At 73.1% G+C, this 113262-nt stretch carries 104 protein-coding genes; 62 read left to right on the forward strand and 42 right to left on the reverse strand.

Features of this window, described 5'->3' with window-relative positions; translation table 11 throughout:
• Positions 1-173: 173 nt before the first annotated feature.
• From DSM26151_RS03245 to DSM26151_RS03270, 6 genes are all read left to right on the forward strand, one after another.
• On the forward strand, positions 174-2873 hold the full coding sequence (locus tag DSM26151_RS03245; RefSeq protein ID WP_234660995.1) for an ATP-dependent Clp protease ATP-binding subunit: 2700 nt from the start codon (positions 174-176) through the stop codon (positions 2871-2873).
• A 166-nt stretch (positions 2874-3039) separates the two neighbouring features.
• The gene (locus DSM26151_RS03250) at positions 3040-3618 is read left to right on the forward strand and encodes a helix-turn-helix domain-containing protein (protein ID WP_234660996.1); all 579 of its coding nucleotides are present in this window, start codon (positions 3040-3042) and stop codon (positions 3616-3618) included.
• A complete protein-coding gene (locus tag DSM26151_RS03255) occupies positions 3615-4151 on the forward strand; it encodes a DUF6036 family nucleotidyltransferase (RefSeq protein WP_234660997.1) in 537 nt (178 codons plus the stop codon). Before DSM26151_RS03250 ends, DSM26151_RS03255 begins: the two co-directional genes overlap by 4 nt.
• 80 nt (positions 4152-4231) lie before the next feature.
• Positions 4232-4777 (forward strand): hypothetical protein, encoded by a 546-nt coding sequence (locus DSM26151_RS03260; protein WP_234660998.1) that lies wholly within the window; start codon positions 4232-4234, stop codon positions 4775-4777.
• 4 nt (positions 4778-4781) lie between these two features.
• On the forward strand, positions 4782-9758 hold the full coding sequence (locus tag DSM26151_RS03265) for a hypothetical protein (protein ID WP_234660999.1): 4977 nt from the start codon (positions 4782-4784) through the stop codon (positions 9756-9758).
• Positions 9758-12739, forward strand: a complete 2982-nt coding sequence (locus DSM26151_RS03270) for a hypothetical protein (protein WP_234661000.1) — start codon at positions 9758-9760, stop codon at positions 12737-12739. The genes DSM26151_RS03265 and DSM26151_RS03270 overlap by 1 nt, the downstream gene beginning before the upstream one ends.
• A gap of 37 nt (positions 12740-12776) precedes the next feature.
• On the opposite strand, the gene DSM26151_RS03275 is transcribed toward DSM26151_RS03270, so the two are convergent.
• Positions 12777-13397 (reverse strand): TetR/AcrR family transcriptional regulator, encoded by a 621-nt coding sequence (locus DSM26151_RS03275; RefSeq protein WP_234661001.1) that lies wholly within the window; start codon positions 13395-13397, stop codon positions 12777-12779.
• Positions 13398-13478: 81 nt separating this feature from the next.
• Here DSM26151_RS03275 and DSM26151_RS03280 point away from each other — a divergent pair, with 81 nt between their 5' ends.
• Both DSM26151_RS03280 and DSM26151_RS03285 read left to right on the forward strand, forming a co-directional pair.
• Positions 13479-14891 (forward strand): amidase, encoded by a 1413-nt coding sequence (locus tag DSM26151_RS03280; protein WP_234661002.1) that lies wholly within the window; start codon positions 13479-13481, stop codon positions 14889-14891.
• Between the two features lie 107 nt (positions 14892-14998).
• Positions 14999-17365, forward strand: a complete 2367-nt coding sequence (locus DSM26151_RS03285; RefSeq protein ID WP_234661003.1) for an arylsulfatase — start codon at positions 14999-15001, stop codon at positions 17363-17365.
• A 7-nt stretch (positions 17366-17372) separates the two neighbouring features.
• On the opposite strand, the gene DSM26151_RS03290 is transcribed toward DSM26151_RS03285, so the two are convergent.
• The 5 genes from DSM26151_RS03290 to DSM26151_RS03310 form a co-directional block, all read right to left on the reverse strand.
• Positions 17373-18599, reverse strand: a complete 1227-nt coding sequence (locus DSM26151_RS03290; protein WP_234661004.1) for a glycosyltransferase — start codon at positions 18597-18599, stop codon at positions 17373-17375.
• Positions 18596-19204, reverse strand: a complete 609-nt coding sequence (locus tag DSM26151_RS03295; RefSeq protein ID WP_234661005.1) for a TetR family transcriptional regulator — start codon at positions 19202-19204, stop codon at positions 18596-18598. Before DSM26151_RS03295 ends, DSM26151_RS03290 begins: the two co-directional genes overlap by 4 nt.
• A 91-nt stretch (positions 19205-19295) precedes the next feature.
• Entirely contained in the window at positions 19296-20018 is a 723-nt protein-coding gene (locus DSM26151_RS03300; protein WP_234661006.1) for a class I SAM-dependent methyltransferase, read from the reverse strand.
• Between the two features lie 748 nt (positions 20019-20766).
• Positions 20767-21159 carry a nuclear transport factor 2 family protein gene (locus DSM26151_RS03305; protein ID WP_234661007.1) on the reverse strand — a complete coding sequence of 131 codons (393 nt, stop codon included), beginning with the start codon at positions 21157-21159 and terminating at the stop codon, positions 20767-20769.
• 66 nt (positions 21160-21225) lie between these two features.
• Positions 21226-21843 carry a DUF305 domain-containing protein gene (locus DSM26151_RS03310; RefSeq protein WP_234661008.1) on the reverse strand — a complete coding sequence of 206 codons (618 nt, stop codon included), beginning with the start codon at positions 21841-21843 and terminating at the stop codon, positions 21226-21228.
• 146 nt (positions 21844-21989) lie between these two features.
• Here DSM26151_RS03310 and DSM26151_RS03315 point away from each other — a divergent pair, with 146 nt between their 5' ends.
• Together DSM26151_RS03315 and DSM26151_RS03320 are read left to right on the forward strand one after the other, a co-directional pair.
• On the forward strand, positions 21990-22883 hold the full coding sequence (locus tag DSM26151_RS03315; protein ID WP_234661009.1) for a DNA-formamidopyrimidine glycosylase family protein: 894 nt from the start codon (positions 21990-21992) through the stop codon (positions 22881-22883).
• 2 nt (positions 22884-22885) lie between these two features.
• Complete coding sequence (locus DSM26151_RS03320; protein WP_234661010.1) at positions 22886-23308, forward strand: hypothetical protein; 423 nt, start codon at positions 22886-22888, stop codon at positions 23306-23308.
• Here the strand turns inward: DSM26151_RS03320 and DSM26151_RS03325 are convergent.
• Positions 23295-24443, reverse strand: a complete 1149-nt coding sequence (locus tag DSM26151_RS03325) for an ROK family transcriptional regulator (RefSeq protein ID WP_234661011.1) — start codon at positions 24441-24443, stop codon at positions 23295-23297. The genes DSM26151_RS03320 and DSM26151_RS03325 overlap by 14 nt on opposite strands.
• 174 nt (positions 24444-24617) lie before the next feature.
• Between DSM26151_RS03325 and DSM26151_RS03330 the strand changes: the two genes are divergently transcribed.
• The 7 genes from DSM26151_RS03330 (at position 24618) to DSM26151_RS03360 (ending at position 32182) form a co-directional block, all read left to right on the forward strand.
• Entirely contained in the window at positions 24618-25757 is a 1140-nt protein-coding gene (locus DSM26151_RS03330) for a substrate-binding domain-containing protein (RefSeq protein WP_234661012.1), read from the forward strand.
• A gap of 80 nt (positions 25758-25837) precedes the next feature.
• Positions 25838-26845: a phosphotriesterase family protein gene (locus DSM26151_RS03335; protein ID WP_234661013.1), complete on the forward strand. Its 1008-nt coding sequence runs from the start codon at positions 25838-25840 to the stop codon at positions 26843-26845.
• Positions 26842-27843 (forward strand): ROK family protein, encoded by a 1002-nt coding sequence (locus DSM26151_RS03340; protein ID WP_234661014.1) that lies wholly within the window; start codon positions 26842-26844, stop codon positions 27841-27843. The genes DSM26151_RS03335 and DSM26151_RS03340 overlap by 4 nt, the downstream gene beginning before the upstream one ends.
• Positions 27840-28817: an ABC transporter permease gene (locus DSM26151_RS03345; protein ID WP_234661015.1), complete on the forward strand. Its 978-nt coding sequence runs from the start codon at positions 27840-27842 to the stop codon at positions 28815-28817. The genes DSM26151_RS03340 and DSM26151_RS03345 overlap by 4 nt, the downstream gene beginning before the upstream one ends.
• A 3-nt stretch (positions 28818-28820) precedes the next feature.
• A complete protein-coding gene (locus DSM26151_RS03350) occupies positions 28821-30065 on the forward strand; it encodes an alanine racemase (protein ID WP_234661016.1) in 1245 nt (414 codons plus the stop codon).
• Positions 30062-30793, forward strand: a complete 732-nt coding sequence (locus DSM26151_RS03355; protein ID WP_234661017.1) for an ATP-binding cassette domain-containing protein — start codon at positions 30062-30064, stop codon at positions 30791-30793. The genes DSM26151_RS03350 and DSM26151_RS03355 overlap by 4 nt, the downstream gene beginning before the upstream one ends.
• A gap of 48 nt (positions 30794-30841) precedes the next feature.
• Positions 30842-32182 (forward strand): serine hydrolase domain-containing protein, encoded by a 1341-nt coding sequence (locus DSM26151_RS03360; protein WP_234661018.1) that lies wholly within the window; start codon positions 30842-30844, stop codon positions 32180-32182.
• A 7-nt stretch (positions 32183-32189) separates the two neighbouring features.
• On the opposite strand, the gene DSM26151_RS03365 is transcribed toward DSM26151_RS03360, so the two are convergent.
• A complete protein-coding gene (locus tag DSM26151_RS03365; protein ID WP_234661019.1) occupies positions 32190-32783 on the reverse strand; it encodes a TetR/AcrR family transcriptional regulator in 594 nt (197 codons plus the stop codon).
• Between the two features lie 164 nt (positions 32784-32947).
• Here DSM26151_RS03365 and DSM26151_RS03370 point away from each other — a divergent pair, with 164 nt between their 5' ends.
• Both DSM26151_RS03370 and DSM26151_RS03375 read left to right on the forward strand, forming a co-directional pair.
• A complete protein-coding gene (locus DSM26151_RS03370) occupies positions 32948-34000 on the forward strand; it encodes a 2,3-butanediol dehydrogenase (RefSeq protein ID WP_234661020.1) in 1053 nt (350 codons plus the stop codon).
• Between the two features lie 116 nt (positions 34001-34116).
• Positions 34117-34599, forward strand: coding sequence for a GNAT family N-acetyltransferase (locus DSM26151_RS03375; protein WP_234661021.1), 483 nt, complete (start codon positions 34117-34119; stop codon positions 34597-34599).
• Between the two features lie 2 nt (positions 34600-34601).
• On the opposite strand, the gene sigJ is transcribed toward DSM26151_RS03375, so the two are convergent.
• Positions 34602-35537 (reverse strand): RNA polymerase sigma factor SigJ, encoded by a 936-nt coding sequence (sigJ, locus tag DSM26151_RS03380; protein ID WP_234661022.1) that lies wholly within the window; start codon positions 35535-35537, stop codon positions 34602-34604.
• A 107-nt stretch (positions 35538-35644) separates the two neighbouring features.
• On the opposite strand from sigJ, the gene DSM26151_RS03385 reads away from it, so the two are divergent.
• A complete protein-coding gene (locus tag DSM26151_RS03385; protein WP_234661023.1) occupies positions 35645-36448 on the forward strand; it encodes an SDR family oxidoreductase in 804 nt (267 codons plus the stop codon).
• Here DSM26151_RS03385 and DSM26151_RS03390 read toward each other — a convergent pair.
• The 4 genes from DSM26151_RS03390 to DSM26151_RS03405 form a co-directional block, all read right to left on the reverse strand.
• The gene (locus DSM26151_RS03390) at positions 36417-37418 is read right to left on the reverse strand and encodes an NAD(P)/FAD-dependent oxidoreductase (protein WP_234661024.1); all 1002 of its coding nucleotides are present in this window, start codon (positions 37416-37418) and stop codon (positions 36417-36419) included. The genes DSM26151_RS03385 and DSM26151_RS03390 overlap by 32 nt on opposite strands.
• A 42-nt stretch (positions 37419-37460) precedes the next feature.
• Entirely contained in the window at positions 37461-38363 is a 903-nt protein-coding gene (locus DSM26151_RS03395; RefSeq protein WP_234661781.1) for a 3-methyladenine DNA glycosylase, read from the reverse strand.
• Between the two features lie 112 nt (positions 38364-38475).
• Entirely contained in the window at positions 38476-39498 is a 1023-nt protein-coding gene (locus tag DSM26151_RS03400; protein ID WP_234661025.1) for a 1-aminocyclopropane-1-carboxylate deaminase, read from the reverse strand.
• Between the two features lie 55 nt (positions 39499-39553).
• The gene (locus tag DSM26151_RS03405) at positions 39554-40039 is read right to left on the reverse strand and encodes a DUF3806 domain-containing protein (RefSeq protein ID WP_234661026.1); all 486 of its coding nucleotides are present in this window, start codon (positions 40037-40039) and stop codon (positions 39554-39556) included.
• Between the two features lie 131 nt (positions 40040-40170).
• On the opposite strand from DSM26151_RS03405, the gene DSM26151_RS03410 reads away from it, so the two are divergent.
• From DSM26151_RS03410 to DSM26151_RS03440, 7 genes are all read left to right on the forward strand, one after another.
• Positions 40171-40599, forward strand: coding sequence for a VOC family protein (locus tag DSM26151_RS03410; protein ID WP_234661027.1), 429 nt, complete (start codon positions 40171-40173; stop codon positions 40597-40599).
• Positions 40600-40899: 300 nt separating this feature from the next.
• A complete protein-coding gene (locus DSM26151_RS03415; protein WP_234661028.1) occupies positions 40900-44385 on the forward strand; it encodes a metallophosphoesterase in 3486 nt (1161 codons plus the stop codon).
• Positions 44382-45569, forward strand: a complete 1188-nt coding sequence (locus DSM26151_RS03420; RefSeq protein ID WP_234661029.1) for a HupE/UreJ family protein — start codon at positions 44382-44384, stop codon at positions 45567-45569. Before DSM26151_RS03415 ends, DSM26151_RS03420 begins: the two co-directional genes overlap by 4 nt.
• A 59-nt stretch (positions 45570-45628) precedes the next feature.
• Positions 45629-47173 (forward strand): ATP-dependent DNA ligase, encoded by a 1545-nt coding sequence (locus tag DSM26151_RS03425; protein WP_234661030.1) that lies wholly within the window; start codon positions 45629-45631, stop codon positions 47171-47173.
• The gene (locus tag DSM26151_RS03430) at positions 47170-47598 is read left to right on the forward strand and encodes a VOC family protein (RefSeq protein ID WP_234661031.1); all 429 of its coding nucleotides are present in this window, start codon (positions 47170-47172) and stop codon (positions 47596-47598) included. Before DSM26151_RS03425 ends, DSM26151_RS03430 begins: the two co-directional genes overlap by 4 nt.
• 84 nt (positions 47599-47682) lie before the next feature.
• A complete protein-coding gene (locus tag DSM26151_RS03435) occupies positions 47683-48303 on the forward strand; it encodes a histidine phosphatase family protein (protein WP_234661032.1) in 621 nt (206 codons plus the stop codon).
• Between the two features lie 95 nt (positions 48304-48398).
• Positions 48399-48950 carry a hypothetical protein gene (locus DSM26151_RS03440; RefSeq protein WP_234661033.1) on the forward strand — a complete coding sequence of 184 codons (552 nt, stop codon included), beginning with the start codon at positions 48399-48401 and terminating at the stop codon, positions 48948-48950.
• A gap of 111 nt (positions 48951-49061) precedes the next feature.
• Here DSM26151_RS03440 and DSM26151_RS03445 read toward each other — a convergent pair whose 3' ends face one another.
• From DSM26151_RS03445 to DSM26151_RS03455, 3 genes are all read right to left on the reverse strand, one after another.
• Positions 49062-49202 (reverse strand): hypothetical protein, encoded by a 141-nt coding sequence (locus DSM26151_RS03445; RefSeq protein ID WP_234661034.1) that lies wholly within the window; start codon positions 49200-49202, stop codon positions 49062-49064.
• Between the two features lie 88 nt (positions 49203-49290).
• Positions 49291-50562 (reverse strand): endonuclease/exonuclease/phosphatase family protein, encoded by a 1272-nt coding sequence (locus DSM26151_RS03450; RefSeq protein ID WP_234661035.1) that lies wholly within the window; start codon positions 50560-50562, stop codon positions 49291-49293.
• Positions 50563-50665: 103 nt separating this feature from the next.
• Positions 50666-51412, reverse strand: coding sequence for a maleylpyruvate isomerase N-terminal domain-containing protein (locus DSM26151_RS03455; RefSeq protein WP_234661036.1), 747 nt, complete (start codon positions 51410-51412; stop codon positions 50666-50668).
• Between the two features lie 81 nt (positions 51413-51493).
• On the opposite strand from DSM26151_RS03455, the gene DSM26151_RS03460 reads away from it, so the two are divergent.
• Positions 51494-52093, forward strand: a complete 600-nt coding sequence (locus tag DSM26151_RS03460; RefSeq protein WP_234661037.1) for a class I SAM-dependent methyltransferase — start codon at positions 51494-51496, stop codon at positions 52091-52093.
• A complete protein-coding gene (locus DSM26151_RS03465; RefSeq protein ID WP_234661038.1) occupies positions 52090-52797 on the forward strand; it encodes an NAD-dependent deacylase in 708 nt (235 codons plus the stop codon). The genes DSM26151_RS03460 and DSM26151_RS03465 overlap by 4 nt, the downstream gene beginning before the upstream one ends.
• 16 nt (positions 52798-52813) lie before the next feature.
• On the opposite strand, the gene DSM26151_RS03470 is transcribed toward DSM26151_RS03465, so the two are convergent.
• Positions 52814-53578, reverse strand: a complete 765-nt coding sequence (locus DSM26151_RS03470) for an EI24 domain-containing protein (RefSeq protein WP_234661039.1) — start codon at positions 53576-53578, stop codon at positions 52814-52816.
• A 139-nt stretch (positions 53579-53717) separates the two neighbouring features.
• Between DSM26151_RS03470 and DSM26151_RS03475 the strand changes: the two genes are divergently transcribed.
• From DSM26151_RS03475 to DSM26151_RS03485, 3 genes are all read left to right on the forward strand, one after another.
• A complete protein-coding gene (locus tag DSM26151_RS03475) occupies positions 53718-54659 on the forward strand; it encodes a cytochrome b/b6 domain-containing protein (protein ID WP_234661040.1) in 942 nt (313 codons plus the stop codon).
• 173 nt (positions 54660-54832) lie between these two features.
• Positions 54833-55027: a hypothetical protein gene (locus DSM26151_RS03480; RefSeq protein ID WP_234661041.1), complete on the forward strand. Its 195-nt coding sequence runs from the start codon at positions 54833-54835 to the stop codon at positions 55025-55027.
• A 59-nt stretch (positions 55028-55086) separates the two neighbouring features.
• Positions 55087-55980: an alpha/beta fold hydrolase gene (locus tag DSM26151_RS03485; protein WP_234661042.1), complete on the forward strand. Its 894-nt coding sequence runs from the start codon at positions 55087-55089 to the stop codon at positions 55978-55980.
• A gap of 26 nt (positions 55981-56006) precedes the next feature.
• Here DSM26151_RS03485 and DSM26151_RS03490 read toward each other — a convergent pair whose 3' ends face one another.
• The 7 genes from DSM26151_RS03490 to speB form a co-directional block, all read right to left on the reverse strand.
• A complete protein-coding gene (locus DSM26151_RS03490; RefSeq protein ID WP_286329662.1) occupies positions 56007-56327 on the reverse strand; it encodes a TetR/AcrR family transcriptional regulator C-terminal domain-containing protein in 321 nt (106 codons plus the stop codon).
• Positions 56328-56346: 19 nt separating this feature from the next.
• On the reverse strand, positions 56347-57411 hold the full coding sequence (locus tag DSM26151_RS03495) for a PHP domain-containing protein (protein WP_234661043.1): 1065 nt from the start codon (positions 57409-57411) through the stop codon (positions 56347-56349).
• Positions 57412-57492: 81 nt separating this feature from the next.
• Positions 57493-57864 carry a VOC family protein gene (locus DSM26151_RS03500; RefSeq protein ID WP_234661044.1) on the reverse strand — a complete coding sequence of 124 codons (372 nt, stop codon included), beginning with the start codon at positions 57862-57864 and terminating at the stop codon, positions 57493-57495.
• 41 nt (positions 57865-57905) lie between these two features.
• Positions 57906-58553: a cyclase family protein gene (locus DSM26151_RS03505; protein WP_234661045.1), complete on the reverse strand. Its 648-nt coding sequence runs from the start codon at positions 58551-58553 to the stop codon at positions 57906-57908.
• Between the two features lie 7 nt (positions 58554-58560).
• Positions 58561-59943, reverse strand: coding sequence for a purine-cytosine permease family protein (locus DSM26151_RS03510; protein ID WP_234661046.1), 1383 nt, complete (start codon positions 59941-59943; stop codon positions 58561-58563).
• Positions 59944-59966: 23 nt separating this feature from the next.
• Positions 59967-60383 carry a YybH family protein gene (locus DSM26151_RS03515; RefSeq protein ID WP_234661047.1) on the reverse strand — a complete coding sequence of 139 codons (417 nt, stop codon included), beginning with the start codon at positions 60381-60383 and terminating at the stop codon, positions 59967-59969.
• Between the two features lie 73 nt (positions 60384-60456).
• Complete coding sequence (gene speB, locus DSM26151_RS03520) at positions 60457-61413, reverse strand: agmatinase (RefSeq protein ID WP_234661048.1); 957 nt, start codon at positions 61411-61413, stop codon at positions 60457-60459.
• Positions 61414-61530: 117 nt separating this feature from the next.
• Between speB and DSM26151_RS03525 the strand changes: the two genes are divergently transcribed.
• A complete protein-coding gene (locus DSM26151_RS03525) occupies positions 61531-62115 on the forward strand; it encodes a helix-turn-helix domain-containing protein (protein ID WP_234661049.1) in 585 nt (194 codons plus the stop codon).
• Between the two features lie 89 nt (positions 62116-62204).
• Positions 62205-63449, forward strand: a complete 1245-nt coding sequence (locus DSM26151_RS03530; RefSeq protein WP_234661050.1) for an AI-2E family transporter — start codon at positions 62205-62207, stop codon at positions 63447-63449.
• A gap of 5 nt (positions 63450-63454) precedes the next feature.
• Here DSM26151_RS03530 and DSM26151_RS03535 read toward each other — a convergent pair whose 3' ends face one another.
• Positions 63455-63925, reverse strand: a complete 471-nt coding sequence (locus tag DSM26151_RS03535; RefSeq protein WP_234661051.1) for an NUDIX domain-containing protein — start codon at positions 63923-63925, stop codon at positions 63455-63457.
• A 255-nt stretch (positions 63926-64180) separates the two neighbouring features.
• Between DSM26151_RS03535 and DSM26151_RS03540 the strand changes: the two genes are divergently transcribed.
• From DSM26151_RS03540 to DSM26151_RS03550, 3 genes are all read left to right on the forward strand, one after another.
• Positions 64181-64822 (forward strand): SDR family oxidoreductase, encoded by a 642-nt coding sequence (locus DSM26151_RS03540; protein ID WP_234661052.1) that lies wholly within the window; start codon positions 64181-64183, stop codon positions 64820-64822.
• 253 nt (positions 64823-65075) lie between these two features.
• Positions 65076-65378, forward strand: coding sequence for a DUF1540 domain-containing protein (locus DSM26151_RS03545; RefSeq protein ID WP_234661053.1), 303 nt, complete (start codon positions 65076-65078; stop codon positions 65376-65378).
• A 99-nt stretch (positions 65379-65477) separates the two neighbouring features.
• Entirely contained in the window at positions 65478-65858 is a 381-nt protein-coding gene (locus DSM26151_RS03550) for a helix-turn-helix domain-containing protein (RefSeq protein WP_234661054.1), read from the forward strand.
• Here the strand turns inward: DSM26151_RS03550 and DSM26151_RS03555 are convergent.
• Together DSM26151_RS03555 and DSM26151_RS03560 are read right to left on the reverse strand one after the other, a co-directional pair.
• Positions 65840-66514 (reverse strand): ClpP family protease, encoded by a 675-nt coding sequence (locus DSM26151_RS03555; protein ID WP_234661055.1) that lies wholly within the window; start codon positions 66512-66514, stop codon positions 65840-65842. The two genes, DSM26151_RS03550 and DSM26151_RS03555, sit on opposite strands and share 19 nt — an antisense overlap.
• The gene (locus DSM26151_RS03560; RefSeq protein ID WP_234661056.1) at positions 66511-67134 is read right to left on the reverse strand and encodes a ClpP family protease; all 624 of its coding nucleotides are present in this window, start codon (positions 67132-67134) and stop codon (positions 66511-66513) included. The genes DSM26151_RS03555 and DSM26151_RS03560 overlap by 4 nt, the downstream gene beginning before the upstream one ends.
• Positions 67135-67263: 129 nt before the next feature.
• On the opposite strand from DSM26151_RS03560, the gene DSM26151_RS03565 reads away from it, so the two are divergent.
• Complete coding sequence (locus DSM26151_RS03565) at positions 67264-71079, forward strand: adenylate/guanylate cyclase domain-containing protein (protein ID WP_234661057.1); 3816 nt, start codon at positions 67264-67266, stop codon at positions 71077-71079.
• A gap of 16 nt (positions 71080-71095) precedes the next feature.
• Here DSM26151_RS03565 and DSM26151_RS03570 read toward each other — a convergent pair whose 3' ends face one another.
• The gene (locus DSM26151_RS03570) at positions 71096-72319 is read right to left on the reverse strand and encodes a hypothetical protein (RefSeq protein WP_234661058.1); all 1224 of its coding nucleotides are present in this window, start codon (positions 72317-72319) and stop codon (positions 71096-71098) included.
• Between the two features lie 236 nt (positions 72320-72555).
• Between DSM26151_RS03570 and DSM26151_RS03575 the strand changes: the two genes are divergently transcribed.
• Together DSM26151_RS03575 and DSM26151_RS03580 are read left to right on the forward strand one after the other, a co-directional pair.
• On the forward strand, positions 72556-72843 hold the full coding sequence (locus tag DSM26151_RS03575; protein WP_234661059.1) for a hypothetical protein: 288 nt from the start codon (positions 72556-72558) through the stop codon (positions 72841-72843).
• 48 nt (positions 72844-72891) lie between these two features.
• Positions 72892-73704: a TerC family protein gene (locus DSM26151_RS03580; protein ID WP_234661060.1), complete on the forward strand. Its 813-nt coding sequence runs from the start codon at positions 72892-72894 to the stop codon at positions 73702-73704.
• Here the strand turns inward: DSM26151_RS03580 and DSM26151_RS03585 are convergent.
• Positions 73686-74507 (reverse strand): MBL fold metallo-hydrolase, encoded by an 822-nt coding sequence (locus DSM26151_RS03585; RefSeq protein ID WP_234661061.1) that lies wholly within the window; start codon positions 74505-74507, stop codon positions 73686-73688. The genes DSM26151_RS03580 and DSM26151_RS03585 overlap by 19 nt on opposite strands.
• Before the next feature lie 36 nt (positions 74508-74543).
• Between DSM26151_RS03585 and DSM26151_RS03590 the strand changes: the two genes are divergently transcribed.
• The gene (locus DSM26151_RS03590) at positions 74544-75260 is read left to right on the forward strand and encodes an NUDIX hydrolase (RefSeq protein ID WP_234661062.1); all 717 of its coding nucleotides are present in this window, start codon (positions 74544-74546) and stop codon (positions 75258-75260) included.
• Positions 75261-75275: 15 nt separating this feature from the next.
• On the opposite strand, the gene DSM26151_RS03595 is transcribed toward DSM26151_RS03590, so the two are convergent.
• A complete protein-coding gene (locus DSM26151_RS03595) occupies positions 75276-76667 on the reverse strand; it encodes a GNAT family N-acetyltransferase (RefSeq protein WP_234661063.1) in 1392 nt (463 codons plus the stop codon).
• Between the two features lie 149 nt (positions 76668-76816).
• Between DSM26151_RS03595 and DSM26151_RS03600 the strand changes: the two genes are divergently transcribed.
• From DSM26151_RS03600 to DSM26151_RS03615, 4 genes are all read left to right on the forward strand, one after another.
• Complete coding sequence (locus DSM26151_RS03600; protein WP_234661064.1) at positions 76817-77890, forward strand: DUF2510 domain-containing protein; 1074 nt, start codon at positions 76817-76819, stop codon at positions 77888-77890.
• Positions 77887-78984: a glycerate kinase gene (locus DSM26151_RS03605; RefSeq protein WP_234661065.1), complete on the forward strand. Its 1098-nt coding sequence runs from the start codon at positions 77887-77889 to the stop codon at positions 78982-78984. The genes DSM26151_RS03600 and DSM26151_RS03605 overlap by 4 nt, the downstream gene beginning before the upstream one ends.
• A gap of 65 nt (positions 78985-79049) precedes the next feature.
• Positions 79050-79403 carry a GntR family transcriptional regulator gene (locus DSM26151_RS03610; protein ID WP_234661066.1) on the forward strand — a complete coding sequence of 118 codons (354 nt, stop codon included), beginning with the start codon at positions 79050-79052 and terminating at the stop codon, positions 79401-79403.
• Entirely contained in the window at positions 79400-80434 is a 1035-nt protein-coding gene (locus DSM26151_RS03615) for a DUF1648 domain-containing protein (protein ID WP_234661067.1), read from the forward strand. Before DSM26151_RS03610 ends, DSM26151_RS03615 begins: the two co-directional genes overlap by 4 nt.
• Before the next feature lie 285 nt (positions 80435-80719).
• Here DSM26151_RS03615 and xylB read toward each other — a convergent pair whose 3' ends face one another.
• The 3 genes from xylB to DSM26151_RS03630 all read right to left on the reverse strand — a co-directional run bounded on the left by xylB (position 80720) and on the right by DSM26151_RS03630 (position 84714).
• Positions 80720-82135, reverse strand: a complete 1416-nt coding sequence (gene xylB / locus DSM26151_RS03620) for a xylulokinase (protein ID WP_234661068.1) — start codon at positions 82133-82135, stop codon at positions 80720-80722.
• Between the two features lie 17 nt (positions 82136-82152).
• Positions 82153-83343 (reverse strand): xylose isomerase, encoded by a 1191-nt coding sequence (gene xylA / locus DSM26151_RS03625; protein WP_234661069.1) that lies wholly within the window; start codon positions 83341-83343, stop codon positions 82153-82155.
• A gap of 96 nt (positions 83344-83439) precedes the next feature.
• Positions 83440-84714 (reverse strand): MFS transporter, encoded by a 1275-nt coding sequence (locus DSM26151_RS03630; protein ID WP_234661070.1) that lies wholly within the window; start codon positions 84712-84714, stop codon positions 83440-83442.
• 144 nt (positions 84715-84858) lie between these two features.
• On the opposite strand from DSM26151_RS03630, the gene DSM26151_RS03635 reads away from it, so the two are divergent.
• The 4 genes from DSM26151_RS03635 (at position 84859) to DSM26151_RS03650 (ending at position 88969) form a co-directional block, all read left to right on the forward strand.
• On the forward strand, positions 84859-85365 hold the full coding sequence (locus DSM26151_RS03635; RefSeq protein ID WP_234661071.1) for a MarR family winged helix-turn-helix transcriptional regulator: 507 nt from the start codon (positions 84859-84861) through the stop codon (positions 85363-85365).
• Positions 85366-85406: 41 nt separating this feature from the next.
• Positions 85407-86606 (forward strand): ROK family transcriptional regulator, encoded by a 1200-nt coding sequence (locus DSM26151_RS03640; RefSeq protein ID WP_234661072.1) that lies wholly within the window; start codon positions 85407-85409, stop codon positions 86604-86606.
• A 238-nt stretch (positions 86607-86844) separates the two neighbouring features.
• The gene (locus DSM26151_RS03645; protein WP_234661073.1) at positions 86845-88116 is read left to right on the forward strand and encodes a multidrug effflux MFS transporter; all 1272 of its coding nucleotides are present in this window, start codon (positions 86845-86847) and stop codon (positions 88114-88116) included.
• A 94-nt stretch (positions 88117-88210) separates the two neighbouring features.
• On the forward strand, positions 88211-88969 hold the full coding sequence (locus tag DSM26151_RS03650; RefSeq protein WP_234661074.1) for a phosphatase PAP2 family protein: 759 nt from the start codon (positions 88211-88213) through the stop codon (positions 88967-88969).
• A 57-nt stretch (positions 88970-89026) separates the two neighbouring features.
• Here the strand turns inward: DSM26151_RS03650 and xdhC are convergent, their stop codons facing one another.
• From xdhC to DSM26151_RS03665, 3 genes are read right to left on the reverse strand one after another with little or no spacing between them, the layout of a single operon-like run.
• Positions 89027-89863 (reverse strand): xanthine dehydrogenase accessory protein XdhC, encoded by an 837-nt coding sequence (gene xdhC, locus DSM26151_RS03655; RefSeq protein WP_234661075.1) that lies wholly within the window; start codon positions 89861-89863, stop codon positions 89027-89029.
• Between the two features lie 10 nt (positions 89864-89873).
• Positions 89874-92315, reverse strand: a complete 2442-nt coding sequence (xdhB, locus tag DSM26151_RS03660; protein WP_234661076.1) for a xanthine dehydrogenase molybdopterin binding subunit — start codon at positions 92313-92315, stop codon at positions 89874-89876.
• Positions 92312-93769, reverse strand: a complete 1458-nt coding sequence (locus tag DSM26151_RS03665) for a xanthine dehydrogenase small subunit (protein ID WP_234661077.1) — start codon at positions 93767-93769, stop codon at positions 92312-92314. Before DSM26151_RS03665 ends, xdhB begins: the two co-directional genes overlap by 4 nt.
• Before the next feature lie 151 nt (positions 93770-93920).
• Here DSM26151_RS03665 and aceB point away from each other — a divergent pair, with 151 nt between their 5' ends.
• The 11 genes from aceB to menC all read left to right on the forward strand — a co-directional run bounded on the left by aceB (position 93921) and on the right by menC (position 106292).
• The gene (gene aceB, locus DSM26151_RS03670; RefSeq protein ID WP_234661078.1) at positions 93921-95519 is read left to right on the forward strand and encodes a malate synthase A; all 1599 of its coding nucleotides are present in this window, start codon (positions 93921-93923) and stop codon (positions 95517-95519) included.
• 2 nt (positions 95520-95521) lie between these two features.
• A complete protein-coding gene (locus DSM26151_RS03675) occupies positions 95522-96769 on the forward strand; it encodes a DUF6986 family protein (protein WP_407651026.1) in 1248 nt (415 codons plus the stop codon).
• Positions 96766-97626, forward strand: a complete 861-nt coding sequence (locus DSM26151_RS03680; RefSeq protein ID WP_234661080.1) for a bifunctional allantoicase/(S)-ureidoglycine aminohydrolase — start codon at positions 96766-96768, stop codon at positions 97624-97626. Before DSM26151_RS03675 ends, DSM26151_RS03680 begins: the two co-directional genes overlap by 4 nt.
• An 8-nt stretch (positions 97627-97634) precedes the next feature.
• Entirely contained in the window at positions 97635-99062 is a 1428-nt protein-coding gene (gene allB, locus DSM26151_RS03685) for an allantoinase AllB (RefSeq protein WP_234661783.1), read from the forward strand.
• Entirely contained in the window at positions 99052-99546 is a 495-nt protein-coding gene (gene uraD, locus DSM26151_RS03690; RefSeq protein ID WP_234661081.1) for a 2-oxo-4-hydroxy-4-carboxy-5-ureidoimidazoline decarboxylase, read from the forward strand. Before allB ends, uraD begins: the two co-directional genes overlap by 11 nt.
• Positions 99543-99923 carry a hydroxyisourate hydrolase gene (gene uraH, locus DSM26151_RS03695; RefSeq protein WP_234661082.1) on the forward strand — a complete coding sequence of 127 codons (381 nt, stop codon included), beginning with the start codon at positions 99543-99545 and terminating at the stop codon, positions 99921-99923. The genes uraD and uraH overlap by 4 nt, the downstream gene beginning before the upstream one ends.
• A 74-nt stretch (positions 99924-99997) precedes the next feature.
• A complete protein-coding gene (pucL, locus tag DSM26151_RS03700; protein ID WP_234661784.1) occupies positions 99998-100882 on the forward strand; it encodes a factor-independent urate hydroxylase in 885 nt (294 codons plus the stop codon).
• Between the two features lie 273 nt (positions 100883-101155).
• Positions 101156-102433 carry a saccharopine dehydrogenase family protein gene (locus DSM26151_RS03705; RefSeq protein ID WP_234661083.1) on the forward strand — a complete coding sequence of 426 codons (1278 nt, stop codon included), beginning with the start codon at positions 101156-101158 and terminating at the stop codon, positions 102431-102433.
• A gap of 110 nt (positions 102434-102543) precedes the next feature.
• Positions 102544-103407 carry a hypothetical protein gene (locus DSM26151_RS03710; protein WP_234661084.1) on the forward strand — a complete coding sequence of 288 codons (864 nt, stop codon included), beginning with the start codon at positions 102544-102546 and terminating at the stop codon, positions 103405-103407.
• Between the two features lie 334 nt (positions 103408-103741).
• The gene (locus DSM26151_RS03715) at positions 103742-104716 is read left to right on the forward strand and encodes a hypothetical protein (RefSeq protein WP_234661085.1); all 975 of its coding nucleotides are present in this window, start codon (positions 103742-103744) and stop codon (positions 104714-104716) included.
• 268 nt (positions 104717-104984) lie between these two features.
• Positions 104985-106292 (forward strand): o-succinylbenzoate synthase, encoded by a 1308-nt coding sequence (menC, locus tag DSM26151_RS03720; RefSeq protein WP_234661086.1) that lies wholly within the window; start codon positions 104985-104987, stop codon positions 106290-106292.
• Here menC and DSM26151_RS03725 read toward each other — a convergent pair.
• Genes DSM26151_RS03725 through DSM26151_RS03740 form a run of 4 tightly spaced genes read right to left on the reverse strand, consistent with a single transcriptional unit; the run spans position 106270 to position 109091 of the window.
• A complete protein-coding gene (locus DSM26151_RS03725; RefSeq protein ID WP_234661087.1) occupies positions 106270-106881 on the reverse strand; it encodes a hypothetical protein in 612 nt (203 codons plus the stop codon). The genes menC and DSM26151_RS03725 overlap by 23 nt on opposite strands.
• Positions 106878-107750 carry an endonuclease/exonuclease/phosphatase family protein gene (locus DSM26151_RS03730; RefSeq protein ID WP_234661088.1) on the reverse strand — a complete coding sequence of 291 codons (873 nt, stop codon included), beginning with the start codon at positions 107748-107750 and terminating at the stop codon, positions 106878-106880. Before DSM26151_RS03730 ends, DSM26151_RS03725 begins: the two co-directional genes overlap by 4 nt.
• Positions 107751-107795: 45 nt before the next feature.
• The gene (trxA, locus tag DSM26151_RS03735) at positions 107796-108188 is read right to left on the reverse strand and encodes a thioredoxin (protein ID WP_234661089.1); all 393 of its coding nucleotides are present in this window, start codon (positions 108186-108188) and stop codon (positions 107796-107798) included.
• Between the two features lie 51 nt (positions 108189-108239).
• Positions 108240-109091 (reverse strand): aminoglycoside phosphotransferase family protein, encoded by an 852-nt coding sequence (locus DSM26151_RS03740; protein WP_234661090.1) that lies wholly within the window; start codon positions 109089-109091, stop codon positions 108240-108242.
• A 121-nt stretch (positions 109092-109212) separates the two neighbouring features.
• On the opposite strand from DSM26151_RS03740, the gene DSM26151_RS03745 reads away from it, so the two are divergent.
• The gene (locus DSM26151_RS03745) at positions 109213-111093 is read left to right on the forward strand and encodes a helicase HerA-like domain-containing protein (RefSeq protein ID WP_234661091.1); all 1881 of its coding nucleotides are present in this window, start codon (positions 109213-109215) and stop codon (positions 111091-111093) included.
• Positions 111090-111716 carry a GNAT family N-acetyltransferase gene (locus tag DSM26151_RS03750; protein WP_326491029.1) on the forward strand — a complete coding sequence of 209 codons (627 nt, stop codon included), beginning with the start codon at positions 111090-111092 and terminating at the stop codon, positions 111714-111716. Before DSM26151_RS03745 ends, DSM26151_RS03750 begins: the two co-directional genes overlap by 4 nt.
• A gap of 17 nt (positions 111717-111733) precedes the next feature.
• Here DSM26151_RS03750 and DSM26151_RS03755 read toward each other — a convergent pair whose 3' ends face one another.
• Together DSM26151_RS03755 and DSM26151_RS03760 are read right to left on the reverse strand one after the other, a co-directional pair.
• A complete protein-coding gene (locus tag DSM26151_RS03755; RefSeq protein WP_234661092.1) occupies positions 111734-112222 on the reverse strand; it encodes a hypothetical protein in 489 nt (162 codons plus the stop codon).
• Between the two features lie 228 nt (positions 112223-112450).
• Positions 112451-113038, reverse strand: a complete 588-nt coding sequence (locus DSM26151_RS03760) for a hypothetical protein (RefSeq protein WP_234661093.1) — start codon at positions 113036-113038, stop codon at positions 112451-112453.
• Between the last annotated feature and the right edge of the window lie 224 nt (positions 113039-113262).

Consider the following 113262-nt stretch of genomic DNA (forward strand, 5'->3'; position numbering starts at 1 on the left):
CACCTCCGGAGTCGTCCTAGACAGATCAACGATAGGGCCAGCCAAGGACGAAGAGGGGTACGGAGTCGATCTGTTCGTGGCGGATTCACGCCGATCGGCTGTTGAGGAATAGTGGAAGCGCTCGCGCGTTGAAGTTGAGCGTACCCAACTCAAGTTCCCCCAGGAGGACCCAGGTGCCAGACGACTTCAACGAGGCCGGCGCGAGCTCGTTCGACGAGTTCCTCGCCCGCTACCTCGCGGGTGAGCAGGCCAGGCAGGCGCGGTCGATCGACCTCAGCCGGTTCCTGACCTCGCGCACCCAGAGCATCCTGCAGCGTGCCGGACGCTTCGCGCTCGAGCGCGGGCAGACCGAGCTCGACGCCCTGCACATCCTGCGCGTCATCGTCGAGGACGAGTCCGTCGCGCAGGCGATCACGCGCGTGAGCGCGTCGCCCGAGCGCATCATCACGGCGACCGAGGCGCGGCTGCCCGCGGGTCTCGATACGGGCGCTGACGCGTCCTACTCGACCAGCGAGCGGGCGAACGCGGCGACCATCACCCCGTCGGCCAGCCGCGCGCTGTTCCACGCGTACCAGGTCGCGCGCTCGAGCGGGTCGACGTACATCGACCCCGAGCACCTCTTCTTCGCGCTCGTGCTCGGGCAGGACGCCCCCGCCGGGCAGGTGCTCGCGCGCGCCGGCGTCACCGCGGACGCGCTCGCGGCCGGCCTGGGCGAGCACGTGGCATCCGATGTCGACTCGGATGAGGGGTCACGATACGGCGCTGGCGCGCCTACTCGACCCACGGAGGAGTCCGCCACGCCCATGCTCGACAAGTTCGGCCTCGACCTCACCGAGCGCGCAGCGAACGGCGAGCTCGACCCCGTGATCGGACGCACCGACGAGATCGAGCAGACCATCGAGATCCTCAGCCGCCGCACGAAGAACAACCCCGTGCTGATCGGCGAGGCCGGCGTCGGCAAGACCGCGATCGTCGAGGGCCTGGCCCGCGCGATCGTCGAGGAGAACGTGCCCGAGGCGCTGCTCGGCAAGCGCGTCGTCGCGCTCGACCTGCCCGCCATGCTCGCAGGCACCCGCTACCGCGGCGACTTCGAGGAGCGCCTCACCAAGACGATGGAGGAGATCGCCGAGCACAAGGGCGAGCTGATCGTCTTCGTCGACGAGGTGCACTCGGTCGTCGGCGCCGGCGGCGCCGGTGAGGGCATGGACGCGGGGAACATCCTGAAGCCCCGCCTCGCCCGCGGCGAGCTGCACGTCGTGGGCGCGACCACGCTCAAGGAGTACCGCACCATCGAGAAGGACCCCGCGCTCGAGCGCCGGTTCCAGCCGGTGAAGGTCGGCGAGCCCTCGATCGAGGACGCCGTGCTCATCATGCAGGGCCTGCGCCCCGCGTACGAGGAGCACCACGGCGTCACCTATACCGACGAGGCGCTGCGCGCAGCCGTCGAGCTCTCCGCGCGGTACCTCACCGACCGCGTGCTGCCCGACAAGGCCATCGACCTCATCGACCAGGCCGGCGCGCGCCTGCGCCTGAAGCTCGGCGTGAAGGTGGATGTCTCGGCCCTCATCGAGCGCCTCGCCGACCTGGAGGCCGACAAGAACGCGGCCGTCCGCGCCGAGCACTACGAGGAGGCGTCGCGCATCCGCGACGAGATCGAGAAGGTGCAGGAGAAGTTGGATGACGCCACCTCCGGTGGTCGAGTAGCGACGAAGGAGCGTATCGAGACCGGGAACGAGGGTCTCGATACGGGCGCCGGGGCGCCCTACTCGACCAACGGGGGAGGCGCCGGGGCGCCCTACTCGACCAACGACACGGTCATCGACGAGGCGCAGATCGCCGCCGTGATCTCGCGGGCCACCGGCATTCCGGTGAACCGCGTCACGGAGGGCGAGCGCGAGCGCCTCGCGAACCTCGAGGGCGAGCTGCACGCCCGGGTCATCGGGCAGGACGACGCGGTCACCGCCGTCGCCCGCTCGGTGCGCCGCAACCGCACCGGCATGGGCGACGCCAAGCGGCCGGTCGGGTCGTTCCTGTTCCTCGGACCGACCGGCGTCGGCAAGACCGAGCTGGCGCGCGCCCTCGCGGCGAGCCTGTTCGACGACGAGGGCGCGATCATCCGCTTCGACATGAGCGAGTTCGGCGAGCGCCACACGGTGAGCAGGCTCGTCGGCGCCCCTCCCGGATACGTGGGCTACGACGAGGCCGGACAGCTCACCGAGCGCGTGCGGCGCAACCCGTACTCGATCGTGCTGTTCGACGAGATCGAGAAGGCGCACCCCGACGTGTTCAACCTGCTGCTGCAGGTGCTCGACGACGGACGCCTGACCGACGGCCAGGGTCGCACGGTCGACTTCCGCAACACGGTGGTCATCATGACCTCGAACCTCGGTTCGGAGTTCCTCGCGTCGCGGTCGGGTGCGCTCGGCTTCGTGGCGTCGGCGGATGCTGCGGCCAACGGCTTCTCGTCGATGGACGACGTGCGCCAGCGCGTGATGGGCAAGGTGCGCGAGGCCATGCGGCCGGAGTTCCTGAACCGCATCGACGAGATCGTGCTGTTCCAGAAGCTCTCGTCGGCGGAGATCGCTGAGATCGTGCGCCTGATGCTGGGTGCGACTTCGTCGCGGCTGGCCGCGCGCGAGATCGGCTTCGAGGTGACGGATGCCGCGGTGGCGCTCCTCGCGGAGCGCGGCTACGAGCCCGAGTACGGTGCCCGTCCGCTCCGTCGCCTGATCCAGCGCGAGATCGACGACCGCATCGCCGACCTCTTCGTGACCGGCGCCCTCGGCGACGGCGAGGGCGTGCGCGTGGATGCCGCCGACGGCGAGCTCCTCGTGGCATCCGTGCCCAACGCGACGGTGAACCTCGCTGCTTAGTCCGGTGGTCGAGTAGCACCGCCGAAGGCGGCGCGTATCGAGACCGCCACACGTCACGAGTCCCGGGAACTGGTTGCCTGACGCACCAGTCCCGGGACTCGTCGCATATGGGCTGCGTTTCGCTCCCGAATAGTGCGCGAGTATCAGGTACAGCTATTATTGATGCATGTCTGACCTGATTCGCACCACCCGGGAGGAGCTCGGGCTCACTGGCGCCGAGCTCGCCGAGCGCCTCGGTGTCACCGCGGGCGCGATCTCGCAGATGGAACGCTCGGAGCGCGATGGCCGCATCAGGCTCGACACCCTCGAGCGTGCGCTCGCCGCGCTCGACCGGCGGCTGGACCTCGGCGCGACGCCCGCGGCCGCGTACGCCGACTACACCCCGGCGGCGCTCACCGATCAGGTCAACGATGCGCTCGACGATCGCGACGGCAGCTACGCGCTGCGGCTCATCACGCATGCGGCATCCGTCGTGCGCGATGACGCCGAAAAGCTGAGCGATGCCGAACTGGAGCGCCGGCCATCCCAGATCAAGGATGCGCGTTGGGAGCAGCTGTTCCGGGCGGTCTACGGCGACGCCATTCCCGAGCGCCGGCGCCCCGACTGGGCGAGGCCGGATCGGCTGAACCGGCGCTGGTACGTCTCCCGATTCGCGCCGCTCCGCGAGAAGGCCAAAACCTCGACCCCGCAGCGGCTGCGCGACCTGAACATCTTCATCGACGAGAACTCGCTGTCGACGCGATGAAGCACGGATTCGACGCGCAGGCCGTCCGCGACCTCCTCGACGAGCTCGCTCGGCGACTCGAGGAGCGGGGCGTTCGCGGCACCATTCGCGTCGCCGGCGGGGCCGCCATGCTCCTGCACTTCCCGGACGACCCGGCGGTGCGCGTCACGCGTGACATCGATGCACTGATCGAGCCGTCCGACGAGATCGAAGCCGTGGTCACTGAGATGGCGGTCGATCTCGGACTCCCCTCCCGGTGGTTGAACGCCGCTGGCCGCAGCTGGTTCAGGGTCGAGGCGCGCGACACGGGCGCCCCCGTCGCCGTGACCGTCGCGACCGAGCGCGAACTCATCGCCATGAAGTTGGCGGCAGTGCGCGACAAGGACTTCGTCGACCTCGGCATCCTGGCCCGTCACCTCGGCATCACTGAACCCGAGGAGCTCGTGCGAATCGCGTACGAGGTGTACGGCGACGATGCCGTCGAGCTGCCCGACGGGCGCGAGTCGTACCTGTGGTATGCACAGAGCGTGATCGACGACGTTCGCGGGCGATGATCCTGACGGGGTCGCCAGCGCGCGCTCCTAATGTTCCACTTTCGAGTCGGGCCGTCGCGCCGGAGTACAGCCCCACGAACGTGGGCATTGCCAAACCCCCGCCGGAGGAGAATCCTGAGGATATCTCGTGTGCGTTTCTGGGGGATGACGACATGAACGTGCTCTCGCTCGAATTCGCCGGATACCTCGCAGGTGAGGTCGACTTCGGCCCTGTCCGCGACCGGCATCCGGTCGGCCCCGGGACCGTGCGGGACCAGCTCGACCTGGCGGTGGGGCGAGTGGCTTCCGTCGTCGAGTCCGACGGCGCTTTCGGGGAGTTCGCCGCGTTGACCGTCGTCGGCTTCTCCGACCGCAATGACACGCCCGGTCTCAGTTGCGACCAGCGGCGTGCCAGCGAATCGAGCGCGTCGTTCGACCGCGCCGGGTTCGCGTGGCAATGGCTGCAGCAGGCGGTGCTCGGTCACCTGGTGACACCGCGGCCGGATTGGTGGAGTTCGTCGGGTGCGGTCACGTGGTTCATCGTGCCGACCGGCGCGGCGATCCTGGAGCACGATCCACCGGTGAGCGAGGCGGAGCGCCGACGGAACCGTCGCGTCAAGTTCGTGTTCAGCTTCTTCGGCGCGTGACGCCATGACCCTCCTCGGGAAGGTCCTCGGCAGCGGCTGGGCGGCCGGCGTCGTGCTCGGCGACGACGTGCGCCTGCTCCTCGATTCGCTGGAGGAGATCGCGACTCCCGCAGGTGGTGCCCGCCTCACGGCCGATGCGGCGATCCCGGGCGCGCTCGGGGCGGGGCTGCCTTCCGGCACCACTGTCCGATGGGCACTCGCACGCGCGGGGAACGGATTCCGGATGACGCTCACCCTCGAGGGTGCGGCATCCCAGCCGGTGCCGGGCGTCGCCGCGGCATCCCGTACCGAGTCGGGCACGGGCGTTCGCCGACGGGCGCGCCTCACCCAGACCGGCGCCGGAGCGCTCACCATGCAGCTCACCGGTGCGGTCGTCATCGAGGGCAAGCCGCAACGTGTGACGACGATCACCGCGAACGGCTTGCGACTCGTGCCGAGCAGCCCGAGCATGCTGCTTCCGGGTGGCATCGGGCTGACCGCGCCGACCGGCTTCACCGTCGGCCCGGGCCAGCGCGTCGAGTTCGTGCTCCCCGGCGACGTGCCGCTCTTCGGCGGACTCGTGATCCCGGCCGACCTCGCGCTCGGCGGGCGGGCGATCACCGCCGAGGTGCCGGTGCGGCTCCGGGCTCCAGATCCCGAGGTCACCGGCACCATCGCCTGGCGCACCGGCCCGGCCCCCTCGCTCGTCGACCTCGTGCCGGTCGCGATCTCCCTGGCGCTCGACCTGCCCGTCGGCGCGCTCGGACCGCTGCCGACGGGGGACACGTCCACACGGCTCCGGCTCGATGCGTCACGCCCGGTCGACGAGCCCGACCGGCTTCGGCTCGCCGTCGGCGTCGAATCGGATGCCGCGGAGGGCGTCGTGCACGTGCCCCATTCCCAAGCCGCGAAGGTGCCCGGTGCGATGGTCGCCCTCGCGCCCGGGGTGCTCGCCGAAATCGGCGGCACCGCGGCATCCGTCGCTGCCCTGCTCGCAGCGGCCGCGTTCGCGCAGGCGGTGACGACCCGCGGCGGATACACGGTGCATTCCGCGGTCATCGAGGCCGCGACCTCGGGCCCCGTCTCGCTGCGGCTCGACCTCTCGGGATCGGTCTCGGTCGCGCCATGGGGCGTCTCGAACTTCCTGCGCATCAGCATGGACCAGAACCGGCCGATGCGTGTGCGGTGGCGGGACGTGCGCGCGACCATCGACCCGTCGAAGCCCGGCGCCGAGGCGCTGCGACTCGACTTCGCGAGCGCACGCGCCGAGATCCTCGACCCGGGCGGCTGGACGGTCGAGACGGCCGCGAACCTGTTCGAGATCGTCGGCACCCGATCGGGCAGCGGCTCGACCTGGTTCGAGATCGACCTGCGCTTCACGTACGACCTCGGGCCCGTGCGAGTGAGCGGCGCAACCGTGCGCGCGACCTGGGACGGCGGCTCCGTCCGGTACGGGATCCGGGGCCTGCAGGCGTCGATCGAGGTGCCCGGCCTCGTCGAGGCGGGCGGGTCGATCTCGCTCGCTGACGGCGTCGAAGTCGTCCTGTGGGCGGAACTCGTCCCGCTCGGGGCGAGCGGATTCCTCGTGTTCCGGACGGCGACCGAGGGCGGCGTCACCCGGTACGAGTTCACGCTCGGCGTCGACCTGCCCGTCCCCATCCTGCTCGGCCCGACCGGCCTCTCGCTCTACACGATCGCCGCGACGTTCGGCACCAACTCGGCGATGCCTCCGCTCGGCACGGCGGACCCGCTCGGCGAGCTCCGAACCTGGCAGCCGTGGGACGGGCTCGAGACCCGCTCGGGGGCGACCACCCTCGGGGCCGGTGTCGTCGTCGGCACCGCGCCCGACGCGGGGTTCGCCTTCAACGCGCTCGGCGTGTTCGGCATCTCGCTGCCGGACCCGGCGCTGCGGATCGCACTTGACGCCCACTTCCTCGCCGCACGGTACCGCGCCGCCGACCTGCCGCTGCTGGACGAGCATGCCGGCGGCGGCGCCGGTCTCGCGCTCTTCGGCGGGCTCGCCGTCTCCGACCGCGACATCGTCATCGGCGTCGTCGGCACGTACGACATTCCGAGGGTGGTGTCGATCGAGCTGCCCGTGGTCGGGCGGTTCCCGTTCGACTCGGACGACTGGTTCCTGCACGCCGGCAGCGATCAGGTCCACGGGCGCACGCCGGCACCGCTCAGCGCCACGGTCTTCCCGGGCCTCGGCCCGCTCGAGGTGCGCGGATGGGGCTACGTGATGATCCGCGGCGACGGCATCACGAACGTCGGCGGCACCGGCACCACGCTCGGTGGCTTCGCCGTCGCGGTGGGCGCCGGCTTCACGAAGACGTTCGGCGTGCGGCCCGTGCTCTGGGCCGAGGTGAGCGCCGCGTTCGTCGCGGCGATCGGAACGCGCCCGTTCATGTTGTGGATCACCGCCGACCTCCGCGGCCGCGCCGGCATCGGCCCGTTCAGCGTCGGCGTCGACACGAAGCTCACCATCCAGATCGGGCCCGACGAGCGCGTCGACATCGCGTTCAAGGCCTGCGTCTCGATCGACCTGTGGCTCACGACCCTGAGCGGATGTCTCGAGATCGGCACGCTCGACACCGACCCCGCCGAGCCGCCGGTGCCCGCCGACGACGAGTGGCCGTTCCCGGTCTTCGCGCTCGCCGACGGCATCGGCCGCCTGCACGTCGACGGCGTCGACGAGCATGAACCGCCCGCACCCGACCCGGACCCCGTGCCTCCGAGCTGGTCGAGCGTCGAGACGGTGTGGCCCGACGCCATCCCGCTCCTCACGTTCCCGGTCGCACCCGTGGTCGAGGCGCCGGGCGTGCCGCTGCCCGGCGGTACCCAGAACGGCGGCATCACGGGGTCGGGCACCTACCGCTTCCGCTGGGTGCTGGCCGACCTGGCGCTCGAGGAGATCGGCGACGGCGGTGTCGTTGCCGGAACCGTCTCGCTCGACAGGTCGGCGTGGCAGGCGGCGGCCGAGGATGTCGTCGTGACCTCGGGACTGCGCCAGCTCGCACTGCTCACGACGAGCCGCGGCGTCTCGCTCATCCACCAGAGCCCCACGTATCAGAAGCCCGATCGCCACCCGCTCAAGTCGGTCACGGGCCTGTGCAACTGGGATCCGATCAGGGCGCGGGCGTGGAGCTTCGGGGTGGATGCGACGGCCGACGGCGATGGCGAATGGCACGTTCCCGGCCGCCACGGCCCGCTCACCCCGCTCTCGCTCCGCATCTTCTCGTCGCCGGTGGGCTTCCGCGCGCGCTGGCGGACATGGGTCGACCGGCAGGACGCGGACATCCCCGGCATCGCCGCGACATCCGGTCCCTACCGTTTCGACGCCATCGAGGTCGAGGGCACGACGCTGACGGGCGCGCTGTCGGTCGGCGCGCCCGTCGCCGTCGCGCCGACGCATCCCGACCGGCCGCCGGTCATGCAGGAGCTGACCATCGTGCTCGACGAACCCATCCAGGAGGGTGCGCTCTACCTGCTGGCCCGCACGCCGTCGACCGAGCTCGTCGAGCGTGCCTCGCGCGCACGAACCACCGGGCTCGGCGGCCAGGATCAGATCGCCGTCGAGATCGTCGACCAGTTCGGCGACGAGGGCGAGTTCGTCGTGCTGCGACTCGAGCTGCCCAAGGGCACCGAGACCGTCACGTGGTCGCCGCCCTGGGAGGTGTCGCCCGACGTGCTCGGCCTGCACGCCCTGGCGCACGCCACCGCGGACGCCGCCGACACCGCACGGGCCGCCACCGACGACGCGGTCGCCAATGACCTGGTCGCGATCCTGAAGCCGTGGACCACGCGCACGGTGCTGAAAACCGACGCGAGGTACCGCATCCGCGCCACCCTGCGGTGGGAGCGCCTGCAGGACGGCGTGCCCGGCGCGTTCGTGCCGCCGCCCGGCAGCGAGCGGACGATGCACTGGTTCTTCCGCACTGCGCCGGCCCGCGCGGGCATCTCGGCCGCGATCGCGCCGTGGAAGGGAATCGGGGCGCCCGTCAGCGCGGCGATCCAGGTGCTCGCGCGACCGACGTTCGACGTCAGCTCCATCCAGCGGTACTTCGACCGGTACAGCGTCGCCGAGGGCCAGTCGTTCGTGTTCACGGCGGATGCCCCGACGGCGTCGTTCTTCGCCGTGCACGTCGCGGCGCTCGCCGCTGCGTACGGCCGGCACCCGGTGCTCCTCCTGCGCCGCATCGACCGACCACGGGTGCCCGATGAACCGTACGACGCCGAGCCCACCATCACGGGCGTCATCCTCAAGGTCGCGGCCTCGCTCGGCATGCTCGTCGCCGAGACCGCCGCGGAAGCCGGGTGCGCCGTGCCGCCCCAGGGCATCAGACTCGGCTGGCCGGGCACGCTCGAACGTGACGCCTCGTACGAGCTCTCGGTCGCCTTCCCGGAGAAGGGCAAGCGCGCGAAGGTCGGCGACCCCGAGCTCGCCGGCATCACGTTCTCGACGTCGTCCTCCGAGGGGCCCCCGCAGCTGATCGAGTCGCTCGGCCTCGCGGATGCGACGTCGGGCCCGGCGCTCGCGCGCGCCAGGGCGACCGGCGATCTGCCCATCCGTGGCACGCTCGCCGACGCCCCTGGAACGGTGGTCGGCGACGCGGCGCTCGAGTCGATGCTCGACCAGCTCGGCATCCAGCTCGACGGGTTCGGCGGCGGCGCCCGCTCGGCGGTGCTGTGGAGCCGGCTCGACGGCGGCGGCTGGGCGGCGCGAGGGCTTCTCGTCGAGTCCGACGAGCCCCTGATCCGCGACGGCGGGCGGCGGATGGCGCTCCAGGGCGCGCGCATCGGCTCGACCGAGTTGACGATCCGGCGCGCCAACGCGGCGGGGACCCGGGCGTTGTGGCTCGCGACGGCGCCCATCGCGCTCGCCGCTCCCACGGTCGTCAGCCTCACCGCGACCGATCGGGGCGCACCGTTCACCCGGCGACTCACCGTGGAGCCCGTGCCCCGCTTCGCGACCGCCCTGATGGCGGAGGCGGTGCGCTGATGCTGGTCTCGGAGTTCGCGAACCCGGTGCAGGCCGTGGGCCAGGGGTCGAACGTCGTCGGCGACGACCGCATCCCCGATGGCGTGCAGTGGCGGGTGGGCCTCGGACGCGGTTTCCTGCTTCCCGCCGGCCCCGTCGTGCTGCATCGCTGCCTCTTCGAGGTGGGCGAGATGCACGGCGACACGGCCGCGGTGAGCAGCCGCCCGTTGCCGGCGGAGGTCACGTCGCGCAGCCCGCTGGCGCTCTTCCCGATCCGCTGGTCGGGTCGTCGACCGTGCTGGGTCGAGGTCGTCGGCGACGGACGGCTGCGCGTCGCCATCACGGCTCCGTCGATGGGGCCGAGCCGCCAGCCGGTGGAGCTCGCCGCGGTCGACGAGCCTCCCTTCCGGGTGGGATCGTTCGCCATGGGCGGCGTGCTCGTCACGGGCGAGGGCCGGGTCGACGACATCCGCGTCTGGTTCCTCGACCCCGACGCCGGCGTCGAGACCACCCGGGTCAGCATCGACGCGCTGCCCGACGACTACCTCGGGGCCTTCAACGCCTACGCCCTGCCGAACGGCGGCGATCAGGAGAACTGGAAGGACCGGATCCTGGTGGCGGCGCCCTTCGCGGAGGTGCCGTACGCACCGATCTCGCCCGATCCCCGATACCGTCCCGACTCCGAGTCGAACCGCGTCGATCACCTCGTGCGTGCCGAAGCCTCGGTCGACGCCTGGGTGCGACACGCCTACGACGCCGCAGATGCGTCGCGAGAGGACGTCGTGATCGTCGATGAGCCCGAGCTCGGGCCGCATCCGGTGCGAGCGAGGCATCGCGCCTCGGAATCACTCGCGATGGCCGCGATCGATCCGGGCGTGAGCCGCTGGCTCGCTCGCACCGGCACCGTGAGGGACGATCTGAGCGGGGGGCCCGACGAGCTCGCCCTCCTCGTTGCGCAGGCGCCCGGCCTGTTCCACGGCTCGCCCGGCGAGCGGCCGGACTTCGGCGGCGGCCCGGGCGAGCTCTACGACGCGGCGCTGCAAGGGGGATGGGGCGACCTCCTCGGCACCATCGACGGCATCCCCGATCCGAGCGGTGAACGAACGCTGCAGGCGAAGCTGCTGAACGTGCCCATCGCGATCTCACTCGCCACCCGCGCCGCACGACCGGCCCCGCCGGAGCTCACGAGGGCGGGCGACCCCAGCTGGTACGCCGATGCCGCGGGCGCGGTCGGCTGGCGGCAGGCGATCGCGCTGCACGGCGTCGCGGCGCCGGTCGGGCCGGTCGCGCTCGAACAGGTCGGTCCCGACGAGCGGCGGACGCTGCATCCGATCGACGACGACGACGGCGTCGTCGCGGCGCCCATGACCGCCGCCTGGCCTCCGAAGGCAGGCGCCCCCACGGTGACGGCGACCGTGCCGGTGTCCGCCGGCGACGAGGCATCCGAGGTCACCTGGCGCGTGCACGCGGGGGACTGGACCGGTCGCTGGAGCGACCCGGCCGAGCTGGTCGGCAGCCCCCCGCCGCGCCCCACCGCCGGAGGGTGCGCACTCCAGGCGTGGTACACGCCCGGCTCGCCGCCGCCGACGGGCACCGCGTCGACCGGCCAGGTGCGGGTCGCGATCACGTTCGAGCCGACCGGTCTTCCCGGCAGCGTCCCGGTCGACCGGATCCAGTGGACGGTCGACGGCACGTCGAAGGATCCGATCGAGCTCTCGGCGGCGCACCAGGTCGACGGGCTCCGTGCCTTCCGCGACGTCCCCGCTCCCGACACCAGCCCCGGTGGATCGACGACGATGCGGTTCACCGCGGTCGCCGTCGACGTGGATAGGGCATCCTCGAGCGAGGCATCCGTCAGCGTCGTCGTCGCCGACCCCCGGCCACTGCCAGCGCTGCGGATCGGCCCGCGGCTCATGCCGACCTCGCGCCCGACCGCCGACCCCGAGGTCTCGATCACGCTCACCGCGAGCGGGGTGCCCGAGGGCGGTTCGGTGCGATTCCTGTTCGCCAACGAGACGGCCGTGCGCGCCGCGCTCGGCCTGCCGACGCAGGGGTTCCGCGACACGCCACGGTACGAGCGCGCCGAGGCGCTTCGGCAGGCCGGCGGCGGCCCGCAGCGCGCGTACTCGGCCGCGCTGCCCCACCCGGTGGGCGCGGTCGGCGGGCGGGCCACGGCGACGCTGCGCTTCCCCGCCGGATCGAACGACCTGATCCTGGTGCGTGCGCTGCCGGTGGCGATGTCGACGGATGCCGCGGGCATCGTGAAGGAGACGGCGTCCACGCCGTTCGCGGCCACTCGGCCCGCCTTCGTCGCGGTGCCCACGAGCGACGCGCCCGGCCTGCCTCGGATCAGCGCCGGCGCCACGCCCGGTCGACGGATCACGGTCGACGTCGCCGTGCCTCACGTGCGCACCGCGCGCTTCGGCGGCGGCTCGGTCGAGGCGCGCATCGTGCAGGTCGTCGAGGGCATGCCGCCCGCGTTCTGGCCGGAGGTCGCCACGCTCGTGCTCGATCGTCGCCGCGGCGACGAGTGGACCGGACGGATCACGCTGCCGGCCGTCGAGTGGGCGCGCGTCGGGCTCGCCGCGAGCGTGCGGTTCCCGGCCGAGCCGCTGCTGGCCCCAGGCGCGGTCGCCTCGCGCGGAGACCTCGTCGCATCCGGACCCGCTGCTGCGGAGCCCGCCATGCGAGCGCCGTGGGGACCCGTCGGCGCCCCGGCGTGGCTGGAGCTGCGCGGACGCGCGCCCCGAGTCCACGCGACGGTCGAGGCCGACGGGCGCTGGCGCGTGGAGGTGAGCGACCTGCCGCCGGCGCGCGATGGATCGCCCGGCTTCGCGGCGGAGCTCTATCGGGGTGCGTCGGCGCTGGTCCTCGATTCGGTGCACGCGCTCGACGCGGCGCTTCCGTCGTTCACCGCCGGCCCGTTCCCCGGGGATGCTGCCGCGGTCGTCCTCGTCGACCCGTTCGGCGGGAGGAGCCCGGTGTTCGAACTGCCGGCGTGATCGCCGCGCGAGCCGATGCGCGGGACGGACCAGGACTTCACCGGGTGCCCACGAGCGTGGCATCGAGCCCCGCGATGAGCGCCTCCAGCCCGCGATCGAAGGTCTCGAGGTCGCGCAGGTCGGCGATGCCCGAGGCCGGCGCATCGGATGGAGCGGCGGCCCGGCCATCCGTTCGGCTGCGCGCCCAGACGACGAGGAAGCCCGTCGCGTAGGCGTCGACGATGCCGAGGATCTGGCGCGCCTGCTCGGGCTCGAGTCCCGACGCCTCGAGCCCGGCGAGCGCGACGCCGAGGTGCGGTGCCACGGGTGACGAATCGTACGGGGCGAGCGCGAGCAGTTCGAACGCGCGCGGCACCTGCACCGCGAGGTCGCGGTAGGAGCCGAGCATGCGCCGGATCGCGTCCTGCCAGGGTTCGCCCTCGTTCGGGGCGACATCGAGCCGTTCGATCAGGCGGCCGACGATGGCGTCGACGAGGTCGTCGCGACTGTGCACGTGGGTGTAGAGGCTCATCGGCGCGCATCTCAACTCCGATGCGAGACGGCGCATCGACAGCGCATCGAGTCCGTCGCGCTCGACGAGTGCGATCGCGGCGGTCGTGACGTCGGCTCGGGTGAGGGTCTGGCGGGTTTCGCGCGGAACCTCTTGACGTCGGGCCATGCGTCCAACAGTATCGTCCGTACGCCGTACGGATCCGTACATCGTACGGACGATGCAACCGAGCCCGAAGGACTGCGCCACATGGACCTGCACCACCTGACCGCCACCGAGGCATCCGCCCTGCTCCGCCGCCGCGAACTCTCGCCCGTCGACCTCCTCGACGCGGCGATCGACCGCACCGCCGCGACCGAACCCGCGATCAACGCCGTCACCGAGCAGTGGATCGACGAGGCACGCGAGGCCGCCGCCGCGTCGGAGGCGCGGTTCGCCGCGGGCGAGCCGCTCCGCCCGCTCGAGGGCATCCCGCTCATGCTCAAGGACGAGCAGCCCGTCGCCGGCCGTCCCCTCGAAGACGGATGCCTCCTCGAACGCGGCACGGTCGCCGACGAGACGCACCCGATCGTCGAGCGCATCCAGGCAGCCGGCGCCGTCGTCCACGCCCGCACGACGACGCCCGAGTACTGCTGCGCGCCCGTCACCCACTCGAAGCTGTGGGGTGTCACGCGCAACCCGTGGAACGCGGACTTCACGCCCGGCGGTTCCTCCGGCGGTTCGGGCGCGGTGCTCGCCGCGGGTTCGACGATGCTCGCCACCGGCTCGGACATCGGCGGGTCCATCCGCATCCCCGCCTCGTTCTGCGGCGTCGTCGGCTTCAAGCCGCCGTTCGGCCGCGTTCCGGGCATGGCGCCCTTCAATTCCGACACGTACTGCGCCGACGGCCCGATGGGTCGGAGCGTGGCGGATGTCGCGCTGCTGCAGAACGTGATCGCCGGGCCCTGGGTCGGCGACGCGGCGTCGCTCCGCGAGGTCACCGCCGTCTCGGGCGAGGTCGGGTCGCTCCGCGGCATCCGCGTCGCCCTCTGCATCGACCTCGGCGGGTACGACGTCGATCCGGCGATCGAGGCGAACACGCGCGCGGTCGCCGCAGCGCTCGTGGCCGCGGGCGCGATCGTCGACGAGGTCGCGCTGCCGTGGGGGCCCGAGTGCGTGCAGGAGACCGCGTGGCCGCACTTCGGCGCGGTCATGGGCGCATTCATCGAGGGCATCGTCGAGGGCGACGCCGCCCGCGCCGAGCAGCTGATGCCGTACACCCGCGCGTTCGCCGCGAAAGCCGCCGCGGCGGGCGACTACGTCGACGGGCTCGTCGCCGAGTCGGCGTTCTACCGACCGTTCGCCGAGCTCATGCTCGACCACGACGTGCTGCTCTGCCCGACCGTCGCGACGACCGGGTTCGCCGCCGACGAGTCGTGCATCGACAGCACCGAGGTGTTCTCGAAGCTCATGACGCTGCCGTTCAACGTGATCGGCCGGGTGCCCGTGCTCGCCGTGCCGTCGGGGATCGCCCCGAACGGCGTGCCGACGGGCGTGCAGATCGTGGGCCGCACCTACGACGACGCGACCGTCTTCCGCGTCGGCGCCGCGCTCGAGCAGGAACTCGGCCTGTGGACCGACCCGGGGTGGTGGCCCGCGGTCGCGGGCCTCGTCGCGGTCTAGCGGCGCGGACCCGAGCGGCTCGCACGGGACGGAAGGCCCGAGGACGCCTGCGAGTCGTTGCTAGGTTCCGACGGGGCCGCACGCCGGTGCGGCTCGGAGGGAGAGCCATGTCCGAGGGGCACGCACTGCACGAGTACCGGCCCGGCACCACGTTCCCGGGCGTGATCGGCCGAACGTACGACGAATCGTCGTCGGCGTGGCCGGAACCCCGGCGCGCGCGAGAAGGCGCCCCGAACGTGCTGTTCATCGTCATCGACGACATGGGCTACGGGCAGCTCGGATGCTACGGCAGCCCGATCCGCACACCCAACATCGACCGCATCGCCTCGAACGGCGTGCGCTTCGCCAACATGCACACGACGGCACTGTGCTCGCCGACGCGCACGTGCATCCTCACCGGCCGGAACCACCATTCCAACCACATGGCCGCCATCACCGAGGCCTCGACCGGGTTCCCCGGCTACGACGGCAACGTGCCGTTCGAGAACGGGTTCATCGCCGAGATCCTGAAGGGCGAGGGCTACAACACCTTCGCCGTCGGCAAGTGGCACGTGACGCCCACCGACCAGACCACCGCCGCCGGCCCCTACGACCGATGGCCGCTCGGTCGCGGCTTCGAGCGCTACTACGGGTTCCTCGGCGGCGACACGCACCAGTACTACCCGGAGCTCGTGCACGACAACCACCGCGTCGAGCCGCCGAAGACGCCCGAGGAGGGGTACCACCTCACCGAGGACCTCGTCGACCGGGCCATCTCCTTCATCGCCGACGCCAAGCAGGTCGCACCCGACAAGCCGTTCTTCACGTACTTCGCGCCCGGCGCGATGCATGCGCCGCACCACGCCCCGAAGGAGTGGATCGATCGCTACGCGGGCGCGTTCGACGAGGGCTGGGACGTGTACCGCGAGCGCGTGTTCGCCAACCAGAAGGAACTCGGCCTGGTGCCCGCCGATGCCGAGCTCTCGCGGCACGACCCCGACGTGCAGGACTGGGGCTCCCTCTCGGCGGACGAGCGACGGCTGTACTCCCGCATGATGGAGGTCTTCGCCGGGTTCCTCGAGCACACCGACCACCAGATCGGGCGGCTCGTCGCCTTCCTCGAGGACCTCGGCGTGCTCGACGACACGCTCATCATGCTGATCTCCGACAACGGGGCGAGCTCGGAGGGCGGCCCGACCGGCTCGATCAACGAGAACAAGTTCTTCAACTTCGTGCCCGACTCGCTCGAGCAGAACCTCGCTGCGATCGACGACCTCGGCGGGCCGAAGTACTTCAACCACTACCCCTGGGGCTGGACCTGGGCGGGCAACACCCCGTTCCGGCGCTGGAAGCGCGAGACCTACCGTGGCGGCATCAGCGACCCGTTCATGGTGCAGTGGACCAACCGCATCCCCGCCCGCGGCGAGATCCGCTCGCAGTACGCGCACGCGATCGACATGGTGCCGACCGTGCTCGACCTGCTCGGCGTCGAACCGCCCGCCGCGATCCGCGGGGTCACCCAGTCGCCGATCGAGGGCGTCAGCTTCGCCGACGCGCTCGTCGAGGCATCCGTCCCCTCATCGCGCACGACGCAGTACTTCGAGATGCTGGGCCACCGCTCGATCTACCACGACGGATGGCGCGCCGTGTGCCCGTGGCCCGGAACCTCGTTCGCCGAGTCGGGCCGCGCCTTCGGCGACCCGATCACGGCCGACGTGCTGCGCGAGCTCGACGCCGACGGGTGGGAGCTCTATCACGTCGCCGAGGACTTCGCCGAGAACCACGACGTCGCCGGGCAGTACCCGGACAAGCTCGTCGAGCTCATCTCGCTCTGGTACGTCGAGGCCGGCAAGTTCAACGTGCTGCCGATCGACGGCCGCGGCCAGCAGCGGTTCGCCGAGCTGCGCCCCGTGATCGCGAAGGAACGCTCGCGGTACGTGTACTTCCCGCACACGTCCGAGGTCGCGGCCAGCGCCGCGCCGCGGCTCGTGAACCGTCCGCACACCATCAACGCGCTCGTCGAGATCCCGGAGGGCGGTGCCGAGGGGGTCCTCGTCAGCCAGGGCGGAGTCGACGGCGGGTACAGCCTCTACGTCAAGGACGGTCGGCTCGTCTACACGTACAACTACGTGGCGGCGGAGTACTTCCACATCACGAGCGACGACGACGTGCCGACCGGAAGGCACATCCTCAGCATGGAGTTCGCACCCACGGGGCAGCCGAGCATCCGCGAGGGCAAGGGCGCCCCGGGAACCGTGACCCTGTTCGTCGACGGCGAGCCCGTCGGCGGCGGCGACCTGCCGGTCACCATCCCGATCATGCTCGGGCTCGCCGCGGGCGTGTCCGTCGGGCTCGACGCCGGAGCGCCGCTGACCGACGCCTACTCCGCGCCGTTCGCGTTCACGGGCACGATCGACCGCGTGGTGTTCGACGTGTCGGGCGAGCACATCGTCGACCATGAGGCGGAGCTGCGCGCGGCGCTCGCGAGGCAGTAGGGAGGGGTCACGGATGCCGCGGCGCGCCCGTGCGCGGCCGTGCCGCGATCCGTTCGAGCACGCCGAGCGCCTCGGCCGCGCCGTCCTCGCCGGCCATGCGTTCGGCCGCGGCATCCACCGCGGCCTGGAAGCCCGGTGCGGATGCCAGGGCCTCGGCGACGCGCTCGGCGGTGAGCCGCTTCTGCGGGATCGGCGCCGGCGCGAGCCCGCGCCGATGCAGCATCGCGCCCCAGAACGGCTGGTCGGCGATGAACGGCACGACGATCGAGACGGTGCCCGCCGCGGTCGCCGCATGCACCGTTCCGATGCCGCCGTGGTGGATCGCGGCGGTCGCACGCGGCAGCACCGCCGCATGATCGACCGAACGGGTCGCGAACACGTCGTCGCCTCGCACGTCGTCGGGCACGACGATGCCGCCGAGGCCGGTCGCGACGAGCAGGCGGATGCCGCGCGCTCGCGCCGCCTCGACGAGTGCGCGTCCCCGCGTGGCCGGGTCGCCCGCGGCCATCGACCCGAAGCCGGCATAGGCGAACGGGCCGCCGGCGAGGAAGTCCGAGAGGGCGGGGTCGAGGCCCGGTGCCGGAACCGGTGCGCGCCACGCCCCGGTCAGCACGACCGAGTCGGGCCAGTCGGCCGGTCGCGACAGGATCGCCAGGCTGATCGGCAGCAGGGTCGCGCCGGGTGCCGACGAGCGCCGCGCTCGCGAGACGCCCATGACCTCGGCCGCCTCGTCGACCTCGCGACGGAACATCCCGCCGGCGGCCGCGGCCGCGCGGTACGTGAGCCGGTTCAGCGGACCGAGGGCGCGCGTCACGGTGCCCGCGGCGGGGAACTCGCGCGTCGCCGTCATCGCCGGCACCAGTTCGACGAGCACGTGCGGGATGCCGAGCGCATCGGCCGCGAGCGGTGCCGAGAGCACCTTCGGATGCCAGGCGATGACATCGGGCCGGAACTCGCGCGCCGCGCGCGCGGCGTTGACGATGACCCCGCGCATCACGGGCCGGACGACGTCGCGGAGGTTGCGCATCGCGGCCAGCGGCGAGACGCCCTGCGACTCGATCAGTGCCGTGAAGTCGGCCTCGAGGCTCCTGGTGTCGAGGCCGACTGTGTCGACGCCGGAGCGGTCGGGCAGGGCGAGTCGGACCTGGTGACCGGATGCCGCGGCGCGCCGGGCGAGCGCGACGAACGGCTCCACGTCTCCCCGCGATCCGGCGGTGACGAGCAGCAGCTTCATCGTGCCTCCTCGGTGACGAGACCGGTCGCGGTGAGGAGCCGGTCGTCGGTGATGAGCCCGTCGGTGTACAGCTCGGCGAGCGGGACGGCCAGTCGCGCGAGCGCGACTCCGGCGTCGTCGTCGGCCCAGGCCGCCAGCCGGTCGAGCAGCAGGAACGGCGCGACCCCGAGCAGGACCAGTGCGACGGCCTGCGCCTCCGGGTCGTGGGAGGGGCGAAGCCATCCGCTCGCCGAACCGTCGTCGATCGATGCGCGCGCGACCTCGACCAGGCGGGCGAAGAGGGCATCGGATGCCGCGCCGCTCGCGCCGAGCATGCGCGCGAGGTAGGGGCCGAACGTGCCGAGCACTTCGCCGAGCACGTCGGATGCGGCCGCGGCATCCTGCTTCTCGGCGATGAAGCGCGCGACGCGTGCGTCGCATTCGTCGCGGAGGGCCTGCTTGGTGCCGAAGTGGTGCGTGACGAGGGCGACGCTGACGCCGGCGTGCGCCGCGATGTCGCGCATGGTCGCCGCGTCGTAGCCGTGCGCGGCGAAGCGGTCGAGGGCCGCGGCGACGATGCGCGCGCGTGCGGTGAGGTCGCTCTCGACGACCGAGCCTGTACGCATGTACAGCATTCTGTACTTGCGTGCAGCTCGCGCGCAAGTGCCGCGGTTCGCGACGGGCTTCAGGTCGTGCGCGGCCTCGCCGTGGGGTCGCTCAGCCCGCGCGGCGCGCGAGGAGTGTCGCGTCGTGCAGCTGCATCGTCTCGCCGTCGCGAATCGTGGTGCGCGGCCGCTGTTCGACCACGAGCGCCTCGAAGTCGTCGGGGAGCCCGGGCAGCAGGTCTGCCGCGAGGAACATCGCGTCGCGGTGGCTCGCCGACAGGTGCGTGAACGCCGGCGAGGGCGCGTGCCCGACGACGAGCAGGTGCCCGCCGGGCGCGACGGCGCTCGCGAGGCGGCGGACCACGTCGACCATGCCGTGGTCCGGCGGGTGCAGGAAGTGCGTGGTCACCAGGTCGAACGACCGGCCGTCGGCGGCGAACCTGCGCGCATCCACCTGCCACCAGTCGACGCGGTCCGCGACCCCCGCGGCCTCCGCGTGGCGCGCCGCCCGGGCGAGGCCGTTGGCCGAGAAGTCGGCGCCGGTCGCGCGCCACCCGTTCCGGGCCAGCCAGACCACGTCGCCGCCCTCGCCGCAGCCCACGTCGAGTGCCGTGCCCGGCGCAAGAGCGGATGCCTCGGCGACGAGTTGCGCGTTCGGCGCCCCGCTCCACCTGGTCTCGTCACCGGAGTAGGTCTTATCCCAGGCGTGCGGCTCGAACATGTCCGCGGCGTCCGCGGTGTCGTGCGCGTGCGCGTGCGCATCCGTGTGCGCGTGCGCGTGCGCATCCGCGTGCGCGTCCGCGTCCGCGTGGTTCGGTCGGTCGGGCTCGGCCATCGCGGCATCCTCTCGCTGGTTCCGCCAGCGTAGGCCGGGCCGCCGACGCGGTCCATGGCCGACCGAGTCGGGGGCCCGCCGGGAACGACTCGGTCGCGAGCCGCGGTACCGAAGTGCCGACACCCCGGTGCCGAAGCACCGGCCTCCCGGTGCCGAAGCACCGGCCTCCCGGTGCCGAAGTGCCGGCCTCCCGGTGCCGAGGTGCCGGCCTCCCGGTGCCGAGGTGCCGGCCTCCCGGTGCCGAGGTGCCGACACTGCGGTGCCGAAGTGCCCGAAGCTTCCGATGCCGCGGTACGGGCACCGCGATACGGAAGTGCCGACACCGCGGTGTCGAGGAACCGGCGCTTCGGTGCCTGAAGGATCAGCACCAAGGCGCCAAGGGACCAGCAACCCGGTACCGAAGTGGCGACACCGCGGTGTCGAAGTGCCGGCACGCCGGTGCCGGAGGTACGAGGGACCGGCATCCTGGTACCGAAGTGACGACATGCCGGTGTCGAAGTACGGACGTCGCGGTGCCGAGGTGCTGCCACCTCGGCGCCGAGGTGCCGCCACTCCGGTGTCGAAGTGCCGGCACCGCGGTGTCGAAGTGCCGACACCGCGGTGCCGAAGTGGCGACATCCCGGTGCGGAGGGGCCGGCGCTCCGGTGCCGAAGTGTCGGCATCCCGACGAGAGCACCGCCCTCCCGTGCGGGAACCCAAAGGCGTCGGCTGTCGCGCATCCGCCGCGCGATCGGGAGACGCGGGGTCGCTACATCGCGTCGGCGTGGCGGTGCACGACGTGCCATCCGTCGCCGTCGCGGCGGTAGACCTGGGTCGCCCGGAGGGTCATGGTGCGCGGCGATCCATCGATCCGAGCCGTGAAGTGCTCGTAGCCGACCGTGTACGCCATCGACCCGCTGACCTCGTACGAGATCAGGTCGAACACGTACTCGGTGCAGTCCGAGAAGCTCGACGCGAGCACCTCGAACGCCTCGACGAGCCCCGCGCGACCGACCGCGTTGCGCCATGCGCCGAGCGCGCTCACCGGCTCGACGCGCGACCACGTCGACCGGCGCGGCCGGTCGTCGCCGTCGAGCAGCGCGCGCTCGGCCGCCACGAACTCGCCGTTCACCCAGGTCAGGAACTCTTCGCGCTCGCTCATGCGAACAGGATCCTCCTCGGTCGCGCACGCGCATAGGCCCCTCGTCCCATGCGCCGTGCTCCCGAGTCAGCCGAGCAGCGCGCGCATCTCCTCGATCTCGGCCGTCTGCACGTCCATCATCTGCTGCGCGAGGTCGCCGGTGACGGCGCCGTTCTCGATCGAGTCCTGCGTCATCGCGATCGCGCCCTCGTGATGCTGCAGCATCCCCACGAGGAACAGCCGCTCGGCCTTGGCGCCGTCCGCGGCCTCGAACTCGGCCATCTGGTCGGGGGTCAGCATGCCGCCCATGATGTGCGTCCGGTGCACGTCCAGATCGCCCGCCCACCCCCAGGCGTCGAGCCAGGCGGTCATCGTGTCGATCTCGGGCTGCTGGCCGTCCTTGATGCGCTGGGCGAGGTCACGCGTCTCGCCGGAGATGCCGGATGCCGCGAGCACGACGTCGCTCATCACGACCGCCTGCTCGTGGTGCGGGGTCATCATGCCGAAGAAGTGGCGGTCGGCGTCGTTCGGGTTCGCAGGAGCGGATGCCGCGCCGGCACCGCCGGCCGTGCCGGTCGTGCCTTCGGCCGCGCCGGGGCCGTCGGCGGGCGCAGGTGACGGGCTGCACGCCGCGAGGGTCAGCGCGGCGGCCGCGGCCAACGTCACGAGGATCGGGAGTCGTCTGCGTCGGGGGTGCTCGGACATACCCCATAGGGTACCCACGCCACCTGAGCGGATGCAGACCGCGCAACGCGCGCCCGCGCCCGAACGCGGGCCCGGCGGCCGCGCGTCCGTCGGCATGTCCGCCCGTCGGCATCCCGCCCGTCGGAGGGGTGTGCGAGGCTGGCCGCATGCCGGAATCCCCGGAGGTGCAGGCCCTCGCCGACGAACTCGCGGCGCGGCTCGTCGGGCGCGCGATCGCCGCGGTCGACGTGCTCGAGTTCCGCGTGACCAAGACCCGGGCCAGGCCCTTGACGAGCCTCGTCGGCGAGCGGGTGACCGGCGTCGCGCGTCACGGCAAGCTCGTCGCCGTCGCGTTCGACGGCTCGGAGCACCTCGTGGTCTCGCTCGGTCGCCACGGCTGGGCGCGCTGGCGCGCGCAGGGCGAGGCCGAGGCCGCGCAGTCACCGCAGCCCGAACCCGGCGCGTCGCCGGATCAAGGACAGCCGGAGCCGCCGCCGCCCGCCCTCGTCGTGATCGAGTTCGACGAGGGGCCCGCGTTCGAGTTGACCGACGCCGGCGGATGGGTGTCGCTGGGCGGGTGGGTCGTCGACGAGCCCGTCGAGGTTCCCGCGATCGCCGGGCTCGGCCCCGACCCGGCCGACCCGGGGTTCACCCGCGCCGACTTCGATCGCGCGTTCGCGGGGCGCCGCAAGCAGGTCAAGGCCATCTTGCAGGAGCAGGAGTCCCTCGCGGGCATCGGCAACGCGTACTCCGACGAGATCCTGCACGCAGCCCGGGTCTCGCCGGTGGCGCATGCTGCGACGCTCGGCGCGGAGGATCACGACCGGCTGTTCGCCGCCACGGTCGACGTCGTCCGGTCCGCGATCGCCGAGCGCCGCGGCATCCCGATCGACCGCCAGAAGCAGGTCAAGGTCGCGTCGATGCGCGCCCACGGTCGCGCCGGCGAAGCCTGCCCGCGCTGCGGCGACGCGATCCGCGACTTCACCTTCGCGAGCACCACGGCGCAGTACTGCCCGACGTGCCAGACCGGCGGCGAGGTGCTGCCGCTCAAGGGGGCGTGACCGTGCCCCCATCGCCGGCCCCGCGACTCGTCGTGGTCGTCGACGTCGCGAACGTGATGGGCTCGCGCCCCGACGGATGGTGGCGCGATCGCGCCGGTGCGGCGACCCGCCTGCTCGAACGGATGCCGCGGCTCGCCGGCCGCACGGTCGCCGGGCCGGACGGCGAGGAGGTCGTGATCGACCGGATCGTGGCGGTGCTCGAGGGTGCGGCCAAGGCGGCGGTCGACCCGGTGCCGGCCGACGGTCTCGAGGTCGTCCGCGCGCCCGCCGACGGCGACGGGTCGATCGTCGAGGCCGCGGCGGACCTCGCCGCGGCGGGGGATCGGGCGCTGGTGGTCACGGCCGACCGCGGGCTTCGCGCGCGGCTCCCGGGCGCGGTCGGCGCAGCCGGTCAGGGCTGGTTCAACGCCCTCATCGGGCGGTGAGTGCGACGGGCAGGTCGCCGAGGGCTCGCTCGTCGACGCCCATGCCGCGGTAGATCTCGTGCAGGGCCGCGACGACGGCTCCCGTCGCTCCGGCGAAGTCGCCGAGTTCCGAGCCGACGAGCCGTGGAGCGGTGCCGAGGTGGTGCGCGAGCATGGTCTCGTAGCGCTCGAGGTCGGCGGCGAGCGACTTCGCGATGCCGCCGCCGAGCACGATGACCTCGGGTTCGCACGAGACGGTCGCGGCGCTCAGCACGACGAGCAGCGCCTGGTCGAAGTGCGACCTGAGCGTGCGGACCGGTTCGGCCGGCGACGGGTCGAACAGCTCGGCGGGCGAGTCGAGCCGCACGCCGGCCTCTGCCGCGAGCCGCATGATGCCGGGGCCGGTGACGAGCAGTTCGAGGCGCGTGCCGAGCGGTCCTGCGGGGAGCTGGCCGAACTCGCCGACGACGCCTTGTGCGCCGCGGAGGATGTGGCCGTCGATCGCGAGCCCGGCGCCGAGGCCCGTGCCGATCGTGACCATCACGGCCGTGGGGGCGTCGCGGGCCGCCCCGAATCGTTGCTCGCCGAGGAGGGCGAGGTTGGCGTCGTTGTCGGCGTGCACCCTCCGACCGGTGCGTTCGCGCAGGGTCGCGAGGAAGTCCGGGTCCTGCACCTGTGGCAGGTTCGGGGCGTTCGTGATGCGCGAGCCGCGTCCCACCGAGCCGGGCAGGCCGAGCACGATGGTGTCGACGTCGGGCCAGCGCGCGTCGGCCAGTTCGACGGCGAGGTCGGCGAGCCACCCGGCGAGCCCCGCGGCATCCGCTTCGGACGGCGTGGCGACCTCGAGGTCGGCCAGCGGGCGGCCGACGAGGTCGGCGAGGAGGACGCGGGTGCTCGACGCGCCGAGGTCGACGCCGAGGACCAGGGTGCGGTCGGCGACGACGTCGAGGAGGACGGCGCGGCGACCGCGCTGGTCGGTGACGAGTTCGGATGCCTCGACGACGAGCCCCTGCGCGATGAGCTGGTCGACCGCGCGCGTGACCGTGGCGGGGGAGATGCCGGTCGCCTCGGCGAGGCGCTTGCGGCTCGCGGGGCGGTTGCGCAGCAGGTCGGTGAGCACGGCGATGCGATTGAGCTCGCGGGTGTCGTGGACCATCCACGCTCCATTTCTCGTCAGCTTGAGACTAAAGAATGCCAGAGATCGGCCGTCTCGCCTCGGAATCCACCGCCCGTGACGAGATTCGTCGCCGATCGCTTGACTTTGATTGCGTGATGAAATCAAAATGGCTCCGCACGCTCGACGACGACATGCACAGGAAGGTCCCCCACCATGGCACGATCACCGCTCACCGCGACCCGCGGACTGCGCGTCGGCATCGCCGGCGCCCTCGCCTCCGCGCTCGTCCTCACCGGCTGCGCCGCGCAGGACTCGGCCGCCGACCCCGACACGCCCGACGCCCCCGCCGCCGCGGTCGAGCCCAGCCTCGAGTTCGCCGGCCCGAACGGCGAGATCCCCGGCGCGCTCGCCGAACTCGAACTGACCGCTGACGAACTCGTGCAGGTCCAGGAGGGCGACCACACCGCAGCCTTCGTCTGGCACACCTCGGGCGACTTCGTCGCAGCCGTCGAGGAGGGAGCGCGCGCCCGGTTCGAGGAGCTCGGCATCGAGGTGGTCGCGAGCACCCAGGCGAACTTCGACGCCGGAACCCAGGCGAACAACGTCCAGACCGTCATGGCGCTCGAGCCCGACATCGTCGTCGCGATCGCCGTCGACCCGACCTCGGCCGCGACCTCGTTCCAGCCCATCCTCGACCAGGGGTCGCAGCTGGTCATCATGACCACCCCGCCCGAGGGCTACACCGCCGGTGAGGAGTTCGTCTCGATCGTGACCGAGGACCTCGCCAAGGCGGGCCGCGCGAACGCCGAGATCCTCGGCGACGCGCTCGGCGGCGAGGGCGAGGTCGGGTACCTCTCGTTCAACGCCAACTTCTGGTTCACCAACCAGCGCGACCAGTCGTTCAAGGACTGGCTGGCCTACTCCTACCCCGACATCACGATCGTCGAGGAGCAGGGCTTCGCCGACGAGACCGCGACCCAGGCTGCCGCGGCCGCGATGATCGCGAAGAACCCCGAACTGAAGGGCATCTACGTGTCCTGGGCCACCGCGGCGCAGGGGGTGCTCGCCGCCATCCGCGCCGCCGGGCGCACCGACATCCAGATCGTCACCAACGACCTCGACACGACCGTCGCCGCGGCGATGAACACCGGCGGCAACGTCGCCGGCATGGTCGGCAACGGCTCGCTCGACATCGGCGCGGGCCTCGCGCTCGCCGGGGCGTACGGTGTGCTCGGCAAGGAGGCGCCCGCGCTCGTGGCATCCGACCCGACGAAGGTGACGAAGGCCGACCTCGTCGAAGGCTGGAAGGCCGACTACGGCGTCGAACCGCCCGCGAGCGTCACGGGCGACTGAACCACCCGCGGAGGGGCCGGCACCCGACCCCTCCGCGGCGCACCGCCGGCACCGCCGGAACGCAACGAGAGGAACACCCGATGACCGACGTGATGACCGTCCGCGGCCCCGTGGCCTCCACGGAGCTCGGGCGCATCATGCCGCACGAGCACCTGCTCTCCCTCGCCCCGGGGCCGTGGCAGACCGCGGGCACGCGAGACGACCGCATCGACCTGGCCGTCGGCGCGCTCGCCGGCCTGGCCGACCACGGCTTCGGCACCGTCGTCGACCTGTCGCCCTACGGCGTCGTCGGCCGCGACCCCGACGGGGCGAACCTCGCCCTCCTCGCCGAGATCTCCGAGTACGCCGGGCTGCACATCGTCAGCGGAACCGCGCTCTACCTCGAGTCGTACTCGCCCGCGTGGGCGAGGTCGGCGAGCATCGACGAACTCACCCGTCGCTTCGTCGCCGACGCCGTCGACGGCATCGGCGACAGCGGCATCCGCGCCGGCGTCTTCGGCGAGCAGGCCACGAGCCTCGACGAGATCACGCCCTTCGAGGAGCGGGTGCTGCGCGCCGTGGCGCGCGCGCACCGCGAGACCGGCCTCGCGATCATGACCCACACCACGCACGGGACCATGGCCCACGAGCAGGTCGACCTCCTCGAATCCGAGGGCGTCGACCTCGACCGCGTCGTCATCGGCCACCTCGACACGCAGCTGAGCGTCGACTTCGCCCGCACCGTGCTCGACCGCGGCGTGCTCATCGCGATCGACACCATCGGCAAGGAGGTCTGGGACTTCTTCCTGGAGCCAGCGCCCGACCGGCCCGACGGCGAGTTCCCGAAGCGCGCGTTCGCCCGATCGGACCGCGGCCGGGCGGACCTGGTCGCAGCGCTCGTCGGGGCCGGCTACGCCGATCGCCTCGTGCTCGCACAGGACCTCACCGGTGCCGAGGTCTGGATGAACCCCGGCACGCACGGGCGGTCGGGCTACTCCTACCTCGCCGAGACGTTCCTGCCGATGCTCGCGCAGCGCGGCGTCCCGGAGGACGCGATCGAGCAGATGACCGCTCGCACCCCCGCGCGCCTGCTCGAGGTCCCGGCGTGACGGTCGCCGCGCTCCGCGCGGGCGCCGACCACGTCGTCGGGATCGACCTCGGCGGCACCAAGGTGCGTGCCGGCATCGCCCGTCGGGCAGCGGATGCCGAACCGCTCGCCGTGATCGAACGCGCCACGGTCCCGGGCGGCGGCCGGGGGCTCGTCGACCAGTTGGCGACCCTCGTGCGCGAACTCGCCGCGGTCGCAGGCACTGGACAGCCCGCCGTGGACGGGGCGCCCGGGGCGCGCGTCGCGGACGGGGCGCCCGGGGCGCCCGGCACCGTCGCCGCGATCGGCATCGGCGGGGCTGGCGTGCCCGACACGACCGCGGGCGGGTTCGACCGGGCCCCCAACCTCGGCGACCTCGCCTCGTTCAGCCTCGCCGACGAACTCGCCTTCGAGCTCGCCTGCCCCGTCGTGATCGAGAACGACGTCAACGTCGCGGCGCTCGGCGAGCTCGCGGGCGGAGTCGGACGCGAGCACGACTGCTTCGCCTTCGTGTCGGTCGGCACGGGCATCGGGATGGGCCTCGTGCTCGAGCGGCGCATCGTCCGCGGCGCGGGCAACGCCGCCGGCGAGATCGGCTACCTCCCGATCGGGGCCGACCCGTCCGAGCCCTCCTCCCACCGGCGGGGTGCGCTCGAGGAGGTCGTCGCGGGCGATGCCCTCGCCCGCCGGTACGGCGACGCGGTCACCGCGCGCGAGGTCTTCGCGCGCGCCGAAGCCGGCGACGCCCGCGCGCTCGCATCGATCGACGAGGAGGCGAAGTGGATCGCGCACGCCATCGCCGCCGTCGACGCCGTCGTCGATCCCGGACGGTACGTGCTCGGCGGCGGCATCGGAACCCGCCCCGAACTGCTCGGACGCATCCACCCCTGGCTCGCCCGGCTCGGCCGCGGCGGGCTGCCCGTCACCATCAGCGAACTCGGGGACTCGGCCCCGGTGCTCGGCGCGCTGCGCCTGGCCGCCGACGCCGCCCCGAGACCACACGAAGGAGTGCCCGCATGACCATCGCCCGAACCGAGGCGCCCACCGGGAAGGGGGTGCTGCTCGCCCGATCGTGGCGCGACCACGTCGTCTACATCGGCTTCGTCGTGGTGTTCGCCTTCTTCGCGATCACCCAGGGCCCGAGCTTCCTGAGCGGCACCACGCTCGTGAACATCGTCACCCAGGCCACGCCGATCACGATCATGGCGGTCGGCGCCGTGTTCGTCCTGAGCCTCGGCGAGATCGACCTCTCGATCGGCTCGACCGTCGCGCTCGCCGCGCTGACCGCCGCGCTCGCGCTGCAGGCGACCGGCGCGTGGTGGATCGCGGCGCTCGCCGGGCTCGCGGTCGGCGCGGCCGTGGGCCTGGTCAACGGGCTGTTCATCACGCTCGTGCGGCTGCCGTCCTTCCTCGTGACGCTCGCGACCATGGGGCTCGTCGCGGGCCTCGCGCAGCAGGTCACCAACCTGCAGTCGGTGCCCGTGACCGACCAGGCCTTCGGCTGGATCTTCGGCGCCGGGGCGGTCGCCGGAGTCCCGATCCTCATCGTCTGGTCCGTCGTCGTGGCGGCGATCGGATGGCACGTGCTCCGCCAGCGCCGGTTCGGGGCGCACGTCCTCGCCGTGGGCAACAACGCCTCCGCGGCACGGGTCAGCGGCATCCGGGTCACACGCGTGCGCATCGCGGTCTTCATGCTGAGCGGGGCGACCGCGGCGCTCGCGGGCCTGCTCTACGCCGGACGACTCGCCGGTGCGACCTACACGCTCGGCACCACCGACCTGATGAGCGTGCTCGCCGCGGTCATCGTCGGCGGCACCGCCCTCACGGGCGGCAGGGCCTCCATGATCGGGGCCGTCGTCGGCAGCCTGTTCATGAGCATGATCAACTACGGCCTGCTCCTGGCCGGGCTCACCGTCGCGCAGCAGGAGATCGTGCGCGGCATCATCATCCTCATCGCCGTCTCGCTGTCGCTGCGCGGCAAGAAGGGAAGCTGACCCGTGTTCCTCCCACTCCTGCGCCGCCGCAACCCGCGGCTCATCGACGCCGCCGTCGCCGCCCACCGAGCCGGCGACCTCCCGCCGAACACCTACGTGATCGACCTCGACGCCGTCGAGCGCAACGCCGCGACCGTCGCCGCCGAGGCCGGCCGGCTCGGCCTGCGGCCGTTCGCGATGACCAAGCAGATCGGGCGCAACCCCGACGCGTCCCGCGCGATCCGCGCCGGCGGCATCACGCACTCGGTCGGCGTCGACCTCGAGTGCTCCATCGCGGCGGCCGCGGGCGGGCTCGCGGCCGGGCACGTCGGCCACCTGGTGCAGATCCCGCGCCGGCGGGCGGCAGAGGCCGCGGCCCTCGGGCCGCTGTACTGGACGGTGTTCGATGAGCAGAAGGCCCGCGAAGCGGGCGACGCCGCGACCGCGACCGGTCGGGTGCAGGACGTGCTGCTGCGCATCGTCGCCGACGGCGACCGGTTCTACCCGGGACACGAGGGCGGCTTCCCCGCGGACGGGGTCGTCGACGCGGCCCGACGCGTCGACGCGATCCCCGGCGTCCGCTTCGCCGGCGTCACGACCTTCCCGGCGACCCTGTTCGACGCCGGCTCGGGCGACATCGTCTCGACGGCGAACCTGGCGACGCTCACGCGCGCCAGGCGCGCCCTCGAGGCGGCGGGGTTCGAGCACGTGCAGGTCAACGCGCCCGGCACGACCTCGACCGCTGCGCTCGAACGGCTCGCCGAGGCCGGTGCGACGCAGGTCGAGCCCGGGCACGGCCTGACCGGCACGACCCCGCTGCACGCCGTGCGCGACCTGGCGGAGGACCCTGCGATCGCCTACGTCTCCGAGGTCTCGCACGTCTGGAACGACCGCGCCTACGTCTTCGGAGGCGGCCTCTACGTCGACCCCGTCCTGGGCGACGCGAGCACCGACGCGCTCATCGTCGGGCCCGGCGAGGACGCGGCATCCGTCACCGCACTGCCGGTCGAGATGCCGGCACCGTCGGCGATCGACTACTACGCGACGATCCCCGTCGCCCCGGGTGCAGCCCGCCCGGGCGACACCGTGGTGTTCGGCTTCCGCCCCCAGGCGTTCGTCACGCGCGCCTTCACGGCGGGCATCCGCGGGCTCGACACGGGTGACCCCGTCCTCGAGGGGCTCTGGTCGGCCGACGGCTCGAAGCCGCTCGCGCTCGCCGACGCGCTCGGCGGGCTCGACGCGCTCGGCGGCGGGGAGGGGCTCCGATGAACCCGCTCAGCCTCACCGGCATCAGCAAGCACTTCGGCGGCATCGTCGCGATCGAGCGCTTCGACCTCGAGGTCGAAGCGGGCGAGGTCGTCGCGCTCGTCGGCGACAACGGCGCCGGCAAGTCGACGCTCGTGAAGATCATCTCGGGCGTGCACCAGCCGACCACGGGCGAGATCCGGCTCGGCGGCGAGAAGTTCGCGTTCCGGGATGCCTCGGACGCACGCGCCAACGGCGTGGAGGTCGTCTACCAGGACCTCGCGCTCGTCGACCTGCAACCGGTCTACATGAACCTGTTCCTCGGTCGCGAGCTCCGCAGGGCCCCGCTCGGGCTGCTCGATCGCACCGAGATGGCGCGGCAGACGCAGCAGTTGGTCGACGACCTCGACGTGCGCATCCCGTCGGCCAGGGCCACGCTCGGCGACCTGTCGGGCGGGCAGCGGCAGGCGATCGCGATCGCGCGCGCCACGCACTGGGCGAGTCGGCTCGTGCTCATGGACGAGCCGACCGCGGCGCTCGGCGTCGCCGAGACCGCGAAGGTCGAGGAGCTGATCCTGAAGCTCAAGGAGCGCGGCGCCGCCGTGCTCGTCGTCAGCCACAACATGGAGCAGGTGTTCCGCATCGCGGACCGGGTGACCGTGCTCCGTCGCGGGCGCCAGGTCGGCACGCGCCGCATCGAGGAGACGACCCACAACGAGCTCGTGTCGATGATCACGGGGCTGAGCTCGTGAGCGGCTGCGAGCATCCGTCGTCGTGAGCGACTGTTAGCATCCTTCGTCGTGCGCATCCTCCGTCGGGTGATCGTCGTCGTCGCCGTCACCGCCCTCCTCCTCATCACCGCGTTCACGGGCGTGTACCTCTGGCAGCAGCCCATCCTGCTGACGGGCACGGGGTACGCGGCCCACAACGCGTGCGCGGTCACCGAGGTCGCCGGGCGCGACCGGCCCGAGACCGACCTGCCCGAGAACCCGCTCGTGCCCTACCTCGACGTGGCGGGCGCGGGCGACCCGACCACGGCGACGCTCCTCGGCCAGCTCGCGCACCAGCGCGCCTGGTTCGTCGACGGCTTCGGCTGCACGCTCGCGGGCGCCCGGCCCGACCTCGGGCCGGCAACGCCGATCGCGGCGGGCGCCAACCCGTTCACCGATGCGCCGGTGCCGAGCGCAGACGCCGCGATCGACGCGGCCCTCGCGACCGGGTTCGGCGACGGGCTCGCCGAAGCGGATGCCGCGGCGCTCGGCACGCGCGCGGTTCTCATCGTCAAGGGCGGCGAACTGGTCGGAGAGCGCTACGCCGACGGGTTCGACGCCGGGACGCCGCAGCTCGGGTGGTCGATGACGAAGTCCGTGACGAACCTGCTCACCGGCGTGCTCGCCGAACAGGGCGTCGTCGCGCTCGGCGACGACGGACTGCGGCCGGAGTGGACCGACGCGCGCGCCGACATCACGATCGAGGACCTCCTGCGCCAGACGTCGGGCCTCGAGTGGGACGAGACCTACGACCTCGGCACGCCCATCACGCGCATGCTCTACCTCGAGGAGGACATGGGCGGGTATGTCGCGAGCCTGCCGCTCGAGCACGAGCCGGGCACGGTGCAGGAGTACTCCAGCGGCAACACGACGCTGCTCTGCGACATCCTCGTCGAACGCACGGGACTCGGCGCCGACCTGCCCAGGCAGGCCCTGCTCGGACCGCTCGGGCTGTCGTCCGCCGTGATCGAAGCGGATGCCGCGGGCACCCCGGTGTGCTCCTCGTACATGTGGGCGACGCCTCGCGACTGGGCCGCGATCGGGCAGTTCGCCCTCCAGGACGGCGAGTGGAACGGCGAACGGCTGCTGCCCGACGGCTGGATGGAACGCTCGCTCGAGCCGACCGAGGTCGACGAGACCGACGATCCCGGCAACGGCATGAGCTGGCGCACGAACGTCATGCCCGACGGTTCGCTCCGCTGGCCCGAGTTGCCCGCCGACGCGTACTACGCGAGTGGGCACGACGGTCAGCGGGTCCTCGTGGTGCCGTCTGAGGAGCTCGTCGTCGTGCGGATGGGGTTCACCCCCGAGGCCGAGGTGAACCCGTCGTTCGTCGGCATGGTCGAGCAGGCCGTCGACGCGCTGCGCTGAGCCGGGGTCAGGGTTCGGGGCCCCACCACCAGGGTGCCGAGACCGCGAGCACGCCGCTCGCGATGTCGTCGGCGTCGCCGGTCGCGCCGCGCCGCAACCAGTGCTCGATGACGCCGACCGTGCCCGCGGCGGCGTACGCGGCGTAGATGGCGTGGTGCTCGCCCGCGGTCAGATCGCCCGCGGTCAGCGGGGCCACGCCGGGGTTCGCGCGGAGGTAGGTCGTCAGCGCGCCCTCGACACGGTCGACGAGCATGCCGCGAACGGGTTCGGCCAGGCGCCCGTCGAGGGCGTGCAGGTAGACGGCGCGATGCTCGGCCACGTGGTCGAACAGCCGGTGCTCGGCCAGTGCGAAGCGTTCGCGCCCGGGGCCGCGGAAGCCCTCGAACTCCGCGACGGGGTCGTCGAGGGCTTCGGCGAGCGCTTCGGCGACCAGGTCGGCGACGCTCGCCACGTGGCGGTAGAAGGTGTCGCGGCTGACGCCCGCCGCGCGGGCGACGCCGGCCACGGTCAGGTCGGCGAGAGGCGTGCGCCCGGCGGCGGCGAGCGCGGCGGAACGGAGCGCGGAGCGCGTTCGCGCCCTGCGGGGGTCGAGATCGGGCATCGGTCCCTCCGAGGATCCCGGCAATTATCTGACATCTGTCAGATAATTGCTAGACTCGTCGACGGGCCGGGTCGCCGGACACGGCCCGACTCGTGGTCGCGCTGACGTCGCACGCCGGGGCGGATGCCGCGAGCCTCACGCAACGAACGAAGGAGTCAGCGACGATGCGAGCTGTCGTGTTCCACGGCAAGGAGGACCTCCGGGTCGAAGAGACCGAGGAGCCCGCGCCCGGGCCCGGCCAGGTCAAGCTCCGCAACGCCTACTCGGGCATCTGCGGATCCGACCTGCACGTGTACTACGCACCCGCCGAGGCGGGCCTCGACATGGAGAACCCGCACCCCGTCACGGGGGCCACGCTCCCGCAGATCCTCGGTCACGAGTTCTCCGGCACGGTCGTCGAACTCGGCGAGGGCGTCGACTCCGTCGCGGTCGGCGACCGGGTCGCGGTCTGGCCCATCTACTTCTGCGGAACCTGCGCGGCCTGCCGCAAGGGCGCGGTCAACGCGTGCCGCACGATCGGATTCCACGGGCTCACCTCGCACGGCGGCGGCATGGCCGAGTTCACGACCGTCGACGCGTCGAAGGTGCACGTGCTGCCCGAGTCGGTCGACCTGCGTCTCGGGGCGCTCGTCGAGCCCATGGCCGTCGCCTGGCACGCCGTCGAGCGCTCGGGCGTCCAGCCCGGCGGGAGCGCCGTGATCGCGGGCGCCGGGCCCATCGGCATCGGGGTCTGGTTCGCGCTCAAGGGCCACGGCGTCGAGAACGTGCTCGTCTCCGAGCCCAGCCCCGAACGCCGCAGCATCGCCGCCGCGCTCGGCGCGAACGTCGTCGACCCCACGAGCGAGGACCTCGCTGCGCGCGTCGCGGAACTCACGGACGGCGACGGCGTGGACGTCGCCTTCGACGCGGCCGGGGTCGGTCCCGCCGTGACATCCGCTCTCTCGAGCCTCGCCCCGCTCGGCCGGCTCGTCATCGTCGCGCTGCACGAGCGCACGACCGAGATCTTCCCCACCCAGCTCGTCATGACCGAGACCGAGATGGCGGGTGCCCTCGGCTACCTGCAGTCCGACTTCGACGCGGTCATCGCCGCCATGGCCGACGGGCTCTACGACACCACGGGCTGGATCGACGAGGTCGGGTTCGACGGCGTCGAGGCGACGATCCACGAACTGCGTGCCGGCCGCGGCATGAAGTACCTGGTCTCCAGCGAGGCCTGAGCGGGCGCAGTCCGGTCCGTCGTCGCGGGTGGGGCGCTCGCTCCACCCGTGACGACGTCGGCACGTGCGGGGGAGGGCGTCATGCGCCGGAAACACGCGTCGGCGAGGATCATCGGGTGAGCACGAGCGCAGCATCCGAGATCGAGATCCGACCGGGCGACCTCGCCGACCCCCGCGTCGTGAGGTTGCTCGAGGCGCACCTCGCCGACATGTTCGCGACCTCGCCCGCCGAGAGCGTGCACGCGCTCGACCTCTCGGGGCTCGCGGCCGGCGACGTCGCCTTCTGGACCATCGGTGAGGGCCCCGACCTGCTCGGCTGCGTCGCGCTGAAGCACCTCGACGCTCGCCACGGCGAGCTGAAGTCCATGCGAACGGATGCCGCGGCCCGCGGCCTCGGGCTCGGTGCGCGTCTGCTGGAGCACGCGATCTCGGAGGCCCGCCGCCGCGGGTACCGGCGGATCAGCCTCGAGACGGGCTCGGAGGAGTTCTTCCGCCCGGCGCGGACGCTCTACGCGAAGTACGGCTTCGTCGAGTGCCCGCCGTTCGGTTCCTACCGCGCCGACCCGAACAGCGTGTTCATGACGCTCGAGCTGGCCTGAGGTCAGGTCCGCCCGTTCCAGAGCCGCAGCTTCTCCGGATTCCGCATGATCCGGATGGCCGAGATGCGGTCGCCGCGGACCTCCGCGGTGAGCACCGCGTCGATCGCGCCGTCCTCGCCGAACGCGAGCGTGAGCCCGTCGGCGGTCTCCTCGACCGCGACCTGGAGTCCCGGTCCGCGCTGCTGCTTGAGCCCCAGGATGAACCGGGCCACGTGATCCGCGCCCACGACCGGGCGCAGTGCCGCGGAGGCGAGCCCGCCGCCGTCGGAGACCAGCCGCACCCCGGGGTCGAGCACGGCCAGCAGCTCGCCGAGTTCGCCCGAGCCGGTCGCGGCGATGAAGGCGCGGACGACCGCGTCGTGCCGTTCGCGCGGGACCTCCGCGGCGCGTCGCTCGCGGACGTGCCGTCGGGCCGAGGAGGCGAGCTGCCGGCACGCCTCGGGCGTGCGGCCGACGATCTCGGCGATCTCGGCGAACGGCACCGCGAACACGTCGTGCAGCACGAAGGCGACCCGCTCGGCCGGCGTGAGCGCCTCGAGCACGACGAGCAGCGCCGTGCTCACCGACTCGTCGAGCGCCACCCGGTCGAGCGGGTCGGGCGGCGGGGCGGCGCCGAACAGGCCCGCGCCCGCGGGCAGCGGCTCGGGGAGCCACTCGCCGACGTACGACTCGCGCCTGGCGCGCGCCGACCCGAGCTCGTCGAGGCAGATCCGCCCGACGACGCGCGTGAACCAGGCCGCCGGATTCTCGATCGCGTCGCGTTCGCCGCCGGTCAGGCGCACCCACCTCGCAAAGGTCTCCTGCACCGCATCCTCGGCGTCGGCCACGGTGCCGAGCATGCGGTAGGCCAGGCCCGTGAGCCGGCCGCGGTGCTCGGCGAGCAGGGCGGGCTCGAGCCCGCTGCCGGATCCGCCGGAGTGCCCGTCATCGGTCGTCATGCCCACACCCTCCCACGTTCGCCACCCGGGGCGGATGCCGCGACCTCACGTTTCGAGAGGCTGCGTCGTCGTACCGGGAGAGGCCCCGATCCAACCGAGGAGGACGTATGAAGATCGCGATCGCCGGAGGAACCGGCACCGTCGGACGCCACGCCGTGGACGTCGCCCGCGAGCACGGGCACGAGGTCGTCGTGCTGGCGCGGGCGCGCGGCGTCGACCTCACCACCGGCGCGGGACTGCCCGAAGCGCTGCGAGGGGTCGACGCCGTCATCGACGTTGGCAACCTCGCCTCGACCTCAGCGAAGACCGCGACCGCGTTCTTCACGGCCACGACCCGCAACCTCGTCGACGCCGAGCTCGCGGCCGGGGTCGGCCACCACGTGGCGCTGTCGATCGTCGGCGTCGACCGGGCTCCGTACGGCTACTACGCTGCGAAGCTCGCCCAGGAGCAGCTCGTCGAATCCGGCCGGGTGCCGTGGACCATCCTGCGCGCCACGCAGTTCCACGAGTTCGCGGAGCAGTTGCTGCACGCCCTCACGATGGGCCGGATCCACCTCGCACCGAAGGCGCGCATCCGGCCGGTCGCGGCGCGCGAGGTGGGCGAGCGGCTCGTCGAACTCGCCGAGGGCCCACCCGCGGGGCGGGCGCGCGACCTCGCCGGGCCCGGGGAGGAGCAGCTCGACGACCTGGTCGGCCGGCTCGTCGAGGCGACCGGCATCCGTGGACCCGTGATCCCCGTGGCGTTGCCCATGCGGCCGTTCCGGGCGATGCGGCGGGGCGAGGCGCTGCCCGGACCCGACGCGGCGATCGGGCGGCAGACGTTCGACGAGTGGCTGGCGGACCGCACGGCCGCCGCCGCCGCCGCCGACGGCGGTCGCGTCAGCGGCGACGCCGCGAGACCGCCAGCGTGACGTCCTCGTCGACGAGGTCGGCGTTGATCGACGTGCCGGCGATGCTGCCCGTCGCCATGGTCCACGGCACCGAGCTCCGCGGGCCCGTGACGTTGCCGGCCGCGTAGACGCCGCGGACGCTCGTGCGACCCTCCTCGTCGATGAGGACCCGGCGGGCGCCGCCCTGGCGCATCGACCGGGCACCGAGCCCGACGAGGACCTCGTCGTTCGCGACCGTCCTCGGCGCGACGAACACGGCCTGCGCGGCGAGTTCGTCGCCGTCTTCGAAGCGGATGCCGCGCAGCGCGTCGTCGTCACCCGAGAGCACCTCGACGACCGGGCGCTCCTCGATCGCGATCCCGCGCGCGTCGAGCGCGTCGCGCGTCGCGGGGGGCAGCACGACACCCTGCGTGCAGAAGGTCACGTGCTCGGAGAGCTGGCGCATGAGCTGCGCCTGGTGCGCGTTCTCGGCCGACGACGCGATCACCGCGATGCGCCGGTCGCGCACCTCCCATCCGTCGCAGTACGGGCACAGCACGACGCCCCGCCCCCACTGCTCGGAGAGGCCCGGGATCTCGGGAAGCTCGTCGACGAGCCCCGTCGCGACGAGCACGCGCCGCGCGACCAGGCGCTCACCGGAGTCGAGGACCACCTCGAACGCGATCCCGTCGAGGCCGCGGGCTGCCGCGGCATCCGCTTCGAGCACGGCCGCGTCGGCGACCTCGCCCGACCGGGTCGCGACGTCGTACCGCGTCAGCTCGGCCCGGCCCGCCGAGAGCAGGTCTGCGGGCGACGTGTGATCGCGGCCGAGCACGCCGTGCATGTGCGCGGCGGCGCGGCTGCGCGGGCGGCCCGAATCCACGACGAGCACGCGCCGACGCGACCGGCCGAGCATGAGCGCGGCGCTCAGCCCGGCGCTGCCGCCGCCGACGACGATCACATCCCACACGGCCGCGGCCTCGCCTTCGGGCATGGTGCCTGGTCGTGACACGGACGCTCCCCTCGGGTCGGCGCGGGCCGGAACAGGTCGAGCCTACCGACGCGGGGCGACATCCCTCCCGAGCACGGGCAGCGCACCCAGGATCCGGGCGCGAAGCGCGTTCGCCCGGTCGGCGAACCCGCGCTGGCGGCGCACGTACTCGGCCTTGCCGTCTGCCGTCTCGATGCGCACCGGCTCGCCGCCCCAGGGCTCCATGTCGTAGGGCGAGGCCTGCATGTCGAGGTGGCGGATGTCCCGTGCGAGCTCGAACGCGTCGAGCAGCAGGTCGCCCGGCACGAGCGGGCCGAGCTTGACCGCCCACTTGTAGACGTCCATGTTCGCGTGCAGGCAGCCGGGCTGCTCGAGCTCGGGCTGCGACTCGCGGGTCGGTGCGAAGCGGTTGCGGGGCGTGGCCTCGGGCGTGAAGAACCGGTACGCGTCGATGTGCGTGCACCGCAGGTCGTGCGACTCGACGACCTCGTCGGTCGCGGCCTGCCCGAGGCGCAGCGGAACGGGATGCCGGTGCTCGCCCTGCCGGTACACCATGGCCCACTCGTGCAGGCCGAAGCAGCCGTACTGCGCGGGGCGCGCAGCGGTGCGCCGCAGCATCCGCTCGACCAGGCCGAGCATCGCTCCCTTCTCGCCGCGCATGGCGCCCGCGTCGACGACCAGGCCGTGCTCGGTCGCGCCCGCGGCGTACCAGCGCCATTCCGCGCGCGGGGAGGCCGCGGCATCCGCCAGCTCGACGCCGGCGCCCGGGTGCCAGCGGCGCAGCAGCGCGGGGGAGTACGAGTAGTACGTGAAGAGGAAGTCCTCGATCGGATGCCGCTCGCCGCGAGCCCTGCGCGCCCGGTGGCCGGCCGTCAGGGCGTCGGCGCGCTCGGCGTGCGCCCGCTCGCGGGCGCGCCACGCGGCGGCGTCGAGCACGACCGCATCGGGCACCGCGGCGTCGGGCATCGCGGCGTCGCGGGTCGGGGCGGCGGAGGTCACGCGTCGAGGATAGGCGTCGAGGCTGACCGGCGGTTGCGTGCTGCGATCCAGGGCGTGATCTCGTCGGGGAGGGCGCCGGTCAGTGGTACCGGCCCGAGTACGCGTTGATGGCGGGCTGACCGCCGAGGTGCGCGTAGAGCACGTTGGAGTCCTTCGGGATCTCGCCCGATGAGACGAGGTCGATGAGCCCGGCCATCGACTTGCCCTCGTAGACGGGGTCGAGGATCACGCCCTCGAGGCTGCCCGTGAGGCGCATCGCCTCGTCGGTCGACTCGACCGGGATGCCGTAGTGCTCGCCCGCCCAGCCCTCGAGCACCGTGATCTCGTCGTCGCGCAGGTCACGGCCGAGGCCGATCATCGAGGCTGTGTTCCGTGCGATGCGCGCCACCTGGTCGCGGGTCTCGTCGATCTTCGCCGACGCGTCGATGCCGAGCACCCGGCGGGGTCGCCCGCCGAAGTTCTGCTCGAGGTCGGCGAATCCGGCGATCATGCCCGCGTGCGTCGACCCCGTGACCGAGCACACCACGATCGTGTCGAAGAAGACGCCGAGCGACTCCTCCTGCGCGGCGACCTCGTGGGCCCAGTTCGCGAACCCGAGGCCGCCCAGCGGGTGGTCGGACGCGCCGGCGGGGATCGCGTAGGGCGTGCCGCCCGCGGCCTCGACATCCGCGATCGCCTGCTTCCACGAGTCGCGGAAGCCGATGCTGAAGCCCGCGGGCGACAGGCGCACGTCGGCGCCCATGAGCCGCGAGAGCAGGATGTTGCCGACCCGGTCGTTGACCGCGTCGGGCCAGTCGACCCAGTGCTCCTGCACGAGCACGGCCTTCATGCCGAGGTGGGCGGCGACCGCGGCGACCTGGCGCGTGTGGTTCGACTGCACGCCGCCGATCGAGACGAGCGTGTCGGCGCCCTTCGCGAGCGCGTCGGGCACGAGGTACTCGAGCTTGCGGGTCTTGTTCCCGCCGAAGGCGAGGCCCGAGTTCACGTCCTCTCGCTTCATCCAGACGCGGGCGCCGCCGAGGTGGTCGCTCAGGCGGTCGACGGGGTGGATCGGGCTCGGACCGAACGTCAGGCGATGACGCGGGAAGTCGGCGAGGGCCATGGTGTGCTCCTTCAGGGGGTGGTGGTGACGGACGCCGAGCGCTCCCGCTCGGCGGTCAGCGGCGGCGGGTCGCGCCGCCGTCGCCGTGCGTGAGCCGGCGTGCCCGGGTCAGTCGTTCGGCGGTCTCCACGAGGAAGACGCCCGACGTCTCCTCGGCGCGCCACCGCTCGTCGACGAGGCCGATGGGGTGCACGAGCACCTGCCCGCGCGGCTGGTACAGCGCCAGCTCGACGCCGTGGGCGTGCTCGGCGAGCCGCCACGACAGCGCGGTGCGGCGCGCGACGTGATCGCCGAACGCCGTGCCGAGGGCGCTGACCATGATCGCCGGGTCATCGCGCTCGGGCGGGTTGATGCGGCGCCACCCGGACGACCACCGCTCGTAGAGTGCGCGGACCTGATCGAGGTCGTCGGGATCGGCGCCCGCGCCGGCGACGAGGGCGATGTGCGCGTCGATCCAGTCGCGCTCGGGCTGGCCGATCTCGACGAGCCGCGGCATCGGCGGCGCGTCGGTCGGCGCCGTCCGGCGCGAGAAGAGAGGCACGGGACGATTCTCCCCCGAACGGCCGACGGCGGGGTGCGAGCAGGTGACGGATGTCGGCGGGCGGGCGTAGCGTGGCGGCACCGCGGTCGACAGCCGGTCGAGGGCCGGTGCCGCGGGTTCGAGGGGGGATCATGGCGAATCTCGTCGTGCATTTCGAGATCCACGCGAGCGAGCCGCAGCGGCTCATCGACTACTACAGCGAACTGCTGGGCTGGAAGTTCTCGCAGGTCGGCGACATGACGTACTGGGTGATCGACACCGGTGAGGGCGCGATCGGCAACGTCGAGGCGCAGCCGGGCCTCGGCATCAACGGCGGCCTGACCCAGCGCGAGGGCCCCGCGCCCGCGGAGGGCGCGCCGATCAACGGCTGCAACATCGTCGTCGGGGTCGACGGGAGCGTCGACGAACTCATGCGCCGGGGCGTCGAACTCGGCGGTGTCGAGGCGCTTCCGGCGACCGACTGGGAGGGCATCGGTCGCGGCGGGTACCTGCGCGACCCCGACGGCAACGTCGTCGGCCTGCTCTCACCGGTCCTGTCGGACGGCACCCGGGCGATGTGAGGTCGACGCGGGCCGGCGAACCCGACGGCGTCGGGCACGTGTCGCCCACGCGGCGCGACACGTCGGCCCGCGAATCGTTCGCCGCACGCCCCCCGAGGCGTCGCCGACTGCACGCCATCCGTTCATCCGCACTGGCCACCGTGGCATCCCGAGACCTCGCGCCCTCGCGCGAGGCCGGAACCACATCACGGAGGGTGCCAGGGCATGCGGACGACGCGCAGTCGTGCAAGCGGCGTATCGACAGGGGTGATCGCCGCGGCGATCACCGGAATCATTGGGGCGGGGCTGGCGATCGCGCCGGTGATCCCCGCGGCGGCCGTGCCGCTCGGCGGCGCGGCGGCGGTGAAGCCCGCGCCGGTCGAGGTCGGCGCGCCGACCCTCGCTCCGGCGAACGGTGCCCACCTCGAGGGGACGGTGACGCTCGCCGCAGCGCCCGTGAGCGCGGAGGACAGCGTCACGACGCTGACGGTCGATGGCGCAGAGCTCGCGACCACAGAGACCGTGGGCTCGTCGACCCTGAGTTTCGAGGTCGGCTCGAACTCGATCGAGGCGCGATACGGGAGCCACCTCGTCGTCAACGGAGACCACCGGATCGACCTCGCCGACGCCGTGAACTCGCGCGTCGAGATCGAGATCCCCAACGAGCACCTCGTGCAGGGCGAGAACTCGATCGAGTTCGTCATCGGCACGATCCAGACGGGCTGCGGCACGAACCACGACGACTTCGTCGTGTCGAACGTCGGGCTCGAGCTGCTCGGCGAGATCGCGGACGGCGAGGAGAACGAGTACACGTACAACTTCGGCGACGGCGACTGCGGTTCGAACGCATCGAAACTGCTCGGGGCCGAACTCGCCTTCTTCATCCTCGGCGACCCGCAGGGTACGACCGGCCTGACCGCCGAGCTCGACACGACGACGCTCCGGAACGGCGCACACACGATCCGCGCCACCACCGCTGCGGGAGGCGTCGCGACGAGTGCGGTATCGGTGAACAATGCTCCGGCGGGTGCGCCCCGCGTCACGCCCGAGGACGGCACCATCGCCAACGGCGTGCAGCAGCTCTTCGCCACGAGGCCCGCGGCAGGATCCGGCGGGGTCGCCGAGCTCACGCTCGACGGTGCTGATGTCGCGGCGTCGCCCGTGCTCGGCTCGGGCGACGCGGTGCTCAGCTTCGATGTCGGCTCGAACTCGATCGAAGCCCGCTACCGAAGCTACGTCCTGGTCAACGGGCTGACCCACGGGATCGACGCGGACTTCGTCAGCGAACGGGTCGACCTCGTCTTCCCGAACGAGTGGCTCCGACCGGGATCGAACACGATCCAGCTCGTCACCGGCACCTACGACACGGCGTGCGGCGCGAACCGCGACGACTACACGATCTCCGCCCTCGCCCTGGCTCCCGCATCGGGCACCGCGGCCGGGATCGGGCTCTCCGCCACCTACCGGATGGGCGACGGCAGTTGCGGCAGCAACGCCACGCTCCTGCGCGACGCGACCTTCGAGTTCACGGTCGACGCAGAGGCGAGGGGGCTTCGTGCCGACCTCGACACCGCCACGGTCGCCGACGGCGAGCACACCGTCGCCGCGACCGCGACCACCGGCGAGGTCGCCACGCGTCTGCTCGTGACCGACAACACCGGCCCCGCGATCGCCTCCAGCACGCCCGCACCCGGATCGACCATCGAGCAGGCCACCGCGCTCGACGTGCAGCTCGTCGACCCCTCGGGCGTCGTCGGCGGCCCCGAGGTCGCCCTCGACGGCGAGCCGGTCGGCCTCGCCGACCTGATCGGTCCCGGCCTCGTGGCCGGGCCGCACACCATCGTCGTGACCGCGGCCGACGGTCTCGGCAACGAGTCGACGCACGAGATCGCGTTCGCCTCGGCCGGCATCCCGGACGTCCCCGCCGACCTGGCCCCCGCCTCCGGCACCGCCGACGTGACCGGGCCGGTCACGCTCTCCGCGACCGTCGGCGAGCCGGGCGACGGCGACGTGTCGGCCACGTTCTCGCAGGCCGACATCCTCACGCCGAACCAGGTCTGGCAGGGCACTTCGCGCGGCATCCCGACCACGCTCCGTGTCGAGGGTGAGCGGAAGGCGGATGCCTCGGCGCTCGAGCCGGGCGACGGTGAGACGCTCGACGGCGAGGCCTCCCGCGACGTCGCGTTCCAGCGCTTCGACGTCATGGTGAAGGGCCACGTCAACGATCCGGTCATCCGCTGGACGGGCACGGTCGATCCGGACCGCGTCGCGACGCTGCGCGCCTGGAACCTGCAGTCGCAGGCCTGGGATGCGCTCACCGGATCGCGCGGGGCCGTCGAGGGCGAGACCGTCCTCACCGCCACGGCCGACGATCGCTACATCGACGGGCAGCAGGTCCACGTCATGGTGACCGGCGAGGACCCGTTCGCCGACGACCTCGAGGCCGGCGACCCGAACGCCTTCGCCGACCCGGATGCGGTCGACTTCTCGATCGCGCACTTCACCGACACGCAGTACCTCTCGGAGGGCGCGGTCGAGCAGGAGACGGCCGAGGAGCGGGCGATCTGGGAGTCGGCCTACGGCGGCATCGTCGACTGGATCGCGGGGAACGCCGATGAACGGAAGATCTCCTACGTCGCCCATACCGGCGACCTGATCGAGAACAACATCCGCGCGCCGCAGACCGATGAGATGCGGCAGCAGATCATCGGCGAGTGGGAGGTCTCGTCGCGCCAGCACGACGTGCTCGACGCCGCGGGGATCCCGAGCGGGGTCGTCGCAGGCAACCACGACAACCAGTCGGGCACCGAGAACGGACCCGATGCGATCTTCAACGACTACTTCGGGCCCGAGAACTCCGAGGCCGCGGCGGCGTCGTGGACCCAGGCCCAGTACGGCGGCCCGTGGCGCGAGGGCGACAACCAGAACCACTACGACCTGTTCTCGGCGGGCGGCCTCGACTTCGTCGTGGTCGGCCTCTCGTACGGCGTGACGCGCGAAGAGGCGGAGTGGGCGAACGGCGTGTTCGAGCAGTTCTCCGACCGCAACGGCATCCTGCTCACGCACGACTACCTCGCGCCGAGCACCGAGCCCGACGGGCGCGATGCGCCGTTCGCGGCCCCCGACGGCTCGATGCTCTACAACACGGTCGTCGAGGACAGCCCGAACGTGTTCCTGATCCTCGCCGGCCACGAGCACGGCGTGGGCACGAACGTGAAGCCCCGGGTCGGCGAGATCGACCGCGGCGTCGTCGAGCTGCTCGCGGACTACCAGTTCTACACGGTCTCCGCCGATCGCCTCGGCCTCACCGAGATCGGCGGCTACCGGCCCGACGACCAGCTCCGCTTCGGTGCGAGCTTCCTCCGACTGCTCTCGTTCGACGTCGATCGCAGCGTCATGCACGTCGACACGTACTCGCCCCTGCTCGACGAGTTCGGCGCGACCGAGTACGACGACCGTCACCGCTACGACGGGTCCGAGGACGAGACCGTGCTGCCGGTCGACCTGACCAGCCGCGTCACGACGCTCCGCACCGACTCGCTCGCGGTCTTCGTGCCGTCGGCGGTCGTCGGCGAGTCGACCGTGGCCTCGGGCGAGGTCGCCTCGGTCGAGTGGACACGGCTCAAGGCCGACACCGCGTACGCGTGGATCGTCACCGCGAGCTCGGCCGGCGGCGGCACCTCGACGTCGGAGCCCAGCGTGTTTCTGACGACGGATGCCTCGGGCCGCCCGGGCACCTGGAATGAGAACTCGCCGTGGTTCCCGTTCCTCGGGGAGGCCGTGGCCGCTGAGGGTCCGAATCGATGACGGATGGCGCCATCCGCCGCCGCGGCCCGGTTCGCCGGGTCGCGGCGGCGGCCGTCCGTGCGCTCGCGGTCGTCTTCGGCGTCGCCGTCGCGGTCGGCACCGCGCTGCTGCCGTCCGGTCCGGCCACCGCGCACGACGAGACGACGTCCGCCTACGCCGAGGTCGTCCGCGACGGCGACCGCATCACCGCCGTGCTCGAACTGGAGTACGACCTGCTGATGAAGTCCGCCTGGGCGTACGCGGACGCGTACGAGGCCACGGACCGTGACGAGCAGGCGCGCCAGCTCGCGGCGTACGCCGATTCGGTGGACGACTACGTCGACGCACGATTCGCCGTCACCGCGGAGGGCGAGCGGTGCGCCGCCGAACCCGTGGGCGCCGGTGGCATCCGCGACCGCGCCGGCCGCGCCTTCGCGGTGGTGACCTACGCCTACGACTGCGACCGCGCCGAGTCGAGCGAGCTCACGGTCTCGAGCGCGCTGTTCCCGGACGCGGAGGGCTTCGTGCACTCGACGCGGACCATGCTCGAATGGGATCTCGACGGCGCCGCCGGAAACGCCGTGCTCGTCGCATCGGACCCGACGGTCGCACTCGCCGACCCCGGAGCGCGGATCGGCGAGTTCTTCGTCCTGGGCGCCGAGCACCTGCTGCTCGGCCTCGACCACGTGCTGTTCCTCGTGGCGCTGCTGCTCGGCGCACGCAGCCTGCGCGGACTCGTCATCACGGCGACGACCTTCACCGTGGCCCACAGCGTGACGTTCCTGCTGGCGGCGACCGGCGTCGTGGGCGTGCCGGCCGAGGTCGTCGAGCCGGTCATCGCGCTCTCCATCGCGGTCGCGGCGTTCGCGGCGATCTGGAAGGGTGAGGTGCCCCATCGCTGGCGGATGCCGGTGGTGTTCGCCTTCGGGCTGCTCCACGGGCTCGGCTTCGCGAGCGCGCTCGGCGTCGACGAGGCGTGGTCGTGGGGGCTGCTGTGGGCGCTCATCGCGTTCAACGTCGGGATCGAGGCGGCGCAGCTCGCGATCATCGCGGTCGCGTTCCCGTTGCTCGTGCTGCTTCGACGGACCGTCGCGGGCAGACCCGCGACCGTCCTCGCGGGGCTCGCGGTCGCCGCCGTCGGCACGTTCTGGTTCGCCGAACGGGTCGTCGCCGGGTTGGCGGGTCCGGGTGGGCCGCCGGCCTGATCGGGCCCGCTCGTTCGCGCCGCCCGCCGCGTGTCGGCGGGCGGTGCGAGGATGATCGGGTGCTCCTCGACGAGGTCGTGACGACGGTCGAACGGGTCGCGTCCACCCGCTCGCGACTCGCGAAGGTCGATGCGCTCGCGAGCCTGCTCGGGGGGCTCGCGCCCGACGAGGTCGTGCCCGCGGTCGGCTTCCTGATCGCCAAGCCGCGGCAGGGCCGGGTCGGGGTCGGCTGGCGCACCCTCCGGGGCGGCATGGGCGATCCGGCGGGGGCCGCTGCCCTCACCGTCCTCGACGTCGACGCGGCGCTCGAGCGGCTGGCGGGCGCGAGCGGTTCGGGTTCGGCCGCCGAGCGGGCCTCGGTGCTCGCCGACCTCGGGTCGCGCGCGACCGCGCGAGAGCAGGACTTCGTCTCGCGGGTGATCCTCGGCGAGCTCCGCACCGGCGCGCTCGAGGGCGTGCTGACCGACGCGATCGCGCGTGCCGCCGAACGCCCGGGCGACCTCGTGCGCCGCGCGGCGATGCTGTCGGGCGACCTCGGCGAGACCGCGCGCATCGCCCTCACGGGAGCGCCGGGCGAGCTCGACGCCGTGGGGCTCCGCGTCGGCCGACCCGTGCAGCCGATGCTCGCCGGCACCGCGCCGAGCGCCGCGGCCGCGCTCGAACAGGTGGGCGAGGCATCCGTCGAATTCAAGCTCGACGGGGCGCGCATCCAGGCGCACCGGTCGGGCGACGAGGTGCGCGTGTTCACGCGCAACCTCGCCGACGTCACGCATCGGGTGCCCGAGGTCGTCGACGTCGTCCGCAGCCTGCCCGCGGATGCGCTCATCCTCGACGGCGAGACCCTCGCACTCGACGAGGGCGGCGCGCCGCGCCCCTTCCAGGAGACGATGTCGCGGTTCGGGGCCGAGACCGGGCGCGAGATGCTGCTGCATCCGTGGTTCTTCGACGTGCTCCACGTCGACGGGCGCGACCTCATCGACGAGCCGCTCGCGGTGCGGCTCGCCGAACTCGCGCGCGTCGCGGGGGCGCACCGCATCCCCGGCCGCGTCACGGACGACCCCGAGGTCGCCGAGCGGGTGTCGCGCGACGCGCTCGCCGCAGGGCACGAGGGCGTCGTCGTGAAGGGGGTCGGTGCGCCCTACGCGGCCGGCCGTCGCGGGGCGAGCTGGATCAAGGTCAAGCCCGTCCTCACCTTCGACCTCGTGGTGCTCGCCGCGGAATGGGGCTCGGGTCGGCGCACCGGGCTCCTGTCGAACCTGCACCTCGGCGCGCGAGATCCAGAGGGCGAGTTCGGCGCGCCCGGCACGTTCGTCATGGTCGGCAAGACGTTCAAGGGGCTCACCGACGAGCTCCTGCGATTCCAGACCGAGCGGTTCCCCGAGATCGAGACGCGCCGCACCGAGCACGCCGTCTTCGTCGAGCCGGTCACCGTGGTCGAGATCGCGATCGACGGCGTGCAGCGCTCGAGTCGCTACCCCGGTGGCGTCGCCCTGCGCTTCGCCCGGGTGAAGGGGTACCGCCCCGACAAGGGGCCAGGAGAGACCGATACGATCCAGTCGCTGCGGGCACTGCTCCGCGGCGGCGACGAAGGGGGAACAGCATGACGGATGGCGTGGCGACCGAGGGATCCGGCACCGGCCGGGTCAGGCAGCTCCGACTCGTCGTCGAGGCCGAGGACTTCGACGCGGCGCTGCGGTTCTTCCGCGACGTGGTCGGGATGCCCGAGCAGGAGTCCTACAGCGGTGACGACGGCGCAGAGGTCCGCATCCTCGACGCCGGGCGGGCCACGCTCGAACTGTCGAACCCGGCCCAGGTCCGGTTCATCGACCGGGTCGAGACCGACGGCGGCCGCAGCGATCGCATCCGGGTCGCACTCGAGGTCGACGACACGGCGGCGGTGACCGACGAGCTCGTCGACGCGGGCGCCGAGCTCGAGGCATCCGCTCGCGAGACGCCATGGCGCTCGCTGAACGCCCGAGTGCGCGCACCGGCCGGGCTGCAGCTCACGATCTTCCAGGAGCTCGACTGACCCTCCGGCCATGGTCGTGCTCCTTCCCGCAGGTCACGGTAGCCCTCGGGGCGGTGGCGGTCGAGCCCGCCTAGGCTGGAACCCATGCATCTCGCCCTCGTCCGGCACGGACAGACCGACTGGAACCTCGCCGGGCTCATGCAGGGGCGGGCCGACATCCCGCTGAACGCCACGGGGCGTGCGCAGGCCGAGGACGCGGCCCGGAGGCTCGACCCGGCCGACTGGGACCTCGTGGTGAGCTCGACGCTCGGCCGGGCGCGCACGACCGCCGCGATCCTCGCAGACGGTCTCGGCATCCCCGTCGCGGGCGAGTACGACGGCCTCATCGAGCAGGACTTCGGCGACGCCGACGGCACGCCCGTCTCGGAGATCGACGAACGCTGGCCCGGCCGCGAGTTCCCGGGCAAGGAGCCCGACGCCGCGGTCGGACCGCGTGGTGTGCGGGCACTCGAGCGCATCGCGGTGGAGCACCCCGGCGCTCGCGTGCTGGCGGTGGCCCACGGCACCCTGATCCGGCACGTGCTCGCAGAGCTCACCGGCCATGACGCGAGCAGCTACCCGAGGCTCGACAACCTCACGGTCTCGCGCACCCGGCGAGCGGATGCCGCCTGGCAGGTGCTCACCGTCGGCGGTACCCCGTTCGACGAGGTGCTTCCGTCGCTGTCGCCCGCGGAACCGGGGGAGGTCGTCGCGCGCATCGCATGACCGCCCCGGGGCGAGTGTCGCGATCTCGGAACGATCGTGCGACGGGCCGGTGACGCCCCTCCCGCCGGGGCCCGACCCGGGCGTATGATCCGGAAATGGAGGCTCCGGGCAGCACCACCCTGGTCGTCGTGGGCGAGGAGACGAGCGCCGCGATCGGATCCCTCGCCGGGCTCGCGAACGTCGAGAGCGCGACGTTCGCCGACATGACGGATGCCACCGACGCCGAGGTCGCGACCTGGTCGGTCACCTCCCGTGCGCCGTTCGTCGTGCACGACCGCGACCCGCTCGGGCACGTGGCATCCGCTTGGGTCGAGTTCTTCGACGAGCGATCGACGCTCGGGGTCCTGCAGCTCGAGATCGAGCAGGCCGTGGGCGCGATCGCCCGCCACGAGGTGCGCGTGCCCGACTACTACGTCGTGCTCGAGCCCGAGTCGCTCCGCGGCACCTGGATGCACTGGTGGCTCGGCGTCGTCGCCGCGGCGTCGCCCAACCGCGTGCTGCCGTGGGAGCCGGGCGACGCACCGCTCGCCGGGCTGATCCGGCGGCTGCCGACCGCGCGGGCCTGGCCCGACGTCGACCGCTGGCTTCCGGGCGTGGTGAGGGCCGTGCCCGATCGGTTCGGGCCCGGCCTCCCCGGCGCGGCCTGAGCGGGCGGGCGGCCCGGGCGGGCTGGGCGGCCCGAGCGGGCCGCCCGGGCCACGGGAGCGCGGCGGGCCCCCGTTCCCGGGAGACCCGCCGCGCGGTTCGTCGTTCGACCGCTACTTGCGGTGCGTGGCGTCGGTGACGTCGTTGCCGACGCGGCCGGCGACCTTCGCCTTCTTGTCGGCTCGCTTCTCCTTGAGCGTCCGGGTGGCTGCGGTCTTGTTGTTGCTCGGCTTCTTCGATGACTTGTCTGACACGGTGACGCCCTCTGCTCGGGAGCCCGGGACGGGCCCCGTGGTCGCCACCATAGTGCCGCCGCCTGCGCGCGAGTCGTGCGCGACGACCTCAGCGCCGCACGTGCAGGTCGACCCAGACCAGCCGGTGGTCGCTCGACGGGAACGGGAACGTGCCCGTGAGCGCCGAGAGCGGATCGGCCTGGACCGGCCAGAAGACGCCCGCGTCGGCGACACGGAGGCTCTTCGACGGCAGCACGTAGTCGGCGCGCAGGTTGCCCGGCGCCGGGTTGTCGTTGAAGTCGGCCGTGTCGTACGCGGGGTCGCCCTCGTGCGCCAGGTTCGCTCCGCCCTGCAGCGTCGCGGCCTCGACCGCGCCCGCCGAGGTCGGCTGCGGGTCGGTGATGCGCGGGTGGTCGAGCAGCTGCTGGATCGCGGCATCCACCGAGTCGCCGTCGAGCGGGTCGGCGTTCTGGTCGCCCATGATCACGAACGACGAGCCCGGCTTCAGGCCGCCCTTCGCGCCGTCGTCGTCGTAGATGTACCGCGAGTCCGCCCCAGGCTTCACGTAGTCGGCCCAGAAGCGGATCTCGTCGTGGTTGCGCGTGCCGTTGCGGTCCTCGGGGCCGTCGAACGTCGGCGGTGTCGGGTGCGAGGCGAGTACGTGCACGGTGCGACCGCCGATCTCGACGGGGACATCCCAGTGCGACTTGCTCGACAGGCGGAACACGTCGAGCTCCTCGGGCGAGTACCAGTCGGCCGGCGGCGCGGTGTTCGGGTCGTCGGGGAGCAGGGCGCCCGGCATGTCCTTCCAGAGGAAGTGCTGGAACGTGCGCACCGCGCCCTCGTCGATCGGGTGCTTCGAGAGCACGGCCATCCCGAACTGGCCGGGGAAGAAGCCGAAGCCGAACGCGTCGTCGCCGCCGCCGACGACGCCGTTGTTGTTCAGGTCGAACCCGCTCGGCACGCCCGTGTTCGACGGCGCGACGAACGCGTACGGGTACTCGACCGGGTCGGCGCCGGCCTGCGAGACCTCGAGGTAGTTCTCGCGGAACAGGTCGACCGCCAGGCCCCCCTCGACGTAGTCGAACTCGTTCAGCAGCACGATGTCGGGGTTCGCGCGCTGGATGACCTCGGCGACGGTCTTCGCCTGCGCGTTCGCGCCCGTCGACAGGTCGGCGACCAGCTGGCCCTCGACGTTCCGGTTGAGCGAGAGGTTGTACGTGGCGACGCGGACGGTGTCGGCGCGGCCCGGCGTTCCGCCCGGCGCGGCCTGGGCCGGTGCGGCGAGCACTCCTGCGCCGAGCGCGAGCGCCGCCGCCGAGGCGACGACGAGCGGGGTGCGGTGCGTGGTGCGGGAACGGTCGGATCGTCTCGTGGACATGCGAGCTCCTCTGCTGGCGGGTTCCGGATGCCGCCCACGGTAGGCGGTTCGGGTGACCGCCGGAAGAACCGTGCGCGAACGAGCGGGCCCGCCCCCGTCGTGCTCAGAGGTGCACGGGCGTCGTGGCGAAGGCGGTCGCGACGCTCGCGTCGCCGTCGACGCGGAACCGCCCGGGCGCACCGAGCGACGCTCGCTCCCAGAGCAGCAGCGCGAGGTCGCCGACCGCGGCCGAGATGGTCGCGACGGGCGGGGCCTCGGATGCCGCGCCCGGACGCACCCGCACGAGCGCCCACTCCGGCGAGACCCGCCACGCGTCGGTCGAGTCCGTCGCGGCGAGGTCGACCGGTCCCACGAGCGCGGCGATCCCGCGCCGCTGCGCCTCCGTCATGAAGACCTCGCCGAACTCGTCGATCGCGTCCGCACGACCGGCGAGGTCGACCTCGGGCGGGAAGGGCGGGTCGGCGTCGAGCGCCGTGCGGAGGTCCCACAGGTGCTTCGCCGCCTCGTGCGCCATCCGGCGCTGCCAGGACGGGACCGTGCCCGACGCGCCGTACAGGAACGGCAGCGGTCGCTCGGGATCGGCGTCGTCGAGGGTGCGCATCAGCCGCTCTGCGCCCTCGCGGAACCACGAGACCCGGTCGACCTCGTCCGGACGCCGGAACGCGCGACGGTCCGCCGGCGCGCCCGTGCGCACCTGCTCGGCGGCCCACCGTTGGATGGTGCCGAGGTGGTCCACGATCCGCCCCGCGGTCGGCCAGATCGTCGACCGCACCGGCGCGCCGGGGTCGGTGAGCGCGGCGGCGTCGGCGAACGCGGTGGAGGCGGCCCGGAGATCGCTCGGTGACGGCATGCCTCCATCCTGCTCTGCGCCGGTCCGCCGTGCACGCCGGACGCTTGACGAGCGGGACGCCGCGTGGTCGCATGACCTGTGATGGATGCCACGCGGCCCCCGCTCATCACCGACGACGACCTCGACGACCTCGAGCGCGAGGCCATCGGCCGCGTCCGCGGGCGGGTGCTCGAGATCGGTGCCGGCGAGGGCGAGAACTTCGGCGCGTTCGACCACGACATCGAGTGGATCGGGCTCGAACCCGACTTCGACCGCCGGGTCGAGCTCGCCCAGCGCGCCCGCGCCTGGCAGCACGAGCGGGATCCGCTCGACGCCGTCGCGGAGCGCATCCCGCTGCCCGACGCGTCGGTCGACGCCGTCGTGGGCACCTACGTGCTGTGCTCGGTGACCGACCAGGCCGCCGCGCTCGCCGAGGTGCGACGCGTGCTGGCGCCCGGCGGTTCGATCGTGTTCGTCGACCACGTCGCCGCGCCGCAGGGCACCCTCAAGCGCGGCATCCAGCGCGCGGTCACGCCGCTCAGTCGTCGCTGGTGCCACGGCTGCCACTGGGATCGCGACACGGGCGCCGCGCTGGTCGGGGCTGGATTCATCGCGGACGACGCGCGGCTCGTGCGCGTGCCGTCGTTCCCGTTCGGACCGACCCGCGTCCTGGTGTTCAGCGGGCACCTGCCCGGATCATGACCCGCATCATCGTCCTGACGGGCGCGGGCATCTCCGCGGAGAGCGGCGTGCCCACGTTCCGCGGTGCCGGCGGGCTGTGGGAGGGGCACCGCGTCGAGGATGTCGCCACCCCCGAGGCGTTCGCGGCCGACCCGGAGACCGTGCAGCGCTTCTACGACGCGCGGCGCCGCGCCGTGGCATCCGTCGCCCCCAATCCCGCGCACCACGCGCTCGCCGCGCTCGAACGCGCGATCGGCGACGACCTGCTCGTCGTCACGCAGAACATCGACGACCTGCACGAGCGGGCAGGATCGTCGCGCGTGCTGCACATGCACGGCGAGCTCGGACGGGCGCGATGCGCCGCGTGCGGCGAGCGGCCGCCCGTGCAGGACGACCTGCTGCCGGGCCCGCCGTGCCCGGCGTGCGGTGAGCGGATGCTGCGCCCCGACGTCGTCTGGTTCGGGGAGCTGCCGTACGGGCTCGACGAGATCGACGCCGCACTGGCGGCGTGCGACGTGTTCGTGGCGATCGGCACGTCGGGCGCCGTGTACCCCGCCGCCGGCTTCGTGCTCACCGCCTCAGCGCTCGGGGCGTCGACGTTGGAGCTGAACCTCGCTGAGAGCGAGATCACGCCGTTCTTCGCCGAGTCCCGCCTCGGGCCGGCGAGCGTGCTCGTCCCGGAGTGGGTGCGCGAGCTGCTCGCGGCGCCGTCGCGGACGACGTAGCGCGCGGCGGGGATCCTCATCGGGCACCGGGGCGGGCCTCGCGCGGCGCTCCCGGCGTGTCGAGCGCCGAACGGGCCAGCAGCGTCGCGCCGGCGACCGCGGCGGGCATGGTGATCACGGCCCCGAAGGGCACCAGGAAGCACAGCTGCGTCGCCACGCCGAAGCCGAGGAACCGCCAGCGGTGGCGGCGCAGGAGGGCGCGCCGCGCGTCGCGGGAGAGCCCGCGGGCGTCGAGGGCGCGCGAGGAGAGCTCCCGCGCGAGCAGGCGCCCGGTCAGGACCGCTCCGAGGATCGCGGCGGCGACCGTGCCCACCACCGGGACGACTCCGACGACCGCGACGAGCGCCGCCGAGACGAGGCCCTGCAGCACGAGGGCGCCCGCACCGCGCACTCCCGCCCAGAATCCGGAACCCTCGCCGGGAGGGACCCCGTCGGCGTCGGTCTCGACCGCCACCCAGATCCGCTCGTAGAAGGGGTCGCCGACCACGAGCGTCAGCGCCGTGAACGTGACGAAGGCGAGCACCGCGGCGCCCGCGAACACGACGACCGCGACGACCACCCGGAACGCGGAGCGCCAGAGCTCGGGCCAGGCGCCCGCGAACGGAGTCGCGACCTCGACGAGCGCGGGCAGGCCGAAGCCGAGGGCGACCAGCCCCCACACGAACAGCGCGAACACGATCGCGGCGGGCACGAGCCCGAGCAGCATCGCGCCCGGGTCCCGCCGCCAGAACGCGAAGCCGCGTGCGAGCTTCCGGGCGCCAACGAACAGTTCGTGCAGCACGCGGGCAAGCCTAGGCGTGCGGGGCGCGCCGGTGTCGGAGCACGCCACGTGCGACGTGGTGTTGCACCGCGGCGCGACTGCTCCCAGCCGACGGCGATATCGTCGGAGGCATCCGCTCGACGAAGGACCCCACCACGCCATGACGACGACCTCCACGCAGCCCGCTCGCGCAGCCGAGTGGTGGAAGGCGCAGCGACGTCGCGTGATCTGGGGAACCGCGATCGCCGTCGTCGCGCTCGGCGTCATCGTCCTCGTCGCACGGCTCGTGCGCGGCATCCCGGCGGTCGAGGACTTCATCGTCGCGTACCCGGGCATCGTGCCTCCGCCCGAGGGCACGCCGGTCGGCATCCCCTGGTGGCTCGGCTGGCAGCACTTCCTGAACGCGTTCTTCCTCGTGCTGCTCGTCAAGACCGGGTTCGAGTTGCGCGGCAAGCGCCGCCCGCCCGGGTTCTGGACGCGCGACAACACGCGGTGGCCGCGCACGAAGCGCGCTCCGCGCCGGCTCGGCATCTGGCTCTGGTTCCATCTCTGGCTCGACGCACTGTGGCTGCTCGTCGGCCTCACCTACGTGGTGCTGCTCTTCGCGACCGGCCAGTGGCTGCGGATCGTGCCGACCGACTGGGCCGTGGTGCCGAACGCGATCTCCGCGGCGCTGCAGTACGCGTCGCTCGAGTGGCCGACCGAGGACTCGTGGATCGTGTACAACGCGCTCCAGCAGCTGGCGTACTTCGCGGTCGTGTTCATCGCCGCGCCGCTCGCGCTCGTCACGGGGCTGCGGCTCTCCTCGATCTGGCCCGTCGAGGGGCGGCTCGCCTCACCGACGGGCGAAGCTCTCGCGCGGGCCGTGCACTACCCGGTGATGCTGTTCTTCCTCGCGTTCACGTTCGTGCACGTGGTGCTCGTGCTCTCGACGGGCGCGCTCCGCAAGCTCAACCAGATGTACGCGGCGCGCGACGCCGACGACTGGATCGGGTTCGCGATCTTCGCGGCGTCGATCGTCGTGACCGTGGTCGCGTGGGTGCTCGCGAAGCCGCCGCTGCTCAAGCGCATCGCGGCCCGGTCGGGGCGGGTGCAGGGCTGACCGCCGTCGTCGTCGCCGCGGCCGCGGCCCCGGCCCCCGGACGCGGCCCCCGGTCGCAGTTCAGGACGTTTGCCCGACACGCCGGGCGAGCGGATGCCGCGACACGGCGTGTCGCCGAAATCCTCCTGAATCGCGGCGGGCGTGGTCGCGGCCGGTTTCGCTAGGCTCGAAGCATGAGCCGCACCGTCTGGACCGTCGTCGGCGTCATCGCCGCCGTGGTGATCGCGTGGATCCTCGTCGACGTCGTCTTCAGCGTGCTGTGGTTCGTCGTGAAGCTCGCCATCGTCGCGGTCGTCGCGGTCGCCGTCTTCTTCTGGCTCAGGTCGGTCGCGAAGCGCGGGGACGACCGCAGGGCGGTCGAGCGATAGCCGGGTCCGGCGAGGTCGGTGCCGCTGCGGTCGATGTGCCGTCTCCGCACGGAGGAGTCGTGCGCGCCTACGACAGCGGCGCGTCGCATCCGGGTGCCCCCGTCGTGGTCTGGCACGCCGGGTCGCCGCACACCGGCGAACCGCTCGAGCCGCTCGTGCGCGCGGCGCGGGCGCGGGGCATCCGTCTCGTCACGTTCGCACGCCCGGGCTACGGAGGCTCGACCCCACGACCAGGCCGAGACGTGGCATCCGTCGCCCACGACGTCGCCGCGCTCGCCGACGCGCTCGACCTCGACCGCTTCGCCGTCGCCGGATACTCAGGCGGGGGACCGCACGCGCTCGCGTGCGCCGCGCTCCTGCCCGATCGCGTGACGGCGGCCGCGGTGCTCGCGAGCCCGTCGCCGTACGGGGCGGACGACGGTTGGTTCGCGGGCATGCACGAGCCCGGTGCGCTCCGAGCGGCAGCCGTCTCGCGCGACGAACGCCTGCGCTTCGCCGAGACCGACGAGTTCGACCCGGCGCAGTTCACCGACCGCGATTTCGCCGTGCTCGGCGGCGAGTGGGGCGCGGTCGGCCGCGACGCCGGGCGCGCGGAGTCGGCCGGCCCCGGCGGCCTCGTCGACGACGACGTCGCGTTCACGCGCGCCTGGGGATTCGAGCTCGCCGACGTGCACGTCCCCGTGCTGCTCGTGCAGGGCGAACTCGATCGCGTGATCCCACGGGCGCACGCCGTGCGCCTCGTCGCGGGCCTGCCTGGGGCCCGGCTCTGGATGCGCCTGGACGACGGCCACGTCGCGGTGCTCGACGTGGTGCCCGAGGTGCTCGACTGGCTGGCGGAGCGCTCGGGCGGGATGCCGGCCGCCGACGCGGCCCCCGGTCGCGATTCAGGACGTCTGCCCGACACGCCGGGCGAGCGGATGCCGCGACACGGCGTGTCGCCGAAATCCTCCTGAATCGCGGCCCTCGTGGCTGCGACCGGTCACCCGCCGGCGTCGGTGGGCGGCACCGCGACCGAGGCCAGGAACACCCGGACCGACAGCTCGGCGTGGCGGCGCTGCGACGAGGCATCCGGTATCGCGTCGTCGCCGAGCAGCATGACCTCGTTGAGCGGGCGGCCCATCACGAGCCAGTTGAACACGGTCGCGGCCTCGACGGCGTCGTCGAACGCCACGAGTCCCGCGTCGCGGAGGTCCTCGAGGATGCGCCCGATGCGTGCGACGGCCCGCTCCGGGCCGGCCTCGCGGAGCGCCCTGCCGAGGTCCGGGAATCGGCTCGATTCGCCGATGACGAGGCGCCGCAGGCGGCGTCGCTCGGCGGCCTCAGCGCTTCTTCGCGCCCGCCCACTCGATGAGCCGGTCGGCGTCCCAGGTCGTGACGATGCGCTCGGGCGGGATGCCGGCCGCTTCGGCGCGGGCCGCGCCGAGCGCGAGGAAGCCGAAGTGCCCGGGCGCGTGCCCGTCGGTGTCGATCGAGAACCGGCAGCCGGCCTCGAGCGCGACCTCGATGAGGTCGTCGGGCGGGTCCTGACGTTCGGGACGCGAGTTGATCTCGACCGCGACGTCGTGCTCGGCGCACGCGGCGAACACGGCCTCGGCGTCGAACTCCGACTGCGGCCTCGTGCCGCGCGAGCCCTGCACGAGCCGGCCCGTGCAGTGCCCGAGCACGTTCATGCGCGGATCGCGGATGGCACGAAGCATCCGCTTCGTCATCTCATCGCGCGGCGAGCGCAGCTTCGAGTGCACGCTCGCGACCACCACGTCGAGCCGGTCGAGCAGGTCGGGGCGCTGGTCGAGCACGCCGTCCTCGAGGATGTCGACCTCGATGCCGGTCAGGATCCGCACGCCGAGCTCGCCGCGCTCGCGACCGCCGCGGTCGCGCCCGTCGCGGTCGGACTCGCCGAGCCCCGCGTTCAGTGCGCCCACGATCTCGAGCTGCGACTCGAGCCGCGCGGGCGAGAGGCCGTTCGCGACGCGCAGGTTCGGCGAGTGGTCGGTGAGTGCGAAGTACTCGAGCCCGGCGGATGCCGCGGCGCGCGCCATCGCGGCGATGCTCGTCGTGCCGTCCGACCAGTCGGAGTGCGCGTGCAGGTCACCGCGGAGCAACGCCCGGAGCCCGGTGGAGACCTCGACGCCCGCCTTCTCGCGGAGGTCGGCGAGGTAGCCGGGCACCTTCCCACTAAGCGCCTCGACGATGACGCCGAGGCTCGAGTCGCCGATCCCGGGCGACTTCTTCAGGCGCCCGTCGGCCGCGCGCGCACGCAGCTCGTCGTCGGTCAGCGGGCCGATCACGCCCGCCGCGCGGCGGAACGCCTTCGCCTTGAACGGCGTCGCGAGCTGCACCTCGAGCAGCGACGCGATCTCCTCCAGCGCCTGTACCGGGTCCATCGCTCCAGTCTGCCGCGCGGGCGGCGCCGTGTCGCGTGGCCCCTAGGTGTGATGCCTCACCGCGCGCCGGGTCGCGGCCGGTCAGCGGTGCTGGTCGACGAGCACGGGGTTGCCGTCGGGATCGACGACGACGAAGCTGCCCGGTCCCGTGCCGTGCTCGTCGACCTCCGACACGAACTCGACCCCGGCATCCCGGAGGGTCCGTTGCAGTTCGCGCACGTCGGTGAAGGGGTCGACCTCGGCCGCGGCCTGGTCCCATCCCGGGTTGAACGTCAGCAGGTTGCGTTCGAACATGCCCTGGAACAGGCCGATCACGTGCGAGCCGTTCCGGAGCATGAGCCAGCCCTGGTCGGGGTCGCCGCCGAACGCCTCGAATCCGAGCCGCTCGTAGAACTCCCGCGAGGCGGCGAGGTCGCTGACGGCGAGGCTGACGGAGAATGCACCGAGGTCCATCGCCCCAGTCTGCTCGCCTTCCCCGCTCCGCGGAACCCCGGTCAGCCGTCGAAGGCGACCGCCCGCACGGGTGCGCCGTCGACGCCGAGCCGCAGCGGGAAGAACCCGACGCGCACCCGGTGCGGCAGCGCCTCGAGCCCGGCGACGTTCTCCACGATCAGGTGGTCGCCCCCGAGGACCACGTCGTGCACCGGGAACGACGTCGTGCCCGCGGCATCCGTCGGGTCGGGGCTCAGGGTGTCGACGGCGAGCACGTGCACGCCGCGGGCGACGAGCTCGGCCGCCGCGGCCGGGTCGAGCGACGGATGCCGCAGCGCGCCCTCGGACCCGAACCACCGCCACCAGCCGGTGTCCACGATCGCGATCGGCGGGAGCGCGGCGGGCAGCACGCCGCCGGGCGATGCCGCGGCGAGCTCGGCGAGCCCGTAGGTCGCACCGTCGGCGAGGCCCTCGAGGTGGAACACGAGGGCCTCGCCGACGAGCTCGTCGAGCGCGACCTCGGCCATGGTCCGACCGCCGGCGACCGTGTGCGCCGGGGCGTCGACGTGCGTGCCGGTGTGCGACCCGAGCTCGAGGGCGGTGACGGCGGCGCCGTCGCGGTCGAGCTCGAGGGCCGGCGCGAGGTGCACGGTCGGATCGCCCGGGTACACCGTCATCCCGTCGGTGATCGGGTGGCTGAGGTCGCGCATGCCCGGCTCAGGCGTCCGTCGCGACGGGCTCGCGTGAGAGGTGCTCGCTCGGCACGGCCGGGTGCGCGGACCGCTCGCGCAGCGAGAGCAGCAGGTAGAGCGCGAAGGTGAGCGCGAAGCCGGGGATCGTCGCACCGATGGGCGTCGGCCAGACGTACGTCCACAGGTAGACCGCGACCGCGCCGACGACCCACGCGAGCACGGCGAGCCAGTTCACGCCGCCCCGGTACCAGTAGCGGCCGCCGCGGGCGTTCAGGATCTCGCGCGTGTACGAGCCGCGCTTGACCAGGTAGTAGTCGACGATCATGATCGCGAACACCGGGGCGAACAGCGCGCCGATCGTCACGAGGAACGTCGTGAACTGCTCGAGCAGGCCGAAGAAGGTCGCGCCGATGATCGAGACGAGGCCGAGTACCAGGGCGGCCGGGAGGAACTTCACCTTCGCGCCGGGGACCGCGTTGACGACCGAGGTGACCATGCCGTAGACGACCATCGTGTTGGTCGCCATGACCGAGGTGAAGATCACGACCGCGAGCGGCCAGCCGAAGGGCTCGACGATCGTCACCGGGTCGAACGGGATCGCCTCGCCGCCCGAGAGCACCACGTACGAGATCGCGGTCGCACCGAGCGACATGGCGATGATCGTCGAGAGGCTGTAGCCGACGCCCGAGCCGATGATGCCCGCGCGGCTGGTCTTCGCGAAGCGGTTGAAGTCGGCCGAGAGCACCGTCCACGAGATCGCGGTCGCGATGACGACGTCGAGCACGAGGATCGGGGTGTAGCCGATCGACTCGTCGACGGGGATCGCGGTGAACTCGGCGGGCGCGAACGTCGTGAACGCGGTGATGAAGATGAACGCCATGATCGCGAGCATGATCCCGGCGAGCCAGGGCTCGATGCGTGCGATGCCCTCGTGGCCGAAGATCGCGAGGACCACGACGATCGTCTGGCAGACGACCGCCCAGATCACGGGGTTCGAGAAGCCCGTGACGGATGCCACGAGGAAGTCGAGCGCGATGCCCGCGAGCATCGCCTGCACCCAGCTCCACCCCATGAGGATCACGACGTTCGCCGAGACCGGCAGGAGGCTCCCGCGCGTGCCGAACGGCCCGCGCGTGAGGGCCATGGTCGGTAGGCCCGTGCGGGTGCCGATGTTCCCGATCGTGACGAGCACGACCGCGCCGACGAGCGTGCCGACGATGATGAGCAGGATGGCGAGTCCGTAGTCGATGCCGGGCACGAAGAGCGTGCCCGTGAGCAGGGTGGTCACGACGAGGTTCGCCGCGAGCCAGATCATGCCGATGCGCAGCAGCGAGAGGCTGCCGCGGACCGGGCCGGCGTCGTCGGAGTTGCGTTCGAGGCGCTGCTCGAGGCGGGTGTAGAGCGACATTGCTGTTCTCCTCGGGTGGTGGGTCAGGCGGAGGTGCCGTCGGGGGCGGGGGAGAGGTGCTCGTGCACGGCGATGAGGCCGCGCACGGGATCGGTGCGGAACGCGATCGTCTCGCGCTCGCGGTAGGACTCGAGGCCGTCGGGCGTCTCGACGGTCGTCGCGACGGAGTGCGAGAAGATCGCGCCGCCGGGGAAGGCCTGGACGGCGCGGTCGGTCGACTCGCACGAGACGACGCGCCATCCGCCGGCGACCCACTCGTCCCAGAGGCGCTCGTAGGCTGCGCGGTCGTCGAGGCGGGCGGGTTCGGGGTGGAACACGAAGGTCGCATCGGGTGCGAACGTCGCGAAGTATCGGTCGCGGTCGGTGGCCGCGAAGGCGTCGACGATGGCGGATGCCGCGGCCTCGACCTCCTCGGTGGTGGGGGTGTGGATCTCGGTCATCCTGGGGCTCCTTCGCCGTGCGGGGACGTGGTGGGTGGTGCGGGTGGCCGCGGTGCGGTGCCGGCAGGGCCGGTCAGTCGCGCGGGGCCATCGCGCTGATCAGTTCGTAGGCGACGTGGCTCGCGGCGACGGCCGTGAGCTGGGCGTGGTCGTAGGCGGGGGCGACCTCGACGACGTCGGCGCCGACGATGTTGCGGTCGGCGAGGGCGCGCAGCATCCGCAGCAGCTCGCGGCTGGTGAGGCCGCCGGCCTCGGGCGTCCCGGTGCCGGGCGCGTGCGCGGGGTCGAGCACGTCGATGTCGATCGAGATGTAGAGCGGCGCGTCGCCGATGCGGGCGCGCATGCGCTCGATCGCGCTCGCGACGCCGTGCTCCTCGAGGTGCTCGCTCGTGACGATCGAGAAGCCGAGGCGTTCGTCGTCCTCGAGGTCGCCCTTGGCGTAGAGCGGGCCGCGGATGCCGACGTGCATGCTCGCGGTGAGGTCGATGAGGCCCTCCTCGCTCGCGCGGCGGAACGGCGTGCCGTGCGTCGTGGGCGCTCCGAAGTAGGTGTCCCACGTGTCGAGGTGCGCGTCGAAGTGGAGCACCGCGACGGGGCCGTGCTGGGCGTGCACCGCCCGCAGCAGGGGGAGGGCGATCGTGTGGTCGCCGCCGATCGCGACGAGCTTCGTCGCGCGCGACCGGAGCTCGCGGGCGCCGGCCTCGACCTGGCGGACGGCCTCGGCGATGTCGAACGGGTTCACGGCGAGGTCGCCGGCGTCGGCGACCTGCTGCGCGCCGAACGGGAACACGTCCTGGGCGGGGTTGTAGGGGCGCAGGAGTCGCGACGCCTCGCGCACGTGGGCGGGGCCGAAGCGGGCGCCCGGGCGGTAGCTGACGCCCGAGTCGAACGGGATGCCGACGACCGCGACATCCGCTCGCCCGACCTCGTCGAGTCGGGGCAGCCGCGCGAACGTGGCGATGCCGGCGAAGCGGGGGACGACGCTCGCGTCGACCGGGCCGATCGGGGCGGATTCGGGCTGGTGTTGCATGAGAGACAACTTCCGGTAGTCTTGAGGAAACTTGCGGGACACGCTACGCCGACCGACCCGCCCGCGTCAAGGGCGACGGATGCCGCGTGCTCGCGCCACGAGACGAGAGGAGCCGACGTGCGCCCCCTCCACCCCTCCGCCGACGCCGGCGGCACGCCCATCGGCGCGAAGCTCCGCAGCACGCGCATCGCGCAGGGCCTGACCCTCGCGCAGGTCGCCGAGGCGAGCGGGCTCAGCAAGGGCTTCCTCAGCCGGCTCGAGCGCGACGAGACCTCGCCGAGCGTCGCGACCCTCGTGCAGCTCTGCCAGGTGCTCTCGCTCCCGGTCGGCGCGCTCTTCGCCGAACCCGAGATCCAGCACATCCGTCGGGGCGACGCCCCCCGCATCAACCTCGGCGGCGTGCACGTCGAGGAGCACCTCATGTCGCCGCGCGGCGAGGAGCGCGTGCAGCTGCTCCGATCCTCGCTCGAGCCGGGCGCCCACGGCGGCGCCGACCTCTACACCGTCAACTGCGACGTCGAGGTCATGCACGTGATCTCGGGAGCGGTCACGGTCCGCTTCGCCGACCGCACCGTGCGGCTCGAGAGCGGCGACGCGCTCACCCTGCCCGGGCGCGAGCCGCACACCTGGACCGCCGACGACGACGCGCCCGCCGAGGTCGTCTGGGTCCTCGTCCCCGCCCCGTGGAGCGGCTCCGCCTGAGGTCAGGCGGGCGCTTCGGCATCCGTTCCGAGGCGGACGCACCGGGTCAAGCCCTGTTCGGCCGCGCGCACCGCGCCTAGGGTCGAGCCATGGTCCTCCGACGTCGTCCCGCACGCGATCCCGACCCCGACCCGACGGCCGCGCCCGATCGCGCGCGCCGTGGAGCGGGCGGGCCGATCTGGAACGACCGCCTCGGCAGGTGGTCGATCCGCAGCCTCCAGGTCATCATCGTCGGCCTGCTCGCGGCGCTCGCGATCTGGGCCCTGACCCAGGTCACGCTCATCGTGATCCCCGTGCTCATCGCCCTGATCCTCGCTGCGGCCGCGAGCCCGCTGATCATCTGGCTTCGGAAGCGGATGCCGCCCATGCTCGCGGCATGGGTGACCCTGCTCGGCGGAACCGCCGTGCTCGGCGGCATCATCACCGGGGTCGTGTTCGCGGTGCGCTCCCAGTGGGAGGAACTCTCGACCAAGGCGGTCCAGGGATTCGAGGACCTGATCGACTGGATCCAGGGCCTGCCCATCCCGATCGACGAGGAGCAGCTGCTCGAGTGGCGCGACGCGATCCTCGGCTTCGTCACGAGCGCCGAGTTCGGGCGCAGCGCGCTGTCCGGCGTCTCCCAGGCCACCGAGTTCGTCACCGGGACCCTCCTGATGTTCGTCGTGCTCTTCTTCTTCCTCAAGGACGGCGACCGCATCTGGGCATTCTTCATGACGCCGTTCCGCGGCGAATCGCTCGAGCGCGGCATCCGCATCGGCACGACGGGCGTCAAGGTGCTCGGCGACTACCTGCGCGGCACCGCGATCATCGCGTTCGTCGACGCGGTCGCGATCGGGATCGGGCTGGCGATCCTCCAGGTTCCGCTGGCGCTGCCGCTCGCGGTCATCGTGTTCCTGACCGCGTTCATCCCGTTCGTGGGTGCGACCGTCGCCGGGATCCTGGCGGCGCTGGTCGCCCTCGTCGCGAACGGGCCGGTGGTGGCGCTCATCGTCGTCGCGATCGTCGTGGTCGTCAACCAGCTCGAGGGCGACCTGCTGCAACCGGTCGTGATGGCGCAGTCCCTCAAGCTGCATCCGCTGGTCGTGCTCATCGCCCTGACCTCGGGGACGATCGTCGGCGGCATCGTCGGCGCGGTGCTCGCGGTGCCGATCACGGCGGTCGGCTGGGCGATCATCAAGGTCTGGGACGCGCCCGACCCGTCGCTCGACGAACGCAAGCACCTGCACCTCCGGCGTCGAAGAGCGGATGCCGCGGCCGACGCGGACGCCGCGGACGCCGATGCCGCGACCGGCGCCGGCAACGCCGGCAGCGCCGGTGCCGCCTCCCGCGCCTGAGGGGCTCAGGCGGGGCCGGACAGCCGGGCCTCGAGCCGGTCGATCGCGGCGACCTGTCCCTTGACGAGCAGGTCGCGTGCCGACGCCGCCGCGACCCACTGGGCGTCGTCGACCTCCGGATACGACCGGATGCGCCCGGATCGCGGCGGCCACTCGATCTCGAAACGGGCGGACACCAGGGCGTCGGGCTGGAATCCGGGCGCTTCGATCGCGAACACGTGCAGCACCTTGCTCGAGGTCGCCCGGACCGTGCCCAGTTCGAGCGCGACGCCCTCGGGGGCGGCGACGCCGATCTCCTCGGCGAACTCCCGGTACGCGGCCTCGCGTGCGGACTCCCCGGGCTCGATGAGCCCCTTCGGGATCGACCAGGCGCGTTCGCGCCCGCCCGTCCAGAACGGGCCGCCCATGTGGGCGATGAAGACCTCGAGTCCGGGCGTGCGACGGAACAGCAGCACGCCCGCGCTGGTCAGCGGCATCCGCCGAGGTGGACGATGCTCACTCGCGGGGCGAACGGGCGAACTCCCAGAGGCAGGCGGCCAGGCCCACCCCGCCGATCGCGATGATCGCGAAGATCGCCCCCCACAGCACCGATTCGATCGACATGCGCACCTCCGTTGGTCGTACGCCCATTCTGGCGCGCGCGGTCCGTGCCGCGCCAGCATGATTCCGCGGTGGTGCGATCGGGGCCGCGTGGGTAGCGTTGGGGTGTCCGACGAGCGGGGAGGCTGGTCATGGCGAGAGTGCTGGTCATCGGGGGGCACGGTCGGGTCGCGTTGCTGCTCGCGCAGATCCTGGTCGAGCGCGGCGACGAGGTCGACGCGGTGATCCGGAATCCGGAGCACGCCGACGAGGTCGCCGCGACCGGCGCCGAACCGGTCGTCGCCGACGTCGAGGGGCTCGACGTCGACGGCTTGGCCGACCTCATCGCCGGGCACGACGCGGTCGTGTGGTCGGCCGGTGCGGGCGGCGGCGACCCGGCGCGCACGAGGTCCGTCGACCACGATGCGGCGGTCAGGTCGATGGATGCCGCGGAGCAGGCGGGAGTGCGCCGCTACGTGATGGTGTCGTACTTCGGGTCGCGCGTCGACCACCGCGTGCCGGCCGACAGCGCCTTCAAGCACTACGCCGACGCGAAGGCCGACGCCGACGAGCACCTGCGCGCGTCCGGCCTGGACTACACGATCCTCGGCCCGTCCACGCTCGCCGACGGCCCGGGCACCGGCCGGATCGACGCGGCGGCCGAGCAGAGTTCCGACGTCGACCGGGCGGATGTCGCCGCGACCGTCGCGGCCGCGCTCGCCGAGCCCGCGACGGTGGGCCGCACCATCCGCTTCAACCGCGGCGACACGCCGATCGCCGACGCGCTGCGCTGACCAGGTCGGGTGCGCGTCGCGTCGCGCCGCGCCGTCGCGCCGCGCCGTCGCGCCGCGCCGCCGCGCCGCGTCGCGATTCAGGACGAATCGGGCGACACGCCGCGCCGCGGCATCCGCTCGCCGGCGATTCCGGTCGGAACTCCTGAACGGCGGACGCGTCGGGCACGACGCACGTCCGCAGGTGCTGGCCGCGCGCGCCCCGGCGGAGTAGCATCGCCGCACTGCCGGACCGACACCGCCTCAGGAGGTCGCCATGAGCATGACCCTCGACGAACTGCCCGCCGTCGCCGAATGCTCGGTGTCGGGCTGTTCCTACAACGACCACTCGCACTGCCACGCGGCCGCGGTCACGATCGCCGGAAGCGTCGGCGACGCCGAGTGCGCGACGTTCATCCCGCTCGGCACGAAGGGCGGCCTCGACAAGGTCGTCACGCACGTCGGCGCGTGCCAGCGCTCCGAGTGCGTGCACAACGACGCACTCGAGTGCACGGCGTCCGCCGTGCGCATCGGCCCGGGCGCCGACGACGCGGACTGCCTCACGTACGAGCCGGCCTGAGCCCTCGCCGAATCCCGACGGCGCGCGCGATCGATCGCGCCGTTCTGCTGAGAGCGGATGCCGTTGCCGCCCGATCGACCGCGTGCGTACGCTCGCAGCATGGGCGAGATGATCGGGTTCCCGGATGCCGCCGCGCGACGCCGCACCAGGCCGCTGTGGCGGCACGTGCTCGGCGAGGTGCTGCGCGACGAGCGGCAGGACCAGGAACGCATCCTCACCGAGGTCGCCCGCACCGCGGGAGTCTCGCCGCAGTACCTCTCCGAGGTCGAACGGGGGCGCAAGGAGGCGTCCTCCGAGGTGCTCGGCGCGGTCGGTGACGCGCTCGGGCTGGACCTCGCGGAGCTCGCCACGCGGGTCGCGTCGCGTCTCGCGCCGCGCGAGCCGATCCGGTCCGAGACGCGACGCGGGCCCGTCGCGGTCCCGACCCGGATGGACGCGCCATCCGCTCGGCCCGCCGACGCCTACCTGCTGGCGGCCTGACCGCCGCGCACGCGCGCGCCCACCGCCTGGCCGTCGATCGCCCGGCCGCCGACCGCCTGCGCGCCGATCGACGGCGCCGAGAGCACGTGGTCGGCGATGCCGTACTCGACCGCGGCCTCGGCGGGCAGGATGAGGTCGCGATCGGTGTCGGTCCGCAGTCGCTCGGGCGAACGTCCGGTGTCTGCGGCGAGTGCCGCCTCGAGTTCGGCGCGCACCCGCAGCACCTCGTCGGCGTGCAGGATCAGGTCGGGGACGGTTCCGCGCCCCTGCGTCGACGGCTGGTGGAGCGTCACGGTGCTGTGCGGCAGCATCGAACGCCGCCCGTGCGCGCCGCCCGCGAGGAGCACCGCCGCAGGCCCGCCGGCCCGGCCGACGCAGGTCGTCGCGACATCCGGCCTGATGTGCCGCATCGTGTCGTACACCGCGAGGGCCGCGCTCGGCGACCCGCCCGGCGAGTTCACGTACAGGCTGATCGGCGACTCGCTCGACTCCGACGCGAGATGGAGGAACTGCGCGATGAGCACGTTCGCGACGCCGTCGTCGATCTCGGTGCCGAGGTAGACGATGCGTTCGGAGAGCAGCCGGCTGTACACGTCGAGCGAACGCTCGACGCCGCCGCGCTTCTCCACGACGTAGGGGATCGTGTACGAGGTCATGCCGACACCCCCAGCCCGGCGACCGCGCGCGGTTCGAGAGGGAACAGCTCGTCGAGCCGCTCGGTCACGTGATCGATGAAGCCGTAGTCGACGGCCGCCTCCGCGGTGTACCAGCGGTCGCGCAGCGAGTCCTCGCGCACGCGCTCGACCGGCTGCCCGGTGTAGCGCGCGATCAGGCCGAGCACGGTGTCGCGCGTGTGCCGCAGGTCGTCGGCCTGCAGCTCGACGTCGACCGCGGTTCCGCCGATGCCCGCGGAACCCTGGTGCAGGAGGATCCGCGAATGCGGGAGCGCCGCGCGCTTCCCCTTCGTACCCGCGGTGAGCAGGAACTGCCCGGCGCTCGCGGCCATCCCGACCGCGATGGTCGCGACGTCGTTCGGGATGGCGCGCATCACGTCGTGGATCGCGAGCATCGCGGGCACCGAGCCGCCCGGCGAGTTGATCCAGAAGCGGATGTCGCGGCGCGCGTCGTCGGCGGCGAGCGCGACCAGTTGCGCGCAGATGCGGTTTCCGCCGGCCTGATCGAGTTCGTCCCCGAGCACGATGACGCGCTCGTGGAAGAGCCGACGCGTGAGCTCGGCGTCGATCGGCTGGAGTGGTGGGCTCTCGTGGTCGCTCATGGCTCCAGCGTGCATCGCACTCCGGCCGCCGCGGGGCCGGTGCTGCTCGGAGCAGTACCGCTCTCGGCGGCGCTGCTCTCGGCAGTGCGGCGGTCGCGCGCTAGATTGGCGACGGGAGGTCTCCTCACGATGGATCCCACCGAACGGGCAGCGTCCGACGAGGTCGACGCGCTCCAGCCCTATGTGCCGCGCCTCGTGCGGTACTGGGATGCCGAGACCCCCGGTCGCCTGCACCGACCCGTCGAGGGCACGATGGCGCTCATCGACATCTCGGGCTTCACCCGGATGTCCGAACGACTGGCGCGCTACGGCAACGTCGGCGCCGAAGAGGTCACGGAGGTCATCGACGGCACGTTCGCGCGGCTGCTGCCCGCGGCGTACGCGTTCGGGGCGAACCTGCTGAAGTTCGGCGGCGACGCCCAGCTGCTGTGGTTCACGGGAACGGACCATCACACGCGCGCGGCTGCCGCAGCCCACGCCATGCGGGCCGAGCTCCGCAGGCTCGACGGGTTCGCGACGAGCGCGGGGACCGTGTCGCTGCGGATGTCGGTCGGCGTGCACAGCGGCACCTTCGACTTCTTCCTCGTGGGCGGATCGCATCGCGAGTTCATCGTCGCCGGTCCCGGGGCCACGAGCACGGTGCAGATGGAGTCGGCGGCGTCCGCCGGGCAGATCATGCTCAGCCCCGCGACGGCGGACCTGCTGCCGAGGTCGTCCGTCGGGGCGGCCCGGGGCCCGGGTCGGTTGCTCGCCCGGTCCGCGGAGGTCGAGCAGTCCGGCTTCCACACCGCGGAGACGCCGGAGGTCGATCTCAGGCAGTTCGTGCCGGTGGGGCTGCGGGAGACCCTGCGCGGCGGCACGGTCGATCCCGAGCATCGACCCGCAGCGATCGCGTTCCTCCAGTACGTCGGGTTCGACCGCCTCGTCGGCGACGACCCCGATCGCGCCGCAGCGGTCCTCGGTGAGCTGGTGGGCTCGGTGCAGCGACACGCCGACGCGTACGGGGTCGCGTTCCTCGCGACCGACATCGCGCAGGACGGCGGCAAGATCATCCTCACCGCCGGAGTCCCCGACACCGCGGGCAACAACGAGGAGCAACTGCTGCTCGCCCTCCGGGACATCCGTGCCGATGCACCTCGGGACCTTCCCGTGAGGATCGGCGTCAACTCGGGTCACGTCTTCGCCGGCGCGGTCGGTCCCGACTACCGCCGGACCTACACGGTGATGGGCGATGCCGTGAACCTCGCGGCCCGGGTCATGGCCGAAGCCCCGCCGGGCGAGGTCTACGCCACGCAGGACGTGCTTGACGGCTCGCGCACGATCTTCCGCGTCACGGCGCCCGAACCGTTCTTCGTCAAGGGCAAGCAGAAGCCGGTGCACGCGTTCTCGGTGGGCGAGCCCGAGGGCAGCCGAGGTTCGGATCGTGCCTCCACCATGCCCCTCGTCGGCCGCGACGAGGAGCTGGCGACCCTCACCCGCGCGTGGGAACGCGCCCGGGCGGGTCACGGCGGGATGGTGACGGTCACCGCCGGCGTCGGCATGGGCAAGGCGCGGCTGCTGCAGGAACTGCTCGCCACGGCGGCTCCCGAGCGGGCGGTCGCGGCGGAGTGCCGGCTCTACCAGACGGCCACGCCGTACTTCCCGTTCCGTGCGCTCCTGCGCACCGCCTGGGGGTTCGAGGACCCCGATCCCGCCGCGACCGAATCCGCGCTCGCCGAGCTGGTGCGCGTGCACGCACCGGACCTCGAGCCCTGGCTCCCCCTGATCGGCCCGACGCTCGGGCTGACGATGGCCGAGTCGCCCGAGGTCGCCGAACTCGACGACCGGTTCCGCCCGGTGCGCACCCGCTCGGCGGTGCTCTCGCTGCTGCGGAAGACGTGCGACGGCCCCACCCTGTTCCTCATCGAGGAGGCGCAATGGATGGACGAGGCGTCCCGCGACCTCCTGGCGTCGCTCGTCGCGGAGATCGAGTCCTCGCCCTGGCTGATCGTGGTCAGCCGTCAGCCAGGTGACGAGGGCTTCCTCCCGGTCGAGAGCCCGGCGGTCACCCGGGTCGAGCTCGGGCCGCTCGCCCTCGCCGACGCCACGGAGTTCATCGAGCGCGCCACTGCGGACGCGCCCCTCGTGACGAGCCAGGTCGACGCGATCGCCTCGCGCGCGGAGGGGAGCCCCCTGTTCCTCCTCGAACTGGTGCGCGCCCTGCGGCGGGGCGCCGCGGTCGACGTCCTCCCGCAGTCCATCGAGGGCATGATCGCGGCCCGTGTCGATCGGCTCCCGCCGGCGGACCGGAACCTGCTCCGGCGCCTGGCCGTACTGGGCGTCGGGTTCCGGGAGGAGCACATCCCGGCCGTGGTCGATCGCGCGGACGACCCCGCCGCGAGGCACGCGATGCTGACCCGGCTCGGCGACTTCCTCATCGTCGACGGCAACGGGTGGGTCAACTTCCAGCACAGCCTGATCCGCGATGTCGCCTACGGCGGCATGCCGTTCAAGACCAGGCGCGATCTGCACGCCCGGGTCGGCGACGCGATCCTCGCGGCCGCATCCAAGCGCACGGCCGGGCGGGTCGCGCTGCTGTCGGTCCACTACTCGGAGGCGCGCCGGTGGCCGGAGGCGTGGAGGTTCTCCCGGGAGGCGGGCGAACGCGCGAAGGAGATCTACGCCAACCTCGAGGCCGCCACGTTCTACCGCCGCGCGCTGACCGCGTCGCGCTCCATCCCGGACCTCGCACCGGCCGAGGTCGCCGACGTCGCGGAGGCCCTCGGCGACGTGCTCGAGCTGGCCGGGCTGTTCGAGCAGTCGGTCGACGCGTTCCGGCAGGCCGGGCTGCTGGTCCGCGACGATCCCATCCGCTCGGCCGACGTGCTGCTCAAGCGGGCGCGGGCGCGGGCGCGCAGGGGCTCCTACCGCACGGCGTACCGGGACCTGACGGTCGGCCGTCGACTCGTCGCGTCGATCGGAACCGCCGAGGCGCTCGGCGCGACCGCGCGGCTGGACGCCCTGAACGCCCAGATCCGGCAACTGCAGGAGCACATGCCCGCCGCGGTCCGGCTCGCCCAGCAGGCCATGGTCGAGGCCGAGGCCTCGGGCGAGCGGGCGGCACTGGCCCGGTCGTACCAGGTGCTCGACGCCGCGTACGTGATGCTCGGCCAGTCCGCGAAGGCCGTGTACGGCGAGCGCGCCCTCGCCATCTACGAGGAGCTCGGAGACCTGCCGGGCACCGCCGTCGTGACGAACAACCTGGGCGGCCAGGCCTACCTCGACGGCCGCTGGGAGGATGCGGTGGACTACTACGCGCGGGCTCGGGACGCGTTCGTGCGTGCCGGCAACGAGGCGGAGGCGGCCACCTGCGGCGCGAACATCGGCGAGGTGCTCGTCAGCCAGCTTCGCCTCCGCGAGGCCGAGGAGGTGCTGGTGCCATCGGTCCGGGTGCTCCGCGCCTACGGGCTGGTGGATGCCGCGATCTTCGCCGAGATGCAATTGGCGCGGTTGCGCCTGCTCCGGGGCGACGACGGCGCGATGGAGGGCCTGGCCCAGCTCCGTGCCGAGGCGGTCCGGACCGGCCAGGTTCAGTCTGCGATCGAGGCCGCGATCCTCATCGCCCACGGGCTCGTGCTGCGGGGGAGCGCCGAGGAGGCGCTCGACCTGCTGGCCGAGACCGAGCGGGGTTCCGGCGCCGACGCGGAGCTCTACGGCAGCACCATCGCCCGGACCAGGGCCTCGGCGCTCGCCGCGCTGGGCCGGACGGGGCAGGCCCGCGACGAGGTCGCCGCCGGGCTCGCGCTGGCGCGCGAGCAGGGCCTGGCGTTCGAGGTCGCGCAACTCCGACTCGTCGAGGCGGGACTCATGGAGGATCCGTCCGCGGCGTCGGTCATCCGGGAGGAAGCCGAGGGCGTGCTCCGAGGACTCGGCGTGGTGGCTGCCACGCCGAGCCCTCGGAGCTGACCTGTATCGGCGTAGGTCAGCGCATCTTCGGGTCGCCGATGCCGACGACGTTCCAGGTCGTGCGGATCTGCGTCGCCGACACGATCGCGGTGCTCTCGCTCACGATGCACCAGGTGTCGCCGGCCGGGATCACCGACGTGTTGATCGAGCCGGGTGCGTCCGGGTCGGTGAACGGGTTGCCGGCGCACCAGGGCATGAACTCGAAGCCGAGCGGGCCGTCGTCGTCCTGGTCGTACTCGAGCTGGCTCTGGAACGGGTTCGACGAGTTCTTCGGCGCGAACGCCACCGTCCCCGTGTATGCGGCGGGCTGCGGCGCCCCGACGTCGACGGGGACGAAGCTGACCGTCTCAGCCTCGGTGTCGGCGCTCAGGAAGTACGGCTTGAGCACGCACTCGGATCCGTCGGTGTTCTGCAGCCGGGTGAAGCTGCCGTAGACGGTGCCCTCCTCGATCGTGGCCGTGTCGTTCTCCGCGGTGCAGCCGAGCTGTCCGTCGAATCCGGCGCCCAGGGTGAAGACCGTGTCGAACGCGGGGTCGTTGCCGTAGTCGCCGCTGCCCTCGAGGGAGACCTCACCGGCCATCGGTCGAATGGCGAGCTCGTCGAACGCGGTTCCCGGTTCGAGGGTCACGTAGCAGTTGTCGTTCGGCCCGGAGTCCGGTCCGGAGTCGGACGCGTTCCGGCAGTTGACGATCGGGTCGGCAGCGGTCGCCGTCGCGATGAACGGAGCCGACGTGCTTCCGTCGACGCCCTGGCCGGGAACGATCCCACTGCCCGCACGCGCCTGGAACGAACCGACCTCGGTGCCGCCGCGCGACACGACGAACTCGACCCGGGCGCCGCCCTTCAACTCGAGGTCGAGGGAGACCTTCACGGCATCGGGCACGCCGACGAGTCGGATGCTCAGGTCCTCCGAGGCATCGACTCGTGAGCAGGGCACGCCCTTCGAGCCGCCGGACTTGATGCCGATCGAGCCGTCCTTCAGGCCGGGACCCTGATCGCTGCCGTCGAGGGCGGCCAGTGGGCCGTCGACATTGATCAGGCAGTTCTTGGGCGTGCCGATGGGCTGCGTGATGGGGTCGCCGTTGTTGCTGTACACGAACTGGGTGCCGTTCGTGCCGAGATGCAGGCGGAGCGTCTCGTCGTCGGCACCGGCGGCGCTCAGCGCGGCGGTGGTGCCCAGGCCGACGACGAGAGCGGCGGAGACCGCCGCGAGGGTGGTGATCGATCGAACCGTGTTCATCCTGGCCTCCTGAGCACAGGTGATCCGGGCACGGCCGGTTGCCGACCCGCGGGTCACGAATGGCGCCATGCTAGTGGCGCGCCGGTCGATCCACGACCCTCGAACAGGGGGGCGACCCGTTGACTCGCCCCGTGTCCGGGAGGAACGTTGAGACGACGGATCACGACCCGCGACGGCGATCGGGCCGGGCTTCGGATCGGACATCGGATCGGACATCGGATCGGGAGGAGCACGACATGGACGGCGACCCGCTGAACCCCTGGGAGGACCGGGACCGGCTCGGGCCGAGGGGAGACCTGAACCCCGACACCCCCGACCTGACCGGGACCATCAACCTGGCCGGGTTCGATCCGCCCGACGAGGCACGGGCCGAGCGCGAGGCCGAGGACGCCGAGCAGACCTCAGCGGGCGGGGTCGGCGACACCGGCCCGGAGCCCGCACCGGAGCCCGACGACCTCGAGGCCGACAACGAGGTCGAGCAGGACACGATCGAGACGGTCGACCCGGAGAACCCTCCGGCCTGAGTGGCGAGCGCGTGCGCCGACGGCGCGGGAGTCGGCCACAATGTCGACATGGACTTCTCACTCGAGTTCACGCCCGACCTGTTGGCCGTGTTCGTCACCCTGTTCGTGCTCGAGGTCGTCCTCGGCGTCGACAACGTCATCTTCATCTCGATCCTCGCGGCGAAGCTGCCCGTCGAACAGCAGGCGAAGGCCCGCAACCTCGGGCTCACGCTCGCCATGCTCATGCGCATCGGGCTCGTGTTCGCGGCCGGATGGATCATCACCCTGAAGGAGGACCTGTTCACCATCTGGGGGATGGGCTTCTCGGGCCGCGACCTCATCCTCATCGCGGGCGGCGTGTTCCTGGTCTACAAGGCCGTGAGCGAGATCCACCACAAGCTCGAGGGCGACGAGGAGCACACCACGGGTGCGGGCACGGCCACCTTCGGCGCCGTCCTCGCGCAGATCCTCGTGCTCGACATCGTCTTCTCACTCGACTCCGTCATCACCGCGGTCGGCATGACCGAGAACATGATCATCATCATCACGGTCGTCGTCGCCTCGTTCGCCATCATGCTCTTCGCCGCGCGTCACATCTTCGGATTCGTCAACCGCCACCCCACCGTGAAGATGCTCGCGCTCGCGTTCCTGCTGCTCATCGGCGTCTTCCTCATCGCCGACGGCTTCGGCTTCAAGATCGACAAGGCGCTCATCTACGGGCCCATGGCGTTCGCGATCTTCGTCGAGGTGCTGAACCTCTCCGCCGCGGCCCGCCGCCGCAAGCGCACGACCGAGCCCGAGGTCGAACCCGTGCAGCTGCACCAGCAGTTCGTCGACGACACGGGGACGGCGCTCGACCCGGTTCAGGAGCCGCGCAGGTAGTCCAACTGGGCGCGAACGGATGCCTCGGCGGCCGTTCGCACGCCCGGATCGACGTCCGCGTACACGGCGTCCGTCACTGCTTCGGGGCTCGCGTCGGCTCCGAGCCGCGCGAGCGCACCGCGCACCTGGTCGAGCCGTTGCGCGCGGTGGGCGAGATAGGCGTCGCAGATGCCCGCGAGGTCGGGGAGCACCGGCCCGTGGCCGGGCAGGGTCAGGACCGGTCGGGTCGCGTCGGGGGCATCGGCGTCGGGAGCCGCACCGGCGCCGATGGAGAGCAGCCGGTGCAGCGAGTCCAGGTACGGCCCCAGTGCGCCGTCCGGGTGCGCGATGATCGACGTGCCACGGCCGAGGACGGTGTCGCCCGTGAACACCGCGACCGCGGCATCCGCTCGATCTCGGAGCACCACGCACATCGAGTCGGAGGTGTGCCCGGGGGTGGCGAGGACCTCGAGCCGCATGCCGCCGGCGGCGACGCGCTCGCCGTCGGCGAGCGGGGCGCCGCCGCGGCACCAGACCGCGTCGATCGCCCGCACGGGCGCGCCGGTCAGGTCGGCGAACGCGTCGACGGCGTCGGTGTGGTCCGGATGCCGGTGGGTGACGAGGACCAGCTCGACCCCGCCCTCGGCCAACCGGTCGAGGTGCGCGGCATCGGCCGGCCCCGGATCGATCACCACGCTTCCGCGGGCTCCGGGCGCGCGCAGCACCCACGAGTTCGTGCCGTCGAGGGTCATCGGCCCCGGGTTCGGTGCGCGCACGAGCGCGACGCCGTCGGGGAGGGCGGGAGCTTCGGCGATCTCGGCCATTCTCCGAAGTGTAGCCACGGGCGTAGGCTGTGCGTCATGGACGCCGCAGTCGACCCCGGCGCCGAGCCGCTGGTCGGGTCGGCCGCCACCGTGGTCCTGATCCGGGACGGCGCGCGGGGCGCGGAGGTCCTGCTCGGCGAGCGGCCGCACGACCGCGGATCGTTCGCGGGCGCGTGGGTCTTCCCCGGCGGTGCCGTCGACGAAGCGGATGCCGGCTCCGACCCGGTCGGCTCCCGGGAGGCGGCCCGACGCGCCGCCGTGCGCGAGACCTACGAGGAGGTCGGGCTCCGGCTCGGGGTCGACGACCTCATCGAGTTCGCGCTCTGGAACCCGCCGAAGGGCGTTCCCAAGCGCATGCGGACCTGGTTCTTCGCGGCGCGCGCGCCGCTCGGCGACATCCACCTCGCCGTCGACGAGTTCGTCGAGGCCGAATGGCTGACGCCCGTCGAGGCCCTCGAACGTCACGCCGAGGGCGCGATGACGCTGTTCCCGCCGACGTGGGTGACGTTGCACGAACTGCGCTGGGCGGGCACCGCCGACGATGCGCTGGCCGCGCTCGACGCCCAGGAGCTCCGCGCCTACACCGGGCGGTTCGACGACGACCGGACGACGTTGTTCTGGCAGGAGGACGAGCACTTCCACACCGACGTGCGCGACCACCGCGCCGTGCCAGACGACGGGCCCGACGCCGAGGGGGCGCGGCACCGGCTCATGATGGACCGGCTGCCCTGGGTGTACCTGCACCAGTTCTGAGGCGGCCCGCCCTGCTCAGAACCAGATGCTCAGGTGCGGGGCCCGCGTCGCGGCGAACATGCGGTCGGCGAGGTCGAGCGCCCCGGCGTTCGAGGCCGTGATCCGGCCCGCCCTGGCGAGTACCGACGGTCGCACCCCGCCGAGGTAGATCGAGCCGAGGTCGCGCACGTCGAGCTTCAGCGAGCGCGGTTCGGCGGTGCGTGCGCGCGAGCCGACCTGTTCGGCCGAGGTCGAACGCGAGCGCGAACGCTCGCGGCGAGGCGCCGACTCGGCGGCCCCGTCGGCGGCGTGCACGACCGCGCGCCCGTCGGCCGAGACGAGGAGGGTGAACCGTCCCGCCGCGTGACCCAGGGGATCCTCGATGTCGAGCACGAGCTCGCCCGCCGCACCGTACCGACGGGCGCCGAGCGCGGCGATCGCGTCGACGATGCGGATCCAGAGGTGGTCGGTCACGTCGGACACGGTCACCGCACGCGGATCCTCGAGCAGCCACTCGAGCGGCTCGTCGACCGAACGCAGCAGCCCGCGCGTGCCCGAGACGAAGTCCTGCTCGATCAGCGCGCGCCACAGCGCGCGCTCGGCGTCATCCGTCGCCGCCGCGAGCACGTCGAACTCGACCCAGCCGGGCTGGTGCGGCTCCCTCGTGACGCGGAACGTCGCGAAGCCCTGCGGCTTGCCGCGCTCGTCGTCGTAGCGGATGGCGCGGAGCGAACGCGACGAATCGGAGTCGGGTTCGGCCAGGCCGAGCACCCGATCGCGGATCGCGGGCCAGCGGTCGATCTCGCCGGGGGTGCGCGCCACCGCGCGACGCCAGAGCGCGGGCGCGAGATCGGCGAGGCCGGCGGGTTCGACGAAGTGCACGCGGCCCGGGGCGTCCGGTCCGGACCAGCGCGCGCGGCGGCGATCGACCTGGATCGTCGCGGCCTTCGCCGCCGGGGCGTACCCGTAGCGGCCGTAGATCGTCGCCTCGGTGACCGTCAGCATCGCGACGGCCGCTCCCGCCTTCGACGCGGTCGCCAGTTCGGCCTCCATCATCGCGCGGGCGATGCCGCGGCGGCGGTGCGTCGGCGCGACCGTCACCGAGCTGACCGCCCAGCCGTCGACGCTGCGGCCGCCGGGCACGCTCAGCCCCGCCGGCCAGCTCGACACCGTCGCGACGGGGACGGCCGGTTCCGGGATCGTCGAGTCGTACACGCCGTGGGCACGGCGCTCGCCGAGCACCCGTCGTTCGAACTCGCGCGCCTCCGGTCGCGGGCGGGCGTGGTGGAACCCGCGCTGGTCGGCGTCGACCCAGGCGTCGACCGCGGCCGTGTCGCCCGGGTCGATCAGGCGGTACTCGAGCCCCTGCGCCGCCAGGGCGGCACGGGCGGCGGCATCGACCGGGAGCGAGCGGGGTTCGAACGACACCGATCCAGCTTATCCGCGTGCCTCCCCTGGCCGGGGGTCGTCCGGCCCGGCCGCTCGGCCCGGGTCGGGGCGCGACCCCGAGGTCGGGGAGCGGGCGGTGCGGGTCTTTCGGCCTCGCGGCGGACCGGCGCGGATGCGACCATCGCGCCATGGGCGATCCGACCAACGTGCCGGCCGGGTGGTACGACGACGGACGCGGCCGGCAGCGGTACTGGGACGGCGGCCGATGGACCGAGCACACCGCCCCGCTCGAGTACGCGGCACCGACCGGGCCGGCGGATCCGGCCGGGCCGGGGGTTCCATCCGAGCCGGGGGCCGGGGCGGATGCCACGCGGCCCTACGATTCGGCGGCGATCGGCGACGGCTCGGTGCGGCCCGACCGCAACGCCGACACGACGCCGTTCGCGGGGCTCCCGACCGGGGGTCCGGGCGGCCCGCCGGATGGCCCTCCGCAGACGAACGTCCTCGGCGTGATCGCGCTCGTCGTCGCCGCGGTCGGGTTCGTGTTCGCCTGCATCCCGTTCGTGCAGGTCGTCGGGTTCGTGCTGCTGCCGATCGCGTTCGTGCTCGCGCTCGTCGCGCTGTTCCTGAAGGGAAGGAAGTGGCCGGCGATCACCGGTCTCGTCGTCTCGGTCGTGGGCGGGATCGTCGGAGCGATCGTGTTCGCCGTCGTCGTGTTCGGCGTCGTCGGGCGGGCCGTCGACTCGGGCGTGCTCGAGGGCCTGGACGGGCTCGCGCCGTCGGTGCCGGTCGATCCGACGGACGGCGTGGAGGACCCGAATGGCGCCGAGCCGGACGACGGCCCGACCGGGGACGGCTCGGCGGGAGGTGAGGTCCTCGCGTTCGGCGAGACCATGGTCTGGAGCAACGACGTCTCGATGACGGTCTCCGAGCCCGAGCCGTTCGCGCCGTCCGGCCTCTCTGCGGGCGCCGACCAGCCGGTCGACCTCGTGTTCACGATCACGATCGTGAACGGCTCCGGCGCGAACGTGCAGCCCGTCGTGCTGACGCGCGTGACCTCAGCGGGCGTCGAGGCGTCGCGCATCTTCGACGTGGGCGCCGAGGGTGGTCAGGTCGGCATCCCGCCGACGACCGCGATCCTGCCGGGCGACTCCATCACCTGGCGGGAGGCGTACTCGGTCGCCGACGCCGCGTCACTCGAGCTGCAGACCGCGCCGTCGTTCGAGTACGAGGTCGTGACCTTCACCGACCTCGCCCCGTGACCGGCCGCATCGTCTTCGCGCCCGACTCGTTCAAGGGCACCGCGTCCGCCGCCGAGGCGGCGGGCGCGCTCGCGGAGGGGTGGCGCACGGTGCGCCCGGGCGACGACCTGGTGCTTCGGCCCATGGCCGACGGCGGCGAGGGCACGCTCGACGCGTTCGCCGCGGCCGTTCCCGGTGCCGAGAGGATCCCCGTGACCGTGCGCGGTCCCGACGACCGGCCGGTGGATGCCGCGTGGCTGCGGCTGCCCGACGGATCGGCGCTCGTCGAACTCGCCGGCACGAGCGGGCTGACGCTGCTCGATGCGCTGCGCCCGCTCGACGCGCACACGTTCGGCTTCGGGGAGGCGGTCGCGTCGGCGCTCGACGCGGGGGCGACGCGGCTGCTGCTCGCGATCGGCGGGAGCTCGTCGACCGACGCCGGCGCGGGGGCCCTGGCGGCGCTCGGGGCGTCGTTCCGCGATCACGAGGGGCGCGAGGTGGTGGGCGGCGCACGCGGCCTGGCCGAGGTCGCCTCGGTCGACGTCTCGTCGCTGCGCGCGCTGCCGCCCGGCGGCGCGTCCATCCTGTGCGACGTCACCAACCCCCTGCTCGGCCCGTCGGGCGCGGCCGCGGTCTTCGGGCCGCAGAAGGGCGCGTCGGCGGCGATGGTCGCGTCGATGGATGTCGCGCTCGCGCGCTTCGCCGTCCTCGTGCCTGGCGGGGCGGCCCTCGCGCAGGCGCCCGGCGCGGGTGCCGCGGGCGGCACCGGGTTCGGGCTCCTGGCGTGGGGCGCGCGCATGTCGGGCGGAGCCGCCGCGGTCGCCGAGGCGATCGGCCTGGCCGGCGCGATCGAGGGTGCCGACCTCGTGGTGACGGGCGAGGGTCGCTTCGACGGGCAGTCCGCGTCGGGGAAGGCGCCGAGCGAGGTCGTCGCTCGGGCGGATGCCGCGGGGGTCCCCGTCGCCCTGGTCGCGGGTGCGATCGCCGCGGGAACGGCCTCCTTCGCGGCATCCGTTTCGCTGACGGACCTGGCGGGCGACGTGGACGCCGCGCGCGGCGAGCCGGTGCGGTGGCTGCGGGCCGCGGGTGCCCGGCTCGCGAGCTCCTGGACCTGATGCCGCCTGCCCGACGCACACCTCCGGGCTTGCATTGTTCGAGCAACAACTAGAACAATGGACGCGTGATCATCCGCATCGATCCCGGCTCGGCGACGCCGATCTTCGAGCAGCTCGTCGCCGCGGTCCGAACCGAGGTGTTCGCCGGGCGCCTCCACGCCGGCGAACGGCTGCCCGCCGCGCGCGAGCTCGCCGCCTCGCTCGAGGTGAACCCGCACACCGTGCTGCACGCCTACCAGGCACTGCGCGACGACGGGCTCATCGAACTGCGGCGCGGCCGCGGTGCGGTGGTCACCGCGGCATCCGCTGCCCTCGCCGAGGTGCGCGACCAGGCAGCCGACCTCGTCGCCGCCGCGCGCACCCGGGGGCTCGGCGCCGACGCCGTCCTCGCCCTGATCCGAGAGGAGTTCGACCGATGACCGACCATGCGCGCCACGGTGCAGCCGAGGCATCCGCCCACGACCGCGGCGACCGCCGCATCCTCCGGCTCATCGTCGTCTGGATCCCGCTCGCGGTCATCGCCGTCGCGACGACCGTCCAGGTGCTCTGGCTGCCCCGGCTGCCGGCCGAGATCGCGGTCCACTTCGACGCCGGCGGCACCCCCGACCGGTTCACGACCCCGCTCCGCTCGGTGCTCGCCTACCTCGCGATCTCGCTCGCGGTCGCCGCGAGCCTCGCGATCGCGACCTTCGCCGGCCGGCGCGCGGCGGTGCGACCCGCCGACGGGAGCCGATCGCGACTGCTCGGCAGGGTGCGCCCGACCGCGGCCGCCGCCCCGGCGACGAGCGTCCTGATCGCCGTCGTGGTGCTCGTGCTCACCGGGGCGCAGCTCGACGGAGCGGTCCCGGCGAGCTGGGTCGCTCCCGTCGCGATCGGCGTCGGGCTCGCACTCGGCCTGGTCGCCGGATGGATCACGTGGCGCGCGCTCCCCGAGCCCGACGCCGGCGAGGCGGCCGATGCCGCGCCGGCACTGCCGCTCGCGCCGGGCGAGCGGGCGGTGTGGACCGCATCCTCGACGGCGCCGTGGGTCGTGTGGGTGGTCATCGCCCTCGTCGCCGGATGCCTCATCGTGCCGATCGTGGTCGCGCCGACCGCGTGGTGGCTCTGGGGCGTCGTGGTGCTCGTGCTGGTGGTGCTGCTCGCGACGATCGGCATCCGGGCGACGGTCGATGCGCGCGGGTTGACGGTGCGCACGCTGTTCGGCGTCCGCCTCGTCCGGGTGCGGCTCGCCCAGGTCGTCTCGGCGGCCGAGGTCGAGGTGCTGCCGGGCGAGTTCGGCGGCTGGGGGTTCCGGATCGACGTCCGCGGGCGGCGCGGCATCATCATGCGCGGCGGCCCGGGCCTCGAGGTGCGGCGGACGGATCGCGCACCGCTGGTGGTCACCGTGCCCGATGCGCGGACCGGCGCCGCACTGCTGAACGCGCTCGCGGCTCGCGCACGCCGGGGCTGACCGCCCGGGTGAGCGCGCGCGGTGGCGCGGCCGTGCGCGCTGCGCCACTTCGTGCGCGCTGCGCCATCTCGCATGGCGCACGGCGCGCGAAGTGGCGCAAAGCGAGCCCGGCCGGGGCGGCTCAGCCGGGCCGGGGGCAGCTCAGCCGCGCGCGTTGCGCCACTTCGTGCGCGCTGCACTACTTCCGGCGGGCGGCTGCGCCACTTCGCGTGCGCTGCGCCATCTCGCGTGGCGCACGGCGCGCGAAGTGGCGCAAAGCGAGCCCGGCCGGGGGCCGGGGGCGGCTCAGCCGCGCGCGGCGGCGGCGGTGGCGGCACGCGCGTACGCGGCCCGGATCTCCGGGTGGGGGTCGGGCTCCGGTTCGGCGACGAACGCGCCCACCCACGTCGGGCGCTCGCCGGTCAGGGCCCATGCGGCCTGACGCGCTGCGCCGTCCGCGACGTACTCGCCCGCTTCGGGCACGAGGATCGGGACGTCGAACACCTGCGCCGCGATCGTGCGCACCGCCGGGTTCTGCGCGGCGCCGCCGATGAGCAGGATGCGCCTGGCATCCACGCCCTGCGCGCGCACCGCGTCGAGCCCGTCGGCGAGGCCGCACAGCAGGCCCTCCACCGCCGCCCGGGCGAGGTTCTCGCGGGTCGCCGAGGCGAGCGTCATGCCGTGCAGCGACGCGGTGGCGTCCGGAAGGTTCGGCGTGCGTTCGCCTTCGAAGTAGGGCAGGAGCACGAGCCCGCCGGCACCGGGGTCGGCCTCGAGCGCGAGGCGGCCGAGGCCGTCGTGATCCACGCCGAGCAGGGTCGCGGTCGCGTCGAGCACCCGGGCGGCGTTCAGCGTCGCCACGAGGGGCAGCCACGAACCGGTCGCGTCGGCGAAGCCCGCGACCGTCCCGGACGCGTCGCGGATCGGGGCGTCGGCGACCGCGAACACCGTGCCGCTCGTGCCGATCGACACCACGACGTCGCCCGGTCGGGCGTCGAGGCCGAGCGCGGCGCCGGCGTTGTCGCCCGCCCCCGGCCCGACGAGCACGCCCGTGGTCGTGGTGCCCGCGGCATCCGTCGGGCCCAGCACGCGCGGCAGGATCGCATCGTGTCCGAGCGCGCGCTCGAGCAGGCCGCGGTCGTAGCCGCCGGCGCCCCAGTACGCCGTGCCGCTCGCGTCCGACCGGTCCGTCGCGAGTGCGTCGAGCACGGGACCGAGCGGCGCGTCGGCGGCATCCGCCGGCCCGTAGCCGCGCAGCCGCCACGACAGCCAGTCGTGGGGGAGCGCGACCGCGGCCACGCGTGCCGCATGCTCGGGCTCGGCATCGCGCAGCCAGCGCAGCTTCGTCGCGGTGAAGGAGGCGACGGGAACGACGCCCGTGCGCTCGGCGTAGGCGGCGGCGCCGACCTCGTCGATGAGGTCGCGCGCGGCGTCGGCCGATCGGGTGTCGTTCCAGAGCAGGGCGGGGCGGATGACGCGTCCTCCGGCGTCGAGCGCGACCATGCCGTGCTGCTGGCCGGCGATCGAGATCGCGGCGACGTCGTCGAGCCCGCCGGCATCGACGATCGCGGCCCGCAGCGCGTCCCACCAGGCGACCGGGTCGACCTCGGTCCCGTCCGGATGGGCGGCACGGCCCGCACGGACGAGGGCGCCGGTCGCGGCATCCCTGATGACGACCTTGCACGACTGCGTCGACGAGTCGACGCCGGCGACGAGCGCCATCGCGTTCCCGCCGGCCCTCAGCGCGCGCCGAGCAGGTGCTCGGTCGCGAGCTGCTGCAGGCGCACGAAGCCGAAGCCGCGCCCGCCGAGGTAGGCGTCCGCGTCGAAGTCCTCGAACGCCGAGCGGTCGGCGAGCAGGTCGTCGTAGGTCTCGCCGGGGTTCAGCGTGGGGGTGGCGAGCTCGCCGACCTTCGCGGCCGCGAGCGCCTCCTGCACCTCGGGGTCGGCGCGGAACGTCGCGGCGCGCTCCTTGAGCAGCAGGTAGGTGCGCATGTTCGCCGACGCGGACTCCCACACCCCCTTCTCGTCCTCGGTGCGCGACGGCTTGTAGTCGAAGTGCCGCGGGCCCTCGTAGGCCGGAACCCCGCCGGGGCCGCCGTTCTCGAGCAGGTCGACGAGCGCGAACGCGTTGTGCAGGTCGCCGTGGCCGAACACGAGGTCCTGGTCGTACTTGATGCCGCGCTGCCCGTTGAGGTCGATGTGGAAGAGCTTGCCGTGGTAGAGCGCCTGTGCGATGCCGGCGGCGAAGTTGAGGCCCGCCATCTGCTCGTGCCCGACCTCGGGGTTGAGGCCGACGAGCTCGGGGCGCTCGAGCGAGTCGATGAACGCGAGTGCGTGGCCGAGGGTGGGGAGCAGGATGTCCCCGCGGGGCTCGTTCGGCTTCGGCTCGATCGCGAAGCGGATGTCGTAGCCCTGGTCGGTCACGTAGTCGCCGAGCAGGTTCACGGCCTCGCGGTAGCGCTCGAGCGCGGCGCGGATGTCCTTCGCCGAGTCGTACTCGGCGCCCTCGCGGCCGCCCCACATGACGAACGTCTTCGCGCCGAGCTCGGCGCCGAGGTCGAGCTGGCGGAACACCTTGCGGAGCGCGAAGCGGCGCACGCGGCGGTCGTTCGACGTGAAGCCGCCGTCCTTGAAGACCGGCGCCGAGAACAGGTTCGTGGTCACCATCGGCACGATGAGGCCGGTGTCGGCGAGCGCACCCTTCAGGCGGTCGATCTGCGTCCGGCGCTCGGCGTCGGTGGAGCCGAACGCGAACAGGTCGTCGTCGTGGAAGGTCAGGCCGTAGGCGCCGAGCTCGGCGAGCTGCTCGACGACGTGCACGACGTCGAGCGCGCTGCGGGTCGGCCCGCCGAACGGGTCGGTGCCGTTGTATCCCACGGTCCAGAGGCCGAAGGAGAACCTGTCGTCGCGGGTGGGTGCGTTGGCCATCGGGGCTGCCTCTCAGCGTCGTCGCAGTTTGTTGCCGTCCACAACATACCTGCGAGGCATCCGCTGCGCAACCGCTCGCCCGGCGCGAGCCCAGGCTCAGCCGGCGACGGGGATCGGGCGCGTCTGCGGCGGCTCGGTCGCGCTCGCAGAGGTGCGCGCCGTCGCGCCGAGCGCGCGGTGCACGCGCCACGCGGCGAACACCGCGACCATGCTGACGCCGAGGTGCATGAGCAGGAACCCGTCGACCAGCCCGGCTCCGAGCAGCACGCCGGCCACGAGCGGTCCGGCCGCGGTGAACGCGGTCTGGAGCGCGGCCATCGCCCCGAGGGTCTGGCCGACCCGGCCCCTGGGTGCGAGCGAGGCGGTCAGCGGGTTCAGCACCGGGCTGTAGATCGTCTCGCCGACCGCGAACACGCCGTAGGTCGTGATGAAGATCGCCGCCGCGACCCCGGGCGCGAACTGCGCGGCCGACAGCCCGAGCCACGCGACGACCCAGATCGAGCCGACGGCCATGAGCAGCGCCGGCGCGCTGCGCTTCGCGGTCAGGCGCACCATGGCGACCTGGATGGCGACGATGACCAGGCAGTTCACCGCCGCGGCGGTGCCGATCGCGGTCGGGTCGATGTCGAGCACCGTGATGCCGTAGGCGGGCAGTCCGGACTCGAACTGGGCGTAGAACCCGAGCGCGAGCGTGATCGTGACGACGGCGGTCCACCGGAGGGCGGGGGTGGCGAAGATGAGCCGGAAGATGCCTCGCCGGCGGTCCTCCACCGCGCGGATCGAGCCCGTGGCATCGCCCGCGAAGTCGGGAGCGGGAACCGGGGCGCCGCGGCCCGCCAGCGCGATGATCGCGCTCGACACGATGAATCCGGCTGCCGCCATGAGGAATCCGACGTGCAGGCCGTCGGGCCGGTCGAGGTCGACGAGGTGCCCGGCGATGAACGCTCCCGCAGCCATGCCGAGCGACTCGCCCGTGAACTTGTAGGCGAACACCTTGCGGCGATCGTCGCTCGAGGACCACTGCAGGGCGAGGACCTGCTTCGCGGGTGCCGCGGCCGACAGGCCGAGGCCGAACACGAACATGCCGGCGAGGAACGAGCCCGGGTCGTTCGCGAGGATGAGCGACGCGGCGCCCGCGGCGCCGATGAGCTGCGCCGTCACGGCGACGCGGACGGGCGGGAACCGGTCGCTGAGCCGGCCGGCGACGGGTGCCGCCAGGAGTGCGCCGACGGAGAAGAGCGATGCCGCGCCGGCCGCGACGAGGGCGCCCCAGTCGCGGGTGTCGGCGGCGTAGGCGTACTGGTAGGGCAGGACCCCTCCCCAGCCGAGCGAACCGATGCTCGAGGCGATGACGAGCAGCATTGCGCGCATGGCGCACCTCCTTGGCGAGTCGTGACGGATGCCGCGGGCCGCCGGCGCGCGGTCGGATGACGCCGACGGCCGGGCGAGCCTTCGGCGTCGAAGAGTTCGATGTCGAAATCTTAGCATTCGAAGTTCATGTGGGAGACTCGTGGGATGGGTGAACGCACCGCGAGCGCGGCGGAACTGCATCGGCGGGCCGTCGCCGCCTACGTCGCCGCCGGCGGCGAGGAATCGGTCCAGCGCGTGATCACCGCGGTGCAGGGCCTGTCGAGGCGACTCGACCAGTGGTACGCGCACCAGCTCGCCGACCTCGAGACGACCCCGGGGGAGTGGGCCGTGGTCGCCGCGCTCGCCAAGGACGGCGGCTCGCTCACGCCCTCGCAGCTCGCCGAGCTCACCAACGTCGCGCCGTCGTCGATGACCCACCGGCTCGACAAGCTCGCCGAGCGTGGCTTCGTCGACCGGACGCCGGACGAGGAGAACCGCACCCGGATCCTCGTGCGGCTCACCGCCGACGGGTGGGAGTTCTTCAGCCTCGCCATCCGCGGTTCCGACGTCGTCGAATCCGACGTCCTGCAGGACCTCGACGACGACGAACGCGGCGAGCTCGCCCGCCTGCTCGAGATCGTGATCGCGCGCCTGGACGACATCGAGGCCTGAACCGGGCTGCATCCTGAACCGGGCTGCATAGAGTGGACGCCGTGATCGATCGCAGCGGCGACGGCCCAGGCGCCGGGACCTCCGACGGCGTGCATCGACGCAACCTCGCCCGGATCCTCGGACTCGTGCACTACCGCGGGCCGCTCTCCCGGGCCCGGCTCACGGCCCTCACGGGCCTGAACCGGTCGACGGTGGCCGCGCTCGCGGCCCGGCTCGTCGACCTCGGTCTCGCCCGGGAGCAGGCCCCGGATCAGACGAGCCGCGCCGGGCGGCCGTCGCCCGTGATCGCCGTGGATCCGGACCTCGTCGCCGTCGCCGTGAACCCCGAGGTCGACGCGGTGACGATCGCGGCGGTCGGCCTCGGCGGGGCGATCGCGGCGCGCGTTCGCGTCGACGTGGCCGACCTCGTGACGCCCGAGCGCACGGCGACGCTGGTGGCCGAGGTCGTCCGGGAGTGGCGTGGCGGCGAGCTCGCGCACGCGAGGTTCGTCGGTGCCGGCCTCGCCGTGCCGGGTCTCGTGCGCGCATCGGACGGCCTCGTGCGGTTCGCCCCGCACCTGAAGTGGCGCGACGCGCAGGTCCGTGAACTCGTCGAGGCGGCGACGGGGCTGCCGACGGCGGCGGGCAACGACGCGACGCTGGGCGCGATCGCCGAACACCGGTTCGGCGCCGGCCGCGGGGTCGACGACCTCGTCTACCTCAACGGCGGAGCGAGCGGCATCGGCGGCGGGCTGGTCGTGCACGGACGGCCCGTGCTCGGGGCGGGCGGCTTCGCGGGCGAGTTCGGGCAGAACCGGCCCGGAATCGACGACGCCGGCGACCGCAGGGCCGTCGGCGGGGTCCTCGAGGACGAGGTCGGTCGATCCCGGCTGCTCGGAGCGCTCGGCCTCCGGTCCGCGGACGAGCCTGCCCTGGCAGCGGCGATCGCGCGCGCGGTGGCGAGCGGCGACGCCGAGGTCGTCGCGGAACTCGACCGCCAGCGCAGGATCCTCGCGACGGCGATCGCGAACGCGGTCAACGTGCTGAATCCGTCGCGGGTGATCCTCGGCGGGTTCCTCGCGACGCTCGCCGAGCAGGATTCCGCTGCGATGCGGGCGGCCGTGGCCGGCCAGGCGATGCCCGCCGCCGCAGAGGACCTGCTGCTCGTGGTCGCGGCGCTGGGCGAGGACCGGCTCCTGGTGGGCGCTGCCGAACTCGCGTTCGCGCCCCTGCTGGCCGACCCCCTGTCGATCGCGGACTGAGCGCCGCGCGAGGTCCGAGCGGATGCCGCGCCCGGCCGTGGCATCCGCCGTCCGTGTGCTGCACGGGGGTGCCTTCGGGTACACTCGGACCCGAGTCGAATCGATTCGAGACCTTCGGGTCGAGATCGTCCCAGACGGCGCCCCCTCCGGGCGCCGTTTCCATTCGCTCGGCGCCCGACGGCGTGCGCCCGAACCGCAGCCTCCAACGACCGCACTCCAGCACGCCTCGGGAACGCCTATGTCCACCGCCTCCATCCCCATCGTCCGGCCGGACGACTACACCGCACGACGCCACCCCGGCGACCTGCTGAGCCCCCGGCAGCGCCTGGTCTACGTCCTGGTCCTGGGCGCGCTCACGGCGCTCGGCCCGTTCACGGTCGACCTCTACCTCCCCGCGTTCCCGGCGCTCGAGTCCGAGCTCGGAGTGTCCGCCTCCGCGGTCCAGGTCACCCTCACGGGCACGATGATCGGCTTCGGCCTCGGCCAGCTCGTGGTCGGTCCCTGGAGCGACAAGGTCGGGCGCCGACTCCCGCTCATCCTCGCGACGCTGCTGCACATCGCGGCATCCGTCGCGGTCGCGCTCGCGCCCGACATCGTCTGGCTCTCGGTGTTCCGGCTGATGCAGGGGTTCGGCGCCGCCGCGGGCGGGGTCGTGGCGATGGCGATGGTGCGCGACCTGTTCGGGGGCAAGCCGCTCGTCCGGATGCTCTCCCGACTCGCGCTCGTGAACGGCCTGGCGCCCGTGCTCGCCCCGGTCATCGGCTCGCAGCTGCTGCAGTTCATGGACTGGCGAGGCGTGTTCTGGGTCCTCGCCGGGTACGGCGCGGCCGTCGTGCTGGCGGTGTCGTTCTTCATCGTCGAGACGCTGCCGGAGTCGAAGCGGCACGTCGCCGGCCACTCGTCCGTGCGCGAGCGCTACCGGGCGCTGTTCCGCGACCGGATCTACCTCGGCGCGGCGATCATCGGCGGCATGACCTTCACGGGGCTCTTCGCGTACCTGACGACCTCGTCGTTCCTGTTCCAGCAGGTCTACGGCTTCACCCCGCAGGAGTTCGGCCTGCTGTTCGCGGTCAACTCCGTCGGCGTGATCATCGGCGTGCAGACCTCGTCCCGGCTGATCCGCGGCCCCGTCCCTCCGCAGTACGTCCTGGCCGTGACCACGATCGTGCACGCGGCGATGGCGATCGCGATCATCGTGCTCGATTCGTCCGGCGCCGGCCTGTGGGGCACCGCGATCCCGTTGTGGATCTTCATCCTCGCGTGCGGGTTCGCGTTCCCCGCGGTGCAGGTGCTGGCGCTCGCCCACCACGGCTCCGAGGCAGGCACCGCCGCCTCGCTCCTCGGCGCGCTGAACTTCGGCCTCGCCGGCGCCATCTCACCGCTGATCGGCCTGTTCGGCGTGAACAGCGCGGTGCCGATGGGGTCGTTCATGCTCGGGGCCGCGTCGATCGCGATCGTCTCGGTCTGGTTCCTCGTGCGCCCGAAGACGGTGCCTGCGCTGAGCGACTGAGACCGGGCGGCGCCCGCCGCCCCTCGGCCCGCCGCGCGGCGGCTCGCGCGACGCGCTCGGCCGCGCCTCCGACGCCCGGCGCTAGCGTGTTCGCATGGCGGTGCACGACGGTGATGCGGGAGCGCCCGGCGCGGGGAACGAGGAACGCGCACGACGCGCGGGTCGGTTCGTCCCGTTCGCAGCCGGCGCCACGGCGCTCGTGCTCGCGCTCGTGCTCGGCGTGGTCATCATGCTCCGCGCGGACGTGCTGTTCCCCGTCGACGAGTCGTGGGCCGAGGAGGTCTTCACGCTGCGCGGCCCCATCGGCGACATCTTCGCCTACGGGATGAACGCGCTCGGCGGTGGCGTCATCGGGGTGTTCGTGGTCCCGATCACCGCCGCACTCGTGCTGATCGCGCTCAGGCGCCCCTGGGCGGCGCTCTTCTTCCTCTCGGCGTCGATCGCGAGCGCGGTCGCCGTGCAGCTGCTGAAGGGCCTGTTCGGCCGGGCCAGGCCCGAGGAGCTCATCGTCGCGACCGACTTCGGTTCATTCCCGTCGGGGCATGTGGCGAACGCCGCGACGATCGCCGTCGTGTTCGGCATCCTCGTCCCGCGGGGGTGGGTGTGGTTCGCGGGCGCGGCGTACACGGTGCTCATGGCGATCAGCCGCACGTACCTCGGCGCGCACTGGGTCACCGATACGATCGGCGGGGCACTCGTCGGCGCGGGCACGGCGCTGCTCGTGTGGTGCCTGTTCGCGACGCCCCTCGAACGCGAGCGCCTGAAGCGCGCCGACGTGATCGCGGAACGCAACCGCGCCTTCGCGCAGTCCCACGTCACGCCCCCCGAAGGACGCCCGCGTTCGGCCCCGTGAGCCGGCCTCGATCGCGAGTGCGGCGGGCGCGGAGCGGCTGCGGGCACGCGCGGCGCGTCAGGTGGTGGGCGCGGACGTCGCGGCGCGCTCGATCCGCTGCAGGAGCTCGGCGGTCACGCTCACGGCGATCGCGGCGGGCTCCTTCGAGCGGATGCCGGCGATGCCGATCGGCGTCTCGATCCGTTCGAGCGAAGCAACGTCGTGTCCGGCCTCGAGGAGCTGCCCGCGGAACCGCGACCACTTCGAGCGCGACCCGATCAGTCCGATCGATGCGAGCCCGGTGGTCCGCAGCGCCGCGTCGCAGATCGCGAGGTCCTCGGCGTGGTCGTGCGTCATGACGAGCACGTGCGCGCCGCCGGGCAGGTCGGCCAGCGCCGCCTCGGGCACGGGCAGCAGGTGCACGCGGACGTTCGCGACCGCGTCGGCGAACGGCCCCGACTCCCCGGGGACTCCGATCCTGCCGGGCGCGAGCATCGCCTCGCGGGAGTCGACGAGGGCGAGGTCGAGCGGATGCCGCGCGAGGATCCTGGCCAGTTCGAGGCCGACGTGCCCCAGGCCGAAGACCGCGACGGCCGGAACGACCGGCAGGGGTTCGAGCAGCATGGTGACCTCTCCTCCGCAGCACTGCACGCCGTAGTCGACGGCGGCCCGGTCGCTCAGGGTGAGCGTGAGCAGTTCCGGTTCGGCTGAGCCGGATGCGAGCAGTTCGCGGGCCCGGGCGAGTGCGGTCTGCTCGAGGTTGCCGCCGCCGACGGTGCCGAACGCGCGGTCGGCCGCGACGACCATCTTGGCGCCGCCGTTGCGGGGCGCGTGCCCCCGAACGGTCGCGAGCGTGACGAGCACTCCGGGCGTGCGTTCGGCCCGGAGGCGCTGCACGGCGTCGATCCAGTCCACGCGCGCCCCGTCACCCGTCGGCGGGCACCGGGACGCCCGCCGGGTCCGCGGGGCGACCGGTCGCGGCATCCGCGGGTGCATCCGCACCCGCCGCGGTCCGCGCCGCCTCGATCGCCCAGAACACCGCCTCGGGCGTCGAGGGTGCCCCGAGCTCGACCGAGCGCCCGGCCGGGCCGAACGCCGCGACCGCGTCGCGGATCGCCTCGCGCACGCTGAACGCGAGCATGAGCGGCGGCTCGCCGACCGCCTTCGAGCCGTAGACGGCGCCGTCTTCCGCGGCGTGCTCGAGCAGGCGCACGTTGAGGACCTCGGGCATCTCCGACAGGCTCGGCAGCTTGTAGGTGCTCGCGGACTGCGTGAGCAGCCGCCCTCGACCGGGCCCGTCGGTCTCGTCCCAGCGGAGCTCCTCGAGGGTCAGCCATCCGGCGCCCTGCACGAAGCCGCCCTCGACCTGGCCGAGGTCGATGAGCGGCGAGAGCGAGTCGCCGACGTCGTGCAGGATGTCGACGCGCAGGGTGCGCGTCGCGCCCGTGAACCCGTCGACCTCGACCTCGGTCGCGGCGACGCCGTACGCGAAGTACTTGAAGGGTTCGCCCTGCATGGCGTCGGCGTCCCAGTGCAGTCCTGCGGTGCGGTAGAAGCCCGCGGCCCACAGCTGCACGCGCTGGTGGTAGGCGGCGGCGGCGACCTCGGCGAACGAGAGCGACGGGGTCGGATCGGCATCGGCGCAGCCCACGCCGACCGGGCCCGGCCCAAGACCCCCGACGCGCCCGCCGCCGAACCGCACGTCGTGTTCGTCGAGGCCCAGCAGGCCCGCGGCGACGGATGCCAGGCGCCCGCGGATCTGCTCGCAGGCGTGCTTGATGGCGCCGCCGTTGAGGTCGGCGCCCGAGGACGCCGCGGTCGCGGAGGTGTTGGGCACCTTGTCGGTGCGCGTGGGGGCGAGGCGCACGGTCTCGATCGGCACGCCCAGCGCGGTCGCGGCGACCTGGAGCATCTTGGTGTGCAGGCCCTGGCCCATCTCGGTTCCGCCGTGGTTGACCAGCACGGATCCGTCGCGGTAGACGTGCACGAGGGCGCCGGCCTGGTTGTACGAGGTGAACGTGAACGAGATGCCGAACTTCACGGGCGTGATGGCGAGTCCGCGCTTGAGGTCGGGGTCGGCGGCGTTCGACCGGGCGATCGCGTCGCGTCGCGCGTCGAGGTCGGCCGAGTCCCGCAGGTCGGCCCACATCGCGCGGAGCCGTTCGGCGTGCCGGACGGGCTGGCCGTAGGGCGTGGACTGCCCTGGCGCGTAGAGGTTGCGCTCGCGGAGCACGTCGGCGGGGATGCCGAGCAGCGGGGCGACCCGCCCGAGGAGGTCTTCGACGACGAACATGCCCTGCGGCCCGCCGAAGCCGCGGAACGCGGTCTGCGAGGTCTTGTTGGTCTTCGCGATGCGGCCGTGCGCGGTGACGTCGGGGATGAAGTAGGCGTTGTCCACGTGCAGCAGGGCGCGGCCGAGCACGGGCTCGGAGAGGTCGAGGCTCCAGCCGCCGTCGGCGGTGAGGGTGGTCTCGAGGGCGAGGATTCGGCCGTCGTCGTCGAATCCGGCCCGCCAGGTCGCGTGGAACGGGTGGCGCTTGCCGGTCATGGTGAGGTCCTGCGTGCGCGTGAGCCGCACCCGCACCGGGCGCCCGGTCAGCTGGGCGCCGATCGCGGCGACGGCTGCGAACCCGTGGGGCTGCATCTCCTTGCCGCCGAAGCCGCCGCCCATGCGCAGGCATTCGACGGTGACGCGGTGATTCGGAACGCCGAGCACGTGCGCGACGATCTCCTGGGTTTCCGACGGATGCTGGGTGCTCGACTCGATGAACACCTGCCCCTCGGAGTCGATGCGGGCGAGCGACGCGTGCGTCTCGAGGGAGAAGTGCTCCTGCCCGCCGACGATGCTCGTTCCCTCGAACACGTGCGGTGCGCGCGCGAGTGCGGCGGCGGCGTCGCCGCGGCGGATCGTCGGCGAGATGCCCTGGAACGATCCGGCCTCGATCGCCTCGGCGACGGTGATGATCGAGGGCAGCGGTTCGTAGGCGACCTGGACGGCCGCCGCGCCCGCGCGCGCGGCGTCGGCGCTCTCGCCGAGCACCCACGCCAGCGCGTGCCCGTGGTACATCGCCTCGGTCGGGAAGAGCGGTTCGTCGCCCTTCGCGCCGGCGTCGTTCACGCCGGGCACGTCGTCGGCGGTGAGCACGCGCACGACGCCCGGCACGTCGAGCGCGGGCGCGATGTCGAGCGCGACGAGTGCGTGGGCGTGCTCGGACTGCACGGGCCACGCGGTCAGCACGCCCGAGGTGGTCGGGGCGAGGTCGTCGGTGTAGACCGCCGCGCCGGTGGCGTGCAGCACGGCGCTCTCGTGCGGCAGCGGGCGGCCGACGACGGCGTCCCGCGGGCGCGCGGCGAGTTCGCTCGTCATGCGGGCACCCCCGCGGCCGCCTGGGTGCTGCGGTGCAGCCTCAGCAGCGCCGTGCCGAGCGTGCGGGAGCGGTACTCGGCGCTCGCCCGGTGGTCCGACATGGGCGTGCCTTCCGAGGCGAGAACGGATGCCGCCTCCCGGACGCTCTCACGCGTCCACTCGCGCCCGACGAGCGCGGCCTCGGTCGCGCGTGCCCGGATCGGCGTGGCCGCGACCCCGCCGAGTCCGATGCGCGCCGACGTGACGAGGCCGCCGTCGATCTCGAGCGCGAAGGCCGCGGCGACGCTCGAGATGTCGTCGAAGCGGCGCTTGGCGATCTTGTGGAACGCGGTCGTGCCTGCGAGCGGCAACGGGATCCGCACCGCTCGGATGAGTTCGCCGTGTGCGAGCACGGTCTGCCGGTACCCCGTGAAGTAGTCGGCCAGGTCGACCTCGCGCTCGCCGTGGGCGGAGGCGAGCACGAGTCGTGCGTCGAGGGCGAGCAGCGCGGGCGGGGTGTCGCCGATCGGCGAGGCCGTGCCGAGGTTGCCGCCGATCGTGGCCCGGTTGCGGATGAGCGGGGAGGCGAAGAGCGGGAACAGCTCGGCCAGGAGCGGCACCCGGCCTGCCAGGCGCCGCTCGATCTCGGTGAGGGTGAGCGCGGCGCCGATCTCGATGCTCGCGTCGCCGACCTCGAACGTGCGCAGTTCCGGGAGGCGTTCGATCGCGATCGTGAGCGGTGCCCTGCGCCCCCGGAGGTTGACCTCGACGCCCCAGTCGGTCGTGCCGGCGGCGAGGACCGCGTCGGGTTCGTCGCCGAGCAGGCGGAGGGCCTCGTCGAGCGAGGCGGGGCGGATGAAACGGCCGGCCCCGTCGTCGAGCCGGGTCGACGCGGATGCCGGCGCGGGGCGCTCCAGCCGGGCCGCGAGTTCGTCGCCCGCTTCGGGCGCGCCGAGCGCGAACGCCGCATCCCGGATCGGCCGGTATCCGGTGCAGCGGCACAGGTTGCCGGCGAGGGAGTGCAGGTCGAAGCCGTTCGGGCCGTGATGCGTGCCGGCCGCGGCATCCGCTTCGTCGTCACCGACCGCGCGCCGATCGCGCCGGTAGAACTCGGCGGCCATGCTGCACGCGAAGCCGGGCGTGCAGTAGCCGCACTGCGATCCGCCGGCCTCGGCGAGGCGCTGCTGGACCGCGTGCGGCTGCTCGGCCGTGCCGAGCCCCTCGGCGGTGACGACCTCCTGGCCGTGGAGCGCCGCTGCCAGGACCAGGCACGCGTTCACGGCCGTCCACTCGGTGCTACCGCCGTCTGCGGGCGTCGCGACGAGCACGGCGCACGCGCCGCACTCGCCCTCGGCGCAGCCCTCCTTGCAGCCGGTCAGGCCCAGGCTGCGCAGCCAGTCGAGCGCGCTCGTGTGCGCGGAGACGTCGTGCAGCGGGCGGTGCCGCCCGTTGACCGTCACGCCGATGTGATCCATGGTCGAACTCCTCGTGCTGCGGAGTCTACGCCGACGGGTTCGGCCGTGACCGGTTACGCCGACGGGGCATCTGCGCCAAGATGAGGCTGAGCGCGACCGTGCGGCGGTCCGGACGCCGAGGTCCGGGCGGCTGCCGGAGGGGAGCCGTGGCATGAGCATCGAGATCGTCGGCGACGCCCGGGTGCCGGGCGACGAGGAGATCCTGTCGGACGCTGCGCTCGCGTTCGTCGAGGAGCTGCACCGGCGGTTCGACGCGCCCCGCCGCGAGCTGCTCGCAGCCCGCCGCGCACGGCGCGAGCGCATCGCCGCGGGCGAGCCGCTCGACTTCCTCGCCGAGACGGCCGACATCCGCGCCGGCGACTGGCGGGTGCCGCCCCCGCCGGAGGCGCTCGCCGACCGTCGCGTCGAGATCACGGGCCCCGCCGCGCCCGCCAAGATGGCGATCAACGCGCTGAACTCGGGTGCACGGGTCTGGCTCGCCGACCTCGAGGACGCGTCGAGCCCGACCTGGCCGAACGTGGTCGGCAGCGTCCGGAACCTGCGCGACGCCGCGCGCGGCACGCTCGCGTGGACCTCGCCCGAGGGCAAGGAGTACGCGCTCCGCACCGACATCCGCCGCCCCACGGTCGTCACGCGCCCCCGCGGCTGGCACCTGCCGGAGAAGCACGTCCTCATCGACGGCGACCGCGCGTCGGGGGCGCTCGTCGACTTCGGCCTGCACGTCCACCACACCGCGCGCCTGCTCATCGACGGCGGGGCGGGGCCGTTCTACTACCTGCCGAAGCTCGAGAGCCACCTCGAGGCGCGGCTCTGGAACGACGTGTTCACCTTCACCGAGGAGCGGATGTCGCTGCCGCCCGGCACGATCCGCGCCACGGTCCTCATCGAGACGATCCCCGCGGCGTTCGAGATGGACGAGATCCTGTACGAGCTGCGCGAGCACGCCTCGGGGCTGAACGCGGGGCGCTGGGACTACCTGTTCAGCATCATCAAGGTGTTCCGCGACGCCGGACCCGAGTTCCTGGTGCCCGACCGGGCGTCGGTCGCGATGACGGCGCCGTTCATGCGCGCCTACACCGACCTGCTCGTGGCGACCTGCCATCGGCGCGGCGCCGTCGCGATGGGCGGCATGGCGGCGTTCGTGCCGAACCGCGCCGACCCCGACGCCACGGCGGTCGCGTTCGAGAAGGTCCGCGCCGACAAGACGCGCGAGGCCGGCGACGGCTTCGACGGGTCGTGGGTCGCCCACCCCGACCTGGTGCCCGTGTGCCGGGAGGTCTTCGACGGCGTGCTCGGCGAGCGGCCGAACCAGCTCGATCGGCAGCGGCCCGAGGTCGCCGTGTCGGCCGCGGACCTGCTCGACGTGGCATCCGCCCAGGGCCGCATCACCGAGGCCGGACTGCGCACGAACCTGTCGGTCGGGGTCGCCTACACGGCGGCCTGGCTCTCGGGCGACGGCGCGGTCGCGCTGCACAGCCTCATGGAGGATGCCGCGACGGCCGAGATCTCGCGCTCGCAGGTGTGGCAGCAGCTGCGGCACGAGGTCGTGCTGGCCGACACGGGCCGCCCGCTCACGCCCGACCTCGTGCGCGAGGTGCTCGCCGAAGAGGTCGAGGCGCTCCGCGCCGGCGTGCCGCCCGAGCGCTTCGCCGCGCACTACGAGCCGGCCGCGCGGCTCGTGGCCGACCTCGTCCTCGACGACGACTACGTCGACTTCCTCACCCTGCCTGCCTACGAACTGCTGGAGTGAGCGTGCGCACCGCCCTCCCGTCCGACGTGCTCGCCGCGGTCGAGGCCCGACTGGCCCCGACCGACCGGCTGCTGCGCGACGCCTACCCGGGCGAGGACGGCACGCGCCGGCCCGTGCACACGGTGTACGTGCCGGCCGACCGGTACACCCCCGAGCTCCCCGTCGAATGGGGGCGCGCGGCGCGCGACGCGGCCGCCGGCGCCGGCGGAACGGAGGTGCTCGCGATCGACGTCGGCCTCAGGTACGGCGTCGCCACCGAGGTCGCGCCGCGGGTCGACGCGAAGCTCGCGAGCGAACCCATCGAGGACCTGCGCATCGACTTCGAGGACGGCTACGGCGACCGCGGCGACGCAGCCGAGGACGCCGACGCCGTCCGTGCGGCCAAGCGCGTCGTCGCCGCCGAGGGCGCGCACTTCGCCCCGCCGTTCATCGGGATCAGGTGCAAGTCGTTCGAGGCCGCGACTCGGGCCCGCGGCATCCGCACCCTCGACCTGTTCGTGACCACCCTCGTCGAACAGGGCGGGCTGCCCGACGGGCTCGCGCTCACCCTGCCGAAGGTCTCCACGGTCGCGCAGGTCGAGGCCATGGCCGAGATCCTCGCCGCGCTCGAACGCGTGCACGGGCTGCCCGACGGTCGGCTCGGGTTCGAGGTGCAGGTCGAGACGCCGCAGGTCGTGCTCGGGCCCGACGGCACGGCCCCGGTCGCTCGCATCGCGCACGCGGCCGCGGGCCGAATCACGGGGCTGCACTACGGGACGTGCGACTACAGCGCCGCGCTCGGCATCGACGCGCCGCAGCAGTCGCTCGAGCATCCCGCGGCCGACCACGCGAAGCACGTCATGCAGGCGGCCGTCGCGGGCACCGGCATCCGCCTCTCGGACGGCTCGACGAACGTCCTGCCCGTCGGCGACGGCGCACCCGACGCATGGCGGCTGCACGCCCGGCTCGTGCGCCGCGCGCTCGAGCGCGGCTTCGCTCAGGGGTGGGACCTGCATCCCGCGCAGCTGCCGACCCGGTACCTCGCGACGTACGCGTACTACCGCGAGGGGTACCCGGCGGTCGCGGCACGGCTGCGCCACGTGCACGAGGGCACGCGCGGCGCCGTGCTCGACGAGCCGGCGACCGTGCGCGCGCTCACGGGGTTCGTCCGCCGCGGGGTGCAGTGCGGGGCGCTCGCGGCCGACGAGGTCGCCGCCGACACGGGACTCGACCCGGCCGCACCCGCCCAGCACCCCGAGGAGCACTCATGAGCCGGACGCCGCGCTACTACACCCCGCCCGGCGGGCTGCCCCCGCAGACCGAGCTCCTCACCGACCGGGCGATCGTCACCGAGGCGTACACCGTCATCCCGAAGGGCGTGCTGCGCGACATCGTCACGAGCCACCTGCCCGGCTTCGCCCGCACCCGATCGTGGATCCTCGCCCGCCCGATCGCCGGGTTCGCCACGACGTTCGCGCAGCTCATCGTCGAGATCGCACCCGGCGGCGGGGCCGCCCGGCCCGAGGTCGAGGAGGGTGTGGAGGGCGTCGTGTTCGTCACGTCGGGCGTGCTCGCGCTCGACGTCGAGGGCGTCCGGCATGCGCTCGGGCCGGGCGGGTACGCCTACCTGGCGGCGGGCGCCGGCTGGTCGATCGCGAACGAGGGCGAGGCCGCCGTGTCCTTCCACTGGATCCGGAAGGCGTACGAACCCGTCGACGGGATCGCGCCGCCCGTGTCGTTCGTCACGAGCGACGCCGACGTCGCGCCCGAGCCGATGCCCGGCACCGACGGCGCCTGGGCGACCACGCGGTTCGTCGACCCCGACGACCTCGCGCACGACATGCACGTGAACATCGTCACGTTCGCCCCCGGCGGGTCGATCCCGTTCGCCGAGACGCACGTCATGGAGCACGGACTGTTCGTGCTCGAGGGCACGGGCGTCTACCGGCTGAACGGCGACTGGGTCGAGGTCGAGGCCGGCGACTTCATGTGGCTGCGGGCCTTCTGCCCGCAGGCCTGCTACGCGGGCGGGCCCGGCCCGTTCCGGTACCTGCTGTACAAGGACGTCAACCGCCAGGTGCGCCTGACCCATCCGCCGGGCGGGCGGGCGGCGAGCCGGTGGGGGTGAGCGAGCGGATGCCGCGGGCCGACGCCGGGGCGAGGCGTCGCGCCGACGCCTTCGAGGCCTTCGACGTCGTCTTCGCGGGCGAGCGCGTGCTCGTCGGCGGCGCGTTCGTCGCGGCCGAGGTGGGCGTGCGCGGCGGACGGATCGCCGCCATCGCGCCGCGCTCGGGAGCGGATGCCGCACGGCCGGCGGGCGGGCACCGCGTCGACCTCGCCCGCGACGAGGTGCTGATCCCCGGCCTCGTCGACACGCACGTGCACGTGAACGAACCCGGCCGCACCGAATGGGAGGGCTTCGCGAGCGCGACGCGCGCCGCCGCCGCCGGCGGAGTCACCACGATCCTCGACATGCCGCTGAACAGCATCCCGCCGACCGTCTCGGTCGATGCGCTCGCCGTCAAGCGCGCCGCCGCAGACGGGCGCGTGTTCGTCGACGTCGGGTTCTGGGGCGGGCTGGTGCCCGGCGGGCAGGGCGACCTCCTGCCGCTGCACGAGGCGGGGGTGTTCGGCTTCAAGTGCTTCCTCGTCGACTCCGGAGTCCCCGAGTTCCCGCCCGTCGCCGCCGACGAGATGGAACGTGCCATGGCGGTGCTCGCGGATGCCGGGTCGATGCTCATCGTGCACGCCGAGGACGCGGCGCTCATCGCCGCGGCGCCGAACCCGCACGGCCGCGACTACGCCGACTTCCTCGCCTCGCGCCCGCGCGAGGCCGAGCAGGCCGCCATCCGCTCGGTCATCGACGCCGCACGCCGCACGGGTGCGAGCGCCCACATCCTGCACCTCAGCTCGGGCGACGCGCTTCCCGAGCTCGCCCGGGCGCGCGCCGCGGGCGTGCCGATCACCGCCGAGACCTGCCCGCACTACCTCGTGCTCACCGCCGAGGACGTCGCGCCCGGCGCGACCTCGGCCAAGTGCTGCCCGCCCATCCGCGAGGCCGCGAACCGCGACGCGCTCTGGACGGGTCTCGCCGACGGCACGATCGACCTGATCGCCTCCGACCACTCGCCGGCGCCCGCGTCGCTCAAGCTCGCCGGCGGCGGCGACTTCGCCGAGGCGTGGGGAGGGATCGCGTCGCTCCAGCTCGGGCTGCCCGTCGTCTGGACCGAGGCCCGTCGCCGCGGCATCCGTCTCGAACGCGTCGTCGACTGGATGTCGGGCGCGCCAGCCCGACGCGTCGGGCTGGCCTCGAAGGGCTCGATCGAGGTGGGCCGTGCGGCGGACCTCGCGATCCTCGCGCCCGACGAGACCTTCGTCGTGGATGCCGCCGCGCTCGAGCACCGGCACCCGATCACGCCGTACGACGGGCGCGAGCTGTGCGGCGTGGTGCACGCGACCTACCTCGCCGGGCGGCGCGTGGATCGCGACGTGCCGCGCGGAAGGCTGCTGCGCAGGGAGGGTCCACCGGCAGAATCGGGGGATGGTGCGGGCGATGACGCTTGACGCGTTCAACGGGGCCGGTCGGCCCGAGGCGATCGCGCTGCTGCGGCCCTGCCTCGACATCGACCGGTGGTGCGAGGCCGTCGTCGACGCGCGGCCCTACGCCTCGGTCGCCGACCTCGTCGAGGCGGCCTCGGCGGCCGCGGACCCGTTCACCTCACGCGAGATCGAGGGTGCGCTCGCGCACCACCCGAGGATCGGCGAACGACCTGCCGGCGGGGGAGCCGAGGCGAGGATGTCTCGCGCCGAGCAGGCGGGGGTCGACCCCGCCGATGCCGAGGTCGCGGCGGCGCTCGCCGCGGGCAACCGGGCGTACGAGGAACGGTTCGGGCGCGTGTTCCTCATCCGCGCCGCGGGACGCTCCGCGCGCGAGATCCTCGCGGCCCTCACCGAGCGGCTCGCGCACTCGCCCGAGGACGAGGAGCCCGTCGTCGCCGACCAGCTCCGCCAGATCGCCGTGCTCCGACTGAAGGGACTGCTCGCATGACCAGCCGAGAGCCTGCGACCGCGGCCGCGCGCGCGGCCGCGCGCAGCCGCATCACGACGCACGTGCTCGACGCGACCACGGGCCGGCCAGCCGAGGGCGTGGTCGTCGAGCTGTCCGTGCACGACGGCTCGGGGTGGCATCCGCTCGACGACGCCGCGACCGACGCCGACGGTCGCATCTCGCACATCGGGGCCGTCGACCCGCCGGCGGGCGACTACCGCCTGCGCTTCGACACCGCGGCGTGGTTCGGCGCGCGCGGGGTCGAGACGTTCTACCCCGAGGTCGTGCTGACGTTCCGCGTCGCCGACGACGGACGGCACGTGCACGCGCCGCTCCTGCTGAGCCCGTTCGCCTACTCGACCTACCGAGGGAGCTGACCGCCGTGACCGCCCCCACCGCGCCGGAACCGCCCGCACCCCGCTCCGCGGCATCGGATCCGCCCGAGTCCGGAATCGTGCTCGGCGCGAACCAGTACGGCAAGGCCGAGGTGCGCGTCGTCAAGCTCACCCGCGACACCGAGCGCCACGAGATCGACGACCTCTGCGTGACCTCGCAACTGCGGGGCGACTTCACCGCTGCGCACGTCGACGGCGACACCAGGTGCGTCGTGGCGACCGACACGCAGAAGAACACGATCTTCGCGTTCGCGCGCGACGGAATCGGCTCGCCCGAGGCGTTCCTGCTGCGCCTGGCCGACCACTTCACGGGATCGTTCGACTGGGTCACGGGCGGACGATGGGAGGCGGAGTCGACCGCGTGGCAGCGCATCGAGGCGCACGGCGCCGCCCACGACCACGCGTTCGTGCGCGGCGGGCAGGAGGTGCGCACCGCTGTCGTCGTCGCCGACGGCGGGGCGCGGCATGTGATCGCCGGGCTGCGGGGGCTCTCGGTGCTCAAGAGCACCGGGTCGGGGTTCGAGGGGTTCCCCAGGGATCGCTACACGACGCTGACCGAGACCGCCGACCGCATCCTCGCGACGGATGTCACCTGCCGGTGGCGGTACGCGGTCGAGGAGGTCGACTACGACGCGGTGCACGCGAGCGTCCGGTCGCTGCTGCTCGAGGCGTTCGCCGACCAGTACTCGGCGGCGCTGCAGGCGACGCTCTACGACATGGGCCGGCGCGTGCTCGAGGCGCACCCCGAGATCGCCGAGATCCGGCTCTCCATGCCCAACAACCACCACTTCCTCGTCGATCTCGCGCCGTTCGGGCTCGACAACCCCGGCGAGGTGTTCTACGCCGCCGACCGCCCGTACGGTCTCATCGAGGCATCCGTCGAACGGGCCGGAGCGACCGGCGCGCCCGCCGCCTGGGACGGCATCGCCGGCTTCTGCTGACCCCCCGCCGCGCTCGCCACCTCCTCCTGCCCCGCCGCTCGCCCCCCACCGCCCGCCCTCCCTCTGCCGCCCGCCCTCCCCGTTCAGGACGAATGGACCGACACGCCGCCGCCGAGCCGCCGACACGCGGCATCCGCTCCCGATCGTCCTGAACGGGCAGAACGCTCGGGCGGGCCGGTCGGGCGGGCAGCTCGGGCGGGCAGTTCTGCGCAAGCGCGATGCAGAGAATTGTCCAACTGGACAATTACGCATGATCGGGCTACCGTACCCACCATGCGAATCCTCCTCATCGGCGCGGGGGGCGTGGGCGATGCCATCGCCAAGATCGCCGCCCGCCGCGACTTCTACGAACTCCTCATCGTCAGCGACTACGACGAATCCCGCGCCCGCCGCACGGTCGACTGGATCGCCGCCAAGCACGGCGAGGCCGTCGCGGCCCGATTCGCCACCGCGCAGGTCGATGCGAGCGACCCCGAGATCGTGGCATCCGTCGCCCGCGAGCACGGCGCGACCCACGTCATGAACGCGGTCGAGCCGAAGTTCGTGCCCGCGATCTTCGCCGGCGCACTCGCAGCCGGCGCCGACTACCTCGACATGGCGATGAGCCTGTCCGAGCCGCACCCGACCGACCCGTACGCCGAGACCGGCGTGAAGCTCGGCGACGACCAGTTCGCGCAGGCCGACGACTGGGAGAAGGTGGGCCGGCTCGCACTCGTCGGCATGGGCGTCGAGCCCGGGCTCTCCGACGTGTTCGCGCGCTACGCCGCCGACCACCTCTTCAGCGAGATCGACGAGCTCGGCACGCGCGACGGCGCCAACCTCGTCGTGCGTGACGAGGAGGGCAACGAGATCTTCGCGCCCTCCTTCTCGATCTGGACCACGATCGAGGAGTGCCTGAACCCGCCGGTCGTGTGGGAGCAGGAGCGGGGCTGGTTCACCACGCCGCCGTTCAGCGAACCCGAGGTGTTCGAGTTCCCCGAGGGCATCGGCCCGGTCGAGTGCGTGAACGTCGAGCACGAGGAGGTGCTCCTCATGCCGCGCTGGGTCGACGCGAAGCGCGTGACCTTCAAGTACGGCCTCGGCGACGAGTTCATCGGCATCCTGAAGACCCTGCACCTGCTCGGGCTCGACTCCACGACGCCGATCCGCGTCCGCAGCGCGAACGGCCCGGTCGAGGTCGCACCCCGCGACGTGGTCGCGGCGGCGCTGCCCGACCCCGCCACGATCGGACCGCGCATGACCGGCAAGACCTGCGCCGGCCTGTGGGTCACCGGAACGGGAACGGATGGCGCCCCGCGCGAGGTGTACCTCTACCACGTGAGCGACAACGAGTGGACGATGCGCGAGTACGAGGCGCAGTGCGTCGTCTGGCAGACCGCGCTCAACCCGGTCGTCGCCCTCGAGCTGCTCGCGACGGGCGCCTGGTCTGGCCGCGGCGTGCTCGGCCCCGAGGCGTTCGACGCGAAGCCGTTCCTCGAGCTCATGGCCCGTGCCGAGGCCGACGGCGGATACGGCCAGCAGTGGGGCATGGAGGACCGCCTGGCCCGCTGACGCGTTGCCCCGCGCGCCGCCCGCGCCGCCCGCGGGCGCGCGGCGCGGCCCGGCGCGCAGGGGCGTGCCGGGGAAGGGCGCGAGCGCTGGGCGCGCGGTATGGTCCCGGCATGACGGATGCCGCGACGATCGCCCGTGCCCACGCGCTCGCCGACGAGGAGGATCGTCGGGCCGGGGTTCGTACGCGTTCCGCCGAGCCCGGTGACCTCGCGGCGGTGCTCGCCAGGTTCGATGCGACGTGGGGCACGGGGCACACCGTCGACCTCGCGTGGTTGACCGCGGTCGCGCACGCGGGAAGCACCGTGCTGCTCGCGGATGCCCCGGGCGCGGCTGCGGGCTCAGGCGCGGCATCCGCTCACGCCCCCGCGCCGGCCGCCCCCGCCCTCGCGCCGGCCGCGCCCGCCCCGGCCGCGCCGGCGCTCGGCGCGCTCCTCGGCTTCCTCGGCTGGGAGGGCGGCCTGCACGTGCATTCGCACATGAACGCGGTCGATCCGGCGGTGCGCGGCCGTGGCATCGGGGTCGCGCTGAAGCTCCGCCAGCGGGCGATCTGCCTCGAGCACGGCATCGAGGAGGTGCGCTGGACGTACGACCCGCTCATCCGCCGCAACGCCCGCATGAACCTCCGCCGGCTCGGTGCCGAGGTGGCGGCGTACCTGCCCGACTTCTACGGCGAGCTGCGCGACGCGATCTCGGGCGGAGACCGGAGCGACCGCTTCGAGGTGCGGTGGCGGCTCACCTCCCCGCGGGTCGTCCGGGCCCTCGAGCGGATGCCGCAACCGGCGTGGCACGCCCACGGCGGCCTGCCGCTCGTGGCCGACTTCGAGGCGGTGCGCGGCGCGGACCCCGAGACGGCCGGAGCGCTCCGCGCCGCTTCGCGTGAGGCCTTCGCCGCGCTCGCCGACGGTCTCCGCCCCGAGCTGGATGCCGCGGGCGACTACGTCTTCACCGCCGACGACCCCGACCGCGAGCCCTGACGCGGGCCGGCCGCCCGCCGCGCCCGCCCGCGGGCAACACCCGCCCCGCGGCATCCGCTCGGCCCGGGGCAACACACGCCCCGCGGCATCCGCCCGGCCCAAACGCGATTCAGGACGATCGCGCCTCGTTCCGGCGTGTCGGGCACAGACACGCCGGTAGGAGGCCGGCTCATCCTGAGCGGGCGGAAGCCGAGCATGCGGAAGCCGAGCAGGGCGCAAACCGAGCGGATGCCGCGAGCGGCACCGTCCCTCCACACCCGGGCCGGGACATCCCCACCGCACCGGGCCAGAGCCGACCGGCAGATGCGGTCGGCCGCGCCGCCACCCTCGGGTGATGTCCCGCATCGACACCGTGCTGCGCGTCCTGGGCGAGGTCGCGCACCTCTCGACCCTGCGGTCCTTCGGGCTCGCCGATGACGAGGTCAGGGCGGCGGCGAGACGAGGTGCCGTCATCCGGGTCAGGCCCGGGTGGTACGCCTCGCGGAGGGCGGATGCCGAACAGCTCGTCGCGGTGCGCGTGCATGCGAAGCTCGGCTGCGCCACCGCCCTGCAGCGGTTCGGCGTGTGGTCGGGTCCGGCCGGGCCGGTGCACCTGCACGTCCCGACGAACGCATCGCGGCTCGGCAGCCCTGGTGCACCGGGCAGTCCCGGTGCATCGACCGGCCGAGAGGTGCCGTCGGTGTGGCATCCGCGCACGCCTGACGACCGCCGCCGCGGCATCCGCCCGGGCGACCGCAGCGTCGCACCGACGACCCACTGGCTCGACGACCCGGATGCGCACGCCGCCCTCGACTGGATCTGCTCGCCGTCGGCCGCGCTCGCCCAGGCGGTTCGGTGCCTCCCGACCGAGCATGCGCAGGCGGCGGTCGATTCGATGGTCGCCGAACGCGGGATGCCGCGCAGCGACGTCGAACGCATCGTGGCGCTCGCTCCGGCGCGGCTCGGACTCGTCGTCGACGAGCTGAGCGGGCGGGTCGGGTCGGGTGTGGAGTCGCTGTTCGCGCGGCGGCTCGTCGCGCGGGGGCATCGGGTCGAGTCGCAGGTCGGCCTCGGCCCGCACGGCCCGTTCGACGGGGTGATCGACGGGTGCGTGCTGTACGAGGCCGACGGATGGCGCCACCATGCCTCGCGCGAGAGCTTCGAGGCCGATCGCGGGCGGACCCTGGTCGCGCAGTCGTTCGGGATGCCGCTCGTGCGACCGTCGGCGGCGCAGGTGCTCGAGGATTGGCCGCTCGTCCTGGCCGCGGTGGAGCGGACGGTCGCGGACGCGAGCCGCCTTCGCGGCCTCGACGGTTGGCCGAGCCGATGAGCCCGCCCCCCGCCTCCACCTCCCACCTCCCACTTCCCACTTCCCCCTCCACCTCTCCCACCTCCACTTCCGACCCCTCACACCGCTCCCCGCCCATATCCCACCTCCCAGCGATTCAGGACGATCGGGGGCGGATGCCGCGTGTCGCGGCGTTTCCACCCGCGTGTCGGCCCGATCGTCCTGAATCAGTGAGGGTGAAGGGTGAGGAGGGAGAGGAGGGGGGAGGGGGCGGGTGCCAGACTGAGGGGAGGCGGCGGAGGGAGCGACGATGACCGAGCAGACGCGGCCGGTGCGTGCACCGGTGATCGAGGCGGTCGAGCTGCACCGGCTCGAGGTTCCGCTCGTGCGCCCGTTCGAGACGTCGTTCGGCCGCGAGGTCGGGCGCGAGGTGCTGCTGGTGCGCGTGCGCACCGATCGCGGCGACGGGTGGGCGGAGTGCGTCGCCGGTCGCGACCCGTTCTACTCGGGTGAATACGTCGACGGGGCGGCATCCGTCATCGAGCGGTACCTGGCGCCCGCGCTGCTGCGGGCCCCCGCACCGCGGGTCGTCGACGACGGGCACGTGAGCGGCGTGCTCATCGAGGATGCCGCGCACGGGTCGGCGGGCGTCTGGGTCGACGATCGAGAGCAGCGGGCGGATGCCGTGACCGGGCCGCGCACGGGTGCGGCGGCGTCGATCGCGAGCGTGCCGCTCGCGGCATCCGTCGCGCCGACGCTCGCGTTCGTCGCGGGGCACCGCATGGCCAAGGCCGCGCTCGAGGCCGCAGTCCTCGATGCGGAGCTGCGCGCGCAGGGGCGTTCGATGGGCGAGTGCTTCGGTGCGGTGCGCGAGTGGGTCGACTGCGGCGTCTCCGTCGGCATCGCGTCGAGCGTCGAGGAACTGCTCGACGAGGTCGCCGGGTACGTCGAGGAGGGCTATCGGCGCATCAAGCTGAAGATCAAGCCCGGGTGGGACCTCGTGCCGGTCGCGGCGGTCCGCGAGCTCATCGGACCGGCCGCGATGCTGCAGGTCGACGCGAACACGGCCTACACGGCCGACGACATCCCGTTGCTGGCGAGCCTGGACCCGTTCGACCTGCTGCTGATCGAGCAGCCGTTCGCCGAGGAGGACCTCGCGACGCACGTGCGGCTCGCGCAGGTCGCGGCGACCCCGGTGTGCCTCGACGAGTCGATCGTGGATGCCACGACCGCCGTCGACGCGATCGAGCGCGGTGCGACGAGCATCGTGAACGTCAAGCCGGGGCGAATGGGCGGGTACCTCGAGGCGTTGCGGGTGCACGATGCGTGCCGCGCACGCGACGTGCCGGTGTGGTGCGGCGGGATGCTCGAGACGGGCGTCGGGCGCGCGGCGAACGTCGCGATCGCGGCGCTTCCGGGGTTCGTGCTGCCGGGCGACACGTCGGCGTCGGCGCGCTACTTCGCGGAGGACCTGACCGAGCCGTTCGTGCTCGGATCGGGCGAGCATCGGGGCCAGCTGCGGGTTCCGGATGCCGCGGGCACGGGTGTCGAGGTGCGCGAGGACCTCGTGCGGGCATGGGCCGCGCACCCGCCGGTCACGCTGAGCGCGACCGGGTGACCTCCGCGTCGTGGGGGCGCATGGCGAACGCCGGGTAGGCGAGCCCTGCGGTGACCGACCCGAGGAAGCCGAACACGAAGTCGCCGATGGTATCGGTGTAGCCGACGTGCATGGTGGGGTCGATCCAGGTCTTCGCGGCCCACTCGAACACCTCCCAGCCGACCGCGAGCGAGAGGCCTGCGCCCGCGGTGACCATGACCGCGGCGAGCACGGGGCGCGGCGCGTCGGCGGGGTCGGCGATGACGCGGGTCCGCACGAGGATCAGCACGCACACGGCGGCGACGAGGCCGTTGAGCAGGAAGTGCATGGGGATGTCCCACCAGTCGACCGTCTTGTACAGGTCGAGCACGGCGCTCCAGGCCGCGACGAGCGCGACGACGCAGTACGCGAGGTCGAGGCCCGCGCGCACGTTCATCAGTCGCGGGACGAGCATGCTCGCCGTGACGACGGTGAGGCTGAGGGCGTCGATCGGCTCCCACCCGAATCCCGCGATCGGGATGCAGACGACCGCGACGAGCCTGACGAGGTCGGCGGCGATCGCGGCGGGACTCGCGGCACGCCGCCGCAGGCCGGTCCAGACGGTGCTCATCGCGCGGCCCCTTCCGTCGGTGGTGCGGTCGCGGGCCGCAGGAGCGCCTGGACCGGGTCGTGGTCGGATGCCGCGCGGCCGGCGAAGCGCACGGCGTTCACGCCCGCGCGGGCGACGCGCACCGGTCCGGCGACGAGGATGTGGTCGATGCGCCGGCCGAGGCGCCGGCGCCGGTAGCCCGAGTAGGTGCGCCAGGCGGGCGTGAGGTGTTCGTCGGCGAGGTCCCAGGCGTCCAGGAACGGGCCGTCGCCCGTCAGCCGCCCGTGCACGGCCGAGCGCTCGTCGGCGTTGAAGTCGCCCGTGACGACGATCGCGGCGTCGGGCTCCTCGAGGCGCAGGTCGGCGGCGAGCCGGGCGAGGTAGGTCGCAGAGTTGATCCGCGCGCGGGGCGAGATGTGGTCGAGGTGGGTGTTGAACACGTGGATGCGGAAGCCGGTCTCGCGGTCGACGAACCCGGCGGTGATCACGCTGCGTCGGGTGAGGTTGCCCCATGACGCGGTTCGGGAGCCGTGCACGTCGGGCGTCGCGGAGAGGGCGCGCTGTCGCCATCCGGTCAGTTCGAGTCGTTCGGCGTCGTAGAAGATCGGGGCGCCTTCGCCGCGCCCGCCGGGTTCGCGGCCGACCCCGAGGCGCCGGTAGGTCGGGCCGAGTCCCTCGGACACGGCGCCGGCCTGGCCGGCGAGCGCTTCCTGCACGGCGAGGACGGTGGGTCGTTCGGCGTCGAGCAGGGCACGGACGAGCGGGGCGCGTTCGGCCCATCGGTCGGGTCCGCCGGCGCGCGAGAACGGCATCCGCCGCCTGATGTTGAACGACATCACGTGCAGGTCGGGCGCCCGTGCCGGTCCGATGAGCGGCGCCTCCGTCGTCATGGGCCCCAGCGTACGCCCGGGCGCGGCGGGTGGGGCGGCGGCGCGCTATGCCTGCGGCGCGGCGCCCTGCGCGGCTGCGGCCTGCTGCTCGGCGAGCTGGCGGCGCACGTCGTCCATGTCGAGGTTGCGCGTGCCCTCGATGACCTGGTCGAGCTGGGCGCCGTTCAGCGCACCGGGCTGTGCGAAGACGATGATGCCCTCGCGGAAGACCATGAGGGTCGGGATCGAGGTGATGCGGAAGCCCGCGGCGAGGGCCTGCTCGGCCTCGGTGTCGACCTTGCCGAACACGATGTCGGCGTTCTTCTCGGAGGCCGTCTCGAAGATGGGGCCGAACATGCGGCACGGCCCGCACCACTCGGCCCAGAAGTCGAGGAGCACGATGTCGTTGTCCTTGACGGTCGACTCGATGGTGTCGTGGGTGATGTTCACGGAAGCCATGCGCGGGAGTCTACCAGAGGATACCCTAGGGGTATCCATGCGCCAGGTGGCTCAGACCGCGAGCCCCGCCGCGACCTCGCCGATCCGTGCGGCGGAGGCCGCGCGCTCGGGGCGCTCGTCGAGTTCGAACCACGTCGACGACAGCGCCGACCACGCGATCAGCCAGTCCCGCAGCCGTCTCGGCGCGAACCCCGTGGCCCCCACGACGACCTCGAACTGCCGCGCCAGCCGTCCGGGAACGAGCGCACGCTCGTGCGACGGGTTGCACAGCACGTTGCACACGTCGAACTCGGCGTCGCCGAGAAGCCCCTTCGGATCGATCGCGAGCCACCCGCGCTCGCCGAAGTCGAGCACGTTCCCGTGATGCAGGTCGCCGTGCAGGATCACCGGCGTGCGCCGCTCGTCGAGCAGCCGGCGCGCGAGATCCGCACCAGCACGGTGCAGCGGGCCGAGACCGTCGGCCTGGGCGAACAGTTGCCCGAACCACGTCTCGAGCGGGACGAGGTCGGATGCCGCGAGCCGCTCGAGCACGCGGTCCGTCCGGGCGTGCAGCGTGTCCGCGACCGCGCACAGGGTGCGCGTGGCGTCGTCGTCGTCGCCGGCCCGCACGGCGCGCACGAGGTCGCGCTGCCCGGCGGCCCGTTCGAGCAGGAGCGCGCGTCGCTCGCGCCGCAGCACGCGCGCGGCTCCGTGCCCGTCGAGGGCGACCAGCAGGGCGGCGCCGCGCGCCTCCTCGGTCTCGTGCGCGAGGTTGAACATCGCGGGCGTGCCGTCGGCCGTGAGCACCGGCACGAGCCGGCTCGAGTGCGTGGTCCACGCGTCGCCGTCCGGCCGCAGGCGCCACCTCGTCAGCCATGCGGCCTCGCGCGCGTGCCCCGGATCCACCGGGCCGAGATCGCTCACGCGAGCCCGGCGCGCGACCGGGACGGGCAGGGCGGTCGGGTCGCATCCATCCGCCCAGTATCGTGCCGCGATGCGGCACGGAACCCGCACGCGCGCGGCGGGGCGCCGTTAGGATCGGCGCATGTCCGACGATGCGGTCCAGCAGGCGAGGGAGGCGGCCGAGGCCGCGGCGGCAGCGGCGGCGGCGCTGCAGGCGCAGGCCGCGGAGGCGATCCGCAGGGCCGAGGAGGCGGCGGCGCTCGCCCGGGCCGCGGCCGACGCGGCGACGGATGCCACGGCGACGGGCGCCGCTGAGTCGACGCCCGACGCGGCGGTCGCCCCGCAGGCATCCGCTGCCCGGGCGCAGGCCGCCGACGGCCCGCTCGACGCGGACGAGGTCGAGCGGATCCGCGCCGGGTACGCGTTCGAGGGTGCGGCCCTCGAGATGGGAGCACTCGTCAACGGCGAGGCGCTGCCCGGGGTCCCCGTGCGGATCCCGATCGCGATGACCAACCGCCACGGGCTGGTCGCCGGTGCGACGGGCACCGGCAAGACGCGCACGCTGCAGGTGCTCGCCGAGCAGCTCGCCGCGAGCGGCGTCGCGGTGTTCGCGGCCGACATCAAGGGCGACCTGTCGGGCGTCGCGACCCCCGGCGCGAGCAGCGAGAAGCTCCTGAATCGCACCGACGGAATCGGTCAGGCGTGGGAGGCCGCGAGCTTCCCGACGGAGTTCTTCTCGCTGGGCGGCGTCGGCCGGGGCGTTCCGATCCGCGCGACGATCTCGGGGTTCGGCCCGCTGCTGCTCAGCAAGGTGCTCGGGCTGAACGAGACGCAGGAGTCCAGCCTGGGGCTCGTCTTCCACTACGCGAACAAGAACGGGCTCGCACTGCTCGACCTCGACGACCTGCGCACCGTGCTCGCGTACCTCGTCGGCGACGACGGCAAGGCCGAGCTGGCCGGGCTGGGCGGGCTCTCCAAGGCGACCGTCGGCGTGATCCTGCGCGAGCTCATCGCGTTCGCCGACCAGGGCGCCGACGCGTTCTTCGGCGAACCCGAGATCGACACCGACGTGTTCCTGCGCACCGCGGACGACGGGCGCGGCATCATCAGCCTGCTCGAGGTGCCGGGCGTCGCCGACAAGCCTGCGCTGTACTCGACCTTCCTGATGTGGCTCCTCGCCGACCTGTACGCGGGCCTGCCCGAGGTCGGCGACCTCGACCGGCCCAAGCTGGTCTTCTTCTTCGACGAGGCCCACCTGCTGTTCAAGGACGCATCGGACGAGTTCCTGTCGCAGGTGGTGCAGACCGTGCGGCTCATCCGCTCGAAGGGCGTCGGCGTGTTCTTCGTCACGCAGACGCCGAAGGACGTGCCCGCCGACGTGCTCGCCCAGCTCGGTTCGCGCGTGCAGCACCAGCTGCGCGCGTTCACGCCCGACGACGCCAAGGCGCTGCGCGCGACGGTGTCGACCTACCCGAAGTCCGGGTACGACCTCGAGGAGACGCTCACCGTGCTCGGCACCGGCGAGGCGATCGTGACCGTCATGAACGAGAAGGGCGCGCCGAGCCCCGTCGCGTGGACGCGGCTGCGTGCGCCGCAGGCGTCGATGGCGCCGAGTGCGGATGCCGCGATCGACGCGGCCGTCGCGGCATCCCCGCTCATGGCCGAGTACGGAGCCCCGATCGACCGGGAGTCCGCGCACGAACTCCTGACCGCGCGCATGGCGGATGCCGCGGCGAAGGTCGAGGCCGAGGAGGCCGCCGCGGCGAAGGCGGAGGCCGACGCCGAGTACGAGAAGATGCAGGCGAAGATCCGCGCCGAGGAGGAGAAGTCCCGGCGCAGGGCGCAGGCCGAGTACGACCGCCTCATGAAGCAGACCTCGGGTTCGTCGCGCTCCCGGTCGGGATCGCGGTCGGGATCGCGGTCGCCGAAGTCGCCGCTCGAGCAGGTGCTCGGATCCAGGACCACGCAGAAGGTGATCGGCGAGGTCCTCACGGGCCTGTTCGGGATGGCGAAGCGGAAGTGACCGATGTGCCGCCGCTGATCCGCGGCTACCGCCCGGCGGATCGCGATGCCGTGGCATCCGTGTGCCTGCGCACCGCCGCCGCGGGCGGCGACGCGACCGGCCTCTACCGCGACGACACGCTCATGCCCGAGGTCTACGCGCTGCCCTACCTCGAGTACGCGCCCGATCTCGCGTTCGTGGCCGAGCTCGACGGACGGGTCGCGGGGTACGTGCTCGGCGTGGCCGACACGGCGGCGTTCATCACCTGGTACGCGCGCGAGTGGGCGCCGGGCTTCAGGCTGCGGCATCCGGTCGCGGGGGAGCCGACCGTGCACCGCCCGGCGTACACCGAGGCCCAGCTGATCGCCGACGGCGGCGATCCGGAACGGATGCGGATCGCCGAACTCGGCGACCACCCGGCGCACCTGCACATCGACCTGCTGCCCGAACTGCAGGGGCGGGGCGTCGGTCGGCGACTCATCGACACGTTCCGCGCGGCGCTGGCCGATCGCGAGGTGCCCGCGGTGCATCTCGGCGTCGACCCGGCCAACATCGGTGCGCGGGCGTTCTACGGGCGGCTCGGCTTCCACGAGTTGCCGTCGAGCACGGCGGATGCTCCGAGGTACGGCATCGCGACGGCCTGAGTGCCTGCGAGCGGATGTCAGCCGCCGAGGCGGCGGCCCTCGAACCAGTAGAGCAGGTCCGGGTCGGAGCGGCGCAGCTCCGATGTCGTGACGGGCTCGTTCCGGACGACCTCGGGAACGTCGAGCGCGTCGGCGACGAGCGCTTGGGACGCTTCATCCCAGAACGCTCCGCGCATGCGCAGGATGCACCTGCCGTCGTGGTCGACGGCGAACAGCTGATGGGCCGTCTCGAGGCTGTCGCCCCGGTAGGTCTCGAGCCGGATCACGGCCGCGATGTCGCGGCGGGCCGTGCTCGTGAGCCGGCCGAGGAACCCGCGTTCGACGATGCCGTGGGAGCTGACGATGATCTCGGTGCGCTGGTATGCGACCCAGGCCGCCGCGCCGAGCATGGTGAGCATCGCGGCCGTCGCGAGGGTCAGTCCAGCGGCCGTGGCGCCGATCGGCGCGACGACCCATGCGAGCGCTGCGAGGACGGGCGCGCTGAGCGCCAGAGCCGGAAGCCCCATGGCCAGGGGCAGGGAACGGCGGGGTCTCAGGGTGTGCACCCTGAGACCCCGGCCCTCTGCCCGGCCGGTGCGGGAGTCCCCTGCGTCCCCGTATCCCGTTCTCACCGTTGCCACTGACATCGAGCACCATGATGTTCCGATTCCGGCGGCGCCGCTATTCGGCATTAAGGGGGACTTGCGCTCGGACCCGCGCCCGTGCTTCCGGTCCGTGTGGTGAGGACAGGGCGGTCAGGACAGGACGGGGACGACGGCCGCGCAGAAGTCGTCGGTGCGCCCGGTCGATCCCTTGACGACGCCCAGGTCCTCGAGGAACACGTCATCCTCGGGGTCGCCGGGAGTGCCGTTGTGATCGATCAGGACCTCCCAACGCACCTGGCCCGGGTTGCGGGCGATCGCTTTCCCGTCCGGACCGTACACGGTCGCACCGCCCGTCGCCAGCACGAGGATGGTGAGCGTCCCATCGCCGTTGTCGGTGATCTTCTGGTCCTTGTTGAGGGTGGTGACGATCTCGGTGACGGTGACGCCGGACTCGTTCGTGTACGACTGCTCGACCCGTTCGTTTCCGACGAAGTACGGCGCGGTGCCGGGCTTGCGGGTGTTGGCGATGAATCGGACCTCGAAGCTCCCCTCGATGAGGATGCTGAGGCCATCGACATCGCAGAAGTCGTCGACGACGAACGAGAATTCCTCGACGAACGATCCGCGGTCGATCGGCTTCGCGCTCGCCGGGGCGATCGTGAGCACCGAGAGCGCGAGGCCTGCGGCGAGACCGGCGCCGAGCAGGCGACGCATCGTGGAGCGAGACTGAGTGCGCATGCGCGGACTCCCTTCGGTCGTGACGCGAGGCGCCCCGACGTGGAGTTCGGGCCAGGGGCATCATCCCGCGTCGCGGGACGAGCGGCGACACCTGTTCGGGGGCGGAAACGCTCGAATGGCGGGCGCCGAGGTCGTCGATGCGCGCCGCCCGCGTGGGCGTGTCCCGTCCTGCAACCGGGTTCCGAAGCACCGGCCCACTGGTACCGAAGTGCCGACCCTCTTGT

The sequence above is a fragment of the Agromyces marinus genome (assembly GCF_021442325.1).
In the GTDB taxonomy this organism is placed as follows: domain Bacteria; phylum Actinomycetota; class Actinomycetes; order Actinomycetales; family Microbacteriaceae; genus Agromyces; species Agromyces marinus.

Bases quoted from the DNA above. Each gene is read 5' to 3' on its own strand.
- DSM26151_RS03650 (WP_234661074.1), top strand. From the start codon at position 88,211: ATGGCGGTGCACGACGGTGATGCGGGAGCGCCCGGCGCGGGGAACGAG.
- DSM26151_RS03565 (WP_234661057.1), top strand. From the start codon at position 67,264: ATGGATCCCACCGAACGGGCAGCGTCCGACGAGGTCGACGCGCTCCAG.
- DSM26151_RS03745 (WP_234661091.1), top strand. From the start codon at position 109,213: ATGTCCGACGATGCGGTCCAGCAGGCGAGGGAGGCGGCCGAGGCCGCG.
- DSM26151_RS03275 (WP_234661001.1), bottom strand. From the start codon at position 13,397: ATGGCCCGACGTCAAGAGGTTCCGCGCGAAACCCGCCAGACCCTCACC.
- DSM26151_RS03725 (WP_234661087.1), bottom strand. From the start codon at position 106,881: ATGAGCACCGTCTGGACCGGCCTGCGGCGGCGTGCCGCGAGTCCCGCC.
- DSM26151_RS03515 (WP_234661047.1), bottom strand. From the start codon at position 60,383: ATGACCGAGATCCACACCCCCACCACCGAGGAGGTCGAGGCCGCGGCA.
- xylA (WP_234661069.1), bottom strand. From the start codon at position 83,343: ATGGCCAACGCACCCACCCGCGACGACAGGTTCTCCTTCGGCCTCTGG.
- DSM26151_RS03590 (WP_234661062.1), top strand. From the start codon at position 74,544: ATGGACGCCGCAGTCGACCCCGGCGCCGAGCCGCTGGTCGGGTCGGCC.
- DSM26151_RS03645 (WP_234661073.1), top strand. From the start codon at position 86,845: ATGTCCACCGCCTCCATCCCCATCGTCCGGCCGGACGACTACACCGCA.
- DSM26151_RS03430 (WP_234661031.1), top strand. From the start codon at position 47,170: ATGACGGATGGCGTGGCGACCGAGGGATCCGGCACCGGCCGGGTCAGG.
- DSM26151_RS03530 (WP_234661050.1), top strand. From the start codon at position 62,205: ATGGTCCTCCGACGTCGTCCCGCACGCGATCCCGACCCCGACCCGACG.
- DSM26151_RS03715 (WP_234661085.1), top strand. From the start codon at position 103,742: ATGTCCCGCATCGACACCGTGCTGCGCGTCCTGGGCGAGGTCGCGCAC.
- uraD (WP_234661081.1), top strand. From the start codon at position 99,052: ATGACGCTTGACGCGTTCAACGGGGCCGGTCGGCCCGAGGCGATCGCG.
- DSM26151_RS03680 (WP_234661080.1), top strand. From the start codon at position 96,766: ATGAGCCGGACGCCGCGCTACTACACCCCGCCCGGCGGGCTGCCCCCG.
- DSM26151_RS03475 (WP_234661040.1), top strand. From the start codon at position 53,718: ATGACGACGACCTCCACGCAGCCCGCTCGCGCAGCCGAGTGGTGGAAG.
- DSM26151_RS03600 (WP_234661064.1), top strand. From the start codon at position 76,817: ATGGGCGATCCGACCAACGTGCCGGCCGGGTGGTACGACGACGGACGC.
- DSM26151_RS03450 (WP_234661035.1), bottom strand. From the start codon at position 50,562: ATGTCCACGAGACGATCCGACCGTTCCCGCACCACGCACCGCACCCCG.
- DSM26151_RS03710 (WP_234661084.1), top strand. From the start codon at position 102,544: ATGACGGATGCCGCGACGATCGCCCGTGCCCACGCGCTCGCCGACGAG.
- DSM26151_RS03265 (WP_234660999.1), top strand. From the start codon at position 4,782: ATGACCCTCCTCGGGAAGGTCCTCGGCAGCGGCTGGGCGGCCGGCGTC.
- xdhB (WP_234661076.1), bottom strand. From the start codon at position 92,315: ATGACGAGCGAACTCGCCGCGCGCCCGCGGGACGCCGTCGTCGGCCGC.
- DSM26151_RS03370 (WP_234661020.1), top strand. From the start codon at position 32,948: ATGCGAGCTGTCGTGTTCCACGGCAAGGAGGACCTCCGGGTCGAAGAG.
- DSM26151_RS03730 (WP_234661088.1), bottom strand. From the start codon at position 107,750: ATGACGACGGAGGCGCCGCTCATCGGACCGGCACGGGCGCCCGACCTG.
- DSM26151_RS03300 (WP_234661006.1), bottom strand. From the start codon at position 20,018: ATGGCCGAGCCCGACCGACCGAACCACGCGGACGCGGACGCGCACGCG.
- DSM26151_RS03355 (WP_234661017.1), top strand. From the start codon at position 30,062: ATGAACCCGCTCAGCCTCACCGGCATCAGCAAGCACTTCGGCGGCATC.
- DSM26151_RS03250 (WP_234660996.1), top strand. From the start codon at position 3,040: ATGTCTGACCTGATTCGCACCACCCGGGAGGAGCTCGGGCTCACTGGC.
- allB (WP_234661783.1), top strand. From the start codon at position 97,635: ATGCCGCGGGCCGACGCCGGGGCGAGGCGTCGCGCCGACGCCTTCGAG.
- menC (WP_234661086.1), top strand. From the start codon at position 104,985: ATGACCGAGCAGACGCGGCCGGTGCGTGCACCGGTGATCGAGGCGGTC.
- DSM26151_RS03385 (WP_234661023.1), top strand. From the start codon at position 35,645: ATGAAGATCGCGATCGCCGGAGGAACCGGCACCGTCGGACGCCACGCC.
- DSM26151_RS03500 (WP_234661044.1), bottom strand. From the start codon at position 57,864: ATGGACCTCGGTGCATTCTCCGTCAGCCTCGCCGTCAGCGACCTCGCC.
- DSM26151_RS03255 (WP_234660997.1), top strand. From the start codon at position 3,615: ATGAAGCACGGATTCGACGCGCAGGCCGTCCGCGACCTCCTCGACGAG.
- DSM26151_RS03535 (WP_234661051.1), bottom strand. From the start codon at position 63,925: ATGCCGCTGACCAGCGCGGGCGTGCTGCTGTTCCGTCGCACGCCCGGA.
- DSM26151_RS03665 (WP_234661077.1), bottom strand. From the start codon at position 93,769: ATGGATCACATCGGCGTGACGGTCAACGGGCGGCACCGCCCGCTGCAC.
- DSM26151_RS03480 (WP_234661041.1), top strand. From the start codon at position 54,833: ATGAGCCGCACCGTCTGGACCGTCGTCGGCGTCATCGCCGCCGTGGTG.
- DSM26151_RS03460 (WP_234661037.1), top strand. From the start codon at position 51,494: ATGGATGCCACGCGGCCCCCGCTCATCACCGACGACGACCTCGACGAC.
- DSM26151_RS03635 (WP_234661071.1), top strand. From the start codon at position 84,859: ATGGGTGAACGCACCGCGAGCGCGGCGGAACTGCATCGGCGGGCCGTC.
- DSM26151_RS03755 (WP_234661092.1), bottom strand. From the start codon at position 112,222: ATGGGGCTTCCGGCTCTGGCGCTCAGCGCGCCCGTCCTCGCAGCGCTC.
- DSM26151_RS03330 (WP_234661012.1), top strand. From the start codon at position 24,618: ATGGCACGATCACCGCTCACCGCGACCCGCGGACTGCGCGTCGGCATC.
- DSM26151_RS03760 (WP_234661093.1), bottom strand. From the start codon at position 113,038: ATGCGCACTCAGTCTCGCTCCACGATGCGTCGCCTGCTCGGCGCCGGT.
- xylB (WP_234661068.1), bottom strand. From the start codon at position 82,135: ATGGCGCTCGTCGCCGGCGTCGACTCGTCGACGCAGTCGTGCAAGGTC.
- DSM26151_RS03280 (WP_234661002.1), top strand. From the start codon at position 13,479: ATGGACCTGCACCACCTGACCGCCACCGAGGCATCCGCCCTGCTCCGC.
- DSM26151_RS03310 (WP_234661008.1), bottom strand. From the start codon at position 21,843: ATGTCCGAGCACCCCCGACGCAGACGACTCCCGATCCTCGTGACGTTG.
- DSM26151_RS03440 (WP_234661033.1), top strand. From the start codon at position 48,399: ATGGAGGCTCCGGGCAGCACCACCCTGGTCGTCGTGGGCGAGGAGACG.
- DSM26151_RS03550 (WP_234661054.1), top strand. From the start codon at position 65,478: ATGGGCGAGATGATCGGGTTCCCGGATGCCGCCGCGCGACGCCGCACC.
- aceB (WP_234661078.1), top strand. From the start codon at position 93,921: ATGAGCATCGAGATCGTCGGCGACGCCCGGGTGCCGGGCGACGAGGAG.
- DSM26151_RS03510 (WP_234661046.1), bottom strand. From the start codon at position 59,943: ATGTCGCTCTACACCCGCCTCGAGCAGCGCCTCGAACGCAACTCCGAC.
- DSM26151_RS03305 (WP_234661007.1), bottom strand. From the start codon at position 21,159: ATGAGCGAGCGCGAAGAGTTCCTGACCTGGGTGAACGGCGAGTTCGTG.
- DSM26151_RS03505 (WP_234661045.1), bottom strand. From the start codon at position 58,553: ATGCGCGACCTCAGCCACCCGATCACCGACGGGATGACGGTGTACCCG.
- DSM26151_RS03285 (WP_234661003.1), top strand. From the start codon at position 14,999: ATGTCCGAGGGGCACGCACTGCACGAGTACCGGCCCGGCACCACGTTC.
- DSM26151_RS03540 (WP_234661052.1), top strand. From the start codon at position 64,181: ATGGCGAGAGTGCTGGTCATCGGGGGGCACGGTCGGGTCGCGTTGCTG.
- DSM26151_RS03615 (WP_234661067.1), top strand. From the start codon at position 79,400: ATGACCGACCATGCGCGCCACGGTGCAGCCGAGGCATCCGCCCACGAC.
- DSM26151_RS03295 (WP_234661005.1), bottom strand. From the start codon at position 19,204: ATGCGTACAGGCTCGGTCGTCGAGAGCGACCTCACCGCACGCGCGCGC.
- DSM26151_RS03435 (WP_234661032.1), top strand. From the start codon at position 47,683: ATGCATCTCGCCCTCGTCCGGCACGGACAGACCGACTGGAACCTCGCC.
- DSM26151_RS03325 (WP_234661011.1), bottom strand. From the start codon at position 24,443: ATGGTCCACGACACCCGCGAGCTCAATCGCATCGCCGTGCTCACCGAC.
- DSM26151_RS03575 (WP_234661059.1), top strand. From the start codon at position 72,556: ATGGACGGCGACCCGCTGAACCCCTGGGAGGACCGGGACCGGCTCGGG.
- DSM26151_RS03580 (WP_234661060.1), top strand. From the start codon at position 72,892: ATGGACTTCTCACTCGAGTTCACGCCCGACCTGTTGGCCGTGTTCGTC.
- DSM26151_RS03705 (WP_234661083.1), top strand. From the start codon at position 101,156: ATGCGAATCCTCCTCATCGGCGCGGGGGGCGTGGGCGATGCCATCGCC.
- DSM26151_RS03465 (WP_234661038.1), top strand. From the start codon at position 52,090: ATGACCCGCATCATCGTCCTGACGGGCGCGGGCATCTCCGCGGAGAGC.
- DSM26151_RS03335 (WP_234661013.1), top strand. From the start codon at position 25,838: ATGACCGACGTGATGACCGTCCGCGGCCCCGTGGCCTCCACGGAGCTC.
- DSM26151_RS03290 (WP_234661004.1), bottom strand. From the start codon at position 18,599: ATGAAGCTGCTGCTCGTCACCGCCGGATCGCGGGGAGACGTGGAGCCG.
- DSM26151_RS03345 (WP_234661015.1), top strand. From the start codon at position 27,840: ATGACCATCGCCCGAACCGAGGCGCCCACCGGGAAGGGGGTGCTGCTC.
- DSM26151_RS03560 (WP_234661056.1), bottom strand. From the start codon at position 67,134: ATGAGCGACCACGAGAGCCCACCACTCCAGCCGATCGACGCCGAGCTC.
- DSM26151_RS03495 (WP_234661043.1), bottom strand. From the start codon at position 57,411: ATGGACCCGGTACAGGCGCTGGAGGAGATCGCGTCGCTGCTCGAGGTG.
- DSM26151_RS03395 (WP_234661781.1), bottom strand. From the start codon at position 38,363: ATGCCCGACGCCGCGGTGCCCGATGCGGTCGTGCTCGACGCCGCCGCG.
- DSM26151_RS03410 (WP_234661027.1), top strand. From the start codon at position 40,171: ATGGCGAATCTCGTCGTGCATTTCGAGATCCACGCGAGCGAGCCGCAG.
- DSM26151_RS03315 (WP_234661009.1), top strand. From the start codon at position 21,990: ATGCCGGAATCCCCGGAGGTGCAGGCCCTCGCCGACGAACTCGCGGCG.
- DSM26151_RS03630 (WP_234661070.1), bottom strand. From the start codon at position 84,714: ATGCGCGCAATGCTGCTCGTCATCGCCTCGAGCATCGGTTCGCTCGGC.
- DSM26151_RS03420 (WP_234661029.1), top strand. From the start codon at position 44,382: ATGACGGATGGCGCCATCCGCCGCCGCGGCCCGGTTCGCCGGGTCGCG.
- DSM26151_RS03545 (WP_234661053.1), top strand. From the start codon at position 65,076: ATGAGCATGACCCTCGACGAACTGCCCGCCGTCGCCGAATGCTCGGTG.
- DSM26151_RS03400 (WP_234661025.1), bottom strand. From the start codon at position 39,498: ATGGCCCTCGCCGACTTCCCGCGTCATCGCCTGACGTTCGGTCCGAGC.
- speB (WP_234661048.1), bottom strand. From the start codon at position 61,413: ATGCAACACCAGCCCGAATCCGCCCCGATCGGCCCGGTCGACGCGAGC.
- DSM26151_RS03570 (WP_234661058.1), bottom strand. From the start codon at position 72,319: ATGAACACGGTTCGATCGATCACCACCCTCGCGGCGGTCTCCGCCGCT.
- sigJ (WP_234661022.1), bottom strand. From the start codon at position 35,537: ATGACGACCGATGACGGGCACTCCGGCGGATCCGGCAGCGGGCTCGAG.
- DSM26151_RS03365 (WP_234661019.1), bottom strand. From the start codon at position 32,783: ATGCCCGATCTCGACCCCCGCAGGGCGCGAACGCGCTCCGCGCTCCGT.
- DSM26151_RS03455 (WP_234661036.1), bottom strand. From the start codon at position 51,412: ATGCCGTCACCGAGCGATCTCCGGGCCGCCTCCACCGCGTTCGCCGAC.
- DSM26151_RS03270 (WP_234661000.1), top strand. From the start codon at position 9,758: ATGCTGGTCTCGGAGTTCGCGAACCCGGTGCAGGCCGTGGGCCAGGGG.
- uraH (WP_234661082.1), top strand. From the start codon at position 99,543: ATGACCAGCCGAGAGCCTGCGACCGCGGCCGCGCGCGCGGCCGCGCGC.
- DSM26151_RS03585 (WP_234661061.1), bottom strand. From the start codon at position 74,507: ATGGCCGAGATCGCCGAAGCTCCCGCCCTCCCCGACGGCGTCGCGCTC.
- trxA (WP_234661089.1), bottom strand. From the start codon at position 108,188: ATGGCTTCCGTGAACATCACCCACGACACCATCGAGTCGACCGTCAAG.
- DSM26151_RS03555 (WP_234661055.1), bottom strand. From the start codon at position 66,514: ATGACCTCGTACACGATCCCCTACGTCGTGGAGAAGCGCGGCGGCGTC.